A 115343-nucleotide genomic window follows, 5' to 3' on the forward strand; every position below is an offset into this window, starting at 1 on the left:
ATTTCGCCGAAGTGTCGCTCGTCCCCAAGATGGCCACCTCGCCCGCGCAAGTCATCGCTTTCCTGGAAGACCTGGCCAGGCGCGCGCGTCCGTTCGCCGAGAAGGATCTGGCCGAACTGAAACAATTCGCCCGCGAAGAACTGGGCATCGCCGAGCTGCAGGCGTGGGACGTGTCTTACGCTTCCGAAAAGCTGCAGGAACGCCGCTACGCGTTCTCGGCCCAGGAAGTCAAACAGTACTTCCCTGAACACAAGGTGATCGACGGCCTGTTCCGCCAGATCCAGAACCTGTTTGCGGTCGACATCAAGCCTGATACGGCGCCCGTCTGGCACCCGGACGTGCGTTTTTACCGCATCGAGCGCGACGGCAAGCTGGTCGGCCAGTTCTACCTGGATCTGTATGCGCGCGCCGGTAAAAGCGGCGGCGCCTGGATGGACGACGCGCGCGGCCGCCGCGCCGACGCACAACACGTGCAAACGCCGATCGCCTACCTGACATGCAATTTCACGGAACCGGCCGTGATCGACGGCAAGGCTCAGCCTGCCCTGTTCACGCACGATGAAGTCATCACCCTGTTCCACGAATTCGGCCACGGCCTGCACCATATGCTCACCGTCGTCGACGAACTGGGCGTGTCGGGCATCGCCGGCGTCGAATGGGATGCCGTGGAACTGCCATCGCAATTCATGGAAAACTTCTGCTGGGAATGGGAAGTGCTCGAACACATGACGGCGCATGCCGTCACGGGCGAGCCGCTGCCGCGCGCGCTGTACGACAGGATGCTGGCGGCCAAGAATTTCCAGTCCGGCTTGCAAACCCTGCGCCAGGTGGAGTTCTCCCTGCTCGACATGCATCTGCACTATGACTACGATGCCAGCACGGGCCAGAGCGTGCAGCAGCTGATCGACGGCGTGCGCGCCAAGTTTTCGCTGCTCATCCCGCCCCCGTTCAACCGCTTCCAGAATGCCTTTGGGCATATCTTTTCCGGCGGCTACGCGGCCGGCTACTACAGCTACAAGTGGGCCGAGGTGCTGTCCGCCGACGCCTATGCGGCGTTTGAAGAAGCCAAGGCGCTGGGACCGGACGCCACCACGGCGGCAGGCAAGCGTTATTTGCAGGAAATCCTGTCCGTCGGCGGATCGCGCCCCGCGCTGGAATCGTTTACCGCCTTCCGCGGCCGCGAGCCGAGCATCGATGCCCTGCTGCGCCATAGCGGCATGGCCGCTTGATCGCCATGAGCCGTGTCGATTTTCACAGCAACGTGCCGGACAAGCTGGCGTATGCCTGCCGTCTGGCGCGCAAGGCCTATATGGCCGGCAACAAGGTCGTCGTGCTGGTGGCCGACAGCGCCCAGCTCGACGCCTTGAACAGCGCCATGTGGACCATTTCCGCCACGGATTTCCTGCCGCACGTGCTGGCCGGCGACCCGCTGGCGGCGCAAACGCCCATCATCCTGACCGATGACGAAGCGGCGGAATTGCCGCATCACGACATCCTCGTCAACCTGTCGCAGCTGCCGCCCGCCAATTACGCGCAGTTCCAGCGCGTCTTCGAGATCGTTTCCATGGATGAGCAAGATGCGCAGGCGGGCCGCCAGCGCTTCCTGCACTACCGCCAGCAGAACGTGCAGCCGACCCACTTCGTGGCAGGGAAGACATGAGCCAGCAGCCATTCGACCAGGGCATCCCCCTGCTGACGGAGGTGCTGCTGGGGCCGGAAGTGCCTGAGGTCGTCGCGCCAGTTGCGGCTCCGCCTGCCGTCGAGGAAGCGCCGGGGTTGCCGCCAACGGTGGCGCAGCCCGACTGGGACGCCATCGAACAGCGGCTGACGCAGCGCATCCTGCATCAAGTGCAGGGCAAGATTGACCATCTGCTGGAAGAGCGCATCGCCCACGTCCTGCAAACGGCCCTGCAAAACGCCCTGATCGGCATGCGGGGCGCCTTGCGCGAAGACTTGCAGCAGTCGCTGGAGCAGATCGTGGCGCATGCGGTCAGTCATGAACTGGGACATTTGCACCCACCCGCGCAAGCCTGAGCATGCTGCGCAATGTCGGGTTACGCGCTTTGCGCTAACCCGACCTACCCGACCTACCCTATTCTTCCCTCCAACGCCATTCTTTGGTGCGCTCACGCCTGCGAAATCGGTGCATCGCGCCTCACGTTGGTGATTGTTGCGACAAAATGTAAAAAGCCCGAAATGCGGCTTTGCGCCGCCTGTTTTTTGTTGTACCTTTCTTCACACGTACCGCCTGTCGAAGCGGTTTTCACGAGACGCCGCCGTATCTTTATCCATTGGAGAATGTTTATGCTGCTCAAGACCAAAGTCCTTCCTCTCGCCCTCGCCCTCGCTTTTGCCGGCCATGCGGGCGCACAGGAAATCATCAAGATAGGCCACGTCGCCCCGGTCTCTGGCGCCAGCTCCCACCTGGGCAAGGATAACGAGAACGCGGCCAAGATGGCCATCGAGGATTTGAACGCCAAAGGCTTCAAGATCGATGGCAAAGCCGTCAAATTCGTGCTGGTCCCAGAAGATGACGCAGCCGATCCCAAGCAGGGCACGGCCGTGGCGCAAAAGCTGGTCGACGCCAAGGTCAACGGCGTCGTCGGCCACCTGAACTCGGGTACGACGATTCCCGCCTCGCGCATTTACTTCAATGCCGGCATTCCGCAGATTTCACCGGCGGCCACCAACCCGACGTACACCCAGCAGAAATTCAACACGGCCTTCCGCGTCGTCGCCAATGACAACAAGCTGGGGGGAACTTTGGGCGCGTATGCCGTGGGCAAGCTGCAGGCGAAGAAAATCGCGGTCATCGATGACCGCACGGCTTACGGCCAGGGCGTGGCGGAACAGTTCGTCAAGGGCGCCAAGAAGGCGGCACCCGGCGTGCAAATCGTCGGCAAGGAATTTACCAATGCCAACGCGACGGACTTCAATGCCATCCTGACCAGCATCAAGTCGAAAAATCCCGACCTGATCTTCTTTGGCGGCATGGATTCCGTGGGTGGCCCCATGCTGCGCCAGATGAAGGCGCTGGGCATCAAGGCCAAGTTCATGGGTGGCGACGGCCTGTGCACGGAACCGCTGGGCAAGCTGGCGGGCGACGCCGTGGGCGAAGACATGGTCACCTGCGCGGAAGCGGGCGGCGTGACGGGCGCGCAGCAAAAAGGCATGGACGATTTCCGCGCCCGCTACAAGCAAAAGTACAACATGGAAGTGCAGCTGTATGCGCCGTACGTCTACGATGCCGTGATGACCATGGCCACCGCCATGGCCGACGCCAAATCGTCGAAACCATCCGTCTACCTGCCATTCCTGGCCAAGGTGCACTACCAGGGCGTGACGGGTCCGATCTCGTTCGATGCCAACGGCGACATCAAGGATGGCGCGCTGACGCTCTTCACCTATCGGGAAGGCAAGAAGACCAAGATGGAAGTGGTCAAATAAGCGCCGGCTCCGCCACGTAAGCCTGCAAGCCTTCGGCCAGCGCGTCGAAGGTGGCGCGGCAGCGCAGGCTGCCGCGCAAGTCTTCATGCATGGTGATCCAGGTTTCCATCGGTAGCGAAAACGCTTGCGGCAACACGCGCCGCAGGGCCGAGTCGCGCGCCGCCAGCCCCGCCTGACACACGCCGATGCCGGCACCCGCCCGTATCAGGGCCAGCTGCGCCAGGTCGCTGTCGCTGCGCCAGGCAAAATTTTCCCGCGTAAATTCGTTGAAAGCCGCGCCCGCGTTGCGCACGAAGGGGCTCGCCTCGTCGTAGCCGATGACGGCATGCTGCGCCAGATCGGCCAGTGCCAGCGGCGTGCCATGCCGCGCCAGGTAGTCCGCATGCGCATGCAGGCCCAGTTCGATATCGCCCACCTTTCGCGCCACCAGTTGCTCCTGGCGCGGACGCAGCATGCGCACGGCGATGTCCGCCTCGCGGCGCAGCAAATCCTGCACCTTGTTGCTCAATACCAATTCAATGACGAGGTCCGGATGGCGTGCGCGCAAGCTGGCCAGGATGGGCGGCAGCACCTCCACGCCCACCACTTCGCTGGCCGCGATGCGCACGACACCGGTCACGCCCTGCCCCTGGCTGCTGGCGGCGCGCTCCATCAGGGCCGCAGTATGTTCCATGGTTTCCGCATGGGGCCGCAGCGCCAGCGCCACTTCCGTGGGTAGCAAGCCCAGCTGGGAACGCGTGAACAGGGTCGTGCCCAGCGCCTGCTCGAGCGCGGCGATATGCCGGCCGACGGTCGGTTGCGTGATGGCCAGCGCGCGTGCGGCGCCGGACAGGGAACCATGCTTGAGCACGGCCAGCAGCGAACGGTAGTATTCCCAGGCAATCGAGGTAGTCATACATAAATGTATAGCCTGTGGTCGATGCTCGTCAATTCCCAATTAGCCCTGCGCGGCAGATACTGGCCTCATCAACCACACGGAGGTCAGAATGGACAAAACAGCATTGGTACTGGGCGCCACGGGCGGCATCGGCGGCGAGATGGTGCGTCAGCTCCTGGCTGCGGGGTGGCAGGTGCGCGCCTTGACGCGGGGAGCGACGCCATCGCCACGCGGCGACGGCATTGAATGGCTGCGCGGCGATGCGCTGTCGCCCGCGGACGTGCTGGCGGCCGCCAAAGGCTGCGCCGTCATCGTGCACGCCGTCAACCCGCCCGGTTACCGCAACTGGGGCCAGCTGGTGCTGCCCATACTCGACAACACGATTTCAGCGGCGATTGCCGAAAATGCCACCATCGTGCTGCCGGGCACCGTGTACAACTTCGGCCCCGACGCCTTCCCCGTGCTGGCGGAAGACGCGCCGCAACGTCCGCAGACGCGCAAGGGCGCCATCCGCGTGGAACTGGAAGCACGGCTGGAGCGGGCCAGCACGCAGGGCGCCAGGGTCATCATCGTGCGCGCGGGCGACTTCTTCGGCCCCCGCGCCGGCAATAACTGGTTTTCGCAGGGACTCGTGAAACCGGGCCAGAGGGTGCGCAGCGTGCTGTATCCGGGCGCGCCCGGCGTGGGCCACCAGTGGTCCTACCTGCCCGACGTGGCGCGCACGATGCTGCAATTGTTGGCCATGCGCGCCACCTTGCCCCCGTTCTCCCGCTTTCACATGGCCGGCCACTGGGACCACGACGGCCGGCAAATGACGGGGGCGATCGCCCGTGTGGTGGAGCAGGCGACGGGAGTTGCGCCCGCTATCCGGCGTTTCCCGTGGTGGCTGGTGGCGCTGGCGTCGCCGTTCGTGGCGACCTTGCGTGAAATGCGCGAGATGCGCTATCTGTGGCAAACGCCCTTGTCCATGGAGAATGCGCGGCTGCTGGCCGTGCTGGGCCGGGAGCCGCATACGCCGCTCGACGAGGCGGTGCGGGCGACATTGGAAGGCATGGGCAATCTGCAAAAGGCAGCGGGCAAAAAAACGCGCCGGGATTGCCGGCGCGCTAATTGCTAGTACTGCGGCACAGATTATTTCTGTGCCAGTACCCATTTGACCAGGGTGTGGGCTTCAGCATCGCTCACTTGCGGGTTCGCTGGCATCGGGATCGCGCCCCAGGTGCCGGAGCCGCCCTTCATGACTTTCGCCACGAGCTTGTTTTCAGCGTCTTTCTGGCCAGCGTACTTGGCAGCCACGTCCTTGAACGCAGGGCCCACCAGTTTCGTGCTCACCGCATGGCAAGCCATGCAGTTTTTTGCTTTCGCCAGGTCCGGATTGGCCAACGCTGCTTGCGATGCCAGAGCCGATACGGTCAATACACTCACCAACATAAAACGTTTCATTGTCTTTTCTCCAAAGTTACTTCCTGCGGCATTTTACTGTGTTTCCGCAGATGCACCACGAGCCCAGATCAAGCGTTTCAATGTAGTAACGCAGTGTAGTAGCGATTAGGCATTCATATTCTGCCCCATCTGCGCGTCCATGACCATGTTGTTTGTAAGGCGATGTAACGACAAGCGGCCCCGCATAGCCAAACGGGGCCGGCTGTCTTACCTGCGCAACAGATCAGCGCTTCTTCAGTTGGGACAAATCGCGCACGGCGCCCCGGTCGGCCGACGTCGTCAGCGCCGCATACGCCTGCAGCGCCTGCGACACGTAGCGGTCGCGGTTGACGGGCAGCCAGGCCGCGTCGCCCTTCGCTTCCATGGCGGCGCGGCGCGCGGCCAGCTCGGCGTCCGTCACGCGCAGGTTGATGGTGCGCTCGGGGATGTCGATGTCGATGAAGTCGCCCTCTTCCACCAGGCCGATGGCGCCGCCTTCGGCCGCTTCCGGCGAAGCGTGGCCGATCACCAGGCCCGAGGAACCGCCCGAGAAGCGTCCGTCCGTGAACAGCGCGCACGCCTTGCCCAGGCCCTTCGACTTGATGTACGAGGTCGGGTACAGCATTTCCTGCATGCCGGGGCCGCCTTTCGGGCCTTCGTAGCGGATGATGACGACGTCGCCTTCATGCACGGTGTCTTCCAGGATGGCAGCGACGGCCGCATCCTGGCTTTCGAACACGCGCGCCTTGCCCGAGAATTTCAAGATGCTTTCATCGACGCCTGCCGTCTTGACGATGCAGCCCTTTTCAGCCAGGTTGCCGTACAAGACGGCCAGGCCGCCATCCTGCGAATACGCGTGGGCCTTGTCGCGGATGCAGCCCGTGCTGCGGTCCGTGTCGACGGCGGCAAAACGCTCCGACTGCGAAAACGCCGTCTGCGTCGGCACGCCGCCCGGCGCGGCGCGGAACAGTTCATGCACGGCCGGATCGTCCGTGCACTTGATGTCGTTTTGCGCGATGGCGTCGGCCAGGGTCGGCGCATGGATGGTCGGCAGAGTCGTGTTGAGCAGGCCGGCGCGCGCCAGTTCGCCCAGGATGCCCACGATGCCGCCCGCGCGGTGCACGTCTTCGATATGATATTTGTCCGTCATCGGCGCGACCTTGCACAGGCACGGCACCTTGCGCGAGATGCGGTCGATGTCGGCCATCGTAAATTCCACTTCCGCCTCGTGCGCGGCGGCCAGCAAGTGCAGCACGGTGTTGGTCGAGCCGCCCATGGAGACGTCGAGCGCCATCGCGTTCTCGAACGCGGCCTTGGTGGCGATCGAGCGTGGCAGCACCGAGTAGTCATCCTGCTCGTAGTGGCGCTTGGCCAGTTCCACGATCAGACGGCCCGCGCGCAGGAACAGCTGCTGGCGGTCCGAGTGCGTGGCCAGAATCGTGCCGTTGCCGGGCAGGGCCAGGCCCAGCGCCTCGGTCAGGCAGTTCATCGAGTTGGCCGTAAACATGCCGGAGCAGGAACCGCAGGTCGGACAGGCCGAACGTTCGATTTCCGCCACGTCGGCGTCGGACACGGTGCTGTCGCCCGCTTTGATCATGGCGTCGACCAGGTCCAGCTTGATGATCTTCTGGCTGCCGTTGACAACCTTGACGACCTTGCCCGCTTCCATCGGCCCGCCCGAGATGAAGACGACGGGGATATTGATGCGCATGGCGGCCATCAGCATGCCCGGCGTGATCTTGTCGCAGTTCGAGATACAGACCATGGCGTCGGCGCAGTGGGCGTTGACCATGTATTCGACGGAGTCGGCGATCAGGTCGCGCGACGGCAGCGAATACAGCATGCCGCCGTGGCCCATGGCGATGCCGTCATCGACGGCGATGGTATTGAATTCCTTGGCCACGCCGCCAGCCGCTTCGATTTCGCGCGCGACCATCTGGCCCAGGTCCTTCAGGTGCACGTGGCCGGGCACGAACTGGGTGAATGAGTTGACGACGGCGATGATCGGCTTGTCGAAGTCGCCGTCCTTCATGCCGGTGGCGCGCCACAGGGCGCGGGCGCCAGCCATGTTGCGGCCGTGGGTGGTGGTACGGGAGCGGTATTGCGGCATGATGGGGACCTTCCGAGAAATGAATAATGCCTGACTGCCCGGATTTTCAACAAAACCCTGCATGCAGTGGGGGTACGCCAGATTGCCTTGCGCGCGCCCCACTGTCAAATATATGATGCACGTGTCTGTGAGTCGTTTTACATATCACAGCAATCAATCCGCATGGAAACACATATGAACCTGGAACTGCGCCAGCTGCGCTACTTTGTCACCGTCGCCGAGGAATTGCACTTCGGCCGCGCCGCCGCGCGCCTGCACATGACGCAGCCGCCCCTGTCGCAAACCATCATGGCGCTGGAAGAATTGCTGGGCGCCCCGCTGTTCGTGCGCACGCGGCGCGAAGTGCAGCTGACGCCGGCCGGCACGGCCCTGCTGCCCGAGGCGCGCCGACTGCTGGCGCAGGCGCAGGATTTATCCGCGCTGGTGCTGCGGGCCGCGCAGGGCGAGGCGGGACGTCTGAGCCTGGCGTTTGTCTCGTCGGCCGACTACAGCGTGCTGCCGCCCCTGCTGCGCGCTTACCAGGCGGCCTATCCGCAAGTGCAGATCGCCCTGCAGGAAGCCACGTCCGACCTGCAGCTCGATGAATTGCTGGCCGGGCGCACGGATGCGGGCCTGTTGATCCCGCCCCTGCCCGAAAAAGCGAAAGGGGAACTCGATTACCTGCCCGTGCTGGCCGAACCACTGGTGCTGGCCGCGCCGTCCGGCCTCGACATATTGAATACGCCGGGCCCCGTGCGCCTGCGCGACGTGCCGCCCCTGCCCTTGATCGTTTTCCCGCGCGCCATTTCTCCCGCCCTGCATGACGCGATCCTCGGCGTGTTCCGCGCGGCCGGCATCACGCCGCAGATCGGCCAGGAAGCGATCCAGATGCAGACCATCGTCAGCCTCGTCTCGGCTGGCATGGGCATCGCGCTTGTGCCACAATCGGTATCGAATCTGATGCGCCCGGGCGTAGAATACAGGCCGCTGCAGGACGCCACGCCGCTGGTGGAAACGGGCCTGGCCTGGCGCCGCGACAATCCCTCCGCCGTGCTGCAAGGTTTTTTGGCGCTGCTGCGCAAGCAGATCGGCGCTACCGCCGATTAAAATTAAGTGGCCGCTAAGACAAAAAACGGCCAGCGCCCCCATACTACGCAACCTTGGCTTTAAACAAAGAAAGAAACCCCATGCTGATACACCCGATGCCCGACCCGATAGCCATCCAGATCGGCCCGCTCGCCGTGCACTGGTACGGCCTGATGTATGTGCTGGCCTTTGCCCTGTTCATTATCCTGGGCCGTGTGCGCATCAAGCAGCCGCACATCGCCGTACTGGGCTGGAAGAAGGAAGACCTCGATGACATGCTGTTCTACGGCATGCTGGGCGTGGTGATCGGCGGGCGCCTGGGCGAAGTGCTGTTCTACCGTCCTGAATACTTCATGCACAATCCGCTCGAGATCTTCATGGTCTGGCATGGCGGCATGTCCTTCCATGGCGGCTTCCTCGGCGTCATCGTGGCCATGTATCTGTGGAGCCGCAAGGCGGGCCGCAACCTGTTCGACGTGCTCGACTTCATCGCCCCGCTGGTGCCGCTCGGCTACGCGGCCGGCCGCCTGGGCAACTTCATCAATGCCGAACTGCCGGGCCGCATCGCGCCGGACACCCTGCCGTGGGCCATGCAGTGGCCGGGTATTCCCTATCCCGTGCACCCGTCGCCGATCTACCAGATGCTGGTCGACGGCATTTTAGTATTCATCATCCTGTGGCTGTTTGCGCGCAAGCAGCGTCCGCGCATGGCCGTGGGCGCCATGTTTACCCTGCTGTACGGCTGCGCGCGCTTCTTCACCGAATACTTCCGCACGCCGGACTGGGAAGTCGTGTGGCTGGGCGTGCCGATCACGTCAGGCCAGATGCTGTCCCTGCCGATGATCGTCGGCGCCATCGCGCTGCTGGTGTGGGCATATAAAAGCCAGGTGATGGGCACGCCGCCCACCAAGGTCCGCCCGGCCAACACGTAAAACCGCTGTTCCCAGGTGGCGCGCCAGGCAGGCGCGCCACTTTCCCTCCCCCGCCTCCCGGCAACATTTCCCTCAACACAATTAAATTTCCTCGCGGAATAGACTTGCTGTTGACATCTCGGTATCATCGTTTTCACATGCCGCCACCGGGGAGTGCCTTGCCATGCCGCCTGCCGGACAACAACTGACGTACTCGATTGCGCTGGGTGCCAGCTATGTGCTGGCGCAGCTGGCCTTGACGGCCTGGGCCGGCACGCACGCGCCGTACGTCAGCTATGCGTTCAACATTGTCGCGCCCCTGCTGGCGCTGGCGGCCTGTTGCCGCTGCGCCTATCTCAGCGCGGCGGGCGCCGCCAGGACAGGCTGGGCCCTGTTCGCCGTGGCCATGCTGTTCTGGAGCACGGGCATGATATTGTCCGCCTGGCAGGATCTGAGCGGGCAAGTGGCATCCGACGCCACGTATTTTTCCGATTTCGCCTATTTCATGTATGGCGCGCCCCTGCTGCTGGCCATGTCGTCCGTGACGCACAGCCATCCTTCGCGCACCTTACAATGGCTCGACGCCGTGCAAGTGCTGCTGGCGGCCTACCTGGCCTATACGGCCATCTTTTCCGTGTCGCCATTCGACCAGCGCTCGATCGCGCCGATTCCCGCCAGCCTGCTGGTGCTGACCTACAACGTGGAAAACCTGGTCCTGGCCTGCTGTGCTTCGCTGCGTCTGCTGGCGCACCGCCGCGATGGCGGGCAAGGCCGCTTTTACCTGCTGCTGACGGTGTTTTTATGGTGCTATGCGGGCTGCGCGGCCGCGTATAACTATCTGACCCTGCATGGCGTGACGCAAGCATGGAGCGAAGTGCTGCCCAGCCTGCCGTTCCTGCTGCTGGTGCTGCTGGCTACGCGCGTCACGGCGGCGCAATCCGCAGCCGAAAATACGCAGGCGCAGCAAGCCCCGCAAAAGCTGACCCTGCTGATCGACAATTTCAGTCCCATCTTCTTTACGGCCGCCTTGCTGGGCCTGGGCTTTGCCGTCATGCGCGCGCATTTCTACCTGGCGGCGGCGTCGCTGTTCGTCGCACTGCTGGTCCACGCGCTACGCTCGGCCACCCTGCAAAGCCGCTACATGCAAAGCGAGCTGGCCTTGCGCGCCGCGCATGACAAACTGGAAAAACTGTCGCTGACGGATGGCTTGACGGGCATCGCCAACCGGCGCTGCTTCGACCAGACATTGCAGCTGGAGTGGCAGCGCGCCGCGCGCAACCATCAAGGGCTGGCACTGCTGATCATCGATATCGATTTCTTCAAAAGCCTCAACGATACCTTCGGCCACCCGTATGGCGACGCCTGCCTGGTGCGGATCGCGGCCGCCCTGCACTCGGCGCTGCCACGCGCCAGCGACCTGGCGGCACGCTTCGGCGGCGAGGAGTTTGCCGCCATCCTGCCCGCCACCGATGGCGACGGCGCGCTGGCCGTGGCGCACAAGATGCAGGAAGCGATCGCCGCGGCCGCCATCGTCCACGCGCCGTCGCGCGGCGGCCTGGTGACGGCCAGCATCGGCCTGGCACTGAGTGACGGCGGCCAGACGCCGGAACAATTGCTGGCCGCCGCCGACCAGGCCCTGTACCGGGCCAAGCAGAATGGCCGCAACCGGGTCGAAGCCTAGCCTTTCAGCTTATTGGTAATGACTTTCCATTGCGCCGGCGTCACGGGCGTGATCGACAGCCGGCTGCCCTTCTTGAGCAGCAGCATGTCTTCCAGCTCCGGCATCTGGCGCATCTCGGACAGGGGCAGCAGCGCCGTCTTCTTTACGCCGCGCACGTCGACGCTGATCCAGCGCGGCTGCTCCTGTGTGGCCTTCGGGTCGAAATATTTGCCGCCCTCTTCAAACTGGCTGTGATCGGGATAGGCGCCGCTGGCCACTTCGGCCAGGCCCGCCACGCCCGGCTGCGGGCAGCTCGAGTGATAGAACAGCACGCCATCGCCTGGCTGCATGCCATCGCGCATGAAGTTGCGCGCCTGGTAGTTGCGCACGCCGAACCACGGCATGGTGTGCTTGGGCGCGGCCATCAGGTCGTCGATGCTCACTTCATCGGGTTCGGATTTCATCAGCCAGTATTGTTTCATGCAGACTCCGTATCAAAGTGACAGACGTAAAAAAACGGTTGCGCATCAATGCTGCAACCGTTTTCAGTTGTACTACCAAGTTACTGCGAATTGGGCCCCGCCTGTGCCGCTATGCCGGCATCCCGAACCAAACGGTTCAAGGTGGTCACGTTAGTTCAATTTCGGGTTCGTCGAACGAGCGACGCTCACTCCCATCAAACAAAATTCGCAACCGATGCGCATAAATGGTTCAAGGAATATATGGCAATCGCGAACACCGCAGGGTAGACCCAAGTTTACTCCTTTGATCGCGCATCGCAAAGACAAATCGTCGCGTGCACGCTTAAAAAAGGTTTTCCTGGGGCGTCAGAGCGCTATCCAGGACAGTATGCATGGCCGAGATTTTCTGCTTCACTTCCAGGATCGTCAATTCCGACAGCGGACCTTGCGGCGACTTCACGGAGAGGAACTCCGCGGCCACGCCCAGGGCGGCCAGTACGGCGATGCGGTCGTTGCCCTTGACCTTGCCCGCGTCGCGGATGGCTTTCATTTTGCTATCGAGATAGATCGCCGCTTCGCGCAGCGCACGCTCTTCGCCGTCGCGGCACACCATGCTGTAGGACTGGCCCATGATATTGACATCGACACGCGGCATCACGCTTCCTTCTCGTTCTCGGCAATATAGGCGCCCGCTTCCGAAGCGGCTTGCTCCAGGCCGGCTTGCACCAGTTCGGGAATTTTTTCCAGCAAGGCTTCCACCCGCTCCTGCGCCTCGCGCATGCGCTGCACGTACAGGGCGTTCTCGGCGGCCAGCGCGGCGTTATCCTTGCGCAGTTGCGCGTTTTCACGGCGCAGCGCATGGGTCATTTCGGCCAGCAGGCCTATTTTGTCGGATAATTCGTTGAATTCGGAAATCATCCCGCCACTATAGGGCGGACGCTCCATGGGCGTCAATCGAATCACGCCGCTGTCACACATATTTACATCAATGCAGGTCAGTTGCCGTGAAATACACGCTTTTTCCGGCGCTTTTCGCCAAGTGCGCGCATCTGCCAGCGCCGCGATGGCAGCGTTTTACTCGTCGACGTAATCGGGTTCGATATCGAGTCCGCCATAGCGGTTTTCACAAGAGCGGCGCGTCAGCGTCTGTTGTCCGCTCTTGCCGTCAAGCACCATCGTCAAATCGCGGCAAGTACGGCCGTAGCTGCCAGGTTTGGCGTCCGTGCCCGAAGGCGTCAGGCGCACCGCCAGCGGTACCGCATTGCCCAGTCCCTTGTTGCTCCACTGGCGCGTCTTGCCATCCTCTTCATCCTTCAATGTGCGCACGGCGGCCGTCAACAGGGCTTGCTTTTCCTTGGCATTCAGTTTGGCGATGGTGACGTCGGACAGGAAAGGCGGATACACGACGGGCGCCGGATCCTTGCCCTGCACATCCCAGCGGCCGCTGTTCTGCGAACAGGTGCGGCGGCTCAGGTCCTGCGACTTGCCGCCCGCCGTGACGACGAATTTCAGGTCGCGGCAGATGTGCGCCTTCAGGCTGTGTTCCGTCATGCCGGAGTTGCTGAAGTTATATGTGACTTTGACCGGCACGCCGCGGTCGCCGCCGTTGTCCCACACGTGCGCTTCCTGGTCGTCGTCATCCTTGTTCAGATCGTTGAACAGGCCACCCAGCAGCATTTCCTTTTGCTGCGGCGTCAGGGCGGCCACAGTGATCTCGTCGACGATGGTGGGCGTTTGCGCGGCGGCATTGCCCAGGCAGGCGAGGCCGATGACGGTGGCGCCCAACAGGCGCAGGGCGGTACGGGAAGTGGTCGATGGCATGGCGTGCTTTCTCGTGCAGGTGGCGATATATGGTGATATTGATATGCAATTACAATCATCTTATCAAAGTCCATAGTAAAACTGTGTTTCCTGTACGTACAGGAACGCCGTTCGCCTGACGGGCATGCTAGAGTCGCGCCTGTTGCTGACGCCCGGGAACGAGGCTTGCGTTTGCGCAAACCCTGCGTAAATGCAGGCTGCGCAGAACGTCTAAGCTTATCTTCCCGGAGAATAAGCCCTTGAATAAGCCCCCTACCGTCCCTATAATTAGCACTCGTTAGTAGAGAGTGCTAACAAACTCTTTCGTAGCAATCCTCAGGACATGATGGTGTCTGCCGGGCAACAGCAGGGAACGCTACGCGGCGGGCGACGCCGCGATGCCACCACTGCCTAGCTGGCACGCACTCGATGACATGGGGTTTGCTTGACCGTTGCGGGCTGCTTTCAACGGCGGTCACTGAAAGCACGCCTGGCGCTGTGCCAGGCATGTATTCATTTAGCAACACCTATCCATTGAACTTTAAGGAGTTTTGTATGAATCTGCGCCCATTGAACGATCGCGTCATCGTCAAACGCCTCGACCAGGAAACCAAAACTGCGTCCGGCCTCATCATTCCTGATGCAGCTGCTGAAAAACCGGATCAAGGCGAAGTCCTTGCCGTAGGCAATGGCAAGATTCTCGACGACGGCAAAGTCCGTCCTCTGGATGTCAAAGTGGGCGACCGCGTCCTGTTCGGCAAATACGCTGGCCAAACCGTCAAAGTTGACGGCGATGAGCTGCTGGTCATGCGCGAAGAAGACATCATGGCGATCGTCGTCAAGTAATTGTTTCCACGTTGTAGACAGATACATCCCGAAACTCAGGAGAATTGAACATGGCAGCTAAAGAAGTAGTATTCGGCGACGCAGCGCGCGCCAAGATGGTCGAAGGCGTCAATATCCTCGCCAACGCAGTCAAAGTCACCTTGGGCCCGAAAGGCCGCAACGTCGTCCTGGAGCGCTCGTTCGGCGCCCCTACCGTCACCAAGGATGGTGTGTCGGTAGCGAAAGAAGTTGAACTCAAAGACAAGCTCATGAACATGGGCGCGCAAATGGTCAAGGAAGTTGCTTCCCGCACCAGCGACAACGCCGGCGACGGCACCACCACCGCAACCGTGCTGGCACAAGCCATCGTGCGCGAAGGCATGAAGTTCGTTGCCGCCGGCATGAACCCGATGGACCTGAAGCGCGGTATCGACAAGGCAGTTGCTGCCACCGTCGAAGAACTGGCGAAAATCGCCCGTCCTTGCACCACGACCAAAGAAATCGCCCAAGTTGGCGCGATCTCGGCGAACTCGGACTACTCGATCGGCGAGCGTATCGCTGAAGCGATGGAAAAAGTCGGTAAAGAAGGCGTCATCACCGTGGAAGACGGCAAGTCGCTGAACGACGAGCTGGACATCGTTGAAGGCATGCAGTTCGACCGCGGCTACCTGTCGCCATACTTCATCAACAACCCAGAGAAACAAGTTGCCGTACTGGACAGCCCATTCGTCCTGCTGTGCGACAAGAAAATCTCGAACATCCGTGACCTGCTGCCGGTACTGGAACAAGTCGCAAAAGCTGGCCGTCCACTGCTGATCATCGCAGAAGACATCGAAGGCGAAGCGCTGGCGACCCTGGTTGTGAACAACATCCGCGGCATCCTGAAAACCTGCGCAGTGAAAGCACCTGGCTTCGGCGACCGCCGCAAAGCCATGCTGGAAGACATCGCTGTCCTGACCGGCGGCCAAGTGATCGCTGAAGAAGTCGGCCTGACCCTGGAAAAAGTGACCCTGGCCGAACTGGGCCAAGCGAAACGCATCGAAGTGGGCAAAGAAAACACCATCGTCATCGATGGCGCCGGCGAAGCTGCCTCGATCGAAGCACGCGTGAAACAGGTGCGTGTGCAGATCGAAGAAGCGACCTCGGACTACGACCGTGAAAAACTGCAAGAGCGCGTCGCCAAACTGGCTGGCGGCGTTGCCGTGATCAAGGTTGGCGCAGCCACCGAAGTCGAAATGAAAGAGAAAAAAGCCCGCGTTGAAGATGCACTGCACGCTACCCGCGCTGCCGTGGAAGAAGGCATCGTGCCAGGCGGTGGCGTAGCCCTGCTGCGCGCACGCGCCAACATCACGGTCAAGGGCGACAATCCTGATCAAGACGCTGGTATCAAGATCGTCCTGCGCGCAATGGAAGAGCCACTGCGCATGATCGTGCAAAACGCTGGCGAAGAAGCTTCGGTCGTCGTGGCAGCCGTACTGGCTGGCACGGGCAACTACGGCTACAACGCTGCCAACGGCACGTATGGCGACATGGTTGAAATGGGCGTCCTGGACCCAGCCAAAGTGACCCGTTCGGCACTGCAAAACGCCGCTTCGATCGCTTCGCTGATGCTGACGACCGACTGCATGGTCTGCGAAATCGCTGACGACAAAGCAGGCGGCGGCATGGGCGGCGGCATGGGTGGTATGGGCGGCATGGGCGGCATGGACGGCATGATGTAATGTCCGGCGGCCAGTCGCGCAGGCGACGGCACGACTGGCCGCATACGCCGGGACAGGGCTGGCAGACCAAAAGCTGTCAGCGCCTCCCCGGCGGCCCCGAAAGCCACCTTCTACGGAAGGTGGCTTTTTTTCGTCTATGAATTTGGCAAACCCGTTTGGCAAACCCGTTGGAAAGCCCGGCGATTGCCCGCCTGCCCGTTTTGCTTTAGCATGGCCGCCATCGTCGTTCTTTCTCATCCCACCATCATGCCGCCACGCGCCTCTTCTTCCAAAACCACCATCATCGCCGGCATCCTGGCCGGCTTGCTGGCCGCCGGCCTCGGCGCTTTCTACCTGCACCAGCAATCCGCGCCGCACGGTGACCATGCCAAGGCCTCAAGCAGCCAGACGACGGCGCAAGAACAGAACGCGCGCGCCGTCGATGCCTTGCTGGCTTTGCCGGAAATCAAGGCCTGGTCGGCGCATATCGAAAAGGCTTCGGGCGGCCGCGCGCACGGCGCCGTGATGGAAACGTCGCCCGAGACGCGCCTCGTCGATGGCGTCGCCTGCTATCAGCTGAGCTTTTTCGAAAGCACGCCCGATGCGGCGCACCGCTGGGAAAGTTTCGTCGTCACGCCCGACGGCAAGCGCATCCTCGTCGACGACACCGTCAGCGGCGACCTGATCAGCCTGGAACAATGGCGCAAGGACAACGCGCCCATGCAGCGCATCGCGACGCAGTAACGCCCTACACCGGCGAGCCTTGCGGCGGGACGCTGGCGTTGCAGCGCAAGCTTTACTTTCTGGCATCGAAGACCGATACTCGCCCACATGCCCGCCATCACTGTCCGCCCCCTCACGCCAGACGACGCCAGCGCCTACCGCGCGCTGCGCCTGGCCGGCATCGCCGAACTGCCCGCCGCCTTCTGCACCACGCATGCGGCGGAAAGCGGCTTGCCGCTGGCACGGATAGCCGAGCGCTTGCGCACCACATCGCACCAAATAATATTTGGCGCTTTCGACAAGAAACAATTGATCGGCATTGCCGGCCTGCGCCGCGAACCGATCGCCGTCGTGCATGACAAGGCCAGCCTGTGGAGCGTGTACGTGGCGCCGCAGGCACGCGGGCACGGCGCGGGACGGCAACTGGTGCAGGCCGCCATCGCGCACGCCTGCGGCGTGCCCGAACTGGCCCGCGTGCGCCTGGCCGTGGCACAGGACAACAACGCGGCATTGACCCTGTACCTGGGCTGCGGTTTTACCCTGGCGGACGGTCCCGCATCGGATGGCATGCTGCAAATGCAACTGTTGCTGCCCCGCCCTGCCCTTGCAAGTGCCGAAAGTAATGTCTTTATGAAAATCAATACCTTACAAATCCCTGCGAAATAGCGGACAGGCCGTTTTTTCTGTTGCAAGCAAACGCGGCAGGCCTTAGCATCGCGGCTTACAAAAAAAACTTGGGGAGAGCCAATGTCATCGGCCGAGACACAAACCGCCACGGGCAAAATGCCCCGGCAAATACCGTACATCATCGCCAACGAAGGCTGCGAACGCTTCAGCTTTTACGGCATGCGCAACATCCTGACGCCATTCCTCATCAGCACCTTGCTGCTGATGATCCCGATCGACCAGCGCACGGGCGAAGCCAAGCACGTGTTCCACACCTTCGTCATCGGCGTGTACTTCTTCCCGCTGCTGGGCGGCTGGCTGGCCGACCGCTTCTTCGGCAAATACAACACCATCTTCTGGCTCAGCCTCGTGTATTGCGCCGGCCATGCCTGTCTGGCCCTGTTTGAAAACAGCGTCAACGGCTTCTATTTCGGCCTGTTCCTGATCGCCTTCGGTTCCGGCGGCATCAAGCCGCTGGTGGCCTCGTTTGTCGGCGACCAGTTCGACCAGACCAACAAGCACAAGGCCAAGCTGGTCTTCGACCTGTTCTACTGGATCATCAACTTCGGCTCCTTCTTCGCGTCGCTGCTGATGCCGCTGTTCCTGAAAAAGTATGGCCCGTCGATCGCCTTCGGCATCCCCGGCCTGATGATGCTGGCCGCCACCATCGTCTTCTGGATGGGTGCCAAGAAATACGTGCACGTGCCGCCAGCGCCGCCGAACCCCGATTCGTTTACCCGCGTGGCCCGCACGGCCCTGCTGGCCCGCGTCGACGGCGGTTCGCGTCCCGGCCTGTACGTGGCCTACGTCGGCGTGATCGGCGCCCTGTATGCGTTCTACAGCATTCCTGAATGGGGCTTCGTGATTTCCGCGTGTACCGCGCTGGTATTGCTGCTGGCCTTCGGCAGCATCGGCACGGCCATGCAGTTGGAACGCGCACGCGGCATCCACCCTGACGAAGCCGTCGAAGGCGTGCGCGCAGTGCTGCGCATCCTCGTCATCTTCGCCCTCGTCACGCCGTTCTTCTCGCTGTTCGACCAGAAGGCCTCGACGTGGATCGTGCAGGCGAACACCATGGAAAAACCAAGCTGGTTCCTGCCGGCGCAGATGCAGGCGCTGAACCCGATGCTGGTGATGCTCCTGATCCCGTTCAACAACCTGGTGCTGTACCCGATGCTGAACCGCTTCGGCTGGGAAGCGACGGCCCTGCGCCGCATGACGGCCGGTATCGGCTTTTCCTCGCTGGCGTGGATCGTCATCGGCTTGCTGCAACTGGCCCTCGACAGCGGCAGCGCCGTCTCCATCATGTGGCAGATCCTGCCGTACGCGCTGTTGACGTTCGGCGAAGTGCTGGTCTCGGCGACGGGACTGGAGTTTGCCTACAGCCAGGCGCCCGTCTCGATGAAGGGCGCCATCATGAGCTTCTGGAATCTGTCGACCACGGTGGGCAACCTGTGGGTGCTGATCGTCAACCGCAGCGTCATGAACGAAGGCGTGATCGGCAAGATCGCCGAAAGCGGCATCAGCGTGACGGCCTTCCAGATGTTCTTCTTCGCCGCCTTCGCCGCCGTGGCCATGCTGGCCTTCGGCCTGTATGCGAAGCGCTACAAGATGGTCGACAACTACCGCCAGGCGGTGGTGCCGGGCAAGGCGTGATGTAAGTAAGTGAAGTGAAAAGAAGCGTCCGCCAGCAATGGTCGGGCGCTTTTTTTATTTCCAGTCGTACTATTCAGGCCGGCATCTCGCGCAGCCGTTTGCTTGACCGCCGCAATCCATCGAAAATGGATGCGGCTACATCAGCGGGGAAATCCTGCGCCAGAAGCGCACTGACTTGAGCGATGACGTCATCCACGCTGGCCAATACCTCTTCGATGATATGTTCGGCAACGGCCGCGCCCAGGCCGACTTGCCGGGCATGGCTGGACCAATGGCGGCGCTGGATCTCGTCGATGTGATAGTGATTTCCCGCTCCGCGCAGCGCCATGGACAGCCTCGCGCGCCGATACGCAAGCTGATGCGCGCCATTGCCGATGATCGGATGGGCGGACAAGATGTCATACAGCGGGGTTGCCTGGAATTGGCGATGGGGCAGGTGAACGATGCTGAAGTTCTTGGCATGTCCATCGGTGGCTGCCAGCAGCCAGAAAATGAGCTGCGTTTTGAAAAACCGTTGTCGATCACTTTCAGCTTGTGCGGAACCGAGCAAAATCTCCATGATCCTGGTAATCCCTGGCCCCCCATCGGCCTGGTATTTCCGCAACGGCGAGGTGCCGGTAGCCTGGCAAAAATCCTCCTGCGGCAATCGTATTATCCAGCTGCCGTCATGCGAAAGGCGGCGGTCGAAACGTTCGACCACCAGGGTTTTCAGCCCATCGAAGGTCTGGATCGAGCAGGAGGCCGTAGGTAGCCCGAAAGCATGCATGATTTGCGAGCACAGCCATTCATTTTCCACCGAGGTGCGCATGTCGGCCTGCATATTGCCCACCAGCCCCATCGGCAATTTGAAGATATGCGTAGTGGGAGTGTTGCCCGTGGGTCGGTGCCATTGGCCTTGATGCCACAGCAAGGCGCTTTTTTCCTGAGCACCGGCAATCGACAAGCGCAGCTCATCCGCTTCTGTCCCGTGCCCAAAAGGTTTCTCGGCAAGAGTATTGCGCAAGATGCCGGCGACGCCCGCCGCATCGAGCGGCTCGCCTGTAATGGAAAACAGATCCACCGGCGTTTCACCGGGCGGCAGCAACTGGATCGCACCGACACAGTCTCGCCCGACTGCTGCAAGCAGTTGATACGGTTCAATACCGTCGGTATGAAAATGCAAGGCCAGACGGCACCGGATCGGTTCACTGTCGGGCAACAGATTATCGAAGTAATGCTGGACCACGGCGCCCCGGTAAGCCTCGTTGTGCGGCTTGAAGGGCATGGAGAGCGACAATGGTCGTCCGGCCTCGTCATCGAGCCACGTATCGAAATACGTGAACGAGGATTTGCCTGGCATGGCATCCCAACAGCCGACAGGCGTACCGTTCAGCCAGACGTTCAGGCGTTGCGCATGTGCTTTTCTTCCCATGACTTACCAGACGTCCTTCTCCCCGGATGGGGGAACGATTTTTTCCGGCCGCATTCCCCCCATGCTACCTCTGGACGCGGGGATAGCATCGGCACTTGCCAATTCCATCTCCACACCAAGCAGGCGCAATATCAGATACAGGCGCTCGACGCTGGTCGAAGCAGGATTGGCTTCGATCTGCGCGTAACTTTGCTGTGTCACGCCAAGCCGCTCCGCCAGGGCTTGCTGGGTAAGTCCAGCCTGCTTGCGGTAGCTGATCAGCAAAGGGCGTAGTTGCTGCAGGGTTTTGATGGGGTAGCGCATGAGGTAACTCCGGACGGTTAGCTCATAGTATAGAAGCAATCAAACAAGATACAAGTCATAGGCTGTATTTTAAAAATACAACCCAAACGCTGTAAATTCATAATACAACCCTCAAACTGTAAATCGAAATGACAGTTTGAAGGTTGTATTTGTCAGGTCGTCACCGTCGGCGCATCGTGCCCCGTGCGCTCGCGGATCTGCGCGACCTGCTGCGCCACCGCGATCAGCCCCGCCAACGCTTCCTGGGTGGGAATATCGTGCCGGGCCGGATCGGCTTCGTAGCGTTCCAGGTACAAACGCAGGGTGGCTCCCTCGGTGCCCGTGCCGGACAGGCGCAGCACGATGCGCGCGCCGTCCGTCATGATGATGCGGATGCCCTGCTGCGTGGCCACGGAGCCGTCGACGGGGTCCGTGTAGCTGAAGTCGTCGGCCAGCGCCACCGTGTAGCCATTGACGACCTGGCCCGGCAAGGCGGCCAGCTGGCCGCGCACGGCCTCCATCAGCTGCGCCGCGCAAGCGCTGTCGATGTCTTCGTAGTCGTGGCGCGAATAGTAGTTGCGGCCATACATGGCCCAGTGCGCGCGCACGATGTCTTCCACCGATTGCTTCTTCTCTGCCAGCAGGTTGAGCCAGAACAGCACGGCCCACAGGCCATCTTTTTCGCGCACGTGGTTCGAGCCCGTGCCGTAGCTTTCTTCGCCGCACAAGGTGGCCATGCCGGCGTCGAGCAGGGTGCCGAAGAACTTCCAGCCCGTCGGCGTCTCGTAGCACGGTATGCCCAGCGCGCCAGCGACCCGGTCGGCCGCGCCCGACGTGGGCATGGAGCGGGCGATGCCGGACAAACCGGCGCGGTAGCCGGGCGCCACGCTGGCGTTGGCGGCCAGGATGGCCAGGCTGTCCGAGGGTGTCACGTCGAAGCGTCGGCCGACGATCATGTTGCGGTCGCCGTCACCATCGGAGGCGGCGCCGAAGTCCGGCGCATCAGCGCCGGCCATGATGGCGATCAGCTGCTGCGCGTTGACGGGATTCGGGTCCGGATGGCCGCCGCCAAAGTCTTCCAGGGGCAGACCGTTGATGACGCTGCCCTTCGGCGCGCCCAGCATGCCTTCCAGGATGGCCGTCGCATACGGGCCGGAGACGGCGTGCATGCCGTCAAAGCAGATGCGCAAGCCGCCCGCGAACAGGACGCGGATGGCGTCGAAATCGAACAGCTGCTGCATCAGTTCCGCGTAGTCCGCGACGGAATCGATCACTTCGACCGTCATCTGCTCGATGCGCACGGTGCCCAGGGTATCGAGGTCGATATCGGCAGCGTCGCTGATCCGGTATTCGGTGATAGCCTGCGTGCGCGCAAACATGGCTTCGGTGACCTTTTCGGGCGCCGGGCCGCCACTGGCGATGTTGTACTTGATGCCGAAATCGCCATCGGGGCCGCCCGGGTTATGGCTGGCCGACAGGATGATGCCGCCACTGGCGCCCTGCTTGCGGATCACGCAGCTGACGGCCGGCGTCGACAGGATGCCGCCCTGCCCCAGCAGCACGCGCGCATAGCCGTGCGCGGCCGCCATGCGCAGCACCGTCTGGATGGCCGCACGGTTGTAGTAACGCCCGTCGCCGCCCAGCACCAGGGTCTGGCCGCGGCAGTCGCCGAGCGTGTCAAAAACGCTCTGCACGAAATTTTCCAGGTATTGCGGCTGGCTGAACACGCCCACTTTCTTGCGCAGGCCCGACGTGCCTGGCCGCTGGCCGGCTATCGGCGCCGTATTGATGATTTGAATAGCCATCTTGCCTCCATGTTAACTTTGCATGTTAACGCATGCGCGGCTGGCGGCAAAGCGTTGTACGTCTGCCACGGTGCGGTAAACCGCTTACGCTGGCTGCGGCAATGCCGCAGCTCACTCTTGCATGTCTCGCAACCCCGCACTATAATAAGAATAGTTCTCATTCACATTTAGACTCTCACCAGAGTCTGCACGCAGTCACCGGCTGGTGCGCAGCTGGATGACACGCTGCGCCAGCCAGGCACTACGCCAAGCAAGCCTTCCCCTATCAATACCTGTTTGCCGCACAAAGGCAGGCGCACGAGAAGAAGGATGTTTCATGGCGCGAGCACGTTCGCTGGCCGGCATGGTTGCCGGCCCGTTTTCCCCACCGATTTCCAAGGTTGCCATGCGCCCGCTGGCCATCGCCGTGCATTCGGCCTTGCTGACGGCGGCGCTGGGCGCGGGCGCGGCCCTGGCAGCGGAAGCGCCCGCCAAGCCCGAAGAAGCCACCTTGAGCGAAATCAAGGTGCAAGCCCAGCAAGACAAGGCGTCGACCGAGCACACGGGTTCCTACACCACCAAGCAGATGGCCACGGCCACGCGCATGGGTCTTTCCATCCGCGAAACGCCGCAATCGATTTCCGTGGTGACGCGCCAGCGCATGGACGACATGGGGCTGAACAGCCTGGCCGAGGTGCTGGTGCAGTCGACGGGCGTGACGGTGCAGGAAAACGACAGCGAACGCACGAGCTTTTCGGCGCGCGGCTTTTCCATCGGCAATTACCAGATCGATGGCGTGGCCGTCAATTCCGGCAGCAATGCGCTGTTCGACACGGCCATCTATGACCGCATCGAAATCGTGCGCGGCGCCACGGGCCTGGTCAGCGGCAATGGCGACCCGTCGGCCACCATCAATATGCTGCACAAGCGTCCCGGCAAGGAGTTCGCCGCCTCGGCCGGCCTGACCGTGGGTTCGTGGAACAAAGTCCGCCTCGAAGGCGACATCAGCGCGCCGCTGAATGCCGACGGCAGCATCCGCGGAAGAGTCGTCGTGGCCGGCCAGAACCGCCATTCCTATATGGACCTGTACAAGGAACGCAAGCTGGTGGGCGCCGTCATCGTCGAGGCGGACCTGACGCCGGACACTCTGCTGACGGCCGGCATCGACTATCAAAAGAACACGCCGAAAGGCACGAGCTGGGGCACCACGCCCCTGTTCTTCTCGGACGGCACCTCGGCCAACATGCCCCGCTCGTTCAACATGGCGGCCAAGTGGAGCAGCTGGGAGCGTGAATTCGAAAACAAATACGTCTACCTCGAGCACCGCTTCGCCAATGACTGGAAGATCAAGGCTGCCTACGGGCGCCTGGACAGCTCCTCGAACGGCAAGCTGTTCTACGGCGGCAGCGGCTTTCCCAACCGCGACGGCAGCGGCCTGGAAGTGTGGAGCGGCGCCTTCCCCTACGATGAAAAACAGGACAACTTCGACCTGTCGGCCAATGGCGCCTTCTCGCTGTTCGGCCGCCAGCACGACCTGGTGCTGGGTGTGAACGGCTGGAAGCGCACCGGCACGACGAATGAAACCCTGCTGCCCGATCCGCTGCCCTACGCCACCACCATCCCCGACTTCCGCCACTGGACGGGCGACGTGCCCGAGCCGGTGCTGACGCGCACGGGCGCGCGCGACATCGCCACCACCAAGCAGTCGGGCGCCTTCATCGCCACGCGCATCAACGTCACGGACAACTTCAAGGTGCTGGCCGGCGCGCGCGTCTCCCGCTGGGAAACATATAACGACCGCATCGACACCCAGGGCCGTTTCGTGAAGCGCAGCTCCGCCTACAAGACGGACGACGTCGTCACGCCGTATGCGGGCCTGGTGCTCGACGTCAGCAAGAGCACCTCGCTGTACGCCAGCTACACGGACCTGTTCAAGCCGCAAAACCTGAAGGACAAGAACAACGCCTTCCTCGACCCGATCACGGGCAGCAACGTGGAAGCGGGCGTGAAGAGCGAATTCTTCGACGGCGCCGTGAATGCTTCGTTCGCCGTGTATGAAGCCAAGCAGGACAACCTGGGCGAGGAAGACAAATCGGTGCCGCTGACCTTCGTGCTGCCCGATGGCAGCCGTCCCTATGTCTCTTCGGGCAAGGGCACGAAAAGCAAAGGCTACGAAGCGGAAGTGTCGGGCAGCCCCTTGAGCGGCTGGCAGCTGTTCGCCGGCTACACGCACAGCAAATCGAAGACGGGCAAGGGCGTGGTGACCAACACCATCCAGCCGACCAACATGCTGCGCGTCTCGACCACCTACCGCCTGCCGGGCGAGCTGCAAAACGTCACCGTCGGCGGCGGCTTGAACTGGCAGAACGAGATCTACACGACAGCCACCCTGCCGAACAAAAACAAGGTCCGGGTCAGCCAGGGCAGCTACGTGCTGGCCAACCTGATGGCGCGCTACCAGATCAGCCCGAAACTGTCGGCCAACCTGAATGTCAACAACCTGTTCGACAAGACGTATTTCCGCCGCGTGGGCTTCTATAACGGCGGCTATTACGGCGAGCCGCGCAACGTGGCGCTGAACCTGCGCTACCAGTACTGAAGCACGATACGAGCCGATTTTCCACTCACATAACAAGATAAGGGATACACCATGCACATCACTTCCATCGCGCGCCTCGGCGCCCTCGCCACCGCCCTGCTGGGCGCGGCCATCGCATCCGGCAGCGCCAGCGCGCACCAGATCTGGCTGCAGCAGGACGGCAAGGCGGCCAGCGTCTACTTCGGCGAATTCGGCGACAACCTGCGCGAAGCGTCGCCCGGCCTGCTCGACAAGTTCAGCATCAAGAACGTGACGTGGGTGTCGGCCAAGGGCACGCAGCCGCTGCAGGCAAGCAAGACTGCCGGCGCGTTCCTCCTCAATGGCAAGGTGGGCGCCGGCGAAAGCATCATCGTCGAGGAAGACAACTACCCGTCGTGGGAAGAGAAAAAGGATGGCAAGGCCACGCGCACCGTGTGGGTCCCGGCCGCGCGCCTGATCGCCGACGGCAAGGCCCAGACGCCAGCGTTGACCCTGGACCTCGTGCCGACCGGCAAACCAGGCCAGTTCCAGGTCAGCTACCAGGGCAAGCCGCTGGCGCAAGCCAAGGTCAACGCCGTGGTGCAATCGGGCTGGGGCAAGGAAGCGTGGAGCGATGCGCAAGGCCTGGTCAGCTTCCCGCTGCCATGGAAGGGCACCTATGTGCTGGAAGTGCAGCACACGGACAAGACGGCCGGCCAGCGCGCCGCGCAAGCCTATGACAAGGCCATGTTCGTGACCACCCTGAGCCTGGTGCAGCCGCAAGGCGTGACGCCGCTGCCGGCCGGCCCGGCCCTGCCGCCCAGCAAGGATCACGACTGACCATGCCAGCGCCAGCCATCATTAAGATGCCGCGCCTGCGGCTGTCCGCCGGCGCCGTGTACCGGCTCGGCGTGGCCTCGCGCAGCGTGGCGGCCATCGTCGGCGGCTACGTGCTGGCCGCGCTGGTCACCATGCTGCTGTCGGTAAGCCTGCCCATGGCCCGTTCCGAAGCCGTCATGGCAGCTACCCTGCTGTCGTTTGCCATCTACACCTGCGCCGTGATGTGGGTCTTCGCCACGCGCAGCGCCCTGCGCGCCTGGCTGGGCCTACTGATGCCGGCCGCCGTCATCGCCGCCATCCTGCAGTGGATGGACGCACTATCCTGGAGTCTCGCATGAAAGAAGGTTTCCGCCAGTCGATGGCATGGCTGCACACCTGGTCCGGCCTGCTCGTCTGCTGGATTTTATTGCTGGTGTTTTGCGCCGGCACGGCCAGCTACTACCGCAATGAAATCACACTATGGATGCAGCCCGAACTGCATGGCGCCGCCGCCAGCGAAGTGAGCACCGAGGAAGCTGCCAAGGTCGCGCAGCAGGCAATGGAAGAGCGGGCCACGGGCGCCACGCGCTGGTTCATCAGCCTGCCCGGCGAGCGCAGCGCCGCCACGCAACTGGGCTGGAGCAAGCCGTCGCAACCGGGCGAAAAGAAACGCGGACGGCGCGGCAATTTTCATAGCGAAAAAGCCGACCCGGCCACGGGCGAGGTGCTGTCCAAGCCGCGCGAGACGCGGGGCGGCGAATTCCTCTACCGCCTGCACTTCGACCTGCACTACATGCCGGCCATATGGGCCCGCTGGATCGTGGGTTTCTGCGCCATGTTCATGTTCGTCTCCATCATCAGCGGCATCGTCACGCACAAGCGCATCTTCAAGGACCTGTTTACCTTCCGGCCGAAAAAGGGCCAGCGCTCGTGGCTCGATGCGCACAACGTGACGGCCGTGCTGGCCCTGCCCTACCACATCATGATCACCTACACGGGCCTCGTCACGTTGATGTTCCTGTACATGCCATCGGGTGCCACGGCCGCCTACAAGGGCGACAAGGATGCCTTCTTCGCCGAGGCGTTTCCCGGCCGCTCGGGCGACAGCAAGCCGGCCGGCGTGGCCACGCCGCTGACGGCGCTCGCGCCCCTCGTGCGCCAGGCGGAACAGCACTGGGGCGGCGGCAAGGTCGAGCGCATTTCCGTCAGCCATCCGGGCGACGCCAACGCCACCATTTCGCTGACGCGCGCGGGCGGGCGCGACATGTCATCGAAACAGCCATCGATGGAATTCGATGGCGTTTCCGGCAAGCTGCTGTCGACCGATGGCGACGCACAGCCAGGCGCCGCCGCCACGCAAGGCGTGATGGTGGGACTGCACGTCGCGCATTTCGGCGGCCCGCTGCTGCGCGCCCTGTTCTTCCTGTCCGGCCTGGCCGGCTGCGCCATGGTCGCCACGGGCGCCCTGCTATGGGCCGTCAAGACGCGCCAGAAGCAGGCCAAGGCGCTGGCCGCCGGCAAGCGCGCCAGCTTCGGCCTGCGCCTGGTCGAGGCGCTCAACATCGGCGCCATCGCCGGCATCCCGATCGCCTTCGGCGCCTACTTCTGGGCCAACCGCCTGCTGCCGGTGGCGATGGAAGACCGGCCGCAAGAGGAAATCGCCTGCTTCTTCGGCGCCTGGGCCCTGGCCGCCATCATCGCCCAGCTGCGCCCGTCGCGCGCCATGTGGCGCATGCAGCTGGCCGCCGGCGCCTTCCTGCTGGCGTCGCTCCCTGTGCTGAACGTCTTCACCACCAATTCGCACCTGGGCGTCACGCTGTTCCTGGGCCGTGGCCCCGTGGCGGTGGCCGCCTTCGACCTGGTGGTACTGGTGCTGGGCCTGGGCCTCGCGTATGCGGCGTTCAAGTTGAAACCGCTGCCCGTGAAAGCGGCCAGGGCGGCGCCAGTACAACCGGCGCAGACGATGGAGGCCGCGTGATGGAGCTGCTGTCGAACTTCCTCGTCTTTGCCCTGTGCTATGCGGGTCTGTCCTCGCTGTGCCTGGCCATGGACCGCCACTACGCCGACCTGCACGGACGCGGCGCCGAACCGCCCGCGCCGCTGCGCCGCCGCCTGCAGTGGGCAGGCTGGCTGGCGCTGGCGGCGGCCCTGGCCTGGGCCATGCACATCGCCGGCGGCGGCTATGGCCTCGTCTACTGGGTCGGCAGCCTGACGGGCTGCGGCTTGCTGCTGATCTGGCTGCTGCCGTATGCGCCCCACCAGGCCATGCGCCTGGCGCGCATCATCGGCGTGGCGGCCTTGCTGGCCGCCGTCGCGCTGGCAGTGCTGTAATTATCATGGCCATGCCACCCCTGCTGCCCACGCAGCTGGAAAGCCATTACCGCGCGCACCACGGCTGGCTGGTGCACTGGCTGCAGCGGCGCCTGGGCAATGCTGCCGAGGCGGCCGACCTGATGCACGACACCTTCGCGCGCCTGCTGGCCGGTGCACCCATGCAGCCGCACACGCCGGCCCTGCGCGCGCCCAAGGCTTACCTGGCGACCGTCGCCAAACATCTGCTGATCAACCACTTGCGCCGCCAGTCGCTGGAACGCGCGTGGCTGGCCGCGCTGGCCGCCCTGCCCGAACAGCACGTGCCATCGACCGAGCAGCGCGCGGAAATCCTGCAGGCGCTGCAAGCGGTCGACACGATGCTCGACGGCCTGAAACCGAAGGTGCGCGCCGTCTTCATCATGGCGCAGATCGAAGGCCATGCCTATGCGGACATCGCCGCGCAGCTGGGCATCGGCGAGCGTTCCGTGAAGCGCTACATGGCCGAGGCGCTGACCGAATGCGTGCTGCTGGCGCAGGACTTGCCGGCATGAGCGCGGCCACTTCGCCATATCCACCGTTGTCGCGCAAGGTGGCGCGCCAGGCCGTCGAATGGTATTTGCTGGAGCAGTCGGGCCAGGCCACGCCGGACGACCTGGCAGCCAGCGCCCAGTGGCGTGCACGCGACCCGGAACACGCGCGCGCCTGGAACCGGGTGCGGCAGGTAAGCCAGACGGCAGGCATGCTGCCGCCGGACCTGGCCGTGTCCGTGCTGCGCCGGCCGCAGCGCCGCGTGGCAGTGCAAGTGCTGCTGGCGCTGATGGCGGCGCCCGCCGCCTGGCTGCTGGTGCGCCACGACATGCTGGCCGATTACCGCAGCGGCGTGGGCGAACGGCGCGAAGTCTCGCTGCCCGACGGCGGCACCGTGGTGCTCAATACGGACAGCGCCGTCGACGTAGCGTATGGCGCCGGCGAACGACGGCTGACGCTGCGCCGCGGCGAAGTGCTCGTGCAGACGCGCCCCGACCATGCGGGCAGCCGCCCTTTCATCGTCGCCACCTGCCATGGTCGCATCCGCGCGCTGGGCACGCGCTTCACCGTGCGCGTCGACGACGACGGCAGCCGCGTGACGGTGCTCGAACACGCGGTGGAAATCACGCCGCGCGCGGCATCGGCCACCGTCCGCACGCTCGTGGCGGGCCAGCACAGCCGCTTCGACGCCAATCACGCGGGCCTGCCCACGCCGGCGCCGTTGCAAGCCGATGCGTGGGCGCGCGGCATGCTGGCGGTGCAGGACATGCGACTCGATACCTTCGCTGCCGAATTGTCACGCTACCGCCCGGGTCTGCTGCGCGTGGCGCCGCAAGTGGCGGGCTTGCGCCTGTCGGGCGCCTTCCAGCTCGACGACACGGGCGCCGTGCTGGACAGCCTGGCGCGCATGCTGCCCGTCGACGTGCTGTATCGCACCCCGTACTGGGTCACCATCGCGGCCCGCAAAAAATAATCGTGAAAAGTTGGCCCCTTTTTTCGCCGTGACCTGTCCTGAGGGTATTACAACGATACCTTACAACGACACTCACCGGAAAGGCCAGACCATGCACCCACCCCGTTTGACTCCCCTCGCGCGCGCCATCGGCAGCGCCGTGATCCTGCTGTCGCTGGCGCAAGCGCCGGCCATGGCGGCCGATGCCACCGCGCCAGCCGCCGCGCAAACGGTCTTCCACGTGCCGGCCGGCGAACTGTCCGCCGCCATCGCCAGCTTTGCCATCGAAGCAAAAGTGAGCGTGGGCGCGGCGGCCGAACTGCTGCAAGGCGTACGCACGCCGGGCCTGAGCGGCAGCTACACGGTGCCGCAGGCACTGGCCCGCCTGCTGGCCGGCACGGGCCTCGAGGCGCTGCCCAGCGGGGAACGCAGCTACGTGCTGCGCAAGGCGGGTGCCGCATCGACCGGCGCGCCGATTGCCGCCACCCTGGACGAAGTGGCCGTCAGCTCCAGCGCCCTGCGCGACGGCACCACGGAAGGCAAGCGCGGCTACGCCGGCCTGACCAGCGCCACGCGCCTGAACCTGTCGCTGCGCGAAACGCCGCAGGCCGTCAGCGTCATCACGCGCCAGCAGATCGACGACCAGGGCTTGCGCACCTTGCAGGACGTGCTGGTGCAGGCGCCCGGCATCACGGTCGACCATTCGTCGAGCACGCGCGAATACGACCAGGTATTTTCACGCGGCTTCGAAGTGACGTCGTACATGTTCGACGGCATCCCGACCAGCAAGAACCTGGAAGCGCGCACCTACGACATGGCCATCTACGACCGCGTGGAAATCATCCGCGGCGCCACGGGCCTGATCAGCGGCACGGGCAGCCCGTCGGCCGCCGTCAACCTGGTGCGCAAGCGCCCGGGCCGCGCTTTTGCCGCCACGGCCGGCGCGCAGCTGGGATCATGGGACCGCTACCGCATCGAAGGCGACGTCTCGACGCCGTTGACGGCGGACGGCAAGGTACGCGCGCGCCTCGTCGCCGCGCATGAAGACCAGCGCTCGTTCATCGACCGCTACCGGCAGAAAAAGGACGTGCTGTACGCCATCGTCGAAGCGGACCTGACGCCGTCGACGGTGCTCAGCGCCGGCATCAACTACCAGCAGGAAAAGCTCAAGGGCGCGGGCCGCGAATTCCCCATGTTCTATGCCGACGGCTCGCAGACCCGCTTCCCCCGCTCGATGAACGGCACGGCCGCGTGGAGCACGTATGACCGCGAGCAGAACATGCTGTTTGCCACGCTCGACCATTATTTCGACAACGACTGGATCGCCAAGCTGGCCGTGAGCCGCAGCAGCAACCGGTACGACGCCTTGCAGGGTTTTTCCGGCAATGGCTACCCGGACCGCATGACGGGCGGCGGCATGCGGCTGTGGCTGGCCAACTGGCACAGCAAGCCGCAACAGACCTCGCTCGACGCGTACGTCAGCGGACCGTTCCAGGCCTTCGGCCGCCAGCACGAACTGGTGCTGGGCGTAAGCGCCTCGGAACTCGAGACGAATAGCCCCATCTATCCGGGCTGGCGCCTGGCCGGCTATGACCATGCGGTGCCGAATATCCACGCCTGGAATGGCGACATGCCGGTGCCCGACTACAGCGGCACGCGCCTGGGCAGCTCGTACGACAAGGAGCGCGAAAGCGGCCTGTATTCGACGCTGCGCCTGCGCCCGACGGACGCGCTGTCGGTGATCCTGGGCGCGCGCCTGTCGTACTGGAAGCGCGACATCCGCAGCGACTACGATGCCGACACGGACCTGTACGACGCGATGCGCGAAAACGGCAAGATCACGCCGTATGCGGGCCTCGTCTACGACCTGGGCCGAAACTGGTCGGCCTATGCCAGCTACACCAGCATCTTCACGCCGCAAAGCCAGCGCGACGTCAACAGCCGCTTCCTGGCGCCGCTGGAAGGCAAGAACTACGAAGTGGGCGCCAAGGGGGAATTCTTCGGCGGCAAACTCACCACCAGCGCCGCCCTCTTCCAGCTGAAGCAGGAAAACCTGGCCGAAGCCGATCCGGGCAATGTCTGGATCATCGGCACGGGCGGCGGCTCCTACGCCTATCACACGGTCAAGGGCGCCACCACGCACGGCTTCGAGGCGGAAGTATCGGGCCAGTTGCGCCCCGACTGGCAGCTGACGGCCAGCTATGCGCATAGCCGCATCCGCAATGCCGCCGGCGCACGCATCCAGACCAACCAGCCGCAGAACATGGCCAAGCTGTGGACCACCTGGCGCCTGGCGCAAGACGTGCCTGGCCTGGTGCTGGGCGGCGGCGTGAACTGGCAGAGCGATATCTACATGGATGACCGCGGACCGAATGGCGAACGCTTCACGCAGAAGGCGTATGCGGTGGCGGGACTGATGGCGCAGTACCAGGTCAGCAAACAGCTGGTGGCGACCCTGAACGTCAATAACGTCTTCGACAAGAAGTACTATTCGACGGGCATGGGCGGCTACTACGGCGATCCGCGCAACGCGATGCTGGCGCTGCGCTATCAGTTCTGAGTGGCTTCGCTACTTTTGAGCAGCGCCTCGATGTCCTCGGGCGCCACGGCGCGGCCGAGAAAATAGCCAAACGCTTCGTCGCAACCCATCTCGGCCAGCAGTTCCAGCTGCTCGCCGCTTTCCACGCCGCCGGCGATGGTGCGCAGTCCGAGCGTGCGCGCCATCGCCACGATGGCGCGCACCACGGCGCTATCGCCGCCCGGTTTGCCCAGGTCGTCGACGAAGCACTTTTCGATCTTCACGGCATCCGTGGGAAAGCGTTTCAGGTAAGTGAGCGAAGCGTCGCCCGTGCCGAAATCGCTGATGGCGATCGCCATGCCCAGCTGGCGGAACTGGCGCAGTATCAGTTCGCAGTTCTGGTTGCTGTCGATCAGGATGCCGGCGGCGATTTCCAATTCAATGCAATGGCCCGGCACGCCGGCCGCCTCGAGCGCGGCGGCGAAATTGCGCGCGATATCGCGCTGGTAGAACTGGCGCGCCGACAGGCTGACGGACACCGTCAGCATCTGCCCCTGCGCGATCCAGCTGCGCGCCTGCTCCACGGCCGTGGCCAGCACCCAGGCACCGACCGGCAGAATCAAGGCGCTTTCCTCCAGTACCGGCAAAAAGTCGAGCGGCATCATCAAGCCCAGTTCCGGGTGCTTCCAGCGCAGCAGCGCCTTCACGCCCGTGATCCTGCGCGTCTTCAAGTCCATGCGCGGCTGGTAGTACAGCACGAATTCATTGCGTTCGAGCGCGTGGCGCAGGGCCGTCTCGAGGATGGTGCGCGAATACGACTGCGTCTGCATGCGCGGCGCATAGCGCTGGCAAGTACCGGGCGCGTGGCGCTTGGCCGCATACATGGCCAGGTCGGCCTTTTCGATCAGCGCATTGACGTCGTCATCGTCGTCCGGGTACAGGGCCACGCCCACGCTGGCCGCCACCGACAGGCTGTATTCGCCGATGACGAAGGGGGCGGCGATGGCGCGGACGATTTTCTCGGCCACCCGCTCGGCATCGTGCGCCGTGCGCAGTTCCGTCAGCAGGATGATGAATTCGTCGCCACCCTGGCGCGCCACCGTATCGACCTTGCGCACGCACTGCTGCACCCGGCGCGCGAACTCCGTCAGCACCTGATCGCCCACGTCGTGCCCCAGGCTGTCGTTGATGGATTTGAAGCGGTCGATGTCGACGAACAGCACGGCCAGCAGCCCCTGGTGGCGGCGCGCGTAGGCGATGCCGTGCTCGAAGCGGATCTGGAAATGCAAACGGTTCGGCAAGCCCGTCAAGCCGTCGTGGTGGGCGATGAATTCCAGCTGCTGCTCGGCGCGCCGGCGGGCCGACACGTCGTGCAGCAGCAGCACCGCGCCGCCCTGCGCCAGTGGCGCGCAGCTGTACTGCACGTCGATGCGCTTGCCGTCGAGATGGCGCAGCAGCACGGCGCCGCGCGCCACTTCCAGCACTTCCTGCCGCGCCACGCAGTCGCGCACCTGGCGCGCCGCATCGATGGGCGTGCCATCATGAAACAGCGGCAGCAGCTGCGTCACGGCCTGGCCCGGGCCATCGTCGCCCTGCAAGCCGCCCATGGCGCTGGCGCGGGGATTCAGGTACCGCACCACGCCATCGTGGTCGGTGCCGATGACGGCCGCCGGCAGCGCATGCAGCAGCGACAGCGCATCTGCCATGCGTTGCGCCTGCGCCGCCTGCAGCACCACGCCCGTCGCATGGCGCATGCGCCACATGCGCGCCGCCCGCCACTGGCAGGCCAGCAGCACGGCGAGCACCATGGCCAGGGCCAGGCACAGCGCCAGCAGCAGCGCCGTCATGCGTCACCCGGCAGGCGGAAAGTACGGAACATGGTTTTCCTTTGCAACGTGCGCCATGCGGCCGGGCGCAGATACATGCTGAAAGGAAATAATATAAGAATTTTGGCGCGATATTTGCCTGATCGGGCGCCGCTTGACTGGCATCAAGCGGCGCGTGGCACGCCCGCTTCAGGCCAGCGACAGCGTCCGGGCCGGGGCGGCGCCCGCCGATGCGGCCACGCCGGGCGTGCCGTGCAGCTTGAAGATACTGACGGCGTCGGCCAGGCTGGCCGCCTGCTGCTGCAGCGCGTCCGCGGCGGCGGCGGCCTGCTCCACCAGGGCCGCGTTCTGCTGCGTCACGCCATCCATCTGGCTGATGGCGATGCTGATCTGCTCGATGCCGTCGCGCTGCTCCACGCTGGCCACGGCGATCTCGCCGATGATGGCATTCACGCGCTGCACGCTGCTCACCACGTCATCCATCGTGCGCCCCGCCTGGCCGGCCAGCACGCTGCCCTCTTCCACCGTGCGCACGGATTCGCCGATCAGCTGCTTGATTTCCATGGCCGCCGCGGCCGAGCGGTGCGCCAGGCTGCGCACTTCCGTCGCCACTACGGCAAAGCCGCGCCCCTGCTCGCCCGCGCGCGCCGCTTCCACGGCCGCATTCAGGGCCAGGATATTCGTCTGGAAAGCGATGCCGTCGATGACGGCGATGATGTCGACGATGCGCTTGGACGAAGCATTGATATGGCTCATGGTCTGCACCACCTGCGCCACGGCTGCGCCGCCGCGCTGCGCCACGTCGGACGCGCCGCCAGCCAGCTGGCGCGCCTGGTCGGCGTTGTCGTTATTCTGCCGCACGGTGGACGTCAGCTCGATCATCGAGGCGGCCGTCTCTTCCAGCGAGCTGGCTTGTTCTTCCGTGCGCGAGGACAGGTCCATATTGCCGCTGGCGATTTCCGCCGAGGCCGTGGCGATGGCGTCCGTACCGGTGCGCACACGTCCCACGATGGCGGCCAGGTTGCCGCTCATCGCTTTCAGGGCCCGCAGCAGATCGCCGATTTCATCGCGGCTGCCATCGGCCACCACGGCACGCAGGTCGCCGGCCGCAACCTGCTGGGCGATGCCGACAGCCGCGCCCAGCGGCACCGTGATGCTGCGGATCAGCCACCACACGGTGACGCTGCCGACGACCAGGGTCACCAGCACGGTGGCCAGCATGGCGATGCTGGCGCTGCGGTGCGCGGCCGCGTCCTGCTCCTTCATCTTCGCCATCAGGCTGTGCGACTGTTTGCCGATGGTCGTCACGATGGCGTCGATCTGGCGCGTCGGTTCGCGGTCCATGCCCTTGACCAGCGCATCGACCACGTGGGCGCTGTCGGCGCGCGCGCCATCGAATTTTTGTAGGGCCGCCAGGTAGCTCACGCCCAGCGCATCGTGCGCCTGCAGCGCCTGCACCACGGGCGCCGTGTCGAGCCCCAGCGCCGCCATCATCGATTGCAGGCTTTTCAATTCCTTGCGCGTCTGCGCGCCGCTGGCGACAAACGCTTCACGGTAACGCTGGAAGGCGGCCGCATCGCCGCCGCGCAGCAAAATGTTTTTCCACTCCTGCACCTGGATCTTGAATTCCACCTGCGCGCTGCGCGCCGCATCGACCGCTTCCGTCAGGGCCACGGAGTGCTGCATGGCGTCCGCGCTGCGCGCACTGGCCGCGTCGAGCGCGCTCCAGCCACGCACACCGACGAACACCAGCGCAAGAAAGAAGAAGGCGCCCAACAGACCGAGGCGGATGGAGATTTTCAGATTCGCGAGTTGCATGGGTTTCTCCCGGCGGCAAGAACAGGATGGCAACAAAGGCGCCGCCAAAACTATCCAATTCTCACCAAATGGGGAAATCATGCGGTGCGCCCCGTGAAAAACCAAGTAACGCTTTCGCTAGAGAAACACTTTCAACATAGAAACAACAAATTACAAGGAAAGGTTGACTGCCTGGCCATAGTGACGCGCTCGCAGCATGGTCAGGCCGGCAATCTTGCCGGTCGCTTCAGCGCTACACCGCAGCCGCTCCCGCAAACTCCGCGCGCAGCAGCGGATACAGACGCCGGTAGCGCGCCAGCCGTTCGTCCAGCATGGCGGACGCTTGCGGTGCGATTGTCTCCTGCGCGGCCGGCCGCGTGCACACCTGCGCGGGCGGCAAGCCCGTCACGGCCATCTGCGCCAGGCGCGCAGCACCCATGGTGCCGCCAGCCGCGCCATGGTCGTGACGCAGCACGTTCAAGCCCGAGGCATTCGCGCACAGCTGTGCCCAGAAGCGGCTGCGCGAACCGCCGCCGACGAACGATGCTTCTTCCAGATGCGTGCCGGCGCTGCGCAGGGCCGCATTGCCGTCGGCCATGGCAAAAGCCACGCCTTCCATCGCGCTGTACGCCAGTTCCGCCCGGCCGTGTTCCGTCGACAGGCCAAAGAACACGCCGCGCGCGGAAGCGTCGTTGTGCGGCGTGCGCTCGCCGCTCAAATACGGCAGGAAGATGGGCGCCGTGCGCGCCTCGACGTTTTCCGCCAGGCTGACCAATTCGCCGATGTCGCCCGACTGCGTCAGCCGCGCCACCCAGCTGAGGCTGGACGCGGCGCTGAGGATCACGCTCATCTGGTGCCAGCGCTCGGGCAGACAGTGGCAGAATGCGTGCACGCCCTGGCCGGGATTCGGTGCAAAACCGTCACTGCCGGCGAACAGTACGCCCGAGGTCCCCAGCGACAGCAGGCCGGCGCCCGGCTCCACCACGCCCAGGCCGACAGCCGCCGCCGCATTGTCGCCCGCGCCACCGGCCAGCAGCACCGGGTGCGCGATGCCCCATTCCTGGCACAGCGAGGGCCGCACCTGCGCGGCGGCGGCGCTGCCTTCGACCAGGCGCGGCATGTGCTCGCGCGTCAAACCGGTGGCGGCCAGCATGCGCTCGGACCAGTCGCGTTTGGCCACGTCCAGCCACAGGGTGCCGGAAGCGTCGGACATGTCGGACACATACTCGCCCGTCAGGCGCAGGGCCACGTAATCCTTGGGCAGCAAGACCTTGGCCGTGGCGCGGAACAGCGATGGCTCGTACTTTTGCAGCCACAGCAGCTTGGGCGCCGTGAAGCCGGGCATGGCCTGGTTGCCCGTGATGGCGCGCGACTCGGGCACCAGCGCCTCGAGTTCCACGCATTCGGCAAACGCGCGCGTGTCGTTCCACAGGATGGCCGCGCGCAGCACGTGCTGCTGCTTGTCGAGCAGGGTGGCGCCATGCATCTGGCCCGACAGCGCGATGCCGCGCAAACCGGAAAATGCCACCGGCTGGGCGGCGCGGATGGCGGCGATGACGTCCAGGGTGGCGTGCCACCAGTCTTCGGGATTCTGTTCCGACCAGCCGGGATGGGGGCTGGACACGCGCAGGGTCACGCCGGCGCTGGCAACGATGGTTTGCGCGTCATCGGTGAGGATGGCCTTGACTTCGGAAGTGCCGATATCGATACCGAGATAAGTCATTTGATTCCAGAATAAAGTTAAGAATGGCCGTCGCCGGATGGATCGGGCATGTTCATCAGCAGGCAGGAGCGGAATTTCGACGGCGACATGTGCTTGTGCGCCAAAAACTGGCGGTTGAAATTGGAAAGGTTGTTGAAGCCCGTGCGGTAGCAGATATCGGTGACCTTCATGTCCGTGTTCATCAGCAGTTCGCAGGCCAGCGCGATGCGCTCCTGGTTCACATATTGAATGAACGAGGTGCCCGTATGCTTGCGGAAGAAACGCGTGAATTTCAAGGTATTCATTTCCGCCACGTCGGCCACGTCCTGCTCGCAAAAATCGAGCGTGATGTTTTGCTTGATATACGCCAGCACCAGGTTGATGGTCGACGACATGTAGCGGCCGGCCTGCGCCAGATAGGTGACGCTGGCCAGGGGCCGCCGCTCGCGGCAGTCGCACAGCTCGCCAAACAGGCGCGTAAACAGTTCGACCCGGCGCAAGCCCTGCGCCGTCGTCAATTCCTTCATCAGCGGCACCAGGCGCAGGCCCAGCGCATCGGGAAATTGCAAGCCCCTGGCAGCCTCGCCCAGAAGGGCTTTCAGGGGCGCCATTTCCGGGAACAGCAGCGCGCAGCGTTCGATGAAGTCGCCGGAAAACTGCAGCACCAGGTCGCGCTCGGGCAAGACCACGCCTTCCGGCAATTCGCTGACCCAGTTATGCGGCAGGTTCGGCCCCGTCAGGATCAGATTGCCCGCCCCGTAGCTGCCGATATGGTCGCCGATGAAAAATTTGCCGTTTGACGTGATGATGAAGTGCAGTTCGTACTCGGGATGAAAATGCCATTTCGCCACCGTATGCGGAAAGCCGTGCGCCCACGCGCGAAACGATTCATGGATCGGTTTGTGGATCAGTTCCAGGTCAGGCGTCACGGCAGTTCCCTTGCGCGGTCTCGTTGCCAGCTATTCTAACCACTTACCTGGGCATTGAGCGCCAAAGCCAGACCGCTGTCGGCGTCGAACAGGTGCATGTGCTCTTCATCGAAGGCCAGCGCCAGGGTCTGGCCCACCTGCGCCGCGCTGTTGGCCGCGTTCGCCGGCAGCAGCGCCGACAGGCTCAGGGCGCCGCACTGGAAGCTGATCAGCGCTTCGGCGCCCAGCAGCTCGACCAGGTCGATCACGCACGCCAGGCCATGCGTGCCTGCCTGCTCCTGCGGCAGCGCCGCGCGCAAGTGATTCGGACGCAGGCCGAATACCACGCGCGTACCCGAGGCCAGCGCGGTGAAGCGGGGCGATATCAATGGCCAGCGGTAGCCGGCGCAGACGAGCACCGTTTGCCCGCTCTCTTTTTCGACGACGCCATCGATGAAGTTCATGGCAGGGGTGCCAATGAACCCGGCCGCGAACAGGGTGCGCGGATGGTTGTACAGTTCCGCCGGCGTGCCGATCTGCTCGATATGGCCGCCCTTCATCAGCACCACTCTGTCGGCCAGGGTCATGGCTTCGAGCTGGTCGTGCGTGACGTACAGGGTGGTGGTGCGCAGGCGGCGGTGCAGGCGCTTGATGTCGGCGCGCAGTTGCGCACGCAGCTTGGCGTCCAGGTTCGACAGCGGTTCGTCAAACAGGAACACTTGCGGCGTCTTGATCATGGCGCGCGCAATGGCCGTGCGCTGCTGCTGGCCGCCCGACATGGCGCGCGGCTTGCGTTCCAGCAGGCTGTCCAGGCTGAGAATGGCCGCCACCTCGCGCACGCGGCGCTCGATCTCGTCGTTCGGCACCTTCAGGCGGCGCAGGCCGAAGGCGATATTGTCGTACACCGTCATGTGCGGATACAGCGCGTAGTTCTGGAACACCATCGCCACGTTGCGCGCACGCGGCGGCAAGTCGTTGACGATGGCGCCGCCGATGTGCAGCTCGCCGCCGCTGATGTCTTCCAGTCCCGCGATCATGCGCAGCAAGGTCGACTTTCCGCAGCCCGATGGCCCCAGCAGGACGATGAATTCGCCGTCGTCGATTTCCAGGTCGAACGGCTGCAGCACGGCCGTCTTCTCGTCATAGGTCTTGTGCAACTGCCTGCAAGCGATGTTTGCCATGGTTAGTCTCCTGCCAGTTCGATCTGGATCTTGACGTCGCGCGGATGGCCCTGGGCCGCTTCCTCGAACGCCCGCACGCCGTCGGCAAAGCCGAAGGTGCGCGAAATGAAGGGTTTGACGTCGATCTTGCCCGAGGCGAGCAAGGCGATCGCGCGCGGGAAGATGTTCGCGTAGCGGAACACGGATTCGATGCGCACTTCCTTCGCCTGGATGGCAACGATATCGAAAGGGACATTTTCGGGCGGCATGCCGACCAGCACCAGGCAGCCGTTCGGGCACAGCAGGTCGACGATGTTGTCGTAGGCGCGCATGCTGCCGCTGGCCTCGAAAACGATGTCGGCGCCCCAGCCGTCGGTCAGCTCGCGCACCGTATCAAACAGGCTGGCGTGGCGCACGTCGACCGTGGTCACGGCGGGATTGCCGGCGAACAGGGCCAGCTTTTCCGGCACCAGGTCGGCCAGGATCACGCGCGAGCAGCCGCCCGCCAGCGCGGCCAGCGCATTCATGGCGCCGATGGTGCCGGCGCCGATCACCACGGCCACGTCGCCCGGCTTGATGGCCGCCTTCTTGGCCGCCTGCAGGCCGATGGCCAGCGGTTCGACGATGGCGCCTTCGCCAAAGCTGACGTTGTCGGGCAGCTTGAAGGTAAAGGCAGCCGGATGCACGACATACGGCGTGAGGCAGCCGTGGATGGGCGGCGTGGCCCAGAAGCGTACGGCGGGGTCCAGGTTGTACAGGCCGCGCATGGTGGCCGGCGAATCGAACTGCGGCACGCCCGGCTCCATGCAGACGCGGTCGCCCACCTTCAGGTGCGTCACCCCATCGCCCACTTCGGCCACCACGCCGGACGCCTCGTGGCCGAGCACCATCGGCGCTTCGACGGCGAAGGGGCCGATCTTGCCATGTTTGAAGTAATGCACATCGCTGCCGCAGATGCCCACGGTATGGATCTTGATTTTCACGTCGCGCGGGCCGACGGCAAGCGGCAAATCGATGTCGCGCAGGGTGATGGAATGCGCGTGTTCCAGTACGAGTGCTTGCATGATGGGTTTCCTTATTTATGTTTGAGCATGGAGTTGAGCAGCCGTCCCAGGATGCCGACGAACAGCAGCGGCGGCAGCGCCAGCAGCACGGTGGAAGCGTTCACCACGCCCCACGGCACTTCCTGGCCCATCGAGGTAAAGGCCGACGCCACCACGGGCAGGGTCATGCTTTTCGACGAGGTGAGCGCCAGCGCGATCATCAGTTCATTCCAGACCAGCACGAAGCTGAAGACGATGCCGCCCATCAGGGTTTTCGAGGCCACCGGCAGGGCCACGTACCAGAACACCTGGTAAGGGCCGTAGCCGTCGAGCGCGGCCGCTTCCTCGATCTCTTTCGGAATGCGGGCAAACGCGGGAATCGATAGCCAGATGATGGTCGACAGGGTCACCAGCAGATACGTCACCACCATCGACAGGCGCGAGTCGTACAGGCCCAGGTCGATCCAGATCGAGATCAAGGGAATGGCGACGGCGACAGGTGGCAAAAAGCGCAGCGACAGCAGGAAGAACTGGATATCCTTCTTGGCCGGGATCGGATAGCGGGCGATCGCATACGCGGCCGGCACGCCCAGCACAGCCCCCAGCAGCACGGCGACGCCGACGATGGCCACGCTGTTGCCCAGTCCCGTCAGCACTTCGGGGCTGGCCAGCACCTGCTTGTAATTGGCCAGGGTCGGGCTGAAGAAAAAGCGGGGCACGGGCGTGACGATGTCCATCAGCTCCTTGAAGGAGTTGAGCACGGCCCACAGGATGGGGAACAGCGCCACGAGGATAATCGCGGTAGTAATGGCGGTGGTGGCGGCATGGTCCACACCGCGCCGGATAGTCAGTTTTCCCATTTGGCGACTCGCTTCCAGAGCAGGGTGAATATTACTGTCGTGGCCAGCATCATCAGCACGGCCATGCTGGACGCGTACGACACCTTGCCCATCAAGCCGATGCCCTGCGCATACGCGTACATGTCCAGGGTTTCGGTGGAGATGCCGGGGCCGCCCTTGGTCATCACGTAGATCAGGTCGAACGAGCGCAGCGACTCGACCATCTTGATGAAGACGAGGCTCATGATGGGTACCTTCAGCATGGGCAGTGCGATGTAGGCATACACCTGGAGCGTGCTGGCGTAGTCGAGGCGCGCCGCTTCCAGCGGTTCGCCGGGCAGAGTTTCCAGCAGCTTCAGGATGACGGCGCCGAAGAACAGGCCCCACTGCCAGATGTCGACCAAGGCCACCGCGTACAGGGCGGTGGCGGGATCGGACAGCAGGGCCGTGCCGCCCAGGCCAACGCATTCGAGCATCCAGTTGAGGATGCCCATCAATGGCGAATACATGAACTTCCAGATGAAGGCGGCCGACACGCGCGGCAGCAGCACGGGCACGATCAAGAGCAGCGCGATGATGTCACGCGTGCGTCCCTTCACCTTCTCGAACAAGAACACGGCCAGCAGCACGCCGACGATCAGCGAGCCGGCCACAGTCACCACTTCCCAGATGGCCGACACCTGCACGGCATTGACGAAGCGGCGGTCGCCGAACAGGCGGAGAAAATTGGCAAAGCCGACGTAATCGCTGTCGCTGTAGCGCAGCACGCGATTTTGCAGGGCCAGGTTGATGGCGGCGATGCTGGGCACCAGGCCCAGTACCAGCAGGACCAGCAGCGGCAAGGTCAGGAAGACGGCCGGCAGCCAGGTGTGGCGTTTTTTATGGATGGTGTGTGGCATAGGATGGCTTTCAGACGTGAAGATGCAAGCGCTGGCTTTACCCCAAAAGCAAGAGCTGGGGTCAGACCCGCCGGGTCTGACCCCTGATTTAAGCTAGCGGAGTCGTCGGCGATACGGGCTTACTGACGTTTCTTAGCCCGTTGCATCACCTCGGTCGCATACTCATTCGCCTCATCGAGCGCGCTTTGCACGTCGCCGCGCGTGCCCGTAAACACTTCCTCCAAGACTACGCCCAGGTTGTCGCCAATGTCCGGCCACTCGGGGCTGGGCCAGATGGTGACGCGCGAGACGGGCGTGGTGTCCGTCAGGCCCGCCTGGATCTGCGGCTTGACGTGCTTGCGGAAGTAGTCGCTGTTGATGGTGCTGGTGCGGTTGTAGTCGCTGAAGACGTTGTCCTTCAGGCGCGCCTGCTCCTGCTCCTTGCCCGTGGCGAAGGCGATGAACTTGCCGGCCGCCTGGCGCGTGCATTCATCTTTCGCGCCCGTGGCGGAAATGGCCAGGCCGTGGCCATACGCGGCCGATGGCAGCGGCGCTGGCGGACGCACATAGCCGACCTTGTCGACCACCGAGGATTTTTTCGGGTCTTCCATCCAGTCGGCAAACGGCGTCGACTCGATCATGAACGCCACCTTGCCCGACCTGAATGCTTCGAGCGCATTGCTCCAGTCGTAGGTGGCACCTCCCGGCGGCGAATACTTGAACAGCTCGCGGTACAGGGTGGTGGCTTTCACGGCCTGCGGCGAATTGAAGGCCGGCACGCCATTGTTTTCCCACTTGCCGCCGGCGGCCAGCATGAACGGCGCCCAGCGCCACACATTCATGCCCGAGCCGCGCTGGCCCCGCGCCGCCCAGCCATACACATTCGGCGGATTATTCATTTTCTTGACGGCAGCGACCAGTTCGTCGAGCGTCTTCGGCACGGCGATGCCGGCCTTTTCCAGCAGGTCGCGGCGGTAGAACAGGAAATCGCTGCCGCCGATCAGGGGCGCAAAATACGCCACGCCCTTGTACGAGGCGACGGCGCGGCGGCCCGGCAGGAAGTCGTCGTAATCGGCGTCCTTGGGCAGGTATTTGAGCAGGGGGACGACCCAGCCGGCCGTGGCGAATTCGGCCACGTTGGCTTCGTCGATGTAATAGATCTGGTAGGAGCCGGCCTTGGTCGAAGCGTCGAGGCGGGCTTTCGAGCGGCGGTCGTTTTCGCCGAAATAGCTAATTTGTACCTTGGTGCCGCTTTTCTTTTCATACTCGGCGAGGGTCTTTTCCATCACGGTCAAGCCCAGGCTTTTTTGCGCCAGCACCTTGATCACGGGCACCGAGCAGCTTTGCGCCGAGGCGTCTGCAAACCCGGCGGACATGAGGGTGCCCCATGCAACAGCAGTCATGATTTTCATAACACGTCTCCATTTTTATAGTCCGGCGGTTTTCCACCGGTATGCCAACTATAAAAACAAAGCCCATCTGCCACCACTGCAAAAGCGGCGAGTTTTCAAATACTATTTTTCAGCAAAACGGCATCCATGCCGGCCGCGATGGGCTGATCTTTTTTACCACACACAATATATAAAGCCGCTTGATTTATTAATTAGCCGGGCGTATATTTGGCTCGGGCACCGCATTGACGGCCGCCCCCAGGCCGAGGCAATCGCCTCCCGGTAAAAAATAAATAGATTCTGGAGACAACACAATGAACGTCAAACAATGCATCGCACTGGCTGTCCTGACGGCAGCCGGCGGCGCCGCCATGGCCGAGGAAGCAATCGTCGGCCTGATCACCAAGACCGATACCAACCCCTTCTTCGTGAAGATGAAAGAAGGCGCGCAGCAACGCGCGAAACTGAAGGGCGCCAAGCTGTTGACGGCGGCCGGACGCGCCGACGGCGACAACGCCGGCCAGGTGACGGCGATTGAAAACATGGTGGCCGCCGGTGCCAAGGCGATCATGATCACCCCGAGCGATTCGAAAGCCATCGTGCCGGCCATCAAGAAGGCGCGCGCGGCCGGCGTGCTGGTGATCGCCCTCGACAGCCCGACCGAGCCGCAGGACGCCACCGACGCGCTGTTCGCCACCGACAACTACAAGGCCGGCTTGCTGATCGGCCAATACGCGAAGGCCGCCTTCGCCGGCAAGCCCGTCAAGATCGCCATGCTGGACCTGTTCCCGGGCCATCCGGTGGGGATAGCCCGCCACAACGGTTTCCTGGCCGGCTATGGCGCGCCGGGCATCAGCGCCAAGACGGTCGGGCCGGCGAAAACCGCCGACGTGGTGTGCATGGCCGACAGCTTCGGCGACCAGGGCAAGGGTCAGACGGCGATGGAAAACTGCCTGCAGAAAAATCCCGACATCAATCTCGTGTACACCATCAACGAACCGGCCGCCGCCGGCGCCTACAAGGCGCTCAAGGCCCTGGGCAAGGAAAAGAACGTGATGATAGTTTCGGTCGACGGCGGCTGCGCCGGCGTGCGCGACGTCAAGGCCGGTGTCATCGCGGCGACCTCGCAGCAGTATCCGCTGAACATGGCGGGCCTGGGCGTCGAAGCCGGCGTCGAGTACGCCAAGAACGGGAAGAAGGCCAGCGGCTACGTCGATACCGGCGTCACCCTGATCAGCGACAAGCAGCAAGCGGGCGTCGAGAGCCGCGACACGGCGTTCGGCCTGAACTCCTGCTGGGGTAAATAAATCCACGCAGTCAGCCGCGTTCGGCAAGGCGATCTGCCTTGCCGGCGCGCGGCCGCCTGCGCGCCTCCTTTTTCCCCTCTTGAATATGGATAACAGATGCGTTCCACCGTTCCGACATTTATGCCGCCGCTCTCTAAACTGGGCCCGGTCATTGCCCTGCTCGCCGCCTGCGTGTTCTTTGCGTCGCAAAGCGACCGCTTCCTCAGCAGCCAGAATTTTTCCCTGATCTTGCAGCAAGTCATGGTCGTCGGCATCATCGCCATCGGCCAGACCCTGATCATCCTGACCGCCGGCATCGACCTGTCCTGCGGCATGGCCATGGCCCTGGGCTCGGTCATCATGACCAAATTCGCCGTCGACCTCGGCATGAACCCCTATCTCGCGATCGGGTGCGGCATCGCCGTCACCGTGCTGATCGGCTTCATCAACGGCGCGCTGGTGACCTCGATCAAGCTGCCGGCGTTTATCGTCACGCTGGGCACGATGAACATTGCCTTCGCCGTCACGCAGCTGTATTCGCAAGCCCAGACCGTCACCGGCCTGCCGGAAGCGATGGGATTTTTCGGCAACACCTTCCAGCTCGGCCAGGCCACCTTCACCTACGGCACCGTGCTGATGCTGGGCATGTACGTGCTGACCTGGCTGTACCTGCGCGAGACCGCGCCTGGCCGCCACCTGTACGCCGTCGGCAACAATCCGGAGGCGGCCCGTCTGACCGGCATCGCCACGAATAAAGTTTTGCTGGGCGTCTACATGATCGCCGGGATGTGCTACGGCATCGCCGCGCTGATGTCCGTGGCGCGCATGGGCGTGGGTGACCCGCAGGGCGGCCAGACCGACAACCTCGACAGCATCACCGCCGTCGTGCTCGGCGGCACCAGCCTGTTCGGCGGACGTGGTTCGATCATGGGCACCCTCGTCGGCGTGCTGATCGTCGGCGTGTTCCGCAACGGCCTGACCCTGATGGGCGTGTCCTCTGTGTACCAGATCCTGGTGACGGGCATCCTGGTCATCCTGGCCGTGGCCACCGATCAACTGACACACAAGAAAGGTTGATGAACATGACGACACATGTGCAACCGGTATTCCAGGCCCGCGGCCTGGTCAAGCGCTACGGCAGCGTGACCGCCCTCGACGGCACCGATTTCGATTTATTGCCGGGAGAAATACTCGCCGTGATCGGCGACAACGGCGCCGGCAAATCGTCGCTGATCAAGGCCCTGTCGGGCGCTCTCGTGCCCGACGAGGGCGAGATGCTGCTCGACGGCAAGCCGATCCATCTGAAGTCGCCGATCGACGCCCGCCGCTACGGCATCGAGACGGTGTACCAGGACCTGGCCGTGGCGCCAGCCATGACGATCGCCGAGAACCTGTTTCTCGGCCGTGAACTGCTGCGCAAAGGCATGTTGTCGCGCTTCCTGCGCTGCATCGACAAGAAGCGGATGCTGGCCGAGGCGGAAGCCCATATGCGCGATTTGAAAATCGGCATCCGCTCGATGAAGCAAGCCGTCGGCACCCTGTCGGGCGGCCAGCGCCAGGGCGTGGCCGTGGCGCGCAGCACGGCGTTTGCCAAACATGTCGTGATTCTCGATGAACCAACCGCCGCACTCGGCGTAAAGGAGGGCAATATGGTACTGGAACTGATACGCAATGTGCGCGACCGTGGCCTGCCGGTAATTCTGATCAGCCACAATATGCCGCACGTGTTCGAGATCGCCGACCGCATCCACGTGCAGCGCCTGGGCAAGCGCGTCGCCGTGCTGAACCCGAAGCACATCAGCATGTCCGACACCGTGGCGGTGATGACGGGCGCCAAGAGCGCCGAAGACTTCCCGGAGGAAGCTCATGCTTAAAGGAATCGATCCACTGCTCAGCCCGGAATTGCTGAAGATCCTGTGCGAAATGGGGCATGGCGAGGAAATCGTGCTGGTCGACGCCAACTTCACCAGCCAGACCCTGGGCCAGGGCAAGCCGCTCGTGCGCCTGCCCGGCATCGACCTCCAGCGCGCCAGCGCGGCGCTGCTGTCGGTGTTTCCGCTCGACGCCATGGTGGACCAGCCGGTCGCCTTCATGAAGGTATGCAACACCGCCGACGGCTACCTGTCGGCGCTGCAACGCACCATGCTCGAGCAGATCGCCGCCACCGGCGCCGCCACGCCGGAACAATGCGAGGCGGTCGAGCGCTTCGCCTTCTACGAACGCGTCAAGGGCGCCTACGCCATCGTGCAGACCGGCGAAATGCAGCCGTACGCCAATTTCCTGTTCAAGAAGGGTGTGATCAGCGATCCGCTGGCGGGCTGAGGAACTTGCAGCTGGAATAAAACATACAATATCAGGAGACAACCATGTCAAAGCACTTCACTGTTCTCGCCTCTTGCCTTGCCACCCTGCTGGTGGGCTGCGGCAGCGATAGCGACAGCACCAGCGGGCCGCCCCAGTCCAGCCACCTTGAAACCTACCGTCCCCAGCTCTCGTACACCGCCGCAAAAAACTGGCTGAACGATCCCAACGGACTGGTCTACCACGACGGCGAATACCACCTGTTCTACCAGTACAACCCGAACGGCAATACCTGGGGCGACATGTCCTGGGGCCACGCCGTCAGCACCGACCTGCTGCACTGGAACGAGCTGCCCGTCGCCCTGACGGCCGAAAAAGACGCTGGCGGCAAGCTCACGCAAATGTTCTTCTCCGGCAGCGTGGTGGTCGACACCAACAATACCAGCGGCCTTGGCAGCGCCGGCAAGCCTGCCATGGTGGCCATCTATACCAGTGTGTACCCGCAAGGAAAAACGCTGGCCAACGGACAGGTGCTCGCCCCCAACACCCAGTCCCAGTCCATCGCCTACAGCCTGGACCGGGGACGCACCTGGACGCAGTACGCCGCGAACCCGGTGATTGCCGCGCCACCGGCGCCGTTTGAAACCGAAGGGCAAAATTTCCGCGATCCAAAAGTCTTCTGGTATGCACCGGAGCAAAAATGGGTCATGGTTGCCGTGGCCTCGGAGAAGCATCAGGCGCTGCTGTTCTCGTCCAAAAACCTGCGCGACTGGACCTACATGAGCGCCTTTGGCCCGGCCAACGCCGTCGGTGGCATCTGGGAATGTCCCGACCTCTTCGAGCTGCCCGTCGATGGCGACGCCAGCAAACGCAAATGGGTGATGAACATCAACATCAACCCCGGCTCGGTGGCTGGCGGTTCCGGGGCGCATTATTTTGTGGGGAAATTCGACGGCACGCGCTTTGTGGCCGATGCCAACAGCGTGATCGACAAGAAGCCCCCCACGGGCACCGTCTACCAGGACTTTGAAGCGGCCAGCTTCGATGCCACCGGCTGGACATCGACGGGCGACTTTGCGGGCAAGACGCCCGTGGTCCCCTCGCATGGCGTGGCCGACAACCAGGGCAGCCAGTTGCTCGACACCTACCGGCTGGGCAAGGATGACGGCGCCACAGGCACGCTCACCTCACCCGCCTTTACCGTGTCCAACAAGTACATCAATCTGATGGTCGGCGGCGGGCGCCATCCGCGTCTGGCCGGTGCGGGCGACGGCACGGTGCCTGCGGGATCCTTGCTGTTCCCGGGCGCCGGTTTTGAAGGCCCGGCCAATGCCACCTACGCCGACCTGGGCTGGACGCCCGCCGGCGACCTGGTGGGGCAAAGGGTTGCCGCAGGAAGCGACGCCGATAGGCAAGCGGCAGCCGGCAAGCTGGGCGCGGGTGTGTTCAATTCCTTCTTCGGTGCCGGCGACACGCCCAAGGGCAGCCTGACGTCGCCCACCTTCACCATTTCCAGGGCCTATATCAACTTCCTCGTCGGGGGCGGCAACCATCCCTATGACAGCCCGAATCCTGTGGCGGTAGTGCTCAAGGTCAACGGCAAGGTGGTGCGCAGCGCCACCGGAGCGGACTCCGAACTGAACTGGACAAACTGGGACGTGCGCGAGTTCGCCGGACAGCAGGCCCAGATCGTCATCATCGACGACAACGACGGCGCCTGGGGACACATTCTTGCCGACGTGTTCGAGGCATCGGACCAGCCGGCCAAGCCCGTCAGCGATGAAACGACGGTCAACCTGCTGGTCAACGGCCAGGTGGTCAAAAGCGCAACCGGCGCCAATGCCGAAACTCTGAACTGGCGCAGCTGGAACGTGGACGCCTACCGGGGCAAGAGCGCGCAGATCCAGGTGGTCGACAAAAACACGGGCGGCTGGGGCCATATCCTGGTCGACCATATCGTCTTTTCGGACAGCGCCAAAGAGGAAGCCAACTGGCTCGACTACGGCGCCGACTTCTATGCCGCCGTGACCTGGAACGGCATACCCGATGGCAAGCGCATCGGCCTGGGCTGGATGAGCAACTGGGACTACGCAGGCAACACGCCCACCACCCCATGGCGCAGCGCGCAGACCTTCGCCCGGGAATTCACGCTGCGCACCATAGCCGGCCAGGCGCGGCTGGTGCAGCAGCCGGTGGACAACTTCAGCACACTGCGCAGCAAAGCGCTGTACAGCGCCCAGGACCGTTCCGTGGCCGCCGGCGTGCAAGCACTCGATATCGCCCCCGTCCCGGGTCAGGCCCTGGACATCGTGGCCAAATTCCAGCCGGGCAGTGCCACCGGTTTTGGCCTGAAGGTGCGCACCGGCACGAATGGAGAAGAAACCGTCATCGGCTATGACGCGGTAGCGGGCGAGGTCTACATCGACCGCAGCAAATCGGGCGACGCCAGCTTCAACGCCAGCTTTGCCGCCCGTCATACCGCCCCGCTGCCGCTGCGCACCGGCACGGTGGACCTGCGCATCGTGGTCGATACCTCGTCGGTAATGGTATTTGCGGGCAACGAGGTGGTGTTGACCGACCAGATCTTTCCGCAACCGTCCAGCAACGGTGTCGCGCTGTTCGCCGTGGGCGGCGCGGCAACACTGAAAGAGCTGACCATCTGGCCTTTGAAGTCGATCTGGGCCAAGCGCTAAAGCTGCACGGAAGCTCCAGCCATCTGGAGCTTCACTGGCGGGGCGGTGGATATGTAATAAAATGTCCTTCTTTTACGCCTGTAGAAACCGGACCCGCCCCGCCATGTCAGACAGCTTTACCGAAGAGGCGTGCGCGCCGCAAGCAGCCATCGACGATGTTCCATGGCTGCAGCCGCGCGGCTCGAACCAGATGGGCATGAGCCAGTTCAACGAGCGGGTGGTGCTGCAGGCCGTACGCTTGCACGGCAGCATGCCGAAGGCCGACCTGGCCCGGCTGACCAATCTGAGCACGCAAACGGTTTCCCTGATCATCAACCGCCTGCTGGACGACGGCCTGGTCAGCAAGCGCGCGCCCGTGCGCGGCAAGGTCGGCCAGCCGTCGGTGCCCATCATGCTCAATCCGGACGGCGCCTTCTCGATCGGCATCAAGATCGGCCGGCGCAGCCTCGACGTGTTGCTGGTCGATTTCGTCGGCAAGACGCGCGAGCGCCTGTCGTTCCCCTACTCCTTTCCCGTCCCCGACACCGTGTTCGGCCAGATCGAGTCGGCGCTGAAAAGCATGGCCGTGCTGCTGGGACCGAAGTTGCTGCCGCGCCTGTGCGGCGTCGGCATCGCCGCGCCGCTGGGCTTGGGCGGCTGGCAGAATCTGCTCGAGATGGCGCCGGAGCAGGCCAACGCGTGGGACAGCATCGACATCGGCCAGCGCGTGCAGGCGATGACGGCGTTGCCGGTCGAGTTCGCCAAGGATACGGCCGCCGCCTGCGTCGCCGAGCTGGTGCTGGGGCGCGGGCGCAGCATCAAGAACTTCCTGTACATCTTCGTCGACATCTTCATCGGTGGCGGCCTGGTCATCAACAGCCATTTGCACAGCGGCCTGCACGGCAACGCCGGCGCGGTCGGCTCCTTGCCGCTCGGCATGGCCACGGCCGGCGCCAGGAACCCGCCGGGCCAGTTGCTGGGCGACGCTTCCCTGTTCAACCTCGAGCAGTTGTACACCCTGGCCGGGCTGGACCCGGCCGCCGCCCACGACGGGCGCGCGCTGCAGGAACCGTTCGTCACGCACACCGCGGCCTGGCTCGACGACGCGGCGCGGGCCATCGCGCTGAGCATCACCAGCGCCACCTGCCTGCTCGACCTGGAGGGGGTGATTATCGACGGCTCCTTCGACCGCGGCCTGCTCGAACAATTGCTGGCCCAGGTCGAGCGCGCGCTGGAATGCTATAGCTGGGAGGGCATCGCCCGGCCGCAGGTGCTCGGCGGCACCGTCGGCTCCGACGCGCGCGCCGTCGGCGGCGCCTTCCTGCCCCTGTACGCGCATTTCGCACCGGACCGGGACCTGTTCCTCAAGTAAATGTTCTAATGGACCGGACGCCCTCCTTCAAACGGTATTGAGGTGCCCAAACAGGGGGCGTATCCGGCTCCAAACGAAAGAAGCGGCTACCATGAAGATGGAAGCTGATGGCGCCGCAATTCGTCAAGCCGCACGTCAAGACGAACAATGCTGCCGATGCGCAAGCGATCTGCGAAGCGGTGACCCGGCCCGGCATGCGGTTTGTACCGATCAAGACGGACGCGGTGCTGTCACGCCACCGAGTCCGTCAAGGTTTCGTGAAAGCAAGAACTTAATTACTCATATCAGGAGACCAACATGGACTTTCGAGACCCGCGATTCAGCGGACTCAGCATTGGTACCGGAGTCGTTCGCTACTCAGACCTCGGCTATTTGATTACCACGGACGACCTCTCTATCAGCGAGGGTTACACTGGTTCGTTACTGATTTCTCTGGATTGTGGAACCTGGGGCGCCGGCACAGTGCCATGGCTCGCCTGTTCCGGAACAGTCTGCCATGTGCCGGCCGAACGTTACCTGGCGCTGGGGACCGATGGGTCAGTAGAAGCCAGTGGTGGCGGCACTGTACTGGAAGAATCCATTGCCAGCTGCGGCGTAGACCCCAAAAAACGCGGCCCTCTGCGTGAAATCCGCGGCATCGCCAACGGTCGGGCCTATGCCGTGGGCACCTGCCGGCAGGCCTATGTGCGCGAAGGCGAAGACCAGTGGCGATGCATCGACCAGAGCACCCAGGTCGGTGACACCCCGATCACCGACACCAGCTTCGAATCCATCGATGGCTACAGCGAACAGGAAATCTACACTGTCGGCTGGGAAGGCGAAATCTGGCAATTCGACGGCGCCCTCTTCACCCGGCAGAACAGCCCGACCCAGCTCGCTCTCCACAAGGTTCGCTGCGCACCCGATGGCTTTGTCTACGCCTGCGGACAGCTGGGCACCTTGCTACGCGGACGCCATGACCAATGGGAAATGATCGAACATGAAAGCACGCAGGAAGACCTCTGGGGCATGGAGGTGTTCGATGGACAGCTTTATGTGTCTTCCACCCATTGCGTCTACCGGCTCGAGGACGGCAAGCTCAGGCCCGTCGACTTCGGCGACGACGTTCCGCTGACCTGTTATCACCTGAGCGCGGCCGACGGCATCATGTGGTCCATCGGAGCCAAGGATGTCATGCAGTTCGATGGTTCGACTTGGACGCGTTGCCTGAGAATTGACTAAGAAAAACTCTTGCGATAGATATTGATGTCCTTGCCGACGATGGGCTGGCGCGAAAAGCGTTCGAAGCGCAAACCGAGCTTGTTGATCAAGTTGATCGAAGGCTGGTTCTGCGGCGACACGAGGCCATATACGGCCGGCAGGCACAGCACGTCGCGCGCATGGCGCAGCACGCTAGCTGCAGCCTCCCAGGCCAGGCCCTGGCCGCAATACGCGGGCAGCAGCGCGTAGCCGATATCGGGACCCGGCATGGTGGCGCGCTTGATCAGGCCGCACATGCCGATCGCCACGTTGTCAACGCGGTGCTCGACGATATAGAAAGAGTAGCCGAGTTCCTGCTGCTGCGCGATCGGGCCCGTTTCCAGCGCCGCGCGCGCCGCGTCCACGGTATGGATCTGACGGTCGCCGATGGTCGCCAGCCAGGTCGGCTCGTTCACCAGCCCGAGGAAAAACGCCGCGTCATCGACGCTGGCGGTACGCAGACGCAGGCGGGGCGTCTCGATCACGGTGACGGCGCCGCTCATGCCGGCCACTGCATCGGGTCGGTCAGCAGCTGGTACATCACGTAGGCGTCGACATAGCCGAGCTGCGCGTGGCGGTAGGCCAGCGGCAAGGTGGCGACCACCGTGAAGCCCAGTTTTTTCCACAAGGTGACGGCGGCCAGGTTGGTGCTGACGACGAAGTTGAACTGCATCGCCAGGTAGCCCGCGCGGCGCGCTTCTTCCATGCAGTGCACGCCCAGCAGGCGGCCCACGCCCACGCCCTGCGCGGCCGGGTCGACCATGAACGAGGCATTGGCCACGTGCGATCCATGGCCAGGCTGATTCGCCACCAACTTGTACATGCCCAGCAGGCGCTCCGCGCCCATGGTGGCGACAAAGCTTTGTACGCCGGGGCCGAACCAGTAGGCGTGGCATGCTTCGCGCGTGGTATCGGCGGGGAAGGAATACGTGTCGCCGCCGGCCACCAGGGTCTGGAAGATCGGCCACATGGCGTCGAAATCGGCTTCGCTGGCCGGGCGGATATCAATTTCTTTCAAGTCGGTGCTCCCGATAACAAGTGATGGCTGATTGTATCAGCGGCCCAGGCGGAAGTTCACGCTGTCAGGGCGCCCCGGCAAGTGCAGGCGCGATTGCGCGCGCGGCGCTTCGCTGACGATTTTCCCGCGCCGCAGCACCAGGCGCCGCGCCGCGCGCAGGCGCAGCGCTTCCACGGTACTGCCGCAATCGAGGATCAGCAAATCCGCATGGCAGCCGGGCGCAATGCCGTAGCCATCGAGGCCCAGGATGCGCGCCGGCGTTTCCGTCACGGCCAGGAAGCAGTCGTGCATCGCTTGCTGGCCCGTCATCTGCGCCACGTGCAAACCCATGTGCGCCACTTCCAGCATGTCGCCCGAACCGAGGCTGTACCACGGGTCCATCACGCAGTCGTGGCCAAAGGCGACGGGGATGCCGGCGGCCAGCATCTCGGGCACGCGCGTCATGCCGCGCCGCTTCGGATACGTATCGTGGCGTGCCTGCAAGGTGATGTTGATGAGGGGATTGGCGATGGCCGCCACGCCTGCCTCGCGGATCAGCGGCAGCAGTTTGCTCACATAATAATTGTCCATCGAATGCATGGACGTCAGGTGCGATCCCGTCACCCTGCCCTGCATGCCAAGGCGCTGGCTGTGGAAGGCCAGGGTTTCGATGTGGCGCGACAGCGGGTCGTCCGACTCGTCGCAATGCATGTCGACCATCAGCCCCCGCTCGCAGGCGAATTCGCACAGCAGGCGCACGGATTCCGCGCCGTCCGCCATGGTGCGCTCGAAATGCGGGATGCCGCCCACCACGTCGACGCCCATGGCGATCGCGCGCTTCAGATTGTCGAAGGCACCGGGGCTGCGCAGGATGCCGTCCTGCGGGAACGCCACCAGCTGCAAATCGAGATATGGCGCGACTTGCCGCTTGACGTCGAGCAGCGCTTCGACGGCCAGCAGGCGCGGGTCGCAGATATCGACGTGCGAGCGGATGGCCAGCAAGCCGCGCGCCACGGCCCAGTCGCAATACTGCAGGGCGCGGTCCACCAGCGCCTGCTGCGTCAATTGCGGCTTCAGCTCGCCCCACAGGGCGATGCCTTCGAGCAGGGTGCCAGAGGCGTTCACGCGCGGCAAGCCATAGCTGAGCGTGGCGTCCATGTGGAAGTGGGCATCGACGAAGGGCGGCGTGACGAGGTCGCCGGCGGCGTCGATCTCTTGCGCGCCCGTCACGGGCAAGGCGGTGCCGACGGCGGCGATGCGGCCGCCCTCGATGGCGATATCGATGGCGCAGCGCCCGTCGGGCAGGCTGGCATTGCGGATGACTAGGTCCATGCGGACACTCCTTCGGTTGACTACGGTACCTGGTGTTTCGAGTGCATTGCCATCGTATCTTTTCAAGCATGTTGCAGTGCAAGAATACAGTCACTGGCAAAAGCGTAGCCATAGTTTCCTTGGCAACGCTTTGCGCCCGCGCAAACTTGTGACAAATGCTGCCAGGCGCACCAATAGGGGAAGCACACGGCACACGCCCTTGAGAAAATAGCTTTCAACTAACTTGAATCACCGCTAGAATATTCATATTGCGTTGCATCATAAAAAGCCTATGATCAGCTGTTTAGCACGCTACCTACTTTACAAAACGCGGCCAACTCTGGTTTTCGGGATTTTGCAGAGCGTTTTGCCAGCATTTTAATCCGTACAAAGGAGTAAATATGTTTCCGCTTCCTGAACAATTTTCCAGCGCCGCCAAGTCGCAACTGGAAAGCCAGCTGCAAATCTTCAGCACCCTCACCAGCAAAGTCTTTGAAAGCGCCGAGAAAATCATCGCGCTGAACCTGAACGCGGGCAAGGCCGCCATCTCGCAAACGGCGGAGACGGCCCAGCACCTGCTGGAAACGCAGGACCCGCGCGACTTCTTCAGCTACAGCAGCAGCCAGGCGCAGCCGAACATCGAAAGCGTGCTGGCCTACAGCCGCCAGCTGTTCGGCATCGCCTCGAGCACCCAGGCGGAATTGCTGGCCTCGGCCAAGGCACGCCTCGATGAAGCCGCGCCTGTCGCCGCACCCGCTCCTGCCGCAGCCAAGCCAGCGCTGGCAGCTGTACCTGCGCCTGCTGCCGCGCCTGCCGCTGTGCCTGCACCAGCGCCAGCAGCGGCACCTGCGCCCGTTGCCGCCAAGCCTGCCGAAGTAGCCAAGCCTGCCGCCGCGCCGGCAGCCAAACCAGCAGCAGCGCCTGCCAAGGTTGCCGAGAAGGCCGCCGACAAGCCGGCAGTGAAAGCGGTGGAAGCCAAACCGGCAGCCAAGCCGGAAGCGGCCAAACCCGCACCCGCCGCCGCACCAGCACCAGCGCCGGCGAAAGCCGCCGCACCAGCACCGGCCAAGCCTGCCGCAAAACCATTTCCTTCGAGCAAACCGGCCAGCGCCGCCGGCAAGACCGTGGCCAAGGCCGCCGTCAAGCACGCGCCTGCCCCAGCCGCCAAGCCGGCAGCCAAGGCCGCGCCCAAAGGCACGCCATCGAAACAGCTCGACATGCTGGGCGGCGCTAAAGGCAGCGGCCGCAAGTAAGCCTCGCGCGCACCACTGACGCAGCAAAACAACGGGCTACGGCCCGTTTTTTGCGTGCCCGTCCACAGCGCGCTTTTCCGCCTTGTTGTATCCTACGCGTACTTTCCGTCCGCGTGCCCGCCCTTCCGCCCCGCGACACCCCATTACTACAAAACAAAAGGTAACCATGAGTTTATCGAGGCTCATCGCCGGCTTCGTGCGTCAGCATTGGCCGGCGTATGCCGCCGCTGCCGTCATGCTGACAGGCGTGGCAACACTGACCGTCTGGATTCCGCGCCGCGTGGGCGCCATCATCGACGCGCTGGCCGCGCACCGCATGACGGCGGCCGAACTGTGGCTTGAGCTGCTGACCCTGCTCGCCGTCGGCGTCGTCATCTACTTCCTGCGCGTGGGCTGGCGCATCACCCTGTTCAAGGCCGCCTACCAGCTGGGCGTGATGCTGCGCACGCGCTTCTACACGCGCATGTCGCAGCAGGGCGCGTCGTTCTACCAGAACCAGCGCACGGGCGACCTGATGGCGCTGGCGACGAACGACATCGACGCCATCGAAATGGCCGCCGGCGAAGCCATGCTGGCCGGCTTCGACGGCACCCTGACCCTGCTGATGGTGCTCGGCATCATGCTGCTGGGCGTGGACTGGCGCCTGGCCTGCATCGCCCTCTTGCCTTTCCCGCTGATGGGACTGGCCTTCTGGCGCATCTCGAGCCATATCCACACGGCGTCGACGGATTCCTTAAAGCGCTTTGCCGCGCTGAACGACCATGTGCAAGAGTCCTTGTCGGGCGTGCGCACCTTGCGCGCGCTGGGCCTGGAAGAGCGCAGCAGCAAGCAGTTCTCCACCCTGGCCGGCCATGCGGCCAACGCCAGCCTGACGGCGCAGCGCTGGGAAGCGGCATACGAACCGGCCGTCGGCCTGACCCTGACGGCCGCCACGGCGCTGACCCTGGGCCTGGGCGGCTACCTCGTGTGGCAAGACCAGCTGACCATCGGCGCGCTGACGAGCTTTTCCATGTACCTGGGCCAGCTGATCTGGCCCATGTTCGCCGCCGGCTGGGTGCTGTCCCTGATCGAACGGGGCCGCGCCGCCTGGCAGCGCTTGCAGCCGATGCTCGATGCGCCGCTGGCCATCGACGACCACGGCACCATCGCCACCCTGACGCCCGGCCCCCTGCAATTGCAGGACGTCGGCTTTGCCTACGCGGGCCAGACGGCGCCGGCACTGTCCGGCATCTCGCTGCGTTTGCTGCCGGGCCAGACCCTGGGCCTCGTCGGTCCGACGGGCAGCGGCAAGTCGACCCTGCTGCGCGTGCTGCTGCGCCAGGTGACGCCGCAATCAGGCCAAGCCACATGGAACGGCCAGCCGCTCGACGCCTACACCCTGCATGCGCTGCGTGCTGCCATCAGCTGGGTGCCGCAAGAGTCGTTTTTATTCTCCGCCACCATCGCCGACAATATCGCCCTGGCCCGCCCCGGCGCCACGCGCGAGGAAGTGGAACGGGCGGCGCAGCTGGCCGACATCCATGCCGATATTTTGCAGTTCCCCGATGGCTATCAGACTCACGTGGGCGAGAAAGGCATCACCCTGTCCGGCGGCCAGCGCCAGCGCGTGGCGATTGCACGGGCTCTCCTGGCCGACAACGGCTTGCTGCTATTGGATGATGCGCTGTCCGCCGTCGACACGGGCACGGAAACGCGCATCCTGCAGCACCTGGAAGAACTGCGCGCGCGCCGCCCCGAACGCAGCGCCATCATCGCCAGCCACCGCCTGAGCGCCGTCGTCAACGCGGACCTGATTCTGGTCCTGCGCGACGGCTACGTTACGGAAACGGGCAACCACGACGCGCTGATGCAGCGCGACGGCTGGTATGCCAGCCAGTGGCGCTATCAACAACTGGAGGCCAGCCTCGATGCCATCTAAGACAGACCAAACAGATACAGCCACCCAATCCGTGCGCCGCCAGGCCGCGCAAGCGATCGGCCTGCTACGCCGCGCCGCCGCGCCCGACCTGCGCCATTTGTATTGGGCCACGTTCTGGCTGATCATCGCCGCCGCGCTCGAAGTGACGGGACCGATCCTGGGCAAGGCCCTGATCGACCAGCACCTGCTGCCGCGCCACCTCGACTGGACGCGCATGTCATTGCTGCTGGGCGGCTGCCTGCTGACGGGCTGGGTCGCGTCCGGCCTGCGCTATCTGCAGCTGGTGCGCCTGTCCGGCCTGGCCATGCGCTCGGTGCAGCGCCTGCGCGAAACCGTCTACCAGCACGTGCTGCGCCTGCCGATGAGTTTTTTCGACCGCGCCATCACGGGGCAGCTGGTCAGCCGCGTCACCAACGACACGGAAGCCGTGAAATCGCTGTACGTGCAGGTGCTGTTCGTCATCCTCGACAGCTCCATCGTTTTGGTCGGCACCATGGCCGCCATGGCTTTCCTCGACTGGCGCTTGATGCTGATCGTGCTGGCCCTGCTGCCGGCCGTGCTGGTCATCGTCTTCCTGTACCAGCGCTGGAGCGCGCCTGCCGTCACGCGCGCGCGCGCCCTGCGCAGCGAGATCAACGGCCAGATCGCCGAATCGATCGGCGGCATGAGCGTGCTGCAGGCGAATAACGCGGAAAAGCGCTTCGGCGCGCGTTTCACGGGCATCAACCAGGACCACTACACGGCGCGCATGCAGGAATTGCGCGCCAACGCCTGGCTGCTGCGCCCCGCGCTCGACATGCTCAACATCGTGCTGCTGGCCGTCGTCATCTTCAGCTTCGGCCGGCGCGAGATGGGCGCCGTGGAAGTGGGCGTGCTGTATGCGTTCATCAGCTACATCGCGCGCGTGATCGAACCGCTGATCCAGATCACCATGCAGTTCAGCCAGCTGCAGCAGTCGGTGGTGGCCACGGCGCGCGTCTCGGCCCTGCTCGACGAAGCGCAGGCGCTCGAACATGCGCAGGGGCGGGAAACTCCGGCCCTGCGGCAGGCGACAGCGGGCAGCGAACTGCCCGCCGTCGACATCAGGAAGCTGACGTTCGCCTACGTGGAAAACCAGCCCGTGCTGCACGAGCTGTCGCTGACGATACCGCAAGGCGCTTTCTTCGGCATCGTCGGCCACACGGGCAGCGGCAAGTCGACCCTGCTGTCGCTGCTGCTGCGCTTTTACCCCGTCACGCAAGGCAGCATCGCCATCAATGGCGTGGCCCTCGACAGCATCGACAACGAGCACTTCCGCGCCGACGTGGGCCTGGTGCCGCAAGACCCCTTCCTGCTGGCCGCCTCGGCGCGCGAAAACATCGACATGGGCCGCGGCTACACGCAGGCACAGATCGAGACGGCCGCGCGCGCCGCGCATGCGCACGACTTCATCGCGGCGCTGGAACACGGCTACGACACGCCGCTGGGCGAAGGCGGCTCGCGCCTGTCGTCGGGGCAAAAGCAGCTGATCGCCATTGCCCGCGCGCTGGCCGGCCAGCCGCGCATCTTGCTGCTCGACGAAGCGACGTCGCGCATCGATAGCCAGACGGAGCAGATCGTGCAGCTGGCCCTCAACGAATTGCGCGGCAAGGTCACCATCATCGCCATCGCCCACCGCCTGTCAACCATCCGCGAAGCCGACCGTATCATCGTGCTCAATCACGGCCGCATCACGGAAGCGGGGCCGCACGACGCCCTGATGCAGATCGAAGGCGGCCTGTACCAGCGCCTGTACCTGCTGCAGCAGCTGGCCCAGTAGTAGCGCCTTGTCAATGCCGGCCGTGTGCACTTTCGCAAATTTCTGCGGTGCGCATGATATTTCTTGATTGCAACAGAATATAATCTGTTACAGACAGGTGGTCATTGCGGGAGCGGGACGTTGGCAGGCAGACAGAGACGGGCATCATGGCGAAAGGCGCATTGGCTGCTGGTATTGGCCTGCATGCTGCCGCCTGCCGCGCACGCCCAGGCCGGCAGCAACCTCGAGGAGTATCTGACCGCCGTGCGCGACGATGGCCGCTTCGTGCCCGCGCGCGCCCTGCAGCGCCTGCAAGAAGTCGAGACGCAGGCGCGCAGCGCTCCCTTGCCCATCCGCGCGGAATTCCTGACCCAACTGAGCCACGCCCGCATGCGCCTGGGGCAGAACGATATCGCCATGCAGCTGGCCGAAGAGCTGATCGCCTACGCCCGCCTGAACAAGAGCGACGTGGCGCTGGCGAAAGGCATGCTCAACAAGGCCTACATCACGTTTGCCAGGAACGAGCGCCGCGCCTCGCACCTGCTGGCCTTTGAGGCGGAAAAGATCGCCAACCGCACGGACGACCTGCCCGTGCGCGTGCAGGCCACCATCAGCGCAGGACAGTCGTGGGCCGAGGAAGGCAATTTCCCGTTTGCGCTGGCCAAGCTGCAGGCGGCCGTCGACCTGGCGCGCCAGAGCAAATCCCCGTCCAGCCTGGCCGCCGCCTTGAACGCCCTCACCCTGCTGTACACGCAGATGCGCGAATACGACAAGGGTTTCGAGGTGCTCGACGAATTGCTGGCCGTGTCCAGCACCCTGGCGTCGCCGGGCCGCATGGCGCAGGCGAAGAATACGGAGTACGGGCTGGCGCTCGACGCGCAGCAGCCGCAGCGGGGCCAGCGCGCCCTGCTGGCGGCCCTGGCGCTGGAACGCCAGCTGGGCGCGCGCGGCATGGTGGCCGTCACCCTCGTCAATCTGTCGGACAGCTACCTGAAGGAAGGCGACTACGGGCAAACCTTGCGCTACGCGAATGAAGCCATCACGGCGGCGCGCCTTGTCAACGATGAACAGGTGGAGGCGACGGCAAGGCTCAATATCGGCCAGGCGCTGATCGGCCAGGGACGGTTGCAGGAAGGCAAGCAAAGCGTGGCCACTGGCCTGGCCTACTACGAACGCACGGCCAACCAACCGGAAATGCAGGCCGTGCTGCTGGAGTACGGCATGGCGCTGGAAAAGGCGGGCGACCTGCGCGGCGCCGTCACGGCGTACCACCGCGAGCGCGGCATTTCCAACCAGCTGTTCGAAAAGCAGCGGCAAAAGGCCGTGTATGAGCTGCAAGAAAAATATGAGGCGGAAAAGAAACAGCGCCAGATCGAACTGCTGAGCCGCGAAAATCAGCTGAAGAGCACGGAAATCGACAACCGCCGCCTGCAGCAGCGCGTGTGGTGGCTGCTGGCGCTGGTACTGGCCATGGCGTCCGCCATCGTCGGTTTGCTGTACCGCAAGGTGCGCCATGCGAACGTGCAGCTGAAGGTGAAAAACCAGGAACTCAAGCGCCAGAGCTCGCGCGACCCGCTGACGGCCCTGTACAACCGCCGCCATTTCCAGGAATTCATGCGCAGCCATGCGGGCAAGCCGCAGCCTTCCTATGCCGGCGGCGATGTCGTGGGCGCGCTGTTCCTGCTCGACGTCGACCATTTCAAGCACATCAACGACGGCTACGGCCATGCTGCGGGCGACCTCGTGCTGACGACGATCGCCGAAACCTTGCACGACGTGTTGCGCGAAACGGACATGATCGTGCGCTGGGGCGGCGAGGAATTCCTCGCCTTCCTGCCGGCCGTCGCGCGCGACGGGCTCGACGACATCGCACGGCGCATCCTCAACGGCATGGCGGCGCAAAGCATCGACTACCAGGGGCAGGCCATCCAGGTTCACGTGTCCGTCGGCTTTGCGCCCTATCCGCTGGCGCCGCTGGGACGGCCGCTCACGTGGGAGCGCAGCGTCAACCTGATCGACATGGCGCTGTACCTGGCCAAGGCGCACGGGCGCAACCGGGCGTATGGCTTGCGCGGTTTTCGGCAGGTGGAAAAAACGACACTGGAAGCGGTGGAGCAAGACCTGGAACGCGCATGGCGCGACGGCTTTGTCGATTTGAGCGTGGTGCTGGGGGGAACGGACGGGATGGACAAGACAGGGACGACCGTATCAGGCGGCCAGGCCAGCGAAGGCGTCGCCGCAGCCGCCATCACCTGACGGCAGCTGCGGGGCGCGCTGATGACGTGCTTACTTGTGCGCGGCGTCCTGCATCTTTTCACCGGCTTTTTCCACCTTCTTGCCCACGGCATCGGCCGCTTCGCTCATTTTCTTGTCCGCGTCAGCAGCGACCTGGTCCATCTTGGCGCCCGTATCGGCAGCGGCCTGGCTCACGGCAGCGTCGGCCTTGGTAGCGGCATCCTTGATGTCGGCTTCAGCCTTGGCGGCGGCCGCATCGATCTTCTGGCCAGCCTGTTCCGCAGGACCGGCGGCGGCGACATCATCCTTCTTCTGGCAGGCAGCCAGTGCCACAACCATCATCCCGGCGGCGCATACGGTCATCCAATTTTTGCTTGCTTTCATGGTATTCCCTTTCGTTGTTATCAAAAGACACAGATCAGTTCGCAATATACACCTGCCTAAAATTTTCTAGCGTGCGCTAACGCACATAAAAACAGGCTTTTGTGGCGTAGTTGTAAGCAATGGTATCTTGATATCTTTTAGCCATGTTTTCCCTGTGCCGGGCGAGGTTCCCGATAGCCATCCGTCAGGGTGTGCAGGAAGGCGATCACGTCGGCGATCTCCCTGTCGTTCAGGGCTGGCGCCTGGCCCGGCTGGCGGTCGAACGGCGCTTCCACGTTCACGTTAGCCGCCAGGCCGGGCGGCAGGTCGTCGTATTTGCGCACCTTGCCGTTTTTATCCATCGGATACCATTTTTGCGGCGCCGTATCGCGCTGCACGTAAAAGCGCAGCACCTGCTCCAGGCTGGTAAAGCTGCCGTTGTGGAAAAACACCTTGCGCAGGGCGACGTTGCGCAGGGACGGTGTCTTGAAGCTGCCGCAGTACTCCTTATGCGCCATCAAGTCGGTGCGGTCCGGGCCGCACAAGCCCATGTCGAAGTACGCGGGGTCCGCGTTGACAGGCAGCTTGCCATTGCGCGGCACACCGATATTGATCAAGCCGTAATCGGTAAACTGGGGAAAGGCGCCGCCGGAAGTAATCTGGCTGATGTGGCAGGACGCGCAATTGCCCTTGCGTTCATCGTTGAACAGGGCCAGGCCGCGCGCTTCCTGCGGACTCAAGACGGCCTGCTTGCGCAGCACGGCGTCGTACTTGCTCGTATATGGATAGAAGTCCAACGGGCTTTCCTGGAACACTTCCAGCGACATCAGCGCCCAGCGCAGCGCCTGGCCCGGCTGCGCGAAGATATCCGCGCCATACGTCTGGCGGAACTGCGCCGCCAGGGGGCCGGCCTGCAATTTGGCGACGACGGCGGCCGCATCGCGGTTGCCCATTTCGCGTTTGGAGAGCAAGGGCGCCAGCGCCTGCTCGTGGCCGGACTGGGCGCGGCCATCCCAGTTGCGCCCGCCCGTGGGCCCCGCGTCGACGCTGTCATCGCCATCGTCGTCGTGATAGTGCTCGGTGAAGGCGGGCGCCGTCTGCAGGTAGCGCAGCGAGGGCGCGGCGCGCGTGCCCGCATCTTTTAGCTCTGGTCCCCCCAGCTGCACCGCCAGCCCATTCGGCGGGCCATACGCGTGCTCGGGACTGTGGCAGCTGGCGCACGACATTTTTCCTGAGACAGACAGGCTGGGCTCGAAAAACATGGCCCGTCCCATGGCCGTCATCTGGGCCACGGAAGGCTGGCGTTGCAGGGTGGGCGCGTAGGCGCCCGACAGATAGGCGGGCCTGGCGACGGCTTCTTTTTGCGCTGCAGGATGGCAGGCGGCCAGCAAGCAGGCGGCCACGGCGGCAAGCAGCAAGGGGGAGTTCGTTTTCATCATGGGCTGGCAGCGTAGCAACGGCATGTGACAGCTGCGTGACAAAACCCTGCAAAACCTAATGTATCAAGTCCGTACATTACGTCATGTAACAGGGGCTGACATGTCACGCAGCTGACATATTGCCTGCCTAGCATGCGACGTTTTCCACCCAAAAGGCATGCACATGAAACCGCACTCCCACCCTGTCTTACGTCCCCTGCCTATCTTGCTGTCGCTGGGCCTGGCCGCCTGCGGCAGCAACTATGCGATCACGCCCAGCACCACGGGCCAGGTGATCGGCAGCTACTATGAAAACGCCCAGGTATGCCTGGAAAGCGCCAGCGCCAAACTCACGTGCGACAGCGCCTCCAGCCCCGTGCGCACGGCCGCCGACGGCAGCTACACCTTGGACGGCCAGGGCGCCGTGCTGGTGACCATCGGCACGGACGCGATCCGCCATGAAGTCGTCGGCGACGCAGGCACCAAGGTCACGCAAAAACTGCTGCTGCGCGCCCCTGCCGGCCACAGCACCTTCGTCAGCGCCCTGTCGACGGAACTGGCGCAAGTCATGGATGGCAATGGCGGCGACTTTGCATCCGCCAGCGGCAAGCTGGCCGCGCGCATCGGCGTGTCCGAAGCGGGCCTGGCGTCGGACTTCAACAAGGCCAGCGGCGACGAGCTGGCGAAACTGAAGGCGGAAAACGCCAGCGTGACGGCCTTGATCGCCAGCGCCAGCACGCAGGCGGCGCCCGCCGATATGCTGGCCGCACTGAATAGCAGCTTGGCGCTGAACAATATCCAGACCATCGTCGTCATCTATGCGGAAAACCGCGGCTTCGACAATCTGTACGGCCTGTTCCCGGGCGCGAACGGCGTACCGGGCGTCAACCCCACGTCAAGCGCCGCCTATGTGCCGCAGAAAGACATCGACGGCAGCACCCTGCCCGTGCTGCCACCCACCTGGGGCGGCATGACGGCGGCCGGCCAGAGCACCGTCATCACGCAGGCGCAATCGGCCAACCTGCCCAACAAGCCGTTCCAGATCGACGACGCCAGCAGCCCGCTGTACCTGCCGCAATCGGTGATCACGCGCGACCTGGTGCACCGCTTCTACAACAACCAGATGCAGATCAACGGCGGCGCCAACGACAAGTTCGCCGCGTATTCCGATGCGGGCGGCCTGTCGATGGGCTATTACGACGGCAGCAAGATGCAGCTGTGGGACATCGCGAAACAATATGCGCTGGCCGACAACCTGTTCATCGGCGCCTTCGGCGGCTCCTTCCTCACGCACCAGTACCTGATCTGCGCCTGCGCGCCCACGTATCCGAACGCCGACACGTCGGTGGCGAAAGGCTTGATCGCCAAGATCGACGTCGACGCCAACGGCAACTTCGTGCGCCTGACGCCATCCGCCACGGCGCCAGGCACGGTCTTGAACGGTGCGCCCGCCTATGCCAACGATGGCGCGCTGACGCCGGCCGACAGCACGGGCATGTTCTACGCCGTCAATACCATGCAGCCGCCGTTCCAGCCCAGCAGCAACGCGCCCGCCTCGGGCGACAGCAGCAAGCTGTATGCGGACACGGGCAAGGCCAATACGCTGCCGCCGCAAACGCAGACGAATATCGGCGACCTGCTCTCTGGCAAGAACATCGACTGGGCCTGGTATGCGGGCGCCTGGAAGGACACGACGGTCCTGGCCACGGCCAGCGCGCGCGCCGGCAGCTTCCCCAATCCCCCAAACTTCCAGTTCCACCACCAGCCGTTCAATTACTTTGCCAACATGGACCCCGTAAAGGCGCCCGCCTACCGCGCCGCCCACCTGCGCGACTTCGACAGCCAGTTCCTCAGCGACGCGGGCGCCGGCAAGTTGCCGCCCGTGACCTTCTACAAGCCGCAGGGCAATTTGAACCAGCACCCGGGCTACGCCAGCGTGGCCGACGGCGACGCGCACATCGCCAGCGTCATCGCCCAGCTGAAGAAAAGTCCGCAGTGGAAGAACATGCTGGTCATCGTCACCTACGATGAGAACGGCGGCTTTTATGACCACGCCGCGCCGCCGAAGGGCGACCGCTGGGGTCCGGGCACGCGCGTGCCGGCCATCCTCGTCTCGCCGTACGTGAAAAAGGGCTTGGTCGACCATACGCAATACGATTCAGCCTCGATCCTGCGCGCCATCACGCACCGCTTCGCCCTGCCCGTGCTCGATGGCTTGAGCACGCGCGACAAGGCGCTGGTGGCCAATGGCGGCAAGCCGATGGGCGACTTCAGCGCTGCGCTGGCGCTGGTGCCGCAAGAGTAAGGCTGAGTAAGGCTGGAAAATTCGCCCGCCCGGTTTGACCGCGGCGGGCGTTTTACCTGTTGGCGCTACTGGCCAGGTGACGCATCGAGCAGCGAGCGTTCGAGCAATTGCGACAGCGCCGTGCGCAGCGCCTGCGTGCGTGCCGCCAGTTCCGGCCGCTTGTAGCGCTCGGCGGCGATCAGGCTGTTTTCCAGGCAGACGCGGTCGCCCCTGGCCAGGCAGGCGTCGGCCAGGTCGAGCTGGGCGCTCGCTTGCGCCACTTTCACCTTGGCGTCGAGTTCCAGGGTGTCGGGATCGTCACCCCAGCGTTTCACGTAGATGGCCAGGCGCGTGGCAGCCAGCTCCGGCTTGCCCGCATCGAGCGCCTGCTTGACGCTGCCCTGCAGCACCGTCCACGCCTGCGTCCGCTGCTGTTGCTTGTCGCACGCGGCGGCAGACTTGGTGATGCTCGCCTGCAAGCGCTTGATCTGTGCGGCGGGCGCCTTGGCGCTTTTCAGCACGGCCAGCGCGCTGCGCGCCCCATCGAGGTCGCACTGCGCCGCCAGCGCAGTGGCGGCCTCGACCTGTTCCGCCACGCTGGCCGGCTTGTCGGCGGGCTTGTTATAAAACCAGATGCCGGTCAGCACCACCGCCGCCGCAATCCACGTGCGCAAGCGCACGGGCGGGCGCGGCGGCGGCACCGAACCCTTGCCGGCAGGCTTGGCGGGCGGCGCCTTGGCCGGCGCGGCAGGCGCGGCAGGCGCTGGCGGCAAGGGTACTGGAGGGACAGGCTTGGGAGCAGGCGCGGCAGCGGGCTGCGGTGCAGGCTGCGGCATGGGAATGGGCGGAGCTACGGGCACCGGGGGCGGCGCCACTGCCTTCTCCAGAACAGGCGCTTGCGCCACCTGGCGCGCGCCGCAAAACGGGCAATGCGCCACGCGCAGCGGCAAGGGTTGGCCGCAAGCGGCGTTGATGCAAACGTCATTCACTGTTTCAAGCACATTCCAACCTTTTCCTGGAGTCATTCCACTGCGTTCTGCCGCAATATTACCTTACGCAAGCATCACAACGGCGCACCCGCACCGTGTTCCACGGCCTTGATACCGATCAAAAAGCATCGGCCACCGCAGCCTAAGCTGGAAGCACCGGCCAAGGACAAGGAGAACGCCATGCCAGCCCACCTGATCATCGAAGACGGCCAGCCCTGGTGGGACAGCGCCGATATCTGGGTCGTGCCGGGCACTGATCCGAATGGCCCGCCAGGTGCGCCCATCGCCGGCACCAGCAATTACCTGTGGGGCCGCGTGCACAACACGGGCAACAGCGCCTCGAACGGCGTGCGCGTGGATTTTTACTGGGCCGATCCTTCCGGCCAGATCGCCGTCGGCGCCGCCACGCAGGTCGGTTCCGCGTTTGCGGACTTGCCGCCCGGCGCCACGCAGGAAGTGCTGTGTCTGGTGCCGTGGATCCCCGTCATCGTCAATGGCGGCCACGAATGCCTGCTGGCCGTGGCCCATGGCCCGGGCGACGTCAACCCGCTGCCCGATCCCCTGCCCAACGGCTTTCCCTTTCAGCCCAAGCAGCACGAGCAGATCGCCCAGCGCAATGTCACCGTGGTGCTGGCGGCAAGACGCGCGCAATTGCTGAGCATCGCGGTCGCGGCCCTGCCCCGTGCGACGAAAAAAGTGGAGCTGCAGATTGAATATGGCGGCGAGCTGCCCGAGCGCCTGCTGGCCACCCTGGGGCTGGAGCGGTGGCAGCCGGCCAGGGACGCACGCCTGGTAGCGGGCCTGGTGCGCACGCCCCATTGCAATGGCGATGCGCCCGGTGAGCAAAAGCTGGTGCTGGAAGTGCCGCGCGGCCAGGCGCAGGCCGTGTACCTGAGCGTGCGCGCCGAAGCCTTGCCGCCACGCCAGTATGCGCTGCTGCGCGTGCTGGAAACGCGCGACGGCAAGGTCATGGGTGGCGTTACGTATGTCGTCACCGATCTCGAGAACGAGCAAGCTCAAGAGCCCGCGCAAGAACAGCACAGCCCCGAGGAGCAAGCATCATGAGCGATACCCCCCTGCAGGTGCTGACGCGGCCGTTCGCGATCGAGCCCGTCACCAATATCATGCTGCCCGATGGCATCTTCGACAATGCCATCTATGGCTTGCGCATCGCCGCCCACGTCACCAATATGTCCGGCAGCGCCCTGACGAATGTCACCGTGTACCTGGAAAGCGTGGGCGACCCCGGCATCGTGCCCGTGGCGCACACCTTTTTCTTTGCCAGCATTCCCGCCGGCGCGGCCATGCTGGTCATGTGGGATGCCGACTTCCAGCATGCGGCGCCCGGCAAGCGCCTGGTCAGCTTTGTCGCCAAGGCGGACGGCCACACGCCGCACCGCTCGATCCAGCAAATCTTCGTGTCACAGACGCGCTTCGACAGCGCCACCAACACCTACACGTGCACGGTCGAGGAAGGCACGCTGGAACTGTCCAAACCGCAAGGCCACCTGCCGGGCAAGCGCTGGGGCAGCACGGGCACGGATGGGAAGGAGTGCCGCTGCCCGCCCGGCCTGGGTCCCATCGTGCCGACCGGCATGACCCTCGTCTGGACGCCGAACCCCGCCTACGCGGGCACGCACGGGGACTTGCCATTTTCCGACCCGTGGTGGAAAGTGCTCGCCATCATCATTGCCATCATCGCCGCATTGGTGGCCATCATTGCCGCCGCGCTCGGTTCGGGCAAGGCCAGCTTCAGCGTGGGCGGCACCTTCGAGGAAACCGATCCCAGCGTCGATTGCTGCTCACTCGAGGGGGCCGGCTCGGGCCAGCCCGAATTCACGGTGGCGGGCGTGGCCTCGGCCATCGCCTCGGGCGCCATCGCCGTCGCCTGCTCCGATATCGCGGATCCGTTCTGGCGTGGCCAGGAAGCAACACCACCGGCCGCCGGCGAACTGACCCTGGCCGAGCGCGTGGTGGCGAAATGGGTGTTGCCGGAAGCGCCGAACGCGGGCTTGCCTTACACGGCCGACATCAGCTGGGAATATCAGCGTTTCACGACGGGCGCCACCTATCAGCATGCCGTCACCGAAACGCAAGTCAACATCCACGTGGCGGGGCCTGTGGAGACGGATACGCCCGCCGTCGTGCAGGCCTACGAACCGTTGTGGATACGCGCCAGCTTCAAGCGCGACAATGGCAATGTCTTCCGCGGCACGGAACTGTACGCCTTCGTGCTGTTCCAGGCGCCGCAAGGCCTGTATTTCGTCGAATCGCTGACCGACGACGGCCTGGGCTTCGACCCGGGCGCCAACGACGGCGTCTACGCAGGCAGCCTGGACTTGAAGCGCGCTTACCGCACCCTGCTGCAATATGATCAAAAGGTCTATGGCACGTGGAGAGTCTTCGTCTTCGCCCAGGACGTCAACCTGACCAAGCCCGGCACGCCGCCCGAAATCGCCGCCCAGCACATCGGCGGCATGTTCGTCGCCAGCGCCATCGAAATCACCTTCGACGACACCCTGCCCTGCCCGCTCAAGGCGCAGGCGAATATCGTCGTGGTGTAGTAAGAAGCGAGGTCAGGCGTAGGTCGAGTAGGTCGGATTAGCGGGGCAAAGCCCCGCGTAATCCGACAACATTGTTGGCACCGCGCGCACGCGAAAGGCAACAGAGGAAGTATCCTGGGGCAGGCAACATCTCCCCGGCCTTGTATCAGCCGCCCTTAAACCTTGACGCTTTCAGCCTTGGCAATGAGCGTACGAGGAATAATATCCGTCGCCGGGCAAGTATCCATCGCATCCGAATACGCAAGCCAGCGTTGCAGGCTTTCCATGCGGCGAATCGTGATGCCCTTGCCATTGATATAGCCGATCTGCTCGAAATTGGCGGGGCTGGTGGTCAGCTTCGACACGGTGGGCGCATTATCAACCAGGCGGTCGTAGGCCTTGCGCGCCTTGTGCTCCCACTTGGCCAGCACGGGGTCGTCAAAGCGGTTGCTTTCAAAATACACGGTGATGGTGCGGTCGTGGTTGGCAAAGCCGACGATGGCCGCACCCTTGCGTATGGTCAACAGGACATCTTCCTTGACGCCCGTGACGGGAACGAAGACGGCGGCGCGCCCATCCGTATCCGGCCGCTCCATGGGAATATCTTGTCCGATTATGCTCATCGCATCACACTCTTAGTTCTGGCTTGTCAGCCTGTTGTATTGATATGATTCTGTGGAACCGCGCCTGGCGCAAACGGGCTCTACCGCTGCTCCCCGCTCTGTCCAAGCTCGCCGTCAAGCGGTTTATCAATAATACATTGCCGTGTGGCACTACACAAGATCACCAGCGCCACAGGCAAGCGGCCCTACGCCTGATGGTGAATGGCGGCGCCCGCGGCAATCGCCTTATAATGCCGTGTTTACTTCACGTCCCCACCTTCGCACCATGACGCTTCCCGAGAATGACACCAGCCGGCTCGACGCCATCAGCGCCGCCGCCACCGAAGTGGCCGCGCAAAACGTGGCCGACCTGCTGGCCATGGCCATCTGCCACCGCCCGGACGAACCGTCCCTGATCGTCTGCGACAAGCGCAGCTGGCTCAACGTCGTGCTGACGGAAGCGTATCGCCAGGCCTTGCCGGACGCCACCTTCATCGATTTCGACGAGGTCACGCCCGAGGCCGTGCTGGCCGCGTTTGCCGAACTGCCGGCCGGCAGCCTCGTCGTGCTGATCCAGTCGACCAGCTTCCGCCTGGAAGCGTTCCGCATCCGCATCGAGCTGTTCAAGCGTGGCCTGAAGGTCATCGAGCACGTGCATCTGTCGCGCATGCCCGGCGTGCAGGGGCTGCACTACATCGCCTCGCTGGCCTACGACCCCGCCTACTACCGGGGTGTAGGCCACGCCTTGAAAGCGCGCATCGACGGGGCCCGCCACAGCATGGTCGACAGCGGCGGCGAGCAGCTGGTCTTCGCCTCACCATTCGAGGGCGCGAAGCTCAATATCGGCGACTACAGCGGCATGAACAATATCGGCGGCCAGTTTCCGCTGGGCGAAGTATTCACGGAAGCGCAGGACCTGGAAGCCGTGAACGGGCGCGTGCGCATCTTCGTTTTCGGCGACACGCACTTCATGGTCAACCGTCCCGACACGCCGATCACCCTGATCATCGACAAGGGCCGAGTCACGGGCACGGAAAACGCCACGCCGGAATTTACCGCCATGCTGGAGATCATCCGCGCGCACGAAGGCGAAGTGTGGGTGCGCGAACTGGGTTTCGGCATGAACCGCGCCTTTTCGCGCGAACAGCTGGTCAACGACATCGGCACGTATGAGCGCATGTGCGGCATCCATCTGTCGCTGGGCGCCAAGCACGGCGTCTACACGAAGCCACAATTCAAGCGCAAGGATGCGCGCTACCACGTCGACATCTTCGCCGTCACCGAGGCCGTCTATCTCGACGACGAGCGCGTGTACGCCGATGGCGCGTGGACGGTGGAACCGGTCGCTATCAATTGACCCTCAGCTGAAAAAACCCGCCGCTTCCAGCTCGCGGTCCCACGGCGGCACGGGCTGGTATTCGGCCACGAGGAAATCGATCAGCGCGCGCACCTTGGGCGACGGCTGGCGGCTGGCCGGATACAGGGCGCTCAGGTGATTGAGCGGCAGCTCCCAGTCCGTCAGCACTGGCACCAGACTGCCATCGAGCAGATTGCGCCAGGCGAGGAAGGTGGTGCTGTAGACGATGCCGAGACCCCGCTGCGCCGCCTGGTGCAGCACCAGCCCGTTATTTGCTGTAAAACCCGCCTGTACGCGCACGCTCACGTCTTCGCGCGACTTGCCTTCTCCACGCTGGAAATGCCAGTTCGTGCCATCGGTCAGGTGGCTGAAATGCAGGCACTGGTGCTGCAATAGCTCTTGCGGCGTCTGCGGCACGCCCCATTGCGCCAGGTAAGCGGGGCTGGCGCACAGCACGGCGCGGCACGGCGCCAGCGGGCGCATGGCCAGCGCGCTGCTGTCCGGGATACCGCCTACGCGTATCGTCAAGTCAAATCCGTGGCGTATCGGGTCGAGCAGCGCATCGTCGACAAACAATTCAGCTTGCACCTGCGGGTGCAGCAGGCTGAAACGGGCGACGGCGTCGGCCAGCCACGCGCTGCCGAAACTCGACGGCGCCTGGATGCGCAGCGGCCCGGCCAGCTCCGCCCCCGCTCCCGCCTGCGCCACGTGCGCCACCATGCGCGCCGCTTCCTGCGCCTGGCTGACGGTGGCCATGCACGGCGCCAGATAGGCGCGGCCCGCGTCCGTCAAGCTCACTTCGCGCGTGGAGCGGTGCAGCAGGCGCGCATGCAGGCGTTCTTCCAGCTGCATGATGGTCTTGCTGACCATGGCCCGCGTCAGGCCCAGGCGCTGCCCGGCCACCGTGAAGCTGCGCTGGCGCGCCACTTCGACAAAGATTTCCATCGCTTTTAATTGATCCATGTCAAAGATTGTCTTCGTTTTGACGACAATCTGTCAACCGCTGGGCGATTGTTTGCCGCCCTCGCACATCCTACAATGGCGCTTTCCACTGACTTCAGGAGCCGCCGCCATGCTAACGATCGAACAACAAGAACAGTATCAACGCGACGGCTACATCATCCTGCCCGGTTTCAAGGGTGCGGACGACATCGCCGCCCTGCGCGCGCGTGCCGAGCAGATTGTCAACGAATTCGATCCCAGCCTGAGTCAATCCATCTTCACCACGCGCGACCAGGCGAAGAACACCAACGATTATTTCCTCGCGTCCGACAACACCATCCGCTGCTTCTTCGAGGAAGAAGCGTTCGGTCCGGACGGCCAGTTGAAGCAGGCCAAATCGCTGTCGATCAACAAGATCGGCCACGCCATGCACGACCTGGACCCCGTCTTCCGCGCTTTTTCGGCCGATCCGAAACTGGCTGAAGTGGCACGCGACCTGGGCCTGGCGGATGCGCAGGTGTGGCAATCGATGTACATCTTCAAGCAGCCCGGCATCGGCGGCGAAGTGCGCTGGCACCAGGACGCCACGTATTTCGAAACCACGCCCATCAGCGTGACCACGTTCTGGTTCGCGCTGGAAGACGCGACCCTGGACAACGGCTGCCTGTGGGCGGAACCGGGCGGCCACCGCGGCCCCCTGCGCGAACGCTTCATCCGCAACGGCGACCAGGTAAGAGTGGAAAAACTCGACGCCACGCCATGGCCCGACGACAGCACGGCCGTGCCGCTGGAAGTGAAGGCGGGCGCCCTCGTCTGCTTCCACGGCTTGCTGCCCCACTACAGCGCGCCGAACCGCTCGCCCGTCTCGCGCCACGCCTACACCTTGCACGCCACCGATGGCCAGACGCAATACGCGGCCCACAACTGGATCCAGCGCGACGACGCCTTCCCTGTGCGGGGCTTCGTCTGATGCGCATCGACGTCTTCGCCGCCCACTGGGGCAATAACGACCTGCCGCCCGACGTCTTCATCGACAAGGTGCTCGATGCCGGTTTCGACGGCATTGAGATGTCGCTGCCGCCCGACGCCGCCCTGCGCGAGGAATGGACGGACCGCATCGCCAAGGCGGGACTGCAGCTGATCGCCGCGCAGTGGGAAACCGTGTTCCACGCTGACTTCGAACTGCACCGCGCGGCTCTCGCCGAACTGCTGGAAAACGCCTGCCTGGCGCGCCCCGTGCTGGTCAACACCCACACGGGCAAGGATTTTTATACGCAGGCGCAAAACGCAGAACTGCTCGACCTGGCCGCCGCCATCTCGGCAAAGCACGGCGTGCCCATCGTGCATGAAATCCACCGCAGCCGTTTCAGCGGCCACCCGATGCTGCTGCTGCCGTATCTGCGGCAGTATCCGGAGCTGCCCTTGACGGCCGACCTGTCGCACTGGTGCTGCGCCTGCGAATCGCTGCTGGAAGACCAGCCGCACACGCTGGCGCAAGTGCTGCCGCTGGTGCGCCACGTGCATGCGCGCGTGGGCCATGCGCAGGGGCCGCAAGTAGCCGACTTCCGCGCGCCGGAAGCGAAACAGGCGCTCGACGCCCACCTGGCCTGGTGGGACGCCATCGTCGCCCTGCGCCGCGCGGCCGGCGCCGAACGCATAACGTTCACGCCGGAATTCGGCCCCGCGCCGTACACGCAAACCTTGCCGTGGACGCAGCGGCCCGTGAGCGACGCGTGGGAACAGAACGTCGCGATGCTGCAGTTACTACGCCAGCGTTATCCGGCGGACTGAGGAAACTGCGCAAAATTGGCCTGCACGAAATCGATGAAGGTGCGCAGCGGCGCTGGCAAATGGCGCCGGCCCGCATAGTATAAAAACGGGCCGGGAAAGGGCATCGCCCAGTCTTCCAGCACGGGCTGCAGCTGGCCCGCATCGATATACGGCTGCAACCACTCTTCAAACAGATAGACGAGGCCATGGCCGGCGATGGCCATGCTGACCGCAAAATCAGCCGCCGTCGGCGTGACGATCACGGGGCCGTCCGGCTCCACACTGACCTTTTGTCCATCCCGCTCGAACTCCCACGGTGGAACCGCACCACTGAGGAATTTCCCCAGCAGGCAGGCATGCCGCAGCAGGTCGCGCGGATGCACGGGCACGCCGCGCTGCGCCAGGTAGGACGGTGAGCCCGCCACCGCGAAGCGCTGCGTGCGCGGGCCGATGGGGATGGCGATCATGTCCTGCTCCAGCCGCTCGCCATAGCGGATGCCCGCGTCGCAGCCGCTGGCGACGACATCGACAAAATTATTATCGACCACCAGCTCGACCCTGATCTGCGGATAGGCGCGCAGGAACTGGTCGACCATGGGCTGCAAAAAGAAGCGCGCCGCGTTGACCGGCACGTTCAGGCGCAAGGTGCCGCGCGGGCTGTCGCGCAAGTCGTTCAGCACATCGAGCGCGCTGCTCACTTCATCGAGCGCCGGGCGCAAACGCGTCAGCAGCAGCGCACCGGCCGCCGTCGGCGTCACGCTGCGCGTCGTGCGTTCCAGCAGGCGGATGCCCAGCTGCTGTTCCAGCCGCCGCAGCGCTTCGCTCATGGCGGACGCGGACTGCCCGCTGGCCCGCGCGGCCTGGCGAAAACCGTGGTGCCGGGCCACCAGGGCAAAGGCGGCCAGATCGGCCATGGAAGGGTTGTCTGCATGCATGAGTAGCGCTTTCATTGTGCGTAAATGAGTACAGCCTGTGCCGGATTGACCCGATTATCATACAGCGCAATCGGCCTTACGATGGCTGCTCCCTTACTCGACCACCACACAGGAGCTGCCATGCACACGCCTTCCCCCGCCCGCGACCAATTCACGCCCGCCCATTGCGACATCGTATTCAACCGCCTCGGCTACGGCGCCATGCAACTGGCCGGCCCGCACGTCTGGGGACCGCCGAAAGACCGCACCGCCGCCGTCGCCGTGCTGCGCGAGGCCATCGAACTGGGCGTCAACCATATCGACACGTCGGATTTTTACGGCCCGCACGTCACCAACCAGATCATCCGCGAAGCGCTGCATCCCTACCGCGACGGCTTGACCATCGTCACCAAGATCGGCTTCATGCGCGGCGCCGACCAGTCCTGGCTGCCTGCCGCATCGCCACAGCAGCTGCGCGACGCCGTGCACGACAACCTGCGCAATCTGGGCCTGGACGTGCTCGACGTGGTCAACCTGCGCGCACCGGGCATGGCCGGCCCGGACGGCTCGTCGCTTGCCGGGCCGCTGGACACCTTGGTGCAGCTGCAGCGCGAAGGCCTGGTGCGCCATATCGGCCTGTCCAATGTCGATGCGGCCCAGGTGGCCGAGGCACAGCGCATCAGCCCCATCGTCTGCGTGCAGAACCACTACAATCTGGCGCACCGCGCGGACGATGCGCTGATCGACTCCCTGGCCGCGCAAGGCATCGCCTATGTGCCCTTCTTCCCCCTCGGCGGCTTTTCGCCGCTGCAGTCCGATACCTTGAACCAGGTGGCGGCCGCCATGCAAGCCACGCCGATGCAGGTGGCGCTGGCCTGGCTGCTGCAGCGCGCGCCGAACATGCTGGTCATTCCCGGCACTTCATCGGTGGCGCATCTGCGCGAAAACGTCGCGGCCGGCGCGCTCAGGCTCGATGCGCAGGCGCTGGCGGCATTGAAGTCGCTTGCAACTAAGTAGCGCACTATATATACTGTACCCATGGATACCACTACCGCTCCCAACCCCTTGCACCAGGTGCCGCGCCTGGACGGCCAGCTATGCTTTGCGCTGTACTCGACCTCGCTTGCCATGAACAAGCTGTACCGCAAGCTGCTGCGCAAGCTCGGCCTCACCTATTCGCAATACCTGGTGATGATGGTGTTGTGGGAGCGCGACGGCTTGACGGTGTCGGAAGTGGGCGAGCGCCTGTTCCTCGACTCGGCCACCCTGACGCCCTTGCTCAAGCGCATGGAGCAATCGGGCTTGCTCACGCGCACGCGCGCCGCCAGCGACGAGCGCCAGGTCATCATCTCCCTCACGCCGCAGGGCGACCAGCTGCGCCACGAGGCGGCCCTGCTGCCAGAGGCCATCCTGGCGGCCAGCCACTGCAGCGTGGAGCAGGTTGTGGACATGAAACAACAACTGAACCAGTTGCGCGACAGCCTGATGAAAAGTGAGTGAAAGCACCGCTTTTCCGAGCAAAATCAGGCAAAGCATCGCCCTGACAGCGCCACGCAAAAGCTGGCGCGAAATCCGCCTTTCTTTATTACAAATCGATACATGGATGGCCCCACCCTGCGTATAGAATAGTTGCCACTATTTCCTTACAACAACATCAGGGTGATCATGCGCATACCTTTCGGCTCCGTCGCTTCGCTGGCTCTGTGCTTTACCGTATCGGCCTTTGCCGCCGAGCCATTCGACGACAAGTTCCGCCAGCTCGAAGAAGTGCTGCCCACCCCGAATACCTACCGCACCGCCTCCGGCGCGCCAGGCCACGCCTACTGGCAGCAGCGCGCCGACTACACGATCCGCGCCACCCTCGATGAAGCCAAACGCGAAATCGCCGGCAGCGGCACCATCACTTATCACAACCAGTCGCCCGACACGCTCGGCTACCTGTGGGTGCAGCTGGACCAGAATATCTACAAGCCCGATTCCGACGCGCGCCGCATGGCCACGGCGCCATCGCGCCAGGCGTGGGCCAAGACGACGGGCGAAGACACGATGAAATTCGAAGGCTTGCGCGGCATCCTCGCGCGCGGCGACTTCCAGGGCGGCTTCAATATCCGCGCATTGAAAAGCGCCGATGGCCAGCCCCTGAAGTACGTTGTCAACCGCACCATGATGCGCATCGACCTGCCGCAGCCCTTGAAGCCGGGCCAGGATTTCGCTTTCCAGATCGACTGGGATTACCGCATCAACGAACAGAAGGTGCTGGGCGGGCGCGCCGGCTATGAAGTCTTCGACGACAAGAACGCCCTGTTCGAAGTGGCGCAGTGGTTTCCCCGCATGGCCGCCTATTACGACGCGGCCGGCTGGCAGCACAAGCAGTTCCTCGGCTCGGGCGAATTCACGCTGGAGTTCGGCGACTACGACGTGCAGCTGACGGTGCCTGCCGACCATATCGTCGCCGCCACGGGCCAGCTGCAAAATCCGCAGGACGTGCTGTCTGCCGCGCAGCGCGAGCGCCTGGAAAAAGCGCGCGGCAGCGACAAGCCCGTCGTCATCGTCACGCAAAAGGAAGCGGAAGCGGCCGAGAAAACTGTCAGCCGCGCGCAAAAGACGTGGCACTTCAAGGCGGCCAACGTGCGCGACTTCGCCTGGGCCTCGAGCCGCAAGTTCATCTGGGATGCACAGGGCTACAAGAAGGGCGGCAGCGATGTGATGGCCATGTCCTACTATCCGAAAGAGGGCAATCCGCTGTGGGAAAAGTACAGCACGCAAGCCATCGTGCACACGATCGAACAGTACAACAAGTACAGCATAGACTACCCGTACCCGACGGCCATTTCCGTCAACGGCCCCGTGGGCGGCATGGAGTATCCGATGATCTCGTTCAACGGCCCCCGTCCGGTGAAAGACAAGAAGACGGGCGAGCTGACCTACTCGAAGCGCACCAAGTATGGCCTGATCGGCGTCATCATCCACGAAGTGGGCCACAACTACTATCCGATGATCATCAACTCGGACGAGCGCCAGTGGACGTGGATGGACGAAGGCCTCAACACCTTCGTGCAATACCTGGCGCAGCAGGCGTGGGAAGAAAACTATCCTGCCTCACGGGGCGAGCCGCGCGAGATCGTCGACTACATGCGCAGCCGCGACCAGGTACCGATCATGACCAATTCCGAGTCCCTGCTGCAGTTCGGCAACAACGCCTACGCCAAGCCGGCGGCGGGCCTGAACATCCTGCGCGAGACCATCCTCGGGCGCGAACTGTTCGACTACGCATTCAAGGAATATGCGCAGCGCTGGAAGTTCAAGCGCCCCACGCCCGCCGACTTTTTCCGCACCATGGAAGACGCTTCGGGCACGGACCTCGACTGGTTCTGGCGCGGCTGGTTCTATACGACCGACCCGGTCGACATCAGCATCGACGGCATCAGCGAATACGGCGTGAGCTCGAAAGATCCGGCCACGGAAAAAGCGTGGAAAAAGGCGCAGAAAGAGGCCCAGCCGGAATCCGTCACGAGCCGCGCCAACAAGGGCATGCCGCGCCGCGTCGATGCGCATCCGGAGCTCAAGGATTTCTACAACCAGCATGACGATTTCACGGTCACCAACAAGGACCGCAACGCCTACGCCGAAGCGCTGGCCGCCCTGGAACCGTGGGAAAAGGACTTGCTGAAACAGGGCAAGCACCTGTACCTGGTCGACCTGTCGAACGTGGGCGGCATGGTCATGCCCCTGATCCTCGAGATCGAGCTGAAAAGCGGCAAGAAGTACGTCGAGCGCGTACCGGCCGAAGTGTGGCGCTACTCGCCGAAGAAAATCACCAAGGTCGTCATCACCGATGAGCCGATGGTGGGTCTGGTGCAAGACCCGTACTGGGAAACGGCCGACATCGACACGAGCAACAACAGCTGGCCGCGCAAGATCACGCCATCGCGCCTGGAGCTGTTCAAGAGCGAGAAGTCGCCCAAGGATAACCTGATGCGCGATTTTCATACGCCGCTGAAAGGCCAGAACGGCGGCTCGGCCAAGGGCGACGAGGCATGAAGCGCTGGCGCGCGCTGGGCGCTGCCTTGCTGGCCTGCGCCAGCATGGCGGCCGGCGCCCACAACTTCCACATGGGTATCGCCGACATCAGCTACAACGCGGCCAGCGGCAGCACGGAAGTGGTGCACACCTACACGGGCCACGACGTCGAGGCGCTGCTGACGAACCTGTACCAGCGCCAGTTCGACCTGGGCCAGGAAGACAGCGAAGCGGCGCTGCGCCGCTATGTGGAAAAACAGTTTTACCTGGTAGGACCGGATGGCAAGCGCTTGCGCCTGAACTGGGTCGGCATGAAGGTCAACGCCGACAATGTGGTCATCTTCCAAGAGCTCGAACGCCCGCGCCTGGCCCCCGCCACGCGCATCCACAACCAGTTGCTGATCGACTTCCTGCCCAGCCAGCGCAATACCCTCAACGTGCAGGACAGCGGCGCCATCCAGACGCTGATTTTCGACCGCCAGAACACGGAACTGCCGATCCGCTAAGGCCCGCCCCCCTATTACATCCATGACGCCACGCTCTCTTCCCCTGTTCCTCGCCGCCCTGTTTTCAGCCACCGTCGCCCACGCCGACGACATCTTCCAGCGCGTGCTGATCGACGGTTCGCGCCTGAACCAGCTGGGCGTGGCCGATTCGGCCAACGCGGGCAGCGTCACGCAACAGCAGCTCGATGCGCGCACCAGCTACCGGCCCGGCGAATTGCTCGAAGCCGTGCCGGGACTGATCGTCAGCCAGCATAGCGGCGAGGGCAAGGCCAACCAGTTCTACCTGCGCGGCTTCAACCTCGATCATGGCACGGACTTGCGCACCACGGTCGACGAAATGCCCGTCAACCAGCGCAGCCATGGCCACGGACAGGGCTGGACGGACCTGAACTTTCTGATCCCCGAACTGGCCATGCGCCTCGATTACAAAAAGGGGCCGTATTCGGCGGCGCAAGGCGATTTTTCCTCGGCGGGCGCGGCGTCCGTCGTCTACGCGAACCGCCTGACGCAGGGCATCGCCAGCGTGGGCGTCGGGCAAAACGGCTTTCGCCGCGCCCTGCTGGCCGATACGCTCGATGCGGGCGACGGCAGCCTGCTGTACGCGCTCGAAACGCAGCGCAACGACGGCCCGTTCACGCAGCCGGACCGCTACCGCAAGCGCAATGGCGTGCTGCGCTACAGCGAAGGCTATGCCAACAACGGCTTCAACGTCACGGCCATGGCGTATGACGCCAGCTGGAATGCCACCGACCAGATTCCGCTGCGCGCCGTGCAGGACGGCACCCTGGGCCGCTTCGACGCCATCGATGCCAGCGACGGCGGCAAGGCCCAGCGCTACAGCCTGTCGGGCGCCTGGCGCCGGACGACGGACGACATGTCGTCCAAAGTCAGCGCGTATGTGATCGCCAACCGCCTGGCCCTGTTCTCGAATTTTACGTATGCGATGGACGACCCCGATAACGGCGACCAGTTCGCCCAGCCCGACCGGCGCGTGACGGCCGGCCTCGACGCCAGCCACACCTGGCACCGCCACACGGACAGGGGCAGCAGCGACACCACCATCGGCCTGCAGCTACAGAACGACAATATCCACAATGGCCTGTACAACACGCGGCAGCGGCAGGTCGTGTCGACCACGCGGCAAGACCATATCGTCGAATCGAGCATCGGCGTGTATGGCGAAAACAGCACGCGCTGGTCGCGCTGGCTGCGCACCGTCGCCGGCCTGCGCGCGGATGCCTACCGCTTCGACGTGCGCAGCGACCGCGCCGCCAATTCGGGCAAGGCCAGCGACCATTTGTTCAGCCCCAGCCTGAGCGTGATCGTCGGACCGTGGCGCGATACGGAAGCGTATATCAACATTGGCAATGGTTTTCACAGCAACGACGCGCGCGGCACGACGATCACGGTCGATCCGAAGACGGGCGAAGCGGCCGACAAGGTCACGCCGCTGGTGCGCTCGCGCGGACTGGAACTGGGCTTGCGCAGCGCCGCCATCGCCGGCCTGCAAACGTCGCTGTCGCTGTACCGGCTGGACTTCGATTCCGAGCTGCTGTTCATCGGCGACGCGGGCGCCACCGAAGCGGGCCGCCCCAGCCGCCGCTACGGCATCGAGTTTTCCAGCTACTACAAGGCGGCCAGATGGCTGTCGCTGGACCTGGACCTCGCGTATGCGCGCGCACGCTCGCGCGGCAGCGACCCGGCGGGCGACTTCATCCCCGGCGCCATCGAAGGCGTGGCCCAGCTGGCCATGACGGTGACGCCGCCAGGGCCGTGGTCGGGCTCCCTGCGCCTGCGCTACTTCGGTCCGCGCCCGCTGATGGAAGACAACAGCGTGCGCTCGTCGGCCAGCGTGGGCTTGAACGGGCGCATCGCCTACCAGATCGACAAGACCTTGCGCGTGGAAGTCGAAGGCTACAACCTGGCCAACCGGCGCGACTCGGCCATCGACTACTACTATGCCTCGCGCCTGCCCGGCGAGGCGCAGCCCGTCGACGACATCCACTTCCATCCGGTGGAATCGCGCTCACTGCGCCTGACCCTGGTAAAGAATTTTTAAGTAAACAAGAATAATTCTTATCGGACTGCACAGGAAACGCCGCGAAGTCGTAGAATGCCAGGCTGGATAAACTGAGACAGGCCGCGTTGCGGCCGCACCGCCATGAGCACTTCCGCACCGATCTTTACCGACCCGTCCCACGTCAAGGAAGCCTTGCGCGATGACGGCTATGCCGTCCTGCGCCCGCAGGACGTGGCCGCGCTGGCCGGCTGCCCGCTGGACGCATTGCGCGCGCTGGAAGGGAGCTGGAATACCCTGGCGCTGGACAATTACCTGAAGGATGGCGGCCGCTATCGCCGCCGGCGCCACTCGTGCTTCGTGCAGGATGGCGAACGCCTGACGCAGACGGCGCACCGTCCGCACTGGCAACCGGTGGAATACAACGCCCTGCACGGCGGCATGCACCGCCTGTTCGAACCGGTCGAAGCGGCTATCGTCGCGCAAGCGGCCTGGCAGCAGCTGATCCGCGCGCTGGGCGACGTCTGCTCCCAAGTCAAGGGCAGCCAGCCGTGGTTCATCGAGGCGCACCAGTTCCGCATCGATACGACGGACGGCATCGGCCGCCCCACGCCGGAAGGCGCGCACCGCGATGGCGTCGATTTCGTCGCCGTGCTGCTGATCGGGCGCGAACAGGTCAAGGGCGGCGAGACGCGTATATTCGAAGCGGATGGCCCCAACGGCAAGCGTTTTACCCTGACCGAGCCGTGGTCGCTGCTGCTGCTCGACGACGCCGCCGTCATCCACGAATCGACGCCGATCCAGCCCGTCGGCGAGCACGGCCACCGCGACACCCTCGTGCTGACCTATCGCGCAGGCCAGTTCCAGGGCGAAAACTGACAGGCGGCCACAGCATTGCCTGTGGCCAAAATAGTTACTTGGAAGTTACTTTTGCAGACCTAAATCCGATATAGTCATACGATGTCGATATTGCGCGCTCACGGCGCCCAGCATCACCACACTGAAATCCTAGGAGAGGTCTGTGGACTCCAACAACCAAATCAAGCCTGACGAAATCGAGATCCTGATCGTCGAGGACAGCCCGACCCAGGCGGAGCGCTTGCGCCGCCTGATCCAGTCGCTGCACTACAACGCGCGCGTGGCGGCGAATGGCCAGCTGGCCCTGGCCGCCATCCGCGAGCGCAAGCCGCACCTGGTGCTGTCCGATATCGTCATGCCTGAAATGAATGGCTACGACCTGTGCCGCGCCATCAAGTCCGATCCGACCCTGCGCGACATCCCCGTGATCCTCGTCACCTCGCTCAACGATCCGAAGGACATCATCCGCGGCATCGAGTGCGGCGCCGACAATTTCATCCGCAAGCCCTACGCGGAAGATTACCTGCTCAACCGCATCAGCCACATGCTGATGAACCAGAAGCTGCGCAAGAACCAGAACGTGGAAATCGGCATCGCCCTGTACCTGGGCGACCAGAAGCATTTCATCAATGCGGAACGCCAGCAAATCCTCGACCTGCTGATCTCCACGTATGAACAGGCGGTGCAGGTCAACGGCGAACTGCAGGCGCGCGAACGCCAGGTGATCGAGCTGAACATGCGCCTGGCGCACCATGCGGCCGAACTGGAAACCATCAACCGCGAAATCGCCCTGAAAAACCTGGAGCTGGCCGAAGCGAGCCGCATGAAGTCCGCCTTCATCGCCAATATGTCGCATGAACTGCGCACGCCGCTCAACGCCATCATCGGATTCACGGGCGCGCTGCTGATGAAACTGCCCGGCCCCCTGACGTCGGACCAGGACAAGCAGCTGAACACCATCCGCGCCAGCGCGCGCCATCTGCTCTCGCTGATCAACGACATCCTCGACGTGGCCAAGATCGAGGCGGGCAAGCTGACCCTGTCGATAGAACCCGTGCACTGCCAGGAACTGATGGCCGACGTGGCCGACACCCTGCGTCCCCTGGCCCAGCAAAAAGGCCTGGCGCTGGAACTCGAACTGGGCGAGCCGGGCCAATCTCCCGCCATCATCGACACGGACCGCCGCGCACTGACACAGATCCTCATCAACCTGCTCAACAACGCCATCAAGTTCACGGAACAGGGCACGGTGCGCATCAGCCTGGCCCAGCGCGACGAAGACGGCGTGCTGGTGACGGAAATGAGCATCGCCGACAGCGGCGCCGGCATCAAGGAAGAAGACCAGGCCAAGCTGTTCCAGGCCTTCTCGCAGCTCGATTCCACCTCCACGCGCCACGTGGAAGGCGCGGGACTGGGCCTGTACCTGTGCCAGAACCTGGCCAACGCCATCGGCGGCGCCCTGTTCTTCAACAGCGACTACGGCTCGGGCAGCACGTTTACCTTGGCCCTGCGCAGCAAGACCTGAGCTTCTGTGCGCCGCAGCATGGAATACCGGCTTTTTGCCATCGAAAAGAGGCCGATACAGTAGTTCTACGGTATTGCACTGCACCATTTTCAGCGCTATAGTAGAACTGTCTCCTCCAATTCGTTCTCCGAACATTGGATTCAGCCCGCGAATACAACCGCGGGCTTTTTTTTGCCTGCGTTTTTCATTATCTTCATCCTTTCTTAACTAAATCAACCGGCTTAGTTATATCAATCGTTTGAGATATATGATTAAATCCCCGGCATGATTGAAAAAAACGCCATCCCCACTTCCCATGCCGACGACGGGCGCAAGCCCCGTTCCGACGGCGAGCAGTCGCGCGAGCGGCTGCTGCATAGCGCCATCCGCCTGTTTGCCGAGCAAGGCTACGCCAAGACGTCCACGCGCGAGCTGGCGCAGGCGGCCGGCACCAACGCGGCCGCCATCAGCTACTATTTTGGCGACAAGGCGGGACTGTACCGCGCCGCCTTTGCGCAGCAGTCAGCGGACCCGCAAGACAATATCGCCCTGTACGAGCAACCGCATTTCACCTTGCGCCAAAGCCTGCAAGGCTTCTATGCGCAATTGCTCGCTCCCATGCAGCAGGGCGACATCGCGCGCGACTGCATGCGCCTGTGGTGCCGCGAAATGCTCGAACCGACGGGCCTGTGGACGCGCGAGATCGACCAGAACATCCGCCCCGAACACGAAGCGCTCACGCGCGTGCTGGCGCGCCACCTGGGCGCGCCCGACAACAGCGACGACATGCACCGGCTGGCGTTTTCCATCGCTTCGCTGGCACTGCAGCACATGGTGGGCACCGAGGTGCTGCACACCTTGCGCCCGCAACTGCTGGAATCGCCGCATGCGATCGACACCTGGCTCGCGCGCCTGACCGACTATGCGCTGGCCATGGCCGACGTCGAGCGACGGCGCCTGGCCACTCCGCCCTCCTCCTCTACCACTCAACGACAAGCAGAAGGACCAGCATGACGACTATTCGATGCACCGTTCAACGCGCCCTGGCCGCCAGCATCGTGCTGGCGCTGGGCGGTTGCGCCCTGCAAGGGCCGCCCGCAGCGGTGGCCGCCAGCGCGCCCGCGCAGTGGCAGGCGCCGCTGCCGCATAACGGCAAGCTGACGGACCTGGCCAGCTGGTGGCAGGGCCAGGGCGACAGCCTGCTGGTGGAATTGATCAACGACGCGCAGCAGGTCAGCCCGACCATCGCCGCCGCAGGCACGCGCATCGTGCAGGCGCGCGCGGACCGCATCGCCAGCGGCGCCGCGCTGGCGCCCACCTTGGACGCGACAGGCAGCGTGGTGCGCACCAGCCAGCAATCGGCCCAGCCCAGCGGCACCACCTCGCAGGCCGCGCTGCAGGCGTCGTGGGAAATCGACGTGTTCGGCGCCAACCGCGCCACGCGCGATGCGGCCCAGGAGCGCTACGACAGCGCCCGAGCGGGATGGCATGAAGCCCGCGTCTCGGTGGCCGCCGAAGTGGCGAACCAGTACTACGCCTTGCGCACCTGCCAGCAATTGCAGGCCGTGTCCGAACAGGATGCCGTCTCGCGCCGCGACTCGGCGCGCCTGACGGAACTGAGCGCCGGCGCCGGCTTCCAGCCGCCCGCCAATGTCGCCCTGGCCCGCGCCAGCGCCGCCGAAGGCGCCAGCCGCGCCATCGAACAGCGCGCCGCCTGCGACGTGAATATCAAAGCGCTGGTGGCCCTGTCGGCCATGCCGGAAGCGTCGCTGCGCGAGAAACTGGCGGCCAGCCCCGCCATCCTGCCCTCGCCCGTGGCGATTGCGGAACTGCCGGCACAAACCCTGGGCCAGCGCCCCGACATCTACAGCGCCGAACGCGAAGTGGCGGCCGCCAGCTTCGAAGTGCGCGGTGCGCAGGCGCAGCGCTATCCCCGCCTGAGCCTGGCCGGCTCCATCGGCAAGGGCAATATCCGCGCCGGCGGCACCAGCATCACGGCCAGCACCTGGAGCATCGGCCCGCTGGCCGTCAGCCTGCCCATCTTCGACGGCGGCACGCGCCGCGCGCAGATCGATGCGGCCACGGCGCGCTACGACGAAGCCGTGGTGAAATACCGCGCCGGCGTGCGCCAGGCCGTGCGCGAAGTGGAAGAGGCATTGGTCAACCTGGCCAGCACGGACGAGCGCAGTAGCCATGCGCAAACGGCACTGGAAGGCTACCGCGTGTCGTTTGTCGCCACGGAAGACCGCTACAAGAATGGCCTGGCCAGCCTGATCGAACTGGAAGACGCGCGCCGCACGCGCCTGGCCGCCGAAAACACGGTGGTCAACCTCGAGCGCGAACGCAGTGCCGCCTGGGTAGCGCTGTACCGCGCCGCCGGCGGCGGCTGGACCAGCAGCGCCATCGCCAACAACGCCCCCTGACGGATACACAACATGAAAAAACTGACCTTGAAACCGATGGCGTTCGCCCTTGCCGCCCTTTGCGTGATGCTGGGTGCGGGCGTGGCCCTGTACTCTCCTTCCTCTACGGCGGCCGATGACGCCAAGGATAAAAACGCGACGCAAAAACCGGCGCTCACCGTCACCACGGCCAAGCCGCAGACGGCCAGCCTGCCCATCAAGCTGAAGGCCAACGGCAACGTGGCCGCCTGGCAGGAAGCCGTCATCGGCAGCGAATCGAACGGCTTGCGCCTGACCGACGTGCGCGTGAACGTGGGCGACGTCGTGCGCGCCGGCCAGGTGCTGGCCGTGTTCTCGAACGACACGGTGAACGCCGACGTGGCGCAAACGAAGGCCGCCGTGCTGGAAGCGCAAGCCAATGCGGCGGAAGCGGCCGCCAACGCGCAGCGCGCCCGCTCGCTGCAAAGCACGGGCGCCATCAGCGCGCAGCAGATCAGTCAGTACCTGACGGCAGAACAGACGGCCAACGCGCGCATCGCGTCCGCCAAGGCGCAGCTGGCGTCGCAGCAGCTGCGCCTGAAATACACGCAGGTGGTGGCGCCCGACAGCGGCATCATCTCTTCGCGCTCGGCCACCGTGGGGTCGGTGGTGGGCGCCGGCACGGAACTGTTCCGCATGATCCGCCAGGGCCGCCTCGAATGGCGCGCCGAAGTGACGGCCACCGAGCTGCTGAATCTGAAGCCGGGCACCCTGGCGCAAGTGAAGGCAGCCAACGGCAGCGTCTTGACGGGCAAGGTGCGCATGATCGCCCCTACCGTCGATCCGCAGACGCGTTCCGCCCTCGTGTATGTCGACCTGCCTGCCGGCACGGGCAGCAACGCGCCGTTCAAGGCCGGCATGTACGCCAGCGGCGAATTCGAACTGGGCACCTCGGGCGCGCTGACGGTACCGCAACAGGCGATTGCCGTGCGCGATGGCTTCAGCTATGTCTTCCGCCTCAATCCCGACCAGCGGGTCAGCCAGATCAAGGTGCAGGCCGGACGGCGCCTGAGCGACCGCATTGAAATCCTTGGCGGCATCACGGCCGACACCACCATCGTCGTCAGCGGCGCAGGCTTCCTCAATGACGGCGATCTGGTACGGAATGTACCGGCTCCGGCAGCGGCCAAGGCTGCTGTAGCACCGGCAGCGAAAAAGTAAGGAGAGGCCATGAATTTTTCCTCCCTCTCGATCAAGAACCCGATCCCGGCCATCATGCTGTTCGCGCTGCTGACCCTGGCCGGTCTGCTGGCCTACAAGGCCAATCCGGTGCAGGATTTCCCCGACATCGAACTGCCCATCGTCACCGTCAGCGCCGTGCTGCCCGGCGCCGCGCCAGCCCAGCTGGAAACAGAAGTGGCGCGCAAGATCGAAGACTCCGTCGCCACCTTGCAAGGCGTGAAAAACATCTACACCAAGGTGCTCGATGGCGTCGTCACGGTGACCGTCGAATTCATCCTGGAAAAGCAGATCGCCGAAGCCGTCAACGATGTGCGCGACGCCGTCGCCCGCGTCAAGGCGGACATGCCGGCCGAGCTGCGCGACCCCACCGTCACCAAGGCTTCCACGGCCGGCAGGGTCGTGCTGACCTTTATCGCCACGGCGAAACCGGGCGTGGACAACGCGCTCGACGCTCCCGACCTGTCCTGGTTCGTCGACAATACGGTGGCCAAGCGCCTGTTGACGGTGCCCGGCGTGGGCGCCGTCACCAGAGTCGGCGGCGTCTACCGCGAGATCCAGGTCGAACTCGACGAGGCGCGCATGGCCGCATTGAAAGTGTCGGCCCTCGACGTGTCGCGCCAGCTGCGCCTGGTGCAGCGCGAAGCGCCTGGCGGGCGGGGCGACATCAGCGGCGCCGAGCAGTCGGTGCGCACCATCGCCACAGTGAAAACGGCCGATGAACTGTCGCGCGTGGAAGTGCCGCTGCCGGACGGGCGCCATGTGCGCCTGGACCAGGTCGCCACCGTGCGCGATACCATCGCCGAACCGCGCGCACTGGCCGAGCAGGATGGCAAGACGGTCGTCGCCTTTGAAGTATTCCGCACCAAGGGCGCCAGCGAAGTGGCCGTCGCCAAGGGCGCGCGCGACGCCATCGCCGACCTGCAGAAGGAAAACCCGAACGTGGTGCTGCAGCAGTCGATCGACAATGCCTTCCCCGTCGAGGAAAACTTCGACGGCTCGATGGAACTGCTGTACGAAGGCGCGCTGCTGGCCGTGCTGGTGGTGTGGTGGTTCCTGCGCGACTGGCGCGCCACCCTGGTGGCCGCCGCCGCCCTGCCCCTGTCCGTGATGCCCGCCTTCCTCGGCATCTACTGGTTCGGCTACACGCTCAATACCGTCACCCTGCTGTCGCTGGCCCTCGTCGTCGGCGTGCTGGTCGACGACGCCATCGTGGAAATCGAAAACATCGAGCGCCATCTGCGCATGGGCAAGTCGCCGATGGAAGCGGCCATGGAAGCGGCCGACGAAATCGGCATGGCGGTCATCGCCACCACCTTCGCGCTGGTGGCCGTGTTCCTGCCGACGGCCTTCATGAGCGGCATTCCCGGCCTGTTCTTCAAGCAGTTCGGCTGGACGGCCGTGCTGGCCGTGCTGGCGTCCTTGGTGGTGGCGCGGCTGCTCACGCCGATGATGGCGGCCTATATCCTGAAACCGCTGCCGCACAAGGAAGAGCAGGATGGCTGGCTGATGACGCGCTACCTGACGGTCATGCGCTGGTGCCTGAACCACCGCGGCATCACGGCCATCGCCGCGGCCCTGTTCTTTGTCGGCGCCATCGCGCTCGTGCCGCTGCTGCCGACTGGTTTCGTGCCGGCCGCCGACCGCGCGCAGACGCAGATCAACCTGGAACTGCCGCCCGGCTCCACCCTGGGCGAAACACAGGCCGTGGCAGCCCTGGCGCGCGATGCGGCCATGCGCACGCCGGGCATTGAAGGCGTCTTCAGTTCGATAGGCGGCGGCTCGAGCGGCGACGCCTTCGCCCCCGGCGCCGCAGCCGAGGCGCGCCGCGCCGTGCTGACCCTGACCACCGTGCACCGCACGGAGCGCAAGGAATCGATGGCGGACCTGGAAACGCAGCTGCGCCAGAAGCTCGATACCATCCCCGGCGCCCGCTTCACGGTGGGACCGCCCGACACAGGCGTCAAGATGCAGCTGGTGCTGCGCTCGGAAGACCCGGTGGCGCTGATGGCGGCGGCGCAAAAGGTCGAGCGCGAACTGCGCGGCCTGAAAGGCATCGGCAACGTCAATTCCAGCGCCTCGCTGGTGCGCCCGGAAATCATCGTGCGTCCTGATTTCGCCAAGGCGGCCGACCTGGGCGTGACGGCGGCGGCCATCGGCGAAACCGTGCGCGTGGCCACGGCCGGCGACTACGACACGGACCTGACGAAAATGAACCTGCCCGAGCGGCAAGTGCCGATCCGCGTCAAGCTGCCCAACAGCGTGCGCGCAGACCTGGCAGCCATCGAGCGCCTGACCGTGCCCGGCAAGAATGGTCCCGTGCGCCTGGCGAACGTGGCCACGGTGACGATGGAAAGCGGCCCGGCGCAGATCGACCGCCTGAACCGCAGCCGCAACGTGACCCTCGACGTGGAACTCGGTTCGCGCACCCTGGGCGAACTGAATGAAGAGGCGCGCGCGCTGCCGTCGATGAAGAACTTGCCGCCATCCGTGAAGATCGCCGAACTGGGCGACGCGCAGGAAATGGCCTCGCTGTTCGCCAGCTTCGGCCTGGCCATGCTGATCGGCGTGCTGTGCATCTATTGCGTGCTGGTGCTGCTGTTCAAGGACTTCATGCAGCCGGTGACCATCCTGGCGGCGCTGCCGCTGTCGATCGGCGGCGCCTTCGTGGCGCTCCTGATCACGGGCAGCGCCCTGTCGATGCCGTCGATGATCGGCCTGATCATGCTGATGGGGATCGTCACGAAGAACTCGATCCTGCTGGTCGACTATGCGATCCTGGCGCGCCAGGCCGGCATGAACCGCTTCGATGCGCTGGTCGACGCCTGCCACAAGCGCAGCCGCCCCATCCTGATGACGACCATCGCCATGGGCGCCGGCATGATGCCGCTGGCGCTGGGCTGGGGCGCCGACCCCAGCTTCCGTTCCCCGATGGCCATTACCGTCATCGGCGGCCTGATCACGTCGACCCTGTTGAGCTTGCTGGTAGTGCCGGCCGTGTTCACCTACATCGACGACCTCGAGCACCTGCTCAAGCGCGGCATGGCGAAACTGCGCCGCCAGAAGGCGCCGCTGCGGCGCGACGACAAGGTGGCGCTGGAAAAATAAACGCCACGGTCAATTGCAAAATCGCCCCGTGCGGGCAAGAAAACGAGGGACCGGCCGCCAGGCCGCGCTCCCTCGCTTTCATCTATCTGGCATACTGCGCCCATTCTCCATGAACGCAATCTGCCCTGCCTATGAATTACCGCACCCCGCTCGTCCTGCTGATGGCATCCGCGCTGCTCGGCGCCTGCTCGGACAAGACCGCCCCCGCCAGCGCCGACCTGGCAGCTGACGTGGTCACCGAAGTCCCCGCTGCCGCTGCCGCAGCAGACACCGCATCGGCCGAACACGTGCCGCCGCCATCCGCCACCGCACCGAGGACGGAAGCGATGAACACGCCCCAGGCGCGCGAGCGTGAAGTGGGCATGATGCGCGCCGTCTTCGGCAAGGACTACCGCAGCGACAGCGAAGATGCGCTGGCCGACCTGCCCGATCCCGATAACCACGTCGACAAGCTCAGTTACGTGGTCAGCGCCGTCAGCCACAAGCTGCTGCCCGATGGCAGCGCCATCCTGGTGGCGAATGCGGAAACGGCCAACACGGAAGGCACGGCCGAATCGGCGCATGCTTCGCCGGGGCTGCTGAATGTCTTTTTTCTGGCGCCCAAGGGCCAGCCGGAAGACGGCCAGTGGCAAGTCGTGAAACGCCTGGAAAACATCGCCGCCCTGGGTTCGTCGGGGCAGCTCGGCGAAGTCCACTGGGTCATGCTGGGCGCGAACAAGCCGGGACTGGCGATCCGCCATGGCTATACGGGCCAGGGCTACACCATCACGCAACTGGCCCTGTTTGAAATCGGCGACGGCAAGGTCACCTCACTCGATGGCGCCATCGACCTGTATTCGGACAATATGGGCGCCTGCGGGCCCGAGACGGACGAGTGCTGGATGGTCAAGGGGAACTGGCGCTTCGCGCCGGCGCGCAATGGCGGCGCCTATGATGACTTGCTGATCGATTTCAAGGGCGCCTCCGAGAAGATCAAGCCCGGCGTCACGGTCAAGCCCGACGAAGACCCGCCGCGCATCGCCACGCCCCTGAACAACCACGCGCGCTACGGCTTCGATGGCAAGGGATATAAACTGATTGAAGGGAAGAACACGGTGCCGGGCGTCTAATGGGGTCAGACCCGCCGGGTCTGACCCCACGTAAGCCGGCTACTTGCGCGCCGCTTCCAGGCGCACCAGCAGCGGCGCATACATGGCACGCGTATGGCTGCTCCAGCGGGCCATAGCGCTGTCGATATCGAGCAGCAGGCGTTCCGACAATACCTTGTCGCCCTGCTGCAGCGCCCAGATCGCGCACTCGGCGCGGCACTCGAAGCTGTTGTAGCGCGTCAGCGCATCGTCGAATTCCGCTTTCGCGTCCACCTGGCGCCCGCTTTGCGCCAGCGCGCGCGCCGTCAGCAGGGACACCATTTCGGGACGGAAATGCATATCCGTGCGACGGATGAATTCGAGGTGCGTCAAGGCCTCGGCGCCCCGTTCGCACTCCAGGTAGGCGCGCGCCGCACCGAGGCGAATTTCCAGGTCCGATGCGAACGCCCCCTGCAGGCAGGCTTCGTACGTCGATGCCGCTTCCTTTGCATTGCCCGCTTCGAGCTGCGCGCTGGCCAGGCGCATCTGGTTTTGCGCCGTCGGCGTGTACTCGAAGGCCGCTTTCGCCTCGCGCAATTCGCGGTTCGGATCGAGCACCTGCACGGCCACCGAAGCGACCTTGCGCGCGCCTTGCGGCAGGCGCGAATTGGGCAGGTAGATGGCGAAGAAATACACCACGCTGCCCAGCAGCGGGAACATGAATAAAATGAGCAGCCAGTACAGCTGCTGCCCGTTGCGCACCACATGGATCGCAAAAAATACCGCGATCAGGATGTGGATGCCTATGCCAAAAATCGTCATGCTGCGACCTCGTTCGTGATGGGAGCAGCCGGCACCATGCCGCCGCTTTCCCTGCTCAGAATATTACACTGGCCGCGCCGTACACACGCGCCTATTGCGCCTTGGCCGACCAGCCGCCGCCCATGGCGCGGTACAGGTCGACCGAAGCGACGAGGATGCGCGTCTTCAGCTGCAGCAGCCCCACGTCGGCACTGTACAGGGTGCGCTGGGCGTCGAGTTCTTCCAGGTAGGAGGCATAGCCGTTGCGGTAGCGGTTGTGCGCGATGCGCAGGGTGTCCGCCGCCGTGGCGCGGCGCGCATCGTTTTCCACGGCTTGCTGCCGCAGCCGGTAGATGGCGCCCAGGCTGTTCTCCGTTTCGGCGAAGGCATTGCGCACCACGTTTTCATACGTGTACACGAGCTGGTCGCGCTGCGCCCCGGCCGCATCCGTCTGCGCCTGCACGCGCCCGCCATCGAACAGGGGGCCGGCCGCCAGCGCCGTCAGCCGCCACAGGGCAGTGGGCGCATGCAGGAAATCGGTCAAAGTCGTTGCTTGCCCGCCGCCCACGGCCGTCAGCTTGAACGAGGGCAGCAGCTGGTCGCGCGTGGCGGCCAGGCTGGCGTTGGCGGCCGCCAGGTTGTGTTCCGCGCGCGCGATGTCGGGCCGCCGGCGCAGCAATTCGGATGGCAAGCCGGCCGGCACGCCAGGCGCCGCCAGCTCGGCCAGCGGCAAGCCGCGCGCGATGGGACCGGGATTGCCGCCGACGAGGATGGCCAGCGCGTTTTCCTGTTCGAAGATCTGCCGCTGCAGCTGCGGCACCTGCTCGGCCGCCGCATGGTATTCCGATTGCGCCTGCAGCCATTCCAGGCGCGAGCTGTAGCCCACTTCGAACTGCTTGCGCGCCAGCTCGCGCGACTGTTCGCGCAGCTGCAGGGTCGATTGCGTCAGCGCCAGCTGCGCGTCGAGTCCCCGCAGATTCAGGTAACTCGTCGCCACGCTGGCGGCGATCGACAGGGCCGCCGCATCGAGGCTGGCCTGTTCGGCGCGGTAGCTCTCGCCCGCCGCATCGCTCAGGCTGGCCAGCCGGCCCCACACATCGATTTCATAACTGGCCTGCAGTTCCGCCTGAAAGACATTCGTCACATACGGCTTGCCGCTGGACGCCAGCGTGCGCGTACGCGTGGGCGAACCGTCGAAGGCCAGGTTGGGCGCGCGGTTGGCGTCGGCTTGCGCCAGGCGCGCGCGGTATTCCTGCACGCGGGCGCGCGCCACGCGCAAGTCGCCATTGCGCGCCAGCGCCTCGCCCACCAGGTCGCTCAAGACCGGGTCGCCGAAGGCTTGCCACCACAGCTGCTCGACATGGGCCTCGGTCGCCGCAGGCGCACCGGCCGCCTGCGCGCGCCAGCCGGACGGCAACTGCAGTGCCGATGCAGGCTGCGGTGGCTCGTTGGCGGCACAACCGGCCAGCGCCAGCGCGCCGGCCATCAGCAGGAAACGGCGCTTCATGGCTTGGCCTTCTTCGGCGGCGGTGGCGGCGCCGGATTGTCCGCCGAGTCGTTCAGCACGGCCGACGTGTCGACGCTGACCACCACCGACATGCCGGGCACGAGCCGGCGCGCATTCGCCTGCCCCGCATCGATGCGGATGCGCACGGGAATGCGCTGGGCGATTTTAAGGTAGTTGCCCGTCGCGTTATCGGCCGGCAGCACGGAGAACTCGGAACCCGTGGCCGGCGAAATGCGCTCCACCTGCCCCGTCAGCACGGCGCCGTCGAGCGCGTCGACGTGGAAGGTGGCGCTCTGCCCTTCCTGCACGCCATTCATCTGCGTTTCCTTGAAATTGGCGATCACCCACATCTGGCGCGGCACCAGCGCCATCAGCTGCGCGCCCGAATTCACGTACGCGCCCTGGCGCACCGTCACCTGGCCCAGCTGTCCATCGGATGGCGCCACGATGCGCGTGTTATCGAGGTCGATCTTCGCCGCCTTGACGGCCGCCTGCGCGTTGGCCACGGCCGCTTCCAGCGCCTGCTTGTTGACCACCACGCTATGCACGCTTTGCTGGGCGATGTCGAGATTGGCGCGGGCCTGCGCCAACGCCGCCGCCATCTGCGCCTGCGTGGCGCGCGACTGGTCGTGTTCGCGCTGCGACAGCGAGCCATCGGCCACCAGCTGCTCCACGCGATTGAGATCGGCGCTGGCCTTGCGCGCCTGCGCTTCCGCGTTGGCCAGGGCCGCTTCGCTGACGGAAATGCCCGCCTGCGCGCTGGCCTTTTGCTGCGCCCAGTTCGACAACGCCGCCTGCTGCGCGGCCAGCTGGGCCTGCGCCTGCTCGTAGCGCTGCTGGTAGATGCGGTCATCGATGCGCACCAGCAGCTGGCCTTCCTTGACATCCATGAAATCCTGCACCGTCACTTCCACCACATAGCCGGACAGCTGCGTGCCGATGATGGTCACCTGCCCGCGCACGGTGGCGTTTTCCGTCGTCACGATGGGACTGGTGAACGGCGGCAGACGCCACGCATACAGCACGATCAGCACGCCCACCAGGGCCACGGCGGCAAAGGCCAGCGCGGACAGCCACTGGTGGCGCCGGTCCGGCTGCGCCGTGGAAGTGGCTGGCGCCGGCGTGGTCGCGGCTGCGGGCGTTGTCGGTGCTGGTGGCGGAGTATTATTTTCTGTCATTGCTCGGTTCCGAATTGGTAATGGGGACGATGGCCATGGCCGTCTGCGCATCGCGCACGGGGCCGACCAGGCGGCGCGCGCCGGTGGTGATGCGGGTCCAGGACTGGCTGACCAGCATCCAGACCAGGGTGGCGATGGCGACGCCGGCGATCATCAAAAAAACGTCGTTATAGGCCAGCACATTGGCTTCGCGCGTGGCGACGGCGCCCAGGCGCGCCACGCCCTGGGCGCTGCGCAAGGCAGGGTCCATCAGTACGCCGCCATAGCTTGCGGCGCCCGACTGCACGCGCGCAGCCACCTGCGGATCGAGCATGGTGAGATGCTCGACCAGGTAGCTGGAATGGTATTTTTCGCGCGCCGTCTGAATGGTGCCGACGATGGCCGCGCCGAGCAGGCCGCCCAGGTTCTGCGTCATGGTAAACATCACGGAAAAACTCACGAGGTTGCGCGGTTCGGCGATCACGGCGCCCATGCCCGCCACCATGGTGGGACCGAGGAAATACGTGCCGCCAAAGGCCAGCAGGAACTGGCTCACATACATGTTGACGGGGCGCGTCTGGCTGGTGGCGTGCGCGTCGATCAGGGCGCCGGCGGCGATCAGCAGCAGCGCGAACATCAGCGAGCGGTTCAGGGTCGCCGGATTGATCGTCAGCGCGCTGACCACCAGGCCCGCCACGCTGCCCAGCAGCACCACGACGAACAGGTTCTGCATCTGGTCCGTGTTCAGGCCCAGCGCCTGCAAAAAGCCGACGGCCCCCGTCGATTCGGACAGCACGATGCGAAACAGCAGCACGGATAAAAACAGCTTGGCGATCTTGCCCGTGGTAAGCCAGCGCGTGTTGAGCAGCGGGCGCGCGCGGTTATGCTCGATGGCCAGCGAGGCGGCGATCAGCACGATGGAGCACGCCAGGCACACGCCCACCCATTCGGACTCCATCCACCACGCCGTGCGCCCCTGCGCCAGCACGGCGCACAGCAGGGCCACGCCGGGCGCGAACAGGATGAAGGTGAGGAAATCGAGCGGCTCGAACGTCTGCACGCGGTCGCCCGGAGGCAGTTTCAGGGCCAGCACGCAACCGAGCGCCAGCAGGGCCAGTCCCAGTTCGAACAGGTACAGGCCGTGCCATTCGCCGATCTGCAGCAGTTCGGAGGTAAAAATGCGCGCCAGCGGCAAGGCCAATTGGGCAAAGCCCAGGCCCAGCACCACGCCCTTCAGGCGGTGCCGCGCGGGAAACGCCTGCAGGGTGTAGTACAGGCCCAGCACCCCCAGCGCGCCGCCCACCATGCCATGCGCGGCGCGCACGGCGATCGCCGACGGCAAGGTATTCGCGTACAAGTGGGCGAACGTCACCAGCGCATACAGCACCAGGAACGCTTCCGTAAACAGGCGCAGGCCGAACTGCTGGCGGAACTTCACCAGCAGCAGATTCATGGAAACGATGGTCATCACGTAGGCGGCCGGCAGCCACTGCATCTGGTAGGCATAAGCGGCCAGCGAACCTTGCAGGTTCAGCAAATTGGCCGTCACCAGGCCGTTACCCAGCCCCCCCGTCAGCGCGACGATCAGGCCGACGATGAAATACGCGACACGCTTGGGCGTCGAATGTTCGGGCATCGATGGCGACCCGGGCAAGGTCGGGCGTTCGCCCGGCCCCCAGGTGCGAGGTGTGTACTTGTCCATGCAGTAATCGCGATCCGGTTTGCTGAAGCCGTTCCTTGCTGCTGTTATGCAGATAGTGGCAAATGAACAGTTCTAGTCAGCAGCATAGCACCGCAGGACGTTTTTATTGTTTACATTGTTGCACGCAATTGCGGGCGTTGATGGAGTCAGGGCGAGCCAGGCCCGCCCTGTCCTCCGTTCAAGCGGGTATCACACCCGCGGCGGGTCCGTCTCGCGCGCAAACGCCCGGTGCGCGGCCAGCGCTTTCTTGAACGCAGCCACGGCTTTCACTACGTCGCCGGATGGCGCGACGATGATGGCGGGATCGGGCTTGCCATCAGGGAGTGTCACCGGCACGCCAGCCTTGTCCAGCAGGTCCTTGCCCGCGCCGATGGCCAGCATCGGCTTGCAGTGGCGGTATTGCAGGCGCAGGAAGTCGAGCGCATTGGCGTCGCTGCCCAGCTGCTGCACGGCGCCCTGGCCGTCCGGCACCACGACGGCGTCGAACAGCACGCCCGGCCCCGCTTCGAGCGAGATTTCCACGGCCAGCGGCACGCCGCCGCTGGTGTCGACTTTGCCAAGGTGGCTGCCCACCAGGCGCGGCGCGGCGCCGTCGGCCAGCAGCGAGGCATAGATATTGCGCACCTGCGCGCCATCGCTGCCCGGCCCCACGAGGATGGCCACGCGCCGGGTATGGATGCCCCTCTTGCCGGGGCGGAAAAAGAGCGACAGGGCTGGCGATGGCGGATACGTCGGCAGCGGCTGCAGCGAGGCGCGCGGCATGACGGGCGGCAGCGCCAGGCCCAGGCCATCGGCCAGGCGCTGCGCCAGGGTCTCGTCGACATTGCGCAGCATGGCGACGATGCGCTGGCGAATGGCCACCGTCTGCACCTTGCTCAGTTCAAAGCGGAACGCATGCACAATGTGCTCTTGTTCGATAGGCGTCTGGCTGATCCAGAACAGGCGCGCCTGGCCATAGTGCTCGGCGAATTTCTCGGGCTTGCCGCGCACCTTGTCGCCTTCGGCGGAGGCGGGGAAACTGTTGAAACCTTTCGCACCCGCCTGGAACGGACAGCCGCCCGCCAGCGAGTTCGGTTCATACGCGACCCGGCCCCGGTTGATGGCCTGGCGGTGCATGCCGTCGCGCTGGTTGTTGTGCACGGGCGCCAGCGGCGCATTGATGGGAATCTCGTGGAAATTCGGGCCGCCCAGGCGCGTCAGCTGGGTATCGACATAGGAATGGATGCGTCCCTGCAGCAGCGGATCGTTGCTGAAATCGATGCCGGGCACGATGTGCGCCGTACAGAACGCCACCTGCTCCGTCTCGGCAAAAAAATTGTCGGGATTGCGGTTCAAGACCATTTTCCCAACAGGGATGAGAGGGACGACTTCTTCGGGAATCAGCTTGGTCGGGTCGAGCACGTCGAAGGGAAACGCTTCCGCCTGCGCTTCCGTGAAGACCTGGAAGGAGAGCTCGTATTCCGGGTATTCTCCGCACTCGATGGCTTCCCACAGGTCGCGCCGGTGGAAATCGGAATCGGCACCGCTGATCTTGACGGCTTCGTCCCACACGAGCGAATGCGTACCGGCCATCGGCGACCAGTGGAATTTGCAGAACACGGACTGACCCTTGGCATTGACGAGGCGGAAGGTATGCACGCCGAAGCCCTGCATCATCCGATAACTGCGCGGGATGGCGCGGTCCGACATGACCCACATCAGCATGTGCGTGATTTCCGGCGACAGCGACGCAAAATCCCAGAAGGTGTCGTGCGCGCTGGCCGCCTGCGGCATGCCATGGTGCGGCTCGGGCTTGACGGCGTGGACCACGTCGGGGAATTTCATCGCATCCTGGATGAAGAAGACGGGGATGTTATTGCCGACCAGATCCCAGTTGCCCTCGTCCGTATAAAACTTCACGGCGAAGCCGCGCACATCGCGCGCCGTGTCGGTCGAACCGCGTTCGCCGGCCACCGTGGAAAAGCGCACGAAGACGGGCGTGCGCTTGCCCGCCTTGGCGAACGGCGCGGCGCGCGTCAGCTTGCTTTGTTCCTTGTAGCATTCGAAATAGCCATGGGCGGCCGAACCGCGCGCATGCACGACGCGCTCTGGGATGCGCTCATGGTCGAAATGCGTGAGCTTTTCACGCAGGATGAAATCTTCCATCAGGGTGGGGCCGCGCAAGCCCGCCTTCAAGGAATTCTGGTTGTCGCCCACGGGCACGCCCTGGTTCGTCGTCAGCACGCAGCCGCTATCGTCGGCACGGACGCCATCGAGCGAGGCGTTGCGCGCATTCTCGCCCAGCGCGGGCTGACCGCCGCCCGTCTTCGGAGACGCTGTCGTTTCGCCCGTGGTGCTGGCCGTGGCCAGCGGCTCGCCCGTTGCCACATGCACGCCTTCGACCGGCGTGCGCGCCGCGTCGCCATACTGGCCATCTTCCTTGGGATTGACGGCCATGGCGGCGGACAACTGCTGACTGGCGGCCGTCTTTTGCAGCAGCGCGCGGGTCACGTCATTGTCCGCGCCCAGGCTGTGCGGCGCATTGCTGTCGGATGGGCCGGACATGCTGCTCAATACGGAACCCGCACCGTCCGTGGACGGCGTTTTCTTGCTGGTAGCCATTACATCTCCTGTGAGTAGTTTGCCCCGGGAAGTAACGCTACAACTCCCTCATTCAGCGCACGAACAGGGCAATCAAAATAATGATGGGAATAGGTATGCCGATCAACCACAACAAAATGGAGCGCATCATCACTCTCCTTTACTGCTTGTTACACTGCTTGTTACTACCTTGTGCGCATGGGCGCCGGCCCACTCGCCATGACGGCGAAGGGAACAGCGCCCACGACAGTACCTTCCAGGAAGGCGCAGAACTTATTTACGCGAACCCAGCAATTTCGACAGGCCATAACCGGCCGCGGCCGCAATCAGCAGGGATACGGCCGGACGTTCACGCACATAACCGCGGCCCGTTTCGCCGGCACGCTGGCAGGCGGCGCCCCATTGCTTGCCGCGCGCCATCAGGCGTTCGGAAGCCTTGTTGACGCTGTCGCTGACCTGGCCGAGGCGTTCACCGACCTGGTCCACGCTGTCATGGGCGCGCGTGGCCACCTTGTCGGCCAGGGGCTGGGCCTGGCCTGCCACCTTGTCGATGGTGCGGTGCAAGTCCTGGCGGGTATCCTGGGCGTTGCCATTCATATCGGAGCTGGTTTTTTCAATCGCGTTCATGATGGTTTCCTTTAACAGTGAATAATTTCAACCATGCTCGATGCCGTGACCGAATCATGATTCTCCTCGCTTCGGGGAAAAAGAAGCGGCTAAACGCTGCCGGGCTGAGCCATATCAAACACGGGATCAGCAGCAAGCTGTTGGCACTACCTTAACTGCGTCCGCCCCACGCCACCGTGCGCTGCCACACGTTGAGGCGCAGACTTAAATGCCTGCCAGAAATAACAATCCCCGCCGGCCTGGTGGGGCGGGCGGGGATCGAGGTGCGTTTGGCAGGCCTGGCCGGCATCAGTCACCCGCACAGCGACGGCATCCAGCGAAGAAAGAAACCACCGCGCGAATGACGGCAGGCAGGTTAACGGTCCAGCAGGCGCCCCCGAAAATCACCGCTAGCAAAATTTTAAAAAATGGCGTTGACATTGATATAAACCCCTGCCAGTCAGGGTTGCAGGTGGGTGGCATCATGTATCAGACGAGGTGGTCGAAGCAAGACGGCTCGAGAAATGACGTGGATCCTGTCGCTAAAATTGAGCTGCTCAATTTGACGAATGACCCGCGTTAAATCCTGTTCGGATGTTCCGCCATCGAATTGAATTTCTATCTCAACGCTTCCATGGCTGGTGCTGGAATTGACTTGCACTACCCGCTCGAGCTTGTAAAAAGACTGTTCAAGCGGAGTCGTGATGAGAGTCATCAACTGCTCGGGCAAACTTTCGCTGATGTTGTACTGAACGGATACGACAGGGGCGTACGGCTGACTTGCGCCAGCGGCTGCTGCGACGGCAAAGAGCGCGGCAGCCATCAAAAAGAAGGATTTCGACGACACGGCACACCTCCCTCTTATCAAGATAAAAACCACACCATCTGCTCCTGGCAACCGGCAACGGTTACTTGCCAGGCAGGCTTTCAGGGAGTTTTTTGGTCGGTTTTCTTCCCTGGCCATATGGCCGCGCATATGCCACAAAACACGCCCACAAAGGCGGCACGGTGCCAGTCGAATGCATGCGTATCGCTCATCAGTCCTGTATAGATAAGACTGCCCGTTGAGGTCCCCAAAGCAGTGATAACAAATATTTTCATGGTTCGCCAACTTCCCTTCATTGAAATAAAGCCCGACGAAATGACAACGGCACCTGAATATTGTATCCAGATAAACGACATCGTGGCATTAAAAATAAGAAATTGTATTTTGACCATGGCACTGCTGCGCATGCCGTTACCTGATTCAAGCACGCAGGCGCAACCTCGCATCGAGTGAATAGCGTCCCGCGCCGCTGATGGCGATCGTGCCGAAGACGATGATCAGCAGCCAGCCGAACTGGCCGTCGGCGATGCTCCAGTCCGGGTGCACGAGCAGCATCGACACGCCCAGCAGGAACAGCAATGGCAAACAGGCCAGGCGCGTCAGCAAGCCGGCGGCGACCAGCAGCGGGCAGAGGATTTCCGCGAACAAGGCGCAATACAGGGTGACGGCGCGGCCCAGGTGCAGCGGGTCGTCGATGTGCGCCAGTTCATCGGAAAAATGCAGCAGCTTGGGCAGACCGTGCACGTGCAGCACCAGCAGCGCGCCCGTCAGGCGCGCAAACAGCATACCCGCATCGGGTAAAAAGGGGCCGGCCAGCGCCGCCATCCAGTTTTTCTTCATGATCGCTCCAGTGGGAAATCCAGTCGGCGCGGCGCGCCGCTGCCAGCCATCATAGGCAGGCGGACACTTGGGCGCGACTGGTCTTTTGGCAGAGGCGCCGGCGCGCGCGAAGGCCTAGACTGGCCGATGCCATCACTGGTCCAGGCCGTAACCGGCCTCCCTCCCCCATCCCCGAAGGAAATGCATCATGTCGAAGAAAATCGAAGCCGAAGAAGTCACTTCCCGCCGCAAGCTGCTCGTCAGCGTCGCCGGCGTGGCCGCCGGTGCGGGCCTGCTGGCCGCCGGTGGCGCCAGCGCCGCCGCCAAGCCTGCCGCTGCCGCCACCGCGCCGGGCAAGCTCACCGTCAACAGCGTCACCGTCAAGGACGGCACCGTCATCCACTTCAAGGACTGGGGCACGGGCACGCCCGTCGTCTTCAGCCACGGCTGGCCATTGCAGGGCGACGCCTGGGAAGACCAGATGATGTTCCTGGCCAGCCACGGCTACCGCGTGATCGCGCATGACCGCCGCGGCCACGGCCTGTCGAGCCAGCCATGGCAGGGCAATGACATGGATACCTACGCCGACGACCTGGCCACCCTGCTCGACGCGCTCGACATCAAGGGCGCGACCCTGGTCGGCCATTCGACGGGTGGTGGCGAAGTGGCCCGCTATATCGGCCGCCATGGCGAAAAACGCGTGGCCAAGGCCGTGCTGGTGGGCGCCGTGCCGCCGCAGATGGTCAAGTCGGACACCAATCCGGGCGGCTTGCCGATGTCGGTGTTTGACGGCATCCGCGCCGGCGTGCTGGCCGACCGTTCGCAATTCTTCAAGGACCTGACCGTGCCCTTCTTCGGCGCCAACCGTCCCGGCAACAAGGTATCGCAAGGCATGCGCGACACCTTCTGGCTGCAGGGCATGCAGTGCGGCATCAAGAACGCCTACGATTGCATCAAGCAATTTTCCGAGACGGACTTCACGGCCGACCTGAAGAAAATCTCCGTGCCGACCCTGGTGGTACACGGCGGCGACGACCAGATCGTGCCGATCGACGCGTCCGGCAAGGCTGCGGCCAAGCTCATCAAGAACGCCAAGCTGGTCATCTATGAAGGTGCGCCGCACGGCTTGCCGGCGACCCACAAGGACCGCCTGAACGAAGATTTGCTGGCCTTTATCAAGTCCTGATCGTTCTTCGCTCCCCGCACCGCCGGCCCGCCCGGCGGTGTTTATCGCCTCCGCCGCATAAAAAAACCGCCCGCCTCCCCCATTCGTATAACTGCCTTGCCTGACGGCGCGTGCATACTTGTTGCAATGCGGCATACGCCGCGACAGCGACAGGAGCACGGCGATGGCCAGCATGCATTATTTCCCTCAGAAGCAAGACGCCGGCCTGGCGCACGCGCAGCACATGGGCGGCATGGACGGCATGGGTGAATTTGCCGCATCGGTCGCGCACGAGGTGCGCCAGCCGCTGGCGGCTATTGCGCTCAATGCCGATGCCGCCTTGCGCTGGCTCGACCACGATCCGCCCCGCCTCGACGAGGCGCGCGCGGCGCTGGCCCTGGTCGCCAGCGCCGGCAGCCATGCCAGCGCCGTGCTGCGCAGCGTGCATGGCCTGGTCTGCAAGACGCCGGGCAGCCACGATCATTTTGTGGCCGACGACGCTGTGCAGGATCTGCTGCCGCTGTTGCGCGCGCCACTGCAACGCCACGCCATCCACCTGGAAACGCAACTGGCACCTGGCCGCCCGCTGCTGCACGCCGACCCGGTGCAATTCCGTCAAGTCCTCCTGAACCTGCTGATGAACGCCATCGAGGCCCTGCAGGGCACCAGCGGCAGGCCGCGCACGGTGCTGCTGTCCTCGCGCCTAGATGGGGGCGTGCAGCATTTCAGCATCGCCGACAATGGCGCCGGCATCGCGCCGCAGGCAGCCGGCCGCCTGTACGACGCCCTGTATTCCAGCAAGCCGGACGGCATGGGCATGGGCCTGGCCATCTGCCGTCGCATCGTCGACGCACATGGCGGCCGCCTGTGGCATGCGCCCGGCGCGCCCCACGGCAGCGTCTTCCATTTCACCCTGCCAGCGTTATGAGGACAACCATGGACATGACCACGCCTCCGGCCGATCCGCCGATTACCCTCTTGATCGCCGACGACCACCCGCTGATCCTGGCCGGCCTGGCCTCGCTGATCGCATCACTGCCTGGACTGCGCCTGCTGGGCCAGGCCGGCACGGGCCTCGCCGCCGTGGAGCTGTACCGGGAGCTGCGGCCCGACGTGGTGCTGATGGATTTGAACATGCCGGAGATGCATGGCATCGAGGCGATCGAGCGCATCTGCGCGGACGACGCGCAAGCGAAGATCGTCATCCTCACCAGCTACCAGGGCGAGGACAGCGTGCACCAGGCCTTGCGCGCCGGCGCGCGCGGCTACCTGCTGAAGGATTCCGGCTTCCTGCAACTGACGCAGTGCATCCGCCAGGTGGCCGCCGGCAGGCATTACCTGCCGCCGGAACTGGCGGCGCAGCAGGCCAGCCGCATTGACGCGAACCGCCTGTCGAAACGCGAGCACGACATTCTGCTGCACCTGTCCGCAGGCAAGAGCAACAAGATGATCGCGCGCAGCGCCGGCATCGAGGTGGGCACCGTCAAATTCCACGTGAATAATATTTTGACCAAGCTCAACGTATCAAGCCGCACCGAGGCGGCCACGGTGGCCGCCCGGCGCGGCTTGCTGGGCGCGTTCTAGCTGCCGGGAACCGGGGTCAGACCCGCCGGGTCTGACCCCAGCATTTACGCTGCATCATCATCCAACTTTGCCGCGGCCTTGGCCAGCGTTGGCTTCGCTTCCACGCCGCTGATCTTCGGCGCGCATTCACTGCGCAGCCACGATACCGTCACAGGCTCACCCGCCATCAGGCGCTTGACGCTGGGGACGATCTGTTCGCCGATCAGCATGCCCAGCAGGCCGATCAGGGCTATCGCGGGCGGCGCCGGCGAGCGCACTTGCAAGACGGCGTAGATGATGCCAACGAGCAAGCCCACGGCCAGCGAAATCACATATAACTTCATGGCGCATTCCTTTCGATGAAAAAAAACGCCGCGCGCGGTCAGGCGCGCGGCGCATGGCATAGCCGCGCGGCGATTACTTGGCCGGCACCGGCGCCAGGGTCGTATGGTCACCATGGATGCGCTGCGGCGCCTTGTGCACCATCGTGTAGGCGTAGTCGACGCCTATGCCGTAGGCGCCCGAGTGTTCGCGCACGATGGCCATGACGGCGTCATAGGTTGCCTTGTGCGCCCAGTCGCGCTGCCATTCCAGCAGCACCTGCTGCCACGTTACCGGCACCACGCCGGCCTGGATCATGCGCTGCATGGCGTAGTCGTGCGCTTCCTTCGACGTGCCGCCCGAGGCATCGGCCACCATGTAGATTTCGTAGTCGCCTTCGAGCATCGCGCACAGGGCGAAGCTGTTGTTGCACACTTCCGTCCACAGGCCCGACACGACGACTTTCTTCTTGCCGTTGGCGGCCAGCGCATCGCGCACCTTCTGGTCATCCCACGAATTCATCGAGCTGCGCTCGAGGATATCCTTGCCGGGGAAAACGTCCAGCAGTTCTGGATAGGTGTGGCCCGAGAAGCTTTCCGTTTCCACCGTGGTGATGATGGTGGGGATGTTGAACACCTTGGCGGCCTTGGCCAGGCCCACGGTATTGTTTTTCAGCGCCTGGCGGTCCATCGACTGCACGCCGAACGCCATTTGCGGCTGCTGGTCGATGAAGATGATCTGGCAATTGTCGGGGGTAAGGACTTCCAGTTTCGGATTGGTCATGATGTCATCCATGAAGGTTGGGGTTGAGTGGGTACTGCCGTGCATCGTATGCCTGGCGCCGCGCCCGCACCACTATCTAAATATAGGCTGGCATGTTGATTGCCTCTGGGAAATAGCTCCTACAGGAGGGCGGGCGCTGCGGTAAAATACCTTTTGCTTACCATGTTCCGACGACTCTTGATCGATAACTCTTCTTTGCCAGACAATATCATGCGCAGCGATACGGCACCGATACGCGTCCTCATCGCCGATGACCACCAGTTGCTGCTCGACGGCATCGCGGCCCTGCTGCGCGCCTTTCCCGGCGTGGTGCTGGTGGGCCAGGCGACCGATGGCCAGCAGGCGGCGCAGCAATTTGACGCGCTGCTGCCCGATGTCACGCTGATGGATTTGCAGATGCCGGTCATGAGCGGACTCGACGCGATCGGCGCCATCCGCACGCGCCATCCGCAGGCGCGCATCATCGTGCTGACCACCTACAAGGGCGACACGCAAGTGCTGCGCGCCATCCGCGCGGGCGCCTGCGGCTATGTGCTGAAAAGCGCGCTGCGCCACGAATTGCTGGCGGCGATACAGAACGTGCACGCGGGGCGGCGCCACATCACGCCCGAGATCGAGGCGGAGCTGGCGCTGTATGCGTGCAGCGACGTGCTGTCGAACCGCGAACTGGACGTGCTCAAGCAGGTCGCGCAAGGCAATTCCAACCGCGAAACGGGCGCCCTGCTGCAGATCAAGGAAGAAACCGTCAAGGCGCACATGAGCACCATCCTGGCCAAGCTGGGCGCCAGGGACCGCACCCACGCCGTCACCATCGCGCTACGGCGCGGCATCCTCGACGCCTGAGCGGCGCCAGCGCTGCCACCAGCGGCGCAGCGGGCCGTGCGCCACCGGCCAGGCGCGGCGCGCCGGCACCCGCAGGTGCCACTGCGTGCCGCCCCCGTCGCGCCCGCCCACCGACAGACGCGCGCCGAGCCTGGCGGCGCGCTCGCGCATGCCGGGCATGCCCCAGTGTCCGGGAATCTGTCCATTGGCCGCCACCACCGGCGGCAAGCCCTGGCCATCATCGCGCACGAGCAGTTCAATGCCGCCGCACGCATAACGCACCGCCACCTCGACCACCTGCGCGCGCGCATGCTGGAAGGCATTGCGCAGCGCTTCGCTGGCGATGCGGTAGATTTCATGCGCGGCGCGCGCATGCAGCATGCGCGGCTCGCCTTCCTCCGCATAGCGGAACACGATGCCGTGCTGCGCCGCCAGCCGTTCGCCTTCGCGCTGCAGGATGGCGCTCCAGCGCGCACCGGCATCGTCGCCGGCGCGCAGGTCGTGCACGTGGTCGCGTCCTTCGCCCAGCATGCGGTCGGCGTCGTCGAGCGCGCGCAGCATGGCGGCGCGCGCGGGATCATCCTCGGCGATGGCCATGCTGGCATTGTGAAAGTGCAGGATCATCGCCTGCGTTCCCTGCAGCAGGGTATCGTGCAGTTCGCGCGCGATGCGTTCGCGCTCGGCCTGCTGCGCCTCCATACGCGTCTGCAGGCGCGCGGCATGCTGGCCCAGCCGCCAGCGGCAAACGCCATACGCGGCCGCCAGCAGCGCCGCCGCGCACAGGCTGCGGAACCACCAGGTCTGGTAGAAGGCGGGCAGCACGCGGAACGGCAATTGCGCCACCGCGCTGGCCACGCCGTCGCCATTGATGGCCATCACCTGGAAGCGGTAGGCACCCGGCCCCAGGCCCGTGTATTGCGCCTGGCGCCGCTCGTCCGCATGCTGCCAGTCCCTGTCATAGCCTTCCAGCCGGTAGCGGAAGCGCAGGCGCGACGGCGCGCCCAGGCTGCTGGCGTTGTAGGCGAACTGCACGTCGCGCGTGCCGGCCGGCAGGCGCTCATAATCGGCGGCAGCGATGTTCTCGCCATCGACCATCAATGCGCCGATCTCGGCCTGCGGCGCCGGCAGCGGCGGCGCCGGCTGGCGCGGGTCGATCCAGAAGGTCGCGCTCTGGCGCGAAAACCAGATCCTGCCATCATCCGCTTCGGCAATCGAGTCGTTATGCAGCAAACTCATTTTGCCGTTCAAGCCATCGGCGCCATCGTACAACTGCGCCTGCATGGGATGCGATGGATCGCGCAGGGCCTGGGCTACTTCGGCGGCGGCCACGCGCACGGCGCCATTGCCCGTATTGAGCCACAGGCTGCCGTCGCGCGCGCGCAGCATGCCGACCACGCCGTCGAAAACGCCGGGCACCGCGGCACGCAGCGGCACGAAGCGCCCATCGTGCCACAGCGCCAGGCCATTCTGGCCGCCCGCCAGCAGCTGGCCGCCCGTCTCGATCAGCGCGGGCACCTTGCCCAGGTCCAGGCCCTGTGCGGGACCATAGCTGGCCAGGCGCCCGCCGTCCAGCACCACCACGCTGCCGTCCGGATAGGACAGCCACAGGCGGCCGGCCGCATCGGCCAGCAGCGCCAGCGGCACCTTGCGCCCGCCCTCGGGCAAGGCCGGTTCGCGCCGCCATGCGCCGTCGGCGTACTGGAACACGCCGGCGCCGCTGAAAATCGCCCACAGGCTGCCGTCGGGCGCGTTCACGGCCATGCGCACCCGCCTCAACGCGGCCGCTTCCGGCGGATAGGCAATCGTCTCGAGCACGCGGCCATCGTCGCCATCGAGCCGCAGCAAGCCAGCGCGGGTGCCGACGCGGATACCACCCGGCGCCGCCATGATGGCCGTGACGGGCCCCAGCGCAGGGGCGCGCAAGACCTTGCCGTCGGGCGCCGCCAGCATCAGCGGCGTATCGCCCTCCTTCGACAGCCACATGCGCCCTCCCGTGCCGGGCGACAGCTGCTGCGCGCGGAAGGCTTCGGGCGCCTCGGGTCCCGCGCGCGCGCTGAGGATCACGGGCGCGGCCTGGCGAAAGCGGTCCAGGCCCGCATACGTGGCAACCCAGGCATTGCCTTCGTTGTCGTCGCACAGGGAACCGATCAGCACATTGCTCAAGCCGTCGCGGGGCAGGAACGATTCCGTGTCGCTGCTGATGCCCAGCTGCTGCGGCTCCAGCGCGCCGGCGCTGCGCGTGCGGTGCAGGCCGAACTGGCTGTCGAACCACAAGGTGCCCTGGCGGTCGACCAGCATGCTGCCGCTGGTGCCGCTCGTATCGCGGTAGATCCAGCGATGGTCGAGCTGGTCGTAGCGCTCGAGCGAGTCGATGATGCGGATGCCGCGCAGCTCCAGCAGATACAGGCGGCCGTCCGGTCCCTGCTGCGGCGGCGCGCGCAAGTCGAGGCGGCCCACGGGCGGCGCGAAGCGCGCCTGGCCCGGCTGCCAGATAAACAGGCCCCGTTCGCTGAACACGCCCAGCCTGCCATCGCGGTCCGCGAACACGGCCGAGGCCTTTTGCGCCGTGTAGCCCTGCGCCGGCCCCATCGCCTGCCAGCGCCGGCCGTCGAAGCGCGACACCCCGGCCACGCCGGCGGCCCACACGGCGCCTGTGGCGTCGATGGCAAAACCCCAGATGGAACCGGGCCGCACGCCCTGCGCCTCGCCGTAATTGCGCACCACGCCATCCCTGACATGGCTGATGCCGCCCACTTGCCAGCCCACCCACATGCCGCCGTCGGCCGCGCGCTTGAGGGCCAGGGTCACCGTATCGGGAAACGCGCCCTGGCGCGCGCGCAAGGGCGCGAAACGCAGGCCGTCAAAACGCACGAGGCCCGAATGGGTGCCCAGCCACAGGAAGCCGTCGCCCCCTTGGGCGATGACGCTGATATCGTCCGGTGCGCCATCCCTGGACGTCCAGCTGGTGTGCTGCAGCTGGTGGATGCCGCGCGCCGCGTCGATGGCCAGCCCGGGAGGGCTGAACAGCAGCAGCAAGGGCAGCCAGCACAGCGCGGCCAGGACGGGCAGGCGCACGGCCGGTCAGGCGGCAGGCACGGCCGCGTGGCCGCTGCGGTGCTGCACGATGATCAGGCCGGCGAGCAGCAGCAGGGGCACGGCCAGCGCTACGAAGCCGAAAGCCAGGTAGGCAAAGGCGGCGGCGATGGCGCCCAGGGCGAAGGCTGCCAGCGGCCAGAAGAACTTGCCGCAGCGCGCATGGGTGGCGGCATCGGCCGCGCCGCGCAGCACGTCGACGGTGTCGATGACGATCTGCGTCACGTTCCCCGTCATCATGGAGGTGGGCGCCAGGTGCGCCAGCAGCAGCCGGCTGGTGGCGCTGTGCACGCCCATGGCGGCCGTGCCCAGCAAACCCGCCGCCATGGCCATGGAACTGACGTCCTTGCCGATCGGTTCGGCCAGGATGCCAAACACCATGAAGCCGGCCAGCAAGGCCCACTGCAGCAGCATGGCCAGGGTCAGCGACGGGCCGGCGCGGCGCTCGACGGCCAGCACCATCAGGCGCGTGACGGCGACGCCGGCGATAAAGGCGGGAAAAGCGAGAAACTTCAGCAGGATGGACACGCGCGATGCATCCGCCAGGGCGGCGCCGATCAGCACGAAGTTGCCCGTGACATGGGCCGTAAACAGGCCAAACAGGGCAATAAAACCCAGGGTATCGACATACCCGGCTAAAAATCCCAGGCTGGTGCCGAACAAGCGGCTGTGTGGTGGCTGATCCATCGAATGACTCCTGATACCGTGCAATGCACTAAAAAACAAAAAACGCGCCAGGGAAGCGCCCCGGCGCCACTGCCTGCATGGTAAGCCATGCGGCCGGCCTGCGCCCCCGTCCTTCGGCCAGTGCGCCACGCTTCACCTGATCTTTTGGCCCGTGTTCAAGCCTGGAACGTCCGCTACACTGGCCGACGTGACTTTCGCGCCGCGCACGCCGGCCCTCCCCGCACCGCAACCATGGAGCTGCACCATGCCAGAACATACCCTCCCCGCCGCCGCACCCTTGATACTGCTCAATGGCTGCTTCCATACCGTCGACAAAAGCTGCCCGCAAGCGAGCGCGGTGGCCATCGCCGACGGCAAATTCCTCGCCGTGGGCGACGCAGACGACGTCATGCGCCACCGCACGCCCGACAGCCGTGTGATCGATCTGGGTGGCCGCACCGTGATTCCCGGCCTGAACGACTCGCACCTGCACCTGATCCGCGGCGGCTTGAACTACAACCTGGAATTGCGCTGGGAAGGCGTGCCGTCGCTGGCCGACGCCCTGCGCATGCTGAAGGAACAGGCGCTGCGCACGCCAAACCCACAATGGGTGCGCGTGGTCGGCGGCTGGAACGAATTCCAGTTCGCGGAAAAGCGCATGCCGACTCTGGACGAGATCAACGCGGCCGCACCGGACACGCCCGTCTTCATCCTGCACCTGTACGACCGCGCCCTGCTGAACCGCGCCGCCCTGCGCGTGGTCGGCTACGATAAAAATACGCCGAACCCGCCCGGCGGCGAAATCGTGCGCGACGCTGCCGGCAATCCCACGGGCATGCTGATCGCGCGTCCGAACGCCATGATTTTATATGCGACCCTGGCCAAGGGTCCAACCCTGCCGCGCGAATTGCAAGTCAATTCCACGCGCCAGTTCATGCGCGAACTCAATCGCCTGGGCCTGACCAGCGCCATCGACGCGGGCGGCGGCTTCCAGAATTATCCGGAAGACTACGCGGTGGTCGAGGAACTGGCGCAAAAAGAGCAACTGACCATCCGCATCGCCTACAACCTGTTCACGCAAAACAAGGGCGCGGAACTGCAGGACTTCCAGAAGTGGACGGAGATGGTCACGCCGGGCCAGGGCGACGATTACTACCGTCATAACGGCGCCGGCGAAATGCTCGTGTTTTCCGCCGCCGACTTCGAGGATTTCCTCGAGCCGCGCCCGGACCTGGCCCCCGGCATGGACGACGAACTGGAAAAGGTCGTGCGCCACCTGGTGTCGAAACGCTGGCCCTTCCGCCTGCACGCCACCTACGACGAATCAATCGAGCGCATGCTGACGGTGTTTGAAAAGGTCAACCGCGATATCCCGTTCGACGGCCTGCACTGGATGTTCGACCACTGCGAAACCATCACGCCGAAAAACATCGACCGGGTCAAGGCGCTGGGCGGCGGCATCGCCATTCAGCACCGCATGGCCTTCCAGGGCGAATACTTTGTCGACCGCTACGGCGCGGAAGCGGCCAAGGCCACGCCGCCCATCGCGCGCATGCTTGCCTCTGGCGTGCCCGTGGGCGGCGGCACGGACGCCACCCGGGTCGCCAGCTACAACCCGTGGACGGCGCTGTACTGGCTGGTGTCCGGCCGCACGGTGGGCGGCTTGCGCCTGTACGACGCGGGCAGCCGTTTGTCGCGCGACACGGCGCTGGAACTCTGGACGGCGGGCAGCGCCTGGTTCTCCAGCGAGCAAGGCAAGAAGGGCCGCATCCAGGAAGGCATGCTGGCCGACCTGGCCGTGCTGAGCGCGGATTTCTTCAGCATCGATGAAGAGGCGATCAAGTCGATCGAGTCGGTGCTTACCATCGTCGGCGGCAAGATCGTCTACGGCCAGGCGGAATTTACCAAGCTGGCGCCGCCTGCCATTCCCGTGCTGCCCGATTGGTCGCCCGTGAAAAACGTGGCCAGCCACTACCGCGCCGCGCCGCCGCAAAAAACCAGCGTCATGCAGCAGCACCAGTGCCAGGGCGCCTGTGGCGTGCATGCCCACGCCCACGACGTGGCGCGCAAGAGTTCCGTACCCGTGTCCAGCCATTCCGGCTTCTGGGGTGCGCTGGGGTGCAGCTGCTTTGCGTTCTGAGGTGCGTATGGCGCGCGTGTTTTCATGCGCCGCCGGTGCCCTGGCACTGGCGGCAGCCCTGCCCGCCACGGCACAGGAAAATGTGCAGCTGTACGGCCGCCTGAACGTGGCGCTCGAAGCGCTGCGCTCGTCCGGCAGCGGCGACAGCGTGCAGCGCCTGTCCAACAACCGCTCGGTACTCGGTGTTCGCGGCAGCGAAGACCTGGGCGGCGGCTGGCAGGCGCTGTTCCAGGTCGAGGGCACCTTGTCGCCTGACACAGGCGCGGGCTCCCTCGCCGCGCGCGACACGCGCGTCGGCATTGCCGGGCCGTGGGGCACACTGTTTGCCGGCAACTGGACCCTGCCCTACAACAGCGCCACCTCCGCGCTCGACCCGTTCTATCCCACCACGGCCGGCTACATGAGCCTGATGGGCAACGGCGCGGGCGCGACCGAAAACAATACCAGCAACACGTATTCGTTCGACCGGCGCCAGCAGAACAGCGTGCATTACTGGACGCCGCAGTGGCAGGGCTGGTCGCTGCGCGTGGCGCGCGGCATGGCGGAAGAACGGCCGGCCAACGGTGCGCATCCGGCACTGACGTCGGCCGCCCTGCTCTACGACGGCGGCTCCCTGTACGCCACCGTGGCGCTGGAAGAGCACCGCGACTACCAGGGACGAGGCTTGAGCGACCGTGGCAGCAAGCTGGCCATCGCGTGGCGGATCGACAGCGCCACGCAGCTGGCGTTAGCCTTGGAAAGCCTGCGCTATGCCACGGCGACGGGAGAGCTGCGCCGGCGCACGGTGTATGCCTCCGCCACGCGCCAGTTCGGCCGCCACGGCCTGCGTGTCGGTCTGGCCCACGCGCAAAGCGCCACCGGCAGCGCGCTGGAAACCATCGGCACCGTGCGCGCGGGAGACGGCACGGGCGCCACCCACGCCACCATCGGCTACGACTACCAGCTGTCGAAACGCAGCAGCCTGTATGCCTACTACACGCGCCTGGCCAACGGCCGCAACGGCATCGCCGGCTTTGCCATCAACAGCTTGGGACGCGATGGGGAAACGACGGGCGCCACCTTGTCGGGCGTGGCGCTGGGCATCAAGCACAACTTCTGAGGCACGGTTTTCATGGACAGCCCTGCGCGCGGCGCGTACAGTCTTCGTTCCGCAACCAGGGCAGGCATCTGCGAACAGACACCATGAAGCGAGCATCAGCGCCGGCGCCTGGCGACTGGGTCAAGTGCGCCGAACCGGTACAGGGAATCGAACGCATCGAGGCGTGGTTCCAGGGCAAGGCCTATGCCATGCACCGCCACGACACCTACGCCATCGGCCGCACGCTGGCGGGCGTGCAGCGTTTCAGCTACCGCCGCGGCCAGCGCGACAGCCTGCCCGGCAATACCATGATCCTGCATCCCGACGAGGCGCACGATGGCCAGGCGGGTACCGACGCCGGCTTCCGTTACCGCATGCTGTATATCGAACCGGCGCTGTTCCAGGACGTGCTGGGCGGCCGCGCGCTGCCCTTCATCGAAGGCGGTGTGTCGACCGATCCCCGCCTGGCGGCGGCCACCTGCGCCTTGCTGCCGCACGACGGCCACCCGCTCGAAGCGCTGGAGCAGAGCGAGGCGCTGGCCGAACTGGCGCATGCGCTGGCGGAGGCGGCCGGCACGCCGGCGCAGCGTCCAAAAGGCGACTTCCTGGCGGCACGGCGCGCGCGCGACTACTTGCAGGCGCACTGCACGCGCGCCGTCACCCTGGAGGAACTCGAAGCGGCGACGGGGCGCGACCGCTGGAGCCTGTCGCATGACTTTCGCGTTTTCTATGGCACCAGCCCATACCGCTATCTGACGATGCGGCGCCTGGAGATGGTGCGGCGCCTGCTACTGGCAGGCAGGACGCTCGCCTCGGCCGCCATGGCGGCAGGCTTTGCCGACCAGAGCCACATGACGCGGCATTTCCTGAAAACCCATGGAATCACGCCCGGCCGCTGGCTGCGTTACGCTGGCGGCGCCAGCACACGCTGAAAACACCCACGATCGTTCAATACGGCCGGCAAGCACCTGCGTATTCTGGCTGCATCGCCACTTGAACGGAGCACAGCATGCAAGACACTACCACTACCACCACCACGCGCGGCCAGGGCCAATCCATCGACCTGGCAGGCAAGATCGACCTGATCGACGGGCACTGGCAACCGCGCGTCATCGCCGAAATGAACGACTACCAATTCAAGGTCGTCAAGGTACTGGGCGAATTCCAGTGGCACCGGCACGCCGACACGGATGAAACCTTCATCGTGCTGGACGGCGAATTGCGCATCGCCGTGCGCGGCCCTGGCTATGCGGAAGGACACGCCATCGTGCTGACTGCCGGCCAGATGGCCGTGGTGCCCAAGGGTGTCGAACACAAGCCGTGCGCCCTTGCCGAAACGAGGCTGCTGCTGATCGAACCGCGCGGCGTGGTCAACACGGGCGACGGCGGCGCGGGGGAGCGCACGGTGGAGAACGACCAGTGGATCTGAAACAGGAAAGC

General features: G+C 64.5%; 99 protein-coding genes, 1 other RNA gene and 1 pseudogene (1 of these 101 cut by a window edge). 59 read left to right on the top strand and 42 right to left on the bottom strand.

The features are described 5' to 3' along the window. From V3C40_RS06330 to V3C40_RS06345, 4 genes are all read left to right on the top strand, one after another. Positions 1 to 1229 carry the 3' portion of a M3 family metallopeptidase gene (locus tag V3C40_RS06330; RefSeq protein WP_442907231.1) on the top strand. It extends 841 nt beyond the left edge of the window, so the window shows 1229 of its 2070 coding nt (coding positions 842-2070); its start codon lies beyond the left edge, outside the window; the stop codon is at positions 1227 to 1229. Positions 1230 to 1234: 5 nt separating this feature from the next. Continuing rightward, positions 1235 to 1660: a DNA polymerase III subunit chi gene (locus tag V3C40_RS06335; RefSeq protein ID WP_034747952.1), complete on the top strand. Its 426-nt coding sequence runs from the start codon at positions 1235 to 1237 to the stop codon at positions 1658 to 1660. Beyond that, positions 1657 to 2034, top strand: a complete 378-nt coding sequence (locus tag V3C40_RS06340; protein ID WP_331776910.1) for a hypothetical protein — start codon at positions 1657 to 1659, stop codon at positions 2032 to 2034. Before V3C40_RS06335 ends, V3C40_RS06340 begins: the two co-directional genes overlap by 4 nt. A gap of 270 nt (positions 2035 to 2304) precedes the next feature. Continuing rightward, entirely contained in the window at positions 2305 to 3447 is a 1143-nt protein-coding gene (locus V3C40_RS06345; protein WP_034747385.1) for a branched-chain amino acid ABC transporter substrate-binding protein, read from the top strand. Here V3C40_RS06345 and V3C40_RS06350 read toward each other — a convergent pair. Beyond that, positions 3440 to 4342 (bottom strand): LysR family transcriptional regulator, encoded by a 903-nt coding sequence (locus V3C40_RS06350; protein ID WP_331776911.1) that lies wholly within the window; start codon positions 4340 to 4342, stop codon positions 3440 to 3442. The two genes, V3C40_RS06345 and V3C40_RS06350, sit on opposite strands and share 8 nt — an antisense overlap. A 91-nt stretch (positions 4343 to 4433) precedes the next feature. Here V3C40_RS06350 and V3C40_RS06355 point away from each other — a divergent pair, with 91 nt between their 5' ends. Then, positions 4434 to 5441 carry an NAD-dependent epimerase/dehydratase family protein gene (locus V3C40_RS06355; RefSeq protein ID WP_331776912.1) on the top strand — a complete coding sequence of 336 codons (1008 nt, stop codon included), beginning with the start codon at positions 4434 to 4436 and terminating at the stop codon, positions 5439 to 5441. A 14-nt stretch (positions 5442 to 5455) separates the two neighbouring features. On the opposite strand, the gene V3C40_RS06360 is transcribed toward V3C40_RS06355, so the two are convergent. Together V3C40_RS06360 and ilvD are read right to left on the bottom strand one after the other, a co-directional pair. Beyond that, positions 5456 to 5767 carry a c-type cytochrome gene (locus tag V3C40_RS06360; protein WP_034747381.1) on the bottom strand — a complete coding sequence of 104 codons (312 nt, stop codon included), beginning with the start codon at positions 5765 to 5767 and terminating at the stop codon, positions 5456 to 5458. Between the two features lie 223 nt (positions 5768 to 5990). Next, positions 5991 to 7856 carry a dihydroxy-acid dehydratase gene (gene ilvD, locus V3C40_RS06365; RefSeq protein ID WP_331776913.1) on the bottom strand — a complete coding sequence of 622 codons (1866 nt, stop codon included), beginning with the start codon at positions 7854 to 7856 and terminating at the stop codon, positions 5991 to 5993. A gap of 174 nt (positions 7857 to 8030) precedes the next feature. Between ilvD and V3C40_RS06370 the strand changes: the two genes are divergently transcribed. The 3 genes from V3C40_RS06370 (at position 8031) to V3C40_RS06380 (ending at position 11513) form a co-directional block, all read left to right on the top strand. Further along, a complete protein-coding gene (locus tag V3C40_RS06370) occupies positions 8031 to 8942 on the top strand; it encodes a LysR family transcriptional regulator (protein ID WP_072455529.1) in 912 nt (303 codons plus the stop codon). Positions 8943 to 9022: 80 nt separating this feature from the next. Then, entirely contained in the window at positions 9023 to 9853 is an 831-nt protein-coding gene (lgt, locus tag V3C40_RS06375; RefSeq protein WP_331776914.1) for a prolipoprotein diacylglyceryl transferase, read from the top strand. A gap of 163 nt (positions 9854 to 10016) precedes the next feature. Then, on the top strand, positions 10017 to 11513 hold the full coding sequence (locus V3C40_RS06380) for a GGDEF domain-containing protein (RefSeq protein WP_331776915.1): 1497 nt from the start codon (positions 10017 to 10019) through the stop codon (positions 11511 to 11513). On the opposite strand, the gene V3C40_RS06385 is transcribed toward V3C40_RS06380, so the two are convergent. The 5 genes from V3C40_RS06385 to V3C40_RS06405 all read right to left on the bottom strand — a co-directional run bounded on the left by V3C40_RS06385 (position 11510) and on the right by V3C40_RS06405 (position 13774). After that, positions 11510 to 11974: an EVE domain-containing protein gene (locus V3C40_RS06385; RefSeq protein WP_331776916.1), complete on the bottom strand. Its 465-nt coding sequence runs from the start codon at positions 11972 to 11974 to the stop codon at positions 11510 to 11512. The genes V3C40_RS06380 and V3C40_RS06385 overlap by 4 nt on opposite strands. 90 nt (positions 11975 to 12064) lie before the next feature. Continuing rightward, a non-coding RNA gene (gene ssrS, locus V3C40_RS06390) (6S RNA) lies at positions 12065 to 12242 on the bottom strand. 54 nt (positions 12243 to 12296) lie between these two features. Beyond that, positions 12297 to 12608, bottom strand: coding sequence for a cell division protein ZapA (locus V3C40_RS06395; RefSeq protein WP_034747344.1), 312 nt, complete (start codon positions 12606 to 12608; stop codon positions 12297 to 12299). Next, positions 12608 to 12871, bottom strand: coding sequence for a hypothetical protein (locus V3C40_RS06400; RefSeq protein ID WP_034747342.1), 264 nt, complete (start codon positions 12869 to 12871; stop codon positions 12608 to 12610). Before V3C40_RS06400 ends, V3C40_RS06395 begins: the two co-directional genes overlap by 1 nt. 156 nt (positions 12872 to 13027) lie before the next feature. Beyond that, on the bottom strand, positions 13028 to 13774 hold the full coding sequence (locus tag V3C40_RS06405) for a hypothetical protein (RefSeq protein WP_331776917.1): 747 nt from the start codon (positions 13772 to 13774) through the stop codon (positions 13028 to 13030). Between the two features lie 534 nt (positions 13775 to 14308). Between V3C40_RS06405 and groES the strand changes: the two genes are divergently transcribed. The 5 genes from groES to V3C40_RS06430 all read left to right on the top strand — a co-directional run bounded on the left by groES (position 14309) and on the right by V3C40_RS06430 (position 19323). Beyond that, the gene (gene groES, locus V3C40_RS06410) at positions 14309 to 14599 is read left to right on the top strand and encodes a co-chaperone GroES (protein ID WP_010400979.1); all 291 of its coding nucleotides are present in this window, start codon (positions 14309 to 14311) and stop codon (positions 14597 to 14599) included. Between the two features lie 50 nt (positions 14600 to 14649). Next, entirely contained in the window at positions 14650 to 16299 is a 1650-nt protein-coding gene (groL, locus tag V3C40_RS06415; protein WP_010400981.1) for a chaperonin GroEL, read from the top strand. A gap of 210 nt (positions 16300 to 16509) precedes the next feature. Further along, positions 16510 to 17022, top strand: a complete 513-nt coding sequence (locus V3C40_RS06420; RefSeq protein WP_319990877.1) for a hypothetical protein — start codon at positions 16510 to 16512, stop codon at positions 17020 to 17022. 87 nt (positions 17023 to 17109) lie between these two features. Beyond that, a complete protein-coding gene (locus tag V3C40_RS06425; protein WP_331776918.1) occupies positions 17110 to 17667 on the top strand; it encodes a GNAT family N-acetyltransferase in 558 nt (185 codons plus the stop codon). Between the two features lie 81 nt (positions 17668 to 17748). After that, positions 17749 to 19323 carry a POT-type proton-dependent oligopeptide transporter gene (locus tag V3C40_RS06430; protein ID WP_051990839.1) on the top strand — a complete coding sequence of 525 codons (1575 nt, stop codon included), beginning with the start codon at positions 17749 to 17751 and terminating at the stop codon, positions 19321 to 19323. 73 nt (positions 19324 to 19396) lie between these two features. Here V3C40_RS06430 and V3C40_RS06435 read toward each other — a convergent pair whose 3' ends face one another. The 3 genes from V3C40_RS06435 to V3C40_RS06445 all read right to left on the bottom strand — a co-directional run bounded on the left by V3C40_RS06435 (position 19397) and on the right by V3C40_RS06445 (position 22821). Continuing rightward, positions 19397 to 20734, bottom strand: coding sequence for a type II toxin-antitoxin system HipA family toxin (locus V3C40_RS06435; protein WP_331776919.1), 1338 nt, complete (start codon positions 20732 to 20734; stop codon positions 19397 to 19399). 3 nt (positions 20735 to 20737) lie between these two features. Further along, a complete protein-coding gene (locus tag V3C40_RS06440) occupies positions 20738 to 21037 on the bottom strand; it encodes a helix-turn-helix transcriptional regulator (protein ID WP_070301402.1) in 300 nt (99 codons plus the stop codon). Positions 21038 to 21189: 152 nt separating this feature from the next. Then, on the bottom strand, positions 21190 to 22821 hold the full coding sequence (locus V3C40_RS06445; protein ID WP_331776920.1) for an alpha-D-glucose phosphate-specific phosphoglucomutase: 1632 nt from the start codon (positions 22819 to 22821) through the stop codon (positions 21190 to 21192). 316 nt (positions 22822 to 23137) lie between these two features. Between V3C40_RS06445 and V3C40_RS06450 the strand changes: the two genes are divergently transcribed. The 8 genes from V3C40_RS06450 (at position 23138) to V3C40_RS06485 (ending at position 32529) form a co-directional block, all read left to right on the top strand. Continuing rightward, the gene (locus tag V3C40_RS06450) at positions 23138 to 25399 is read left to right on the top strand and encodes a TonB-dependent siderophore receptor (protein WP_331776921.1); all 2262 of its coding nucleotides are present in this window, start codon (positions 23138 to 23140) and stop codon (positions 25397 to 25399) included. A 51-nt stretch (positions 25400 to 25450) separates the two neighbouring features. After that, a complete protein-coding gene (locus tag V3C40_RS06455) occupies positions 25451 to 26197 on the top strand; it encodes a DUF4198 domain-containing protein (RefSeq protein WP_331776922.1) in 747 nt (248 codons plus the stop codon). 2 nt (positions 26198 to 26199) lie between these two features. Next, positions 26200 to 26535 carry a DUF3649 domain-containing protein gene (locus V3C40_RS06460; RefSeq protein ID WP_319990872.1) on the top strand — a complete coding sequence of 112 codons (336 nt, stop codon included), beginning with the start codon at positions 26200 to 26202 and terminating at the stop codon, positions 26533 to 26535. Further along, positions 26532 to 28154 carry a PepSY-associated TM helix domain-containing protein gene (locus tag V3C40_RS06465; protein WP_331776923.1) on the top strand — a complete coding sequence of 541 codons (1623 nt, stop codon included), beginning with the start codon at positions 26532 to 26534 and terminating at the stop codon, positions 28152 to 28154. The genes V3C40_RS06460 and V3C40_RS06465 overlap by 4 nt, the downstream gene beginning before the upstream one ends. Further along, positions 28154 to 28507: a DUF3325 domain-containing protein gene (locus V3C40_RS06470; RefSeq protein WP_034747326.1), complete on the top strand. Its 354-nt coding sequence runs from the start codon at positions 28154 to 28156 to the stop codon at positions 28505 to 28507. The genes V3C40_RS06465 and V3C40_RS06470 overlap by 1 nt, the downstream gene beginning before the upstream one ends. A gap of 5 nt (positions 28508 to 28512) precedes the next feature. Beyond that, positions 28513 to 29040 (top strand): sigma-70 family RNA polymerase sigma factor, encoded by a 528-nt coding sequence (locus V3C40_RS06475; RefSeq protein WP_331776924.1) that lies wholly within the window; start codon positions 28513 to 28515, stop codon positions 29038 to 29040. Then, positions 29037 to 29990 carry a FecR domain-containing protein gene (locus V3C40_RS06480; protein ID WP_331776925.1) on the top strand — a complete coding sequence of 318 codons (954 nt, stop codon included), beginning with the start codon at positions 29037 to 29039 and terminating at the stop codon, positions 29988 to 29990. Before V3C40_RS06475 ends, V3C40_RS06480 begins: the two co-directional genes overlap by 4 nt. Positions 29991 to 30081: 91 nt before the next feature. Next, a complete protein-coding gene (locus V3C40_RS06485) occupies positions 30082 to 32529 on the top strand; it encodes a TonB-dependent siderophore receptor (protein WP_331776926.1) in 2448 nt (815 codons plus the stop codon). Here V3C40_RS06485 and V3C40_RS06490 read toward each other — a convergent pair. From V3C40_RS06490 to V3C40_RS06530, 9 genes are all read right to left on the bottom strand, one after another. After that, positions 32520 to 34334, bottom strand: a complete 1815-nt coding sequence (locus V3C40_RS06490; protein WP_331776927.1) for a putative bifunctional diguanylate cyclase/phosphodiesterase — start codon at positions 34332 to 34334, stop codon at positions 32520 to 32522. The genes V3C40_RS06485 and V3C40_RS06490 overlap by 10 nt on opposite strands. A 168-nt stretch (positions 34335 to 34502) precedes the next feature. Continuing rightward, positions 34503 to 36131: a methyl-accepting chemotaxis protein gene (locus V3C40_RS06495; RefSeq protein ID WP_331776928.1), complete on the bottom strand. Its 1629-nt coding sequence runs from the start codon at positions 36129 to 36131 to the stop codon at positions 34503 to 34505. Between the two features lie 232 nt (positions 36132 to 36363). Further along, positions 36364 to 37833 (bottom strand): xylulokinase, encoded by a 1470-nt coding sequence (gene xylB, locus V3C40_RS06500; RefSeq protein WP_331776929.1) that lies wholly within the window; start codon positions 37831 to 37833, stop codon positions 36364 to 36366. Between the two features lie 17 nt (positions 37834 to 37850). Beyond that, a complete protein-coding gene (locus tag V3C40_RS06505) occupies positions 37851 to 38741 on the bottom strand; it encodes an AraC family transcriptional regulator (protein WP_331776930.1) in 891 nt (296 codons plus the stop codon). 35 nt (positions 38742 to 38776) lie between these two features. Then, the gene (locus V3C40_RS06510) at positions 38777 to 39901 is read right to left on the bottom strand and encodes an ABC transporter ATP-binding protein (protein WP_331776931.1); all 1125 of its coding nucleotides are present in this window, start codon (positions 39899 to 39901) and stop codon (positions 38777 to 38779) included. A 2-nt stretch (positions 39902 to 39903) separates the two neighbouring features. Continuing rightward, positions 39904 to 40944 (bottom strand): NAD(P)-dependent alcohol dehydrogenase, encoded by a 1041-nt coding sequence (locus tag V3C40_RS06515; protein ID WP_331776932.1) that lies wholly within the window; start codon positions 40942 to 40944, stop codon positions 39904 to 39906. Positions 40945 to 40955: 11 nt separating this feature from the next. Further along, positions 40956 to 41783 (bottom strand): carbohydrate ABC transporter permease, encoded by an 828-nt coding sequence (locus V3C40_RS06520; protein WP_319990861.1) that lies wholly within the window; start codon positions 41781 to 41783, stop codon positions 40956 to 40958. After that, positions 41771 to 42661, bottom strand: a complete 891-nt coding sequence (locus V3C40_RS06525) for a carbohydrate ABC transporter permease (RefSeq protein WP_058048862.1) — start codon at positions 42659 to 42661, stop codon at positions 41771 to 41773. Before V3C40_RS06525 ends, V3C40_RS06520 begins: the two co-directional genes overlap by 13 nt. Positions 42662 to 42780: 119 nt before the next feature. Further along, positions 42781 to 44052 (bottom strand): ABC transporter substrate-binding protein, encoded by a 1272-nt coding sequence (locus tag V3C40_RS06530; protein ID WP_070301390.1) that lies wholly within the window; start codon positions 44050 to 44052, stop codon positions 42781 to 42783. 293 nt (positions 44053 to 44345) lie between these two features. Here V3C40_RS06530 and V3C40_RS06535 point away from each other — a divergent pair, with 293 nt between their 5' ends. From V3C40_RS06535 to V3C40_RS06570, 8 genes and pseudogenes are all read left to right on the top strand, one after another. Continuing rightward, a complete protein-coding gene (locus V3C40_RS06535) occupies positions 44346 to 45338 on the top strand; it encodes a sugar ABC transporter substrate-binding protein (RefSeq protein ID WP_331776933.1) in 993 nt (330 codons plus the stop codon). 96 nt (positions 45339 to 45434) lie between these two features. Then, the gene (locus V3C40_RS06540; protein ID WP_046686049.1) at positions 45435 to 46394 is read left to right on the top strand and encodes an ABC transporter permease; all 960 of its coding nucleotides are present in this window, start codon (positions 45435 to 45437) and stop codon (positions 46392 to 46394) included. Then, positions 46394 to 47191, top strand: a complete 798-nt coding sequence (locus tag V3C40_RS06545) for an ATP-binding cassette domain-containing protein (RefSeq protein ID WP_331776934.1) — start codon at positions 46394 to 46396, stop codon at positions 47189 to 47191. Before V3C40_RS06540 ends, V3C40_RS06545 begins: the two co-directional genes overlap by 1 nt. After that, positions 47184 to 47639: an RbsD/FucU family protein gene (locus V3C40_RS06550; RefSeq protein WP_331776935.1), complete on the top strand. Its 456-nt coding sequence runs from the start codon at positions 47184 to 47186 to the stop codon at positions 47637 to 47639. The genes V3C40_RS06545 and V3C40_RS06550 overlap by 8 nt, the downstream gene beginning before the upstream one ends. 44 nt (positions 47640 to 47683) lie before the next feature. Continuing rightward, entirely contained in the window at positions 47684 to 50311 is a 2628-nt protein-coding gene (locus V3C40_RS06555; RefSeq protein ID WP_331776936.1) for a GH32 C-terminal domain-containing protein, read from the top strand. 103 nt (positions 50312 to 50414) lie between these two features. Beyond that, on the top strand, positions 50415 to 51662 hold the full coding sequence (locus V3C40_RS06560) for an ROK family transcriptional regulator (protein WP_219327761.1): 1248 nt from the start codon (positions 50415 to 50417) through the stop codon (positions 51660 to 51662). A 101-nt stretch (positions 51663 to 51763) separates the two neighbouring features. Beyond that, positions 51764 to 51934, top strand: a pseudogene (locus V3C40_RS06565) (IS110 family transposase); the annotation flags it as partial. Positions 51935 to 51959: 25 nt separating this feature from the next. After that, a complete protein-coding gene (locus tag V3C40_RS06570) occupies positions 51960 to 52883 on the top strand; it encodes a hypothetical protein (RefSeq protein ID WP_331776937.1) in 924 nt (307 codons plus the stop codon). Here V3C40_RS06570 and V3C40_RS06575 read toward each other — a convergent pair. From V3C40_RS06575 to V3C40_RS06585, 3 genes are read right to left on the bottom strand one after another with little or no spacing between them, the layout of a single operon-like run. Then, positions 52880 to 53404 (bottom strand): GNAT family N-acetyltransferase, encoded by a 525-nt coding sequence (locus tag V3C40_RS06575; RefSeq protein WP_331776938.1) that lies wholly within the window; start codon positions 53402 to 53404, stop codon positions 52880 to 52882. The genes V3C40_RS06570 and V3C40_RS06575 overlap by 4 nt on opposite strands. Continuing rightward, positions 53401 to 53919: a GNAT family N-acetyltransferase gene (locus V3C40_RS06580; protein WP_331776939.1), complete on the bottom strand. Its 519-nt coding sequence runs from the start codon at positions 53917 to 53919 to the stop codon at positions 53401 to 53403. Before V3C40_RS06580 ends, V3C40_RS06575 begins: the two co-directional genes overlap by 4 nt. A gap of 36 nt (positions 53920 to 53955) precedes the next feature. Further along, positions 53956 to 55230, bottom strand: a complete 1275-nt coding sequence (locus V3C40_RS06585; protein ID WP_072455583.1) for an amidohydrolase family protein — start codon at positions 55228 to 55230, stop codon at positions 53956 to 53958. A gap of 380 nt (positions 55231 to 55610) precedes the next feature. Between V3C40_RS06585 and V3C40_RS06590 the strand changes: the two genes are divergently transcribed. From V3C40_RS06590 to V3C40_RS06605, 4 genes are all read left to right on the top strand, one after another. Next, positions 55611 to 56462 carry a phasin family protein gene (locus V3C40_RS06590; RefSeq protein WP_331776940.1) on the top strand — a complete coding sequence of 284 codons (852 nt, stop codon included), beginning with the start codon at positions 55611 to 55613 and terminating at the stop codon, positions 56460 to 56462. Between the two features lie 166 nt (positions 56463 to 56628). After that, on the top strand, positions 56629 to 58380 hold the full coding sequence (locus tag V3C40_RS06595) for an ABC transporter ATP-binding protein (RefSeq protein WP_331776941.1): 1752 nt from the start codon (positions 56629 to 56631) through the stop codon (positions 58378 to 58380). Further along, entirely contained in the window at positions 58370 to 60178 is a 1809-nt protein-coding gene (locus tag V3C40_RS06600) for an ABC transporter ATP-binding protein (protein ID WP_331776942.1), read from the top strand. The genes V3C40_RS06595 and V3C40_RS06600 overlap by 11 nt, the downstream gene beginning before the upstream one ends. 183 nt (positions 60179 to 60361) lie before the next feature. Further along, a complete protein-coding gene (locus tag V3C40_RS06605; RefSeq protein ID WP_331776943.1) occupies positions 60362 to 62413 on the top strand; it encodes a sensor domain-containing diguanylate cyclase in 2052 nt (683 codons plus the stop codon). A 30-nt stretch (positions 62414 to 62443) separates the two neighbouring features. Here V3C40_RS06605 and V3C40_RS06610 read toward each other — a convergent pair whose 3' ends face one another. Then, the gene (locus V3C40_RS06610) at positions 62444 to 62776 is read right to left on the bottom strand and encodes a hypothetical protein (RefSeq protein WP_034747273.1); all 333 of its coding nucleotides are present in this window, start codon (positions 62774 to 62776) and stop codon (positions 62444 to 62446) included. 137 nt (positions 62777 to 62913) lie between these two features. Further along, positions 62914 to 64194 carry a cytochrome-c peroxidase gene (locus tag V3C40_RS06615; RefSeq protein WP_331776944.1) on the bottom strand — a complete coding sequence of 427 codons (1281 nt, stop codon included), beginning with the start codon at positions 64192 to 64194 and terminating at the stop codon, positions 62914 to 62916. 163 nt (positions 64195 to 64357) lie between these two features. On the opposite strand from V3C40_RS06615, the gene acpA reads away from it, so the two are divergent. Next, positions 64358 to 66478 (top strand): acid phosphatase, encoded by a 2121-nt coding sequence (gene acpA / locus V3C40_RS06620; RefSeq protein ID WP_331776945.1) that lies wholly within the window; start codon positions 64358 to 64360, stop codon positions 66476 to 66478. 65 nt (positions 66479 to 66543) lie between these two features. Here acpA and V3C40_RS06625 read toward each other — a convergent pair whose 3' ends face one another. After that, the gene (locus V3C40_RS06625) at positions 66544 to 67458 is read right to left on the bottom strand and encodes a hypothetical protein (protein WP_331776946.1); all 915 of its coding nucleotides are present in this window, start codon (positions 67456 to 67458) and stop codon (positions 66544 to 66546) included. Positions 67459 to 67626: 168 nt separating this feature from the next. Here V3C40_RS06625 and V3C40_RS06630 point away from each other — a divergent pair, with 168 nt between their 5' ends. After that, positions 67627 to 68511 carry a hypothetical protein gene (locus V3C40_RS06630; RefSeq protein WP_070301377.1) on the top strand — a complete coding sequence of 295 codons (885 nt, stop codon included), beginning with the start codon at positions 67627 to 67629 and terminating at the stop codon, positions 68509 to 68511. Then, positions 68508 to 70010, top strand: coding sequence for a hypothetical protein (locus tag V3C40_RS06635; RefSeq protein ID WP_034747262.1), 1503 nt, complete (start codon positions 68508 to 68510; stop codon positions 70008 to 70010). Before V3C40_RS06630 ends, V3C40_RS06635 begins: the two co-directional genes overlap by 4 nt. A 155-nt stretch (positions 70011 to 70165) precedes the next feature. Here the strand turns inward: V3C40_RS06635 and V3C40_RS06640 are convergent, their stop codons facing one another. Further along, positions 70166 to 70585 carry a hypothetical protein gene (locus tag V3C40_RS06640; RefSeq protein ID WP_081368300.1) on the bottom strand — a complete coding sequence of 140 codons (420 nt, stop codon included), beginning with the start codon at positions 70583 to 70585 and terminating at the stop codon, positions 70166 to 70168. A gap of 292 nt (positions 70586 to 70877) precedes the next feature. Between V3C40_RS06640 and V3C40_RS06645 the strand changes: the two genes are divergently transcribed. Further along, positions 70878 to 71948, top strand: coding sequence for a hypothetical protein (locus V3C40_RS06645; RefSeq protein ID WP_331776947.1), 1071 nt, complete (start codon positions 70878 to 70880; stop codon positions 71946 to 71948). 3 nt (positions 71949 to 71951) lie between these two features. On the opposite strand, the gene V3C40_RS06650 is transcribed toward V3C40_RS06645, so the two are convergent. Further along, entirely contained in the window at positions 71952 to 72911 is a 960-nt protein-coding gene (locus V3C40_RS06650; protein WP_331776948.1) for a LysR family transcriptional regulator, read from the bottom strand. Between the two features lie 109 nt (positions 72912 to 73020). Between V3C40_RS06650 and V3C40_RS06655 the strand changes: the two genes are divergently transcribed. Both V3C40_RS06655 and V3C40_RS06660 read left to right on the top strand, forming a co-directional pair. Next, positions 73021 to 73860: a phytanoyl-CoA dioxygenase family protein gene (locus tag V3C40_RS06655; protein ID WP_331776949.1), complete on the top strand. Its 840-nt coding sequence runs from the start codon at positions 73021 to 73023 to the stop codon at positions 73858 to 73860. Beyond that, the gene (locus tag V3C40_RS06660) at positions 73860 to 74681 is read left to right on the top strand and encodes a sugar phosphate isomerase/epimerase family protein (RefSeq protein ID WP_331776950.1); all 822 of its coding nucleotides are present in this window, start codon (positions 73860 to 73862) and stop codon (positions 74679 to 74681) included. The genes V3C40_RS06655 and V3C40_RS06660 overlap by 1 nt, the downstream gene beginning before the upstream one ends. Here V3C40_RS06660 and V3C40_RS06665 read toward each other — a convergent pair. Continuing rightward, complete coding sequence (locus V3C40_RS06665) at positions 74666 to 75595, bottom strand: LysR family transcriptional regulator (RefSeq protein ID WP_331776951.1); 930 nt, start codon at positions 75593 to 75595, stop codon at positions 74666 to 74668. The two genes, V3C40_RS06660 and V3C40_RS06665, sit on opposite strands and share 16 nt — an antisense overlap. A gap of 120 nt (positions 75596 to 75715) precedes the next feature. Between V3C40_RS06665 and V3C40_RS06670 the strand changes: the two genes are divergently transcribed. From V3C40_RS06670 to V3C40_RS06725, 12 genes are all read left to right on the top strand, one after another. Then, positions 75716 to 76591, top strand: coding sequence for an aldo/keto reductase family oxidoreductase (locus V3C40_RS06670; protein ID WP_331776952.1), 876 nt, complete (start codon positions 75716 to 75718; stop codon positions 76589 to 76591). Positions 76592 to 76612: 21 nt separating this feature from the next. Then, a complete protein-coding gene (locus V3C40_RS06675) occupies positions 76613 to 77074 on the top strand; it encodes a MarR family winged helix-turn-helix transcriptional regulator (RefSeq protein ID WP_070301370.1) in 462 nt (153 codons plus the stop codon). 165 nt (positions 77075 to 77239) lie between these two features. Beyond that, positions 77240 to 79615: a M1 family metallopeptidase gene (locus tag V3C40_RS06680; protein ID WP_331776953.1), complete on the top strand. Its 2376-nt coding sequence runs from the start codon at positions 77240 to 77242 to the stop codon at positions 79613 to 79615. Next, the gene (locus V3C40_RS06685; RefSeq protein WP_331776954.1) at positions 79612 to 80100 is read left to right on the top strand and encodes a DUF6702 family protein; all 489 of its coding nucleotides are present in this window, start codon (positions 79612 to 79614) and stop codon (positions 80098 to 80100) included. Before V3C40_RS06680 ends, V3C40_RS06685 begins: the two co-directional genes overlap by 4 nt. Before the next feature lie 22 nt (positions 80101 to 80122). After that, positions 80123 to 82159: a TonB-dependent receptor gene (locus V3C40_RS06690; RefSeq protein ID WP_331776955.1), complete on the top strand. Its 2037-nt coding sequence runs from the start codon at positions 80123 to 80125 to the stop codon at positions 82157 to 82159. Positions 82160 to 82261: 102 nt separating this feature from the next. Further along, complete coding sequence (locus tag V3C40_RS06695) at positions 82262 to 82996, top strand: 2OG-Fe dioxygenase family protein (RefSeq protein WP_072455622.1); 735 nt, start codon at positions 82262 to 82264, stop codon at positions 82994 to 82996. 142 nt (positions 82997 to 83138) lie between these two features. Further along, complete coding sequence (locus V3C40_RS06700; RefSeq protein WP_219327781.1) at positions 83139 to 84500, top strand: hybrid sensor histidine kinase/response regulator; 1362 nt, start codon at positions 83139 to 83141, stop codon at positions 84498 to 84500. Between the two features lie 264 nt (positions 84501 to 84764). Then, positions 84765 to 85493, top strand: coding sequence for a CerR family C-terminal domain-containing protein (locus V3C40_RS06705; RefSeq protein WP_072455626.1), 729 nt, complete (start codon positions 84765 to 84767; stop codon positions 85491 to 85493). Continuing rightward, on the top strand, positions 85490 to 86902 hold the full coding sequence (locus V3C40_RS06710) for an efflux transporter outer membrane subunit (protein WP_254798572.1): 1413 nt from the start codon (positions 85490 to 85492) through the stop codon (positions 86900 to 86902). Before V3C40_RS06705 ends, V3C40_RS06710 begins: the two co-directional genes overlap by 4 nt. 12 nt (positions 86903 to 86914) lie before the next feature. Continuing rightward, positions 86915 to 88081, top strand: a complete 1167-nt coding sequence (locus V3C40_RS06715) for an efflux RND transporter periplasmic adaptor subunit (RefSeq protein WP_331776956.1) — start codon at positions 86915 to 86917, stop codon at positions 88079 to 88081. Between the two features lie 9 nt (positions 88082 to 88090). Beyond that, positions 88091 to 91207 (top strand): efflux RND transporter permease subunit, encoded by a 3117-nt coding sequence (locus V3C40_RS06720; protein WP_331776957.1) that lies wholly within the window; start codon positions 88091 to 88093, stop codon positions 91205 to 91207. 131 nt (positions 91208 to 91338) lie between these two features. Beyond that, positions 91339 to 92316, top strand: coding sequence for a hypothetical protein (locus tag V3C40_RS06725; RefSeq protein WP_034747205.1), 978 nt, complete (start codon positions 91339 to 91341; stop codon positions 92314 to 92316). 39 nt (positions 92317 to 92355) lie between these two features. Here V3C40_RS06725 and V3C40_RS06730 read toward each other — a convergent pair whose 3' ends face one another. The 9 genes from V3C40_RS06730 to V3C40_RS06770 form a co-directional block, all read right to left on the bottom strand. After that, positions 92356 to 93096, bottom strand: coding sequence for a tetratricopeptide repeat protein (locus V3C40_RS06730; protein WP_331776958.1), 741 nt, complete (start codon positions 93094 to 93096; stop codon positions 92356 to 92358). A gap of 91 nt (positions 93097 to 93187) precedes the next feature. After that, positions 93188 to 94582 (bottom strand): efflux transporter outer membrane subunit, encoded by a 1395-nt coding sequence (locus V3C40_RS06735; RefSeq protein WP_331776959.1) that lies wholly within the window; start codon positions 94580 to 94582, stop codon positions 93188 to 93190. Next, a complete protein-coding gene (locus V3C40_RS06740) occupies positions 94579 to 95760 on the bottom strand; it encodes an HlyD family secretion protein (RefSeq protein WP_331776960.1) in 1182 nt (393 codons plus the stop codon). Before V3C40_RS06740 ends, V3C40_RS06735 begins: the two co-directional genes overlap by 4 nt. Next, a complete protein-coding gene (locus V3C40_RS06745) occupies positions 95747 to 97441 on the bottom strand; it encodes an MFS transporter (RefSeq protein ID WP_331776961.1) in 1695 nt (564 codons plus the stop codon). The genes V3C40_RS06740 and V3C40_RS06745 overlap by 14 nt, the downstream gene beginning before the upstream one ends. A gap of 189 nt (positions 97442 to 97630) precedes the next feature. After that, a complete protein-coding gene (locus V3C40_RS06750) occupies positions 97631 to 100042 on the bottom strand; it encodes a catalase (protein ID WP_331776962.1) in 2412 nt (803 codons plus the stop codon). A gap of 252 nt (positions 100043 to 100294) precedes the next feature. Further along, positions 100295 to 100648: a DUF883 family protein gene (locus V3C40_RS06755; protein WP_331776963.1), complete on the bottom strand. Its 354-nt coding sequence runs from the start codon at positions 100646 to 100648 to the stop codon at positions 100295 to 100297. Between the two features lie 439 nt (positions 100649 to 101087). After that, a complete protein-coding gene (locus V3C40_RS06760) occupies positions 101088 to 101474 on the bottom strand; it encodes an efflux RND transporter permease subunit (protein ID WP_331776964.1) in 387 nt (128 codons plus the stop codon). 80 nt (positions 101475 to 101554) lie between these two features. After that, positions 101555 to 101860, bottom strand: coding sequence for a hypothetical protein (locus V3C40_RS06765; RefSeq protein ID WP_331776965.1), 306 nt, complete (start codon positions 101858 to 101860; stop codon positions 101555 to 101557). Positions 101861 to 101873: 13 nt separating this feature from the next. Then, on the bottom strand, positions 101874 to 102293 hold the full coding sequence (locus tag V3C40_RS06770) for a DoxX family protein (RefSeq protein WP_331776966.1): 420 nt from the start codon (positions 102291 to 102293) through the stop codon (positions 101874 to 101876). A gap of 187 nt (positions 102294 to 102480) precedes the next feature. On the opposite strand from V3C40_RS06770, the gene V3C40_RS06775 reads away from it, so the two are divergent. From V3C40_RS06775 to V3C40_RS06785, 3 genes are all read left to right on the top strand, one after another. Then, positions 102481 to 103458: an alpha/beta fold hydrolase gene (locus V3C40_RS06775; RefSeq protein WP_219327790.1), complete on the top strand. Its 978-nt coding sequence runs from the start codon at positions 102481 to 102483 to the stop codon at positions 103456 to 103458. 163 nt (positions 103459 to 103621) lie between these two features. Then, positions 103622 to 104365 (top strand): sensor histidine kinase, encoded by a 744-nt coding sequence (locus V3C40_RS06780; protein ID WP_331776967.1) that lies wholly within the window; start codon positions 103622 to 103624, stop codon positions 104363 to 104365. Between the two features lie 14 nt (positions 104366 to 104379). Continuing rightward, positions 104380 to 105021 carry a response regulator transcription factor gene (locus V3C40_RS06785; protein ID WP_331776968.1) on the top strand — a complete coding sequence of 214 codons (642 nt, stop codon included), beginning with the start codon at positions 104380 to 104382 and terminating at the stop codon, positions 105019 to 105021. A 44-nt stretch (positions 105022 to 105065) separates the two neighbouring features. Here V3C40_RS06785 and V3C40_RS06790 read toward each other — a convergent pair whose 3' ends face one another. Both V3C40_RS06790 and V3C40_RS06795 read right to left on the bottom strand, forming a co-directional pair. Next, on the bottom strand, positions 105066 to 105344 hold the full coding sequence (locus V3C40_RS06790; protein WP_331776969.1) for a XapX domain-containing protein: 279 nt from the start codon (positions 105342 to 105344) through the stop codon (positions 105066 to 105068). A 73-nt stretch (positions 105345 to 105417) separates the two neighbouring features. Beyond that, on the bottom strand, positions 105418 to 106104 hold the full coding sequence (locus tag V3C40_RS06795; protein WP_331776970.1) for a hydrolase: 687 nt from the start codon (positions 106102 to 106104) through the stop codon (positions 105418 to 105420). Positions 106105 to 106314: 210 nt separating this feature from the next. Between V3C40_RS06795 and V3C40_RS06800 the strand changes: the two genes are divergently transcribed. Beyond that, positions 106315 to 106947, top strand: a complete 633-nt coding sequence (locus V3C40_RS06800) for a response regulator (protein WP_070301487.1) — start codon at positions 106315 to 106317, stop codon at positions 106945 to 106947. Here V3C40_RS06800 and V3C40_RS06805 read toward each other — a convergent pair. After that, on the bottom strand, positions 106921 to 110001 hold the full coding sequence (locus tag V3C40_RS06805; protein ID WP_331776971.1) for a sensor histidine kinase: 3081 nt from the start codon (positions 109999 to 110001) through the stop codon (positions 106921 to 106923). The genes V3C40_RS06800 and V3C40_RS06805 overlap by 27 nt on opposite strands. A gap of 6 nt (positions 110002 to 110007) precedes the next feature. Continuing rightward, positions 110008 to 110706: a YoaK family protein gene (locus V3C40_RS06810; RefSeq protein WP_331776972.1), complete on the bottom strand. Its 699-nt coding sequence runs from the start codon at positions 110704 to 110706 to the stop codon at positions 110008 to 110010. A 244-nt stretch (positions 110707 to 110950) separates the two neighbouring features. Between V3C40_RS06810 and V3C40_RS06815 the strand changes: the two genes are divergently transcribed. From V3C40_RS06815 to V3C40_RS06830, 4 genes are all read left to right on the top strand, one after another. Then, positions 110951 to 112825, top strand: a complete 1875-nt coding sequence (locus tag V3C40_RS06815) for an amidohydrolase (protein WP_331776973.1) — start codon at positions 110951 to 110953, stop codon at positions 112823 to 112825. 7 nt (positions 112826 to 112832) lie between these two features. Further along, complete coding sequence (locus V3C40_RS06820; protein ID WP_331776974.1) at positions 112833 to 113924, top strand: porin; 1092 nt, start codon at positions 112833 to 112835, stop codon at positions 113922 to 113924. Positions 113925 to 114007: 83 nt separating this feature from the next. After that, positions 114008 to 114835, top strand: coding sequence for an AraC family transcriptional regulator (locus V3C40_RS06825; RefSeq protein WP_331776975.1), 828 nt, complete (start codon positions 114008 to 114010; stop codon positions 114833 to 114835). A 77-nt stretch (positions 114836 to 114912) separates the two neighbouring features. Beyond that, the gene (locus V3C40_RS06830; protein WP_331776976.1) at positions 114913 to 115332 is read left to right on the top strand and encodes a cupin domain-containing protein; all 420 of its coding nucleotides are present in this window, start codon (positions 114913 to 114915) and stop codon (positions 115330 to 115332) included. Positions 115333 to 115343: the final 11 nt, after the last annotated feature.

Source organism: Janthinobacterium sp. LS2A, from assembly GCF_036543145.1.
GTDB classification, from domain to species: domain Bacteria; phylum Pseudomonadota; class Gammaproteobacteria; order Burkholderiales; family Burkholderiaceae_D; genus Janthinobacterium; species Janthinobacterium aestuarii.

Bases quoted from the DNA above. Each gene is read 5' to 3' on its own strand.
- V3C40_RS06335 (WP_034747952.1), top strand. From the start codon at position 1,235: ATGAGCCGTGTCGATTTTCACAGCAACGTGCCGGACAAGCTGGCGTAT.
- V3C40_RS06340 (WP_331776910.1), top strand. From the start codon at position 1,657: ATGAGCCAGCAGCCATTCGACCAGGGCATCCCCCTGCTGACGGAGGTG.
- V3C40_RS06345 (WP_034747385.1), top strand. From the start codon at position 2,305: ATGCTGCTCAAGACCAAAGTCCTTCCTCTCGCCCTCGCCCTCGCTTTT.
- V3C40_RS06350 (WP_331776911.1), bottom strand. From the start codon at position 4,342: ATGACTACCTCGATTGCCTGGGAATACTACCGTTCGCTGCTGGCCGTG.
- V3C40_RS06355 (WP_331776912.1), top strand. From the start codon at position 4,434: ATGGACAAAACAGCATTGGTACTGGGCGCCACGGGCGGCATCGGCGGC.
- V3C40_RS06360 (WP_034747381.1), bottom strand. From the start codon at position 5,767: ATGAAACGTTTTATGTTGGTGAGTGTATTGACCGTATCGGCTCTGGCA.
- ilvD (WP_331776913.1), bottom strand. From the start codon at position 7,856: ATGCCGCAATACCGCTCCCGTACCACCACCCACGGCCGCAACATGGCT.
- V3C40_RS06370 (WP_072455529.1), top strand. From the start codon at position 8,031: ATGAACCTGGAACTGCGCCAGCTGCGCTACTTTGTCACCGTCGCCGAG.
- lgt (WP_331776914.1), top strand. From the start codon at position 9,023: ATGCTGATACACCCGATGCCCGACCCGATAGCCATCCAGATCGGCCCG.
- V3C40_RS06380 (WP_331776915.1), top strand. From the start codon at position 10,017: ATGCCGCCTGCCGGACAACAACTGACGTACTCGATTGCGCTGGGTGCC.
- V3C40_RS06385 (WP_331776916.1), bottom strand. From the start codon at position 11,974: ATGAAACAATACTGGCTGATGAAATCCGAACCCGATGAAGTGAGCATC.
- V3C40_RS06395 (WP_034747344.1), bottom strand. From the start codon at position 12,608: ATGCCGCGTGTCGATGTCAATATCATGGGCCAGTCCTACAGCATGGTG.
- V3C40_RS06400 (WP_034747342.1), bottom strand. From the start codon at position 12,871: ATGATTTCCGAATTCAACGAATTATCCGACAAAATAGGCCTGCTGGCC.
- V3C40_RS06405 (WP_331776917.1), bottom strand. From the start codon at position 13,774: ATGCCATCGACCACTTCCCGTACCGCCCTGCGCCTGTTGGGCGCCACC.
- groES (WP_010400979.1), top strand. From the start codon at position 14,309: ATGAATCTGCGCCCATTGAACGATCGCGTCATCGTCAAACGCCTCGAC.
- groL (WP_010400981.1), top strand. From the start codon at position 14,650: ATGGCAGCTAAAGAAGTAGTATTCGGCGACGCAGCGCGCGCCAAGATG.
- V3C40_RS06420 (WP_319990877.1), top strand. From the start codon at position 16,510: ATGGCCGCCATCGTCGTTCTTTCTCATCCCACCATCATGCCGCCACGC.
- V3C40_RS06425 (WP_331776918.1), top strand. From the start codon at position 17,110: ATGCCCGCCATCACTGTCCGCCCCCTCACGCCAGACGACGCCAGCGCC.
- V3C40_RS06430 (WP_051990839.1), top strand. From the start codon at position 17,749: ATGTCATCGGCCGAGACACAAACCGCCACGGGCAAAATGCCCCGGCAA.
- V3C40_RS06435 (WP_331776919.1), bottom strand. From the start codon at position 20,734: ATGGGAAGAAAAGCACATGCGCAACGCCTGAACGTCTGGCTGAACGGT.
- V3C40_RS06440 (WP_070301402.1), bottom strand. From the start codon at position 21,037: ATGCGCTACCCCATCAAAACCCTGCAGCAACTACGCCCTTTGCTGATC.
- V3C40_RS06445 (WP_331776920.1), bottom strand. From the start codon at position 22,821: ATGGCTATTCAAATCATCAATACGGCGCCGATAGCCGGCCAGCGGCCA.
- V3C40_RS06450 (WP_331776921.1), top strand. From the start codon at position 23,138: ATGGCGCGAGCACGTTCGCTGGCCGGCATGGTTGCCGGCCCGTTTTCC.
- V3C40_RS06455 (WP_331776922.1), top strand. From the start codon at position 25,451: ATGCACATCACTTCCATCGCGCGCCTCGGCGCCCTCGCCACCGCCCTG.
- V3C40_RS06460 (WP_319990872.1), top strand. From the start codon at position 26,200: ATGCCAGCGCCAGCCATCATTAAGATGCCGCGCCTGCGGCTGTCCGCC.
- V3C40_RS06465 (WP_331776923.1), top strand. From the start codon at position 26,532: ATGAAAGAAGGTTTCCGCCAGTCGATGGCATGGCTGCACACCTGGTCC.
- V3C40_RS06470 (WP_034747326.1), top strand. From the start codon at position 28,154: ATGGAGCTGCTGTCGAACTTCCTCGTCTTTGCCCTGTGCTATGCGGGT.
- V3C40_RS06475 (WP_331776924.1), top strand. From the start codon at position 28,513: ATGGCCATGCCACCCCTGCTGCCCACGCAGCTGGAAAGCCATTACCGC.
- V3C40_RS06480 (WP_331776925.1), top strand. From the start codon at position 29,037: ATGAGCGCGGCCACTTCGCCATATCCACCGTTGTCGCGCAAGGTGGCG.
- V3C40_RS06485 (WP_331776926.1), top strand. From the start codon at position 30,082: ATGCACCCACCCCGTTTGACTCCCCTCGCGCGCGCCATCGGCAGCGCC.
- V3C40_RS06490 (WP_331776927.1), bottom strand. From the start codon at position 34,334: ATGACGGCGCTGCTGCTGGCGCTGTGCCTGGCCCTGGCCATGGTGCTC.
- V3C40_RS06495 (WP_331776928.1), bottom strand. From the start codon at position 36,131: ATGCAACTCGCGAATCTGAAAATCTCCATCCGCCTCGGTCTGTTGGGC.
- xylB (WP_331776929.1), bottom strand. From the start codon at position 37,833: ATGACTTATCTCGGTATCGATATCGGCACTTCCGAAGTCAAGGCCATC.
- V3C40_RS06510 (WP_331776931.1), bottom strand. From the start codon at position 39,901: ATGGCAAACATCGCTTGCAGGCAGTTGCACAAGACCTATGACGAGAAG.
- V3C40_RS06515 (WP_331776932.1), bottom strand. From the start codon at position 40,944: ATGCAAGCACTCGTACTGGAACACGCGCATTCCATCACCCTGCGCGAC.
- V3C40_RS06520 (WP_319990861.1), bottom strand. From the start codon at position 41,783: ATGGGAAAACTGACTATCCGGCGCGGTGTGGACCATGCCGCCACCACC.
- V3C40_RS06525 (WP_058048862.1), bottom strand. From the start codon at position 42,661: ATGCCACACACCATCCATAAAAAACGCCACACCTGGCTGCCGGCCGTC.
- V3C40_RS06530 (WP_070301390.1), bottom strand. From the start codon at position 44,052: ATGAAAATCATGACTGCTGTTGCATGGGGCACCCTCATGTCCGCCGGG.
- V3C40_RS06535 (WP_331776933.1), top strand. From the start codon at position 44,346: ATGAACGTCAAACAATGCATCGCACTGGCTGTCCTGACGGCAGCCGGC.
- V3C40_RS06540 (WP_046686049.1), top strand. From the start codon at position 45,435: ATGCGTTCCACCGTTCCGACATTTATGCCGCCGCTCTCTAAACTGGGC.
- V3C40_RS06545 (WP_331776934.1), top strand. From the start codon at position 46,394: ATGAACATGACGACACATGTGCAACCGGTATTCCAGGCCCGCGGCCTG.
- V3C40_RS06550 (WP_331776935.1), top strand. From the start codon at position 47,184: ATGCTTAAAGGAATCGATCCACTGCTCAGCCCGGAATTGCTGAAGATC.
- V3C40_RS06555 (WP_331776936.1), top strand. From the start codon at position 47,684: ATGTCAAAGCACTTCACTGTTCTCGCCTCTTGCCTTGCCACCCTGCTG.
- V3C40_RS06560 (WP_219327761.1), top strand. From the start codon at position 50,415: ATGTCAGACAGCTTTACCGAAGAGGCGTGCGCGCCGCAAGCAGCCATC.
- V3C40_RS06570 (WP_331776937.1), top strand. From the start codon at position 51,960: ATGGACTTTCGAGACCCGCGATTCAGCGGACTCAGCATTGGTACCGGA.
- V3C40_RS06575 (WP_331776938.1), bottom strand. From the start codon at position 53,404: ATGAGCGGCGCCGTCACCGTGATCGAGACGCCCCGCCTGCGTCTGCGT.
- V3C40_RS06585 (WP_072455583.1), bottom strand. From the start codon at position 55,230: ATGGACCTAGTCATCCGCAATGCCAGCCTGCCCGACGGGCGCTGCGCC.
- V3C40_RS06590 (WP_331776940.1), top strand. From the start codon at position 55,611: ATGTTTCCGCTTCCTGAACAATTTTCCAGCGCCGCCAAGTCGCAACTG.
- V3C40_RS06595 (WP_331776941.1), top strand. From the start codon at position 56,629: ATGAGTTTATCGAGGCTCATCGCCGGCTTCGTGCGTCAGCATTGGCCG.
- V3C40_RS06600 (WP_331776942.1), top strand. From the start codon at position 58,370: ATGCCATCTAAGACAGACCAAACAGATACAGCCACCCAATCCGTGCGC.
- V3C40_RS06605 (WP_331776943.1), top strand. From the start codon at position 60,362: ATGCTGCCGCCTGCCGCGCACGCCCAGGCCGGCAGCAACCTCGAGGAG.
- V3C40_RS06610 (WP_034747273.1), bottom strand. From the start codon at position 62,776: ATGAAAGCAAGCAAAAATTGGATGACCGTATGCGCCGCCGGGATGATG.
- V3C40_RS06615 (WP_331776944.1), bottom strand. From the start codon at position 64,194: ATGATGAAAACGAACTCCCCCTTGCTGCTTGCCGCCGTGGCCGCCTGC.
- acpA (WP_331776945.1), top strand. From the start codon at position 64,358: ATGAAACCGCACTCCCACCCTGTCTTACGTCCCCTGCCTATCTTGCTG.
- V3C40_RS06630 (WP_070301377.1), top strand. From the start codon at position 67,627: ATGCCAGCCCACCTGATCATCGAAGACGGCCAGCCCTGGTGGGACAGC.
- V3C40_RS06635 (WP_034747262.1), top strand. From the start codon at position 68,508: ATGAGCGATACCCCCCTGCAGGTGCTGACGCGGCCGTTCGCGATCGAG.
- V3C40_RS06640 (WP_081368300.1), bottom strand. From the start codon at position 70,585: ATGGAGCGGCCGGATACGGATGGGCGCGCCGCCGTCTTCGTTCCCGTC.
- V3C40_RS06645 (WP_331776947.1), top strand. From the start codon at position 70,878: ATGACGCTTCCCGAGAATGACACCAGCCGGCTCGACGCCATCAGCGCC.
- V3C40_RS06650 (WP_331776948.1), bottom strand. From the start codon at position 72,911: ATGGATCAATTAAAAGCGATGGAAATCTTTGTCGAAGTGGCGCGCCAG.
- V3C40_RS06655 (WP_331776949.1), top strand. From the start codon at position 73,021: ATGCTAACGATCGAACAACAAGAACAGTATCAACGCGACGGCTACATC.
- V3C40_RS06660 (WP_331776950.1), top strand. From the start codon at position 73,860: ATGCGCATCGACGTCTTCGCCGCCCACTGGGGCAATAACGACCTGCCG.
- V3C40_RS06665 (WP_331776951.1), bottom strand. From the start codon at position 75,595: ATGCATGCAGACAACCCTTCCATGGCCGATCTGGCCGCCTTTGCCCTG.
- V3C40_RS06670 (WP_331776952.1), top strand. From the start codon at position 75,716: ATGCACACGCCTTCCCCCGCCCGCGACCAATTCACGCCCGCCCATTGC.
- V3C40_RS06675 (WP_070301370.1), top strand. From the start codon at position 76,613: ATGGATACCACTACCGCTCCCAACCCCTTGCACCAGGTGCCGCGCCTG.
- V3C40_RS06680 (WP_331776953.1), top strand. From the start codon at position 77,240: ATGCGCATACCTTTCGGCTCCGTCGCTTCGCTGGCTCTGTGCTTTACC.
- V3C40_RS06685 (WP_331776954.1), top strand. From the start codon at position 79,612: ATGAAGCGCTGGCGCGCGCTGGGCGCTGCCTTGCTGGCCTGCGCCAGC.
- V3C40_RS06690 (WP_331776955.1), top strand. From the start codon at position 80,123: ATGACGCCACGCTCTCTTCCCCTGTTCCTCGCCGCCCTGTTTTCAGCC.
- V3C40_RS06695 (WP_072455622.1), top strand. From the start codon at position 82,262: ATGAGCACTTCCGCACCGATCTTTACCGACCCGTCCCACGTCAAGGAA.
- V3C40_RS06705 (WP_072455626.1), top strand. From the start codon at position 84,765: ATGATTGAAAAAAACGCCATCCCCACTTCCCATGCCGACGACGGGCGC.
- V3C40_RS06710 (WP_254798572.1), top strand. From the start codon at position 85,490: ATGACGACTATTCGATGCACCGTTCAACGCGCCCTGGCCGCCAGCATC.
- V3C40_RS06715 (WP_331776956.1), top strand. From the start codon at position 86,915: ATGAAAAAACTGACCTTGAAACCGATGGCGTTCGCCCTTGCCGCCCTT.
- V3C40_RS06720 (WP_331776957.1), top strand. From the start codon at position 88,091: ATGAATTTTTCCTCCCTCTCGATCAAGAACCCGATCCCGGCCATCATG.
- V3C40_RS06725 (WP_034747205.1), top strand. From the start codon at position 91,339: ATGAATTACCGCACCCCGCTCGTCCTGCTGATGGCATCCGCGCTGCTC.
- V3C40_RS06730 (WP_331776958.1), bottom strand. From the start codon at position 93,096: ATGACGATTTTTGGCATAGGCATCCACATCCTGATCGCGGTATTTTTT.
- V3C40_RS06735 (WP_331776959.1), bottom strand. From the start codon at position 94,582: ATGAAGCGCCGTTTCCTGCTGATGGCCGGCGCGCTGGCGCTGGCCGGT.
- V3C40_RS06740 (WP_331776960.1), bottom strand. From the start codon at position 95,760: ATGACAGAAAATAATACTCCGCCACCAGCACCGACAACGCCCGCAGCC.
- V3C40_RS06745 (WP_331776961.1), bottom strand. From the start codon at position 97,441: ATGGACAAGTACACACCTCGCACCTGGGGGCCGGGCGAACGCCCGACC.
- V3C40_RS06750 (WP_331776962.1), bottom strand. From the start codon at position 100,042: ATGGCTACCAGCAAGAAAACGCCGTCCACGGACGGTGCGGGTTCCGTA.
- V3C40_RS06755 (WP_331776963.1), bottom strand. From the start codon at position 100,648: ATGAACGCGATTGAAAAAACCAGCTCCGATATGAATGGCAACGCCCAG.
- V3C40_RS06765 (WP_331776965.1), bottom strand. From the start codon at position 101,860: ATGCGCAGCAGTGCCATGGTCAAAATACAATTTCTTATTTTTAATGCC.
- V3C40_RS06770 (WP_331776966.1), bottom strand. From the start codon at position 102,293: ATGAAGAAAAACTGGATGGCGGCGCTGGCCGGCCCCTTTTTACCCGAT.
- V3C40_RS06775 (WP_219327790.1), top strand. From the start codon at position 102,481: ATGTCGAAGAAAATCGAAGCCGAAGAAGTCACTTCCCGCCGCAAGCTG.
- V3C40_RS06780 (WP_331776967.1), top strand. From the start codon at position 103,622: ATGGCCAGCATGCATTATTTCCCTCAGAAGCAAGACGCCGGCCTGGCG.
- V3C40_RS06785 (WP_331776968.1), top strand. From the start codon at position 104,380: ATGACCACGCCTCCGGCCGATCCGCCGATTACCCTCTTGATCGCCGAC.
- V3C40_RS06790 (WP_331776969.1), bottom strand. From the start codon at position 105,344: ATGAAGTTATATGTGATTTCGCTGGCCGTGGGCTTGCTCGTTGGCATC.
- V3C40_RS06795 (WP_331776970.1), bottom strand. From the start codon at position 106,104: ATGACCAATCCGAAACTGGAAGTCCTTACCCCCGACAATTGCCAGATC.
- V3C40_RS06800 (WP_070301487.1), top strand. From the start codon at position 106,315: ATGCGCAGCGATACGGCACCGATACGCGTCCTCATCGCCGATGACCAC.
- V3C40_RS06810 (WP_331776972.1), bottom strand. From the start codon at position 110,706: ATGGATCAGCCACCACACAGCCGCTTGTTCGGCACCAGCCTGGGATTT.
- V3C40_RS06815 (WP_331776973.1), top strand. From the start codon at position 110,951: ATGCCAGAACATACCCTCCCCGCCGCCGCACCCTTGATACTGCTCAAT.
- V3C40_RS06820 (WP_331776974.1), top strand. From the start codon at position 112,833: ATGGCGCGCGTGTTTTCATGCGCCGCCGGTGCCCTGGCACTGGCGGCA.
- V3C40_RS06825 (WP_331776975.1), top strand. From the start codon at position 114,008: ATGAAGCGAGCATCAGCGCCGGCGCCTGGCGACTGGGTCAAGTGCGCC.
- V3C40_RS06830 (WP_331776976.1), top strand. From the start codon at position 114,913: ATGCAAGACACTACCACTACCACCACCACGCGCGGCCAGGGCCAATCC.